The 113,437-nt window shown below is 66.3% G+C and carries 102 protein-coding genes, 1 tRNA gene and 1 riboswitch (1 of these 104 running past the window's edge); of the genes, 57 read left to right on the top strand and 46 right to left on the bottom strand.

From position 1 onward, the window contains the following. Positions 1 to 51, top strand: the 3' end of a protein-coding gene (locus BKA23_RS00265) for a VOC family protein (protein WP_145224440.1). 603 nt of this gene lie to the left of the window's left edge; the window shows 51 of its 654 coding nt (coding positions 604-654); its start codon lies beyond the left edge, outside the window; it ends in the stop codon at positions 49 to 51. Positions 52 to 173: 122 nt separating this feature from the next. Here the strand turns inward: BKA23_RS00265 and BKA23_RS00270 are convergent, their stop codons facing one another. From BKA23_RS00270 to BKA23_RS00280, 3 genes are all read right to left on the bottom strand, one after another. Beyond that, the gene (locus tag BKA23_RS00270; RefSeq protein ID WP_145224442.1) at positions 174 to 386 is read right to left on the bottom strand and encodes a heavy-metal-associated domain-containing protein; all 213 of its coding nucleotides are present in this window, start codon (positions 384 to 386) and stop codon (positions 174 to 176) included. Positions 387 to 410: 24 nt separating this feature from the next. Continuing rightward, complete coding sequence (locus BKA23_RS00275; RefSeq protein ID WP_145228024.1) at positions 411 to 692, bottom strand: metal-sensitive transcriptional regulator; 282 nt, start codon at positions 690 to 692, stop codon at positions 411 to 413. Between the two features lie 93 nt (positions 693 to 785). Next, positions 786 to 1,340, bottom strand: a complete 555-nt coding sequence (locus BKA23_RS00280; protein ID WP_145224444.1) for a TetR family transcriptional regulator — start codon at positions 1,338 to 1,340, stop codon at positions 786 to 788. Positions 1,341 to 1,448: 108 nt separating this feature from the next. On the opposite strand from BKA23_RS00280, the gene BKA23_RS00285 reads away from it, so the two are divergent. Continuing rightward, positions 1,449 to 2,600: a serine hydrolase domain-containing protein gene (locus BKA23_RS00285; RefSeq protein WP_145224446.1), complete on the top strand. Its 1,152-nt coding sequence runs from the start codon at positions 1,449 to 1,451 to the stop codon at positions 2,598 to 2,600. Positions 2,601 to 2,715: 115 nt separating this feature from the next. Here BKA23_RS00285 and BKA23_RS00290 read toward each other — a convergent pair whose 3' ends face one another. Continuing rightward, positions 2,716 to 3,138 carry an MmcQ/YjbR family DNA-binding protein gene (locus tag BKA23_RS00290; RefSeq protein ID WP_145224448.1) on the bottom strand — a complete coding sequence of 141 codons (423 nt, stop codon included), beginning with the start codon at positions 3,136 to 3,138 and terminating at the stop codon, positions 2,716 to 2,718. A 40-nt stretch (positions 3,139 to 3,178) separates the two neighbouring features. On the opposite strand from BKA23_RS00290, the gene BKA23_RS00295 reads away from it, so the two are divergent. Then, positions 3,179 to 4,063 (top strand): alpha/beta fold hydrolase, encoded by an 885-nt coding sequence (locus BKA23_RS00295; RefSeq protein WP_145224450.1) that lies wholly within the window; start codon positions 3,179 to 3,181, stop codon positions 4,061 to 4,063. Positions 4,064 to 4,171: 108 nt separating this feature from the next. Here BKA23_RS00295 and BKA23_RS00300 read toward each other — a convergent pair whose 3' ends face one another. The 4 genes from BKA23_RS00300 to BKA23_RS00315 all read right to left on the bottom strand — a co-directional run bounded on the left by BKA23_RS00300 (position 4,172) and on the right by BKA23_RS00315 (position 8,304). Then, positions 4,172 to 5,074 (bottom strand): AIM24 family protein, encoded by a 903-nt coding sequence (locus BKA23_RS00300; RefSeq protein WP_145224452.1) that lies wholly within the window; start codon positions 5,072 to 5,074, stop codon positions 4,172 to 4,174. A gap of 18 nt (positions 5,075 to 5,092) precedes the next feature. Continuing rightward, entirely contained in the window at positions 5,093 to 5,884 is a 792-nt protein-coding gene (locus tag BKA23_RS00305) for an AIM24 family protein (RefSeq protein WP_170226303.1), read from the bottom strand. Between the two features lie 166 nt (positions 5,885 to 6,050). Continuing rightward, positions 6,051 to 7,487, bottom strand: a complete 1,437-nt coding sequence (locus tag BKA23_RS00310; RefSeq protein WP_211841548.1) for an MFS transporter — start codon at positions 7,485 to 7,487, stop codon at positions 6,051 to 6,053. 1 nt (position 7,488) lies between these two features. Beyond that, complete coding sequence (locus BKA23_RS00315) at positions 7,489 to 8,304, bottom strand: MBL fold metallo-hydrolase (RefSeq protein ID WP_211841549.1); 816 nt, start codon at positions 8,302 to 8,304, stop codon at positions 7,489 to 7,491. A gap of 63 nt (positions 8,305 to 8,367) precedes the next feature. On the opposite strand from BKA23_RS00315, the gene BKA23_RS17750 reads away from it, so the two are divergent. Then, a complete protein-coding gene (locus BKA23_RS17750; RefSeq protein ID WP_145224458.1) occupies positions 8,368 to 8,925 on the top strand; it encodes a CGNR zinc finger domain-containing protein in 558 nt (185 codons plus the stop codon). 61 nt (positions 8,926 to 8,986) lie between these two features. Here the strand turns inward: BKA23_RS17750 and BKA23_RS00325 are convergent, their stop codons facing one another. Then, a complete protein-coding gene (locus tag BKA23_RS00325) occupies positions 8,987 to 9,685 on the bottom strand; it encodes a hypothetical protein (RefSeq protein WP_145224466.1) in 699 nt (232 codons plus the stop codon). A 124-nt stretch (positions 9,686 to 9,809) separates the two neighbouring features. On the opposite strand from BKA23_RS00325, the gene BKA23_RS00330 reads away from it, so the two are divergent. Continuing rightward, the gene (locus BKA23_RS00330; protein ID WP_145224468.1) at positions 9,810 to 10,247 is read left to right on the top strand and encodes an NUDIX hydrolase; all 438 of its coding nucleotides are present in this window, start codon (positions 9,810 to 9,812) and stop codon (positions 10,245 to 10,247) included. 207 nt (positions 10,248 to 10,454) lie between these two features. Here BKA23_RS00330 and BKA23_RS00335 read toward each other — a convergent pair whose 3' ends face one another. From BKA23_RS00335 to BKA23_RS00345, 3 genes are all read right to left on the bottom strand, one after another. After that, positions 10,455 to 11,195 carry a phosphotransferase family protein gene (locus BKA23_RS00335; protein ID WP_246104379.1) on the bottom strand — a complete coding sequence of 247 codons (741 nt, stop codon included), beginning with the start codon at positions 11,193 to 11,195 and terminating at the stop codon, positions 10,455 to 10,457. A 142-nt stretch (positions 11,196 to 11,337) separates the two neighbouring features. After that, positions 11,338 to 11,718, bottom strand: coding sequence for a VOC family protein (locus tag BKA23_RS00340; protein WP_145224471.1), 381 nt, complete (start codon positions 11,716 to 11,718; stop codon positions 11,338 to 11,340). 23 nt (positions 11,719 to 11,741) lie between these two features. Beyond that, complete coding sequence (locus BKA23_RS00345) at positions 11,742 to 12,263, bottom strand: GNAT family N-acetyltransferase (protein ID WP_145224473.1); 522 nt, start codon at positions 12,261 to 12,263, stop codon at positions 11,742 to 11,744. Between the two features lie 145 nt (positions 12,264 to 12,408). On the opposite strand from BKA23_RS00345, the gene BKA23_RS00350 reads away from it, so the two are divergent. Next, positions 12,409 to 12,999, top strand: a complete 591-nt coding sequence (locus BKA23_RS00350) for a type IV toxin-antitoxin system AbiEi family antitoxin domain-containing protein (RefSeq protein WP_145224475.1) — start codon at positions 12,409 to 12,411, stop codon at positions 12,997 to 12,999. Between the two features lie 87 nt (positions 13,000 to 13,086). Here the strand turns inward: BKA23_RS00350 and BKA23_RS17550 are convergent, their stop codons facing one another. From BKA23_RS17550 to BKA23_RS00365, 3 genes are all read right to left on the bottom strand, one after another. Next, the gene (locus BKA23_RS17550) at positions 13,087 to 13,491 is read right to left on the bottom strand and encodes a hypothetical protein (RefSeq protein WP_170226304.1); all 405 of its coding nucleotides are present in this window, start codon (positions 13,489 to 13,491) and stop codon (positions 13,087 to 13,089) included. 58 nt (positions 13,492 to 13,549) lie between these two features. Next, positions 13,550 to 14,962 carry an adenylosuccinate lyase gene (gene purB / locus BKA23_RS00360; protein WP_145224477.1) on the bottom strand — a complete coding sequence of 471 codons (1,413 nt, stop codon included), beginning with the start codon at positions 14,960 to 14,962 and terminating at the stop codon, positions 13,550 to 13,552. 61 nt (positions 14,963 to 15,023) lie between these two features. Continuing rightward, complete coding sequence (locus BKA23_RS00365) at positions 15,024 to 15,797, bottom strand: VOC family protein (RefSeq protein ID WP_170226305.1); 774 nt, start codon at positions 15,795 to 15,797, stop codon at positions 15,024 to 15,026. 131 nt (positions 15,798 to 15,928) lie between these two features. On the opposite strand from BKA23_RS00365, the gene BKA23_RS00370 reads away from it, so the two are divergent. After that, a complete protein-coding gene (locus tag BKA23_RS00370; protein WP_145224482.1) occupies positions 15,929 to 16,363 on the top strand; it encodes a hypothetical protein in 435 nt (144 codons plus the stop codon). 43 nt (positions 16,364 to 16,406) lie between these two features. Here the strand turns inward: BKA23_RS00370 and BKA23_RS00375 are convergent, their stop codons facing one another. From BKA23_RS00375 to BKA23_RS00400, 6 genes are all read right to left on the bottom strand, one after another. Further along, positions 16,407 to 16,892: a low molecular weight protein-tyrosine-phosphatase gene (locus BKA23_RS00375; RefSeq protein WP_145224484.1), complete on the bottom strand. Its 486-nt coding sequence runs from the start codon at positions 16,890 to 16,892 to the stop codon at positions 16,407 to 16,409. A 24-nt stretch (positions 16,893 to 16,916) separates the two neighbouring features. Then, positions 16,917 to 18,092 carry a galactokinase gene (galK, locus tag BKA23_RS00380; protein ID WP_246104380.1) on the bottom strand — a complete coding sequence of 392 codons (1,176 nt, stop codon included), beginning with the start codon at positions 18,090 to 18,092 and terminating at the stop codon, positions 16,917 to 16,919. After that, a complete protein-coding gene (gene galT / locus BKA23_RS00385) occupies positions 18,089 to 19,165 on the bottom strand; it encodes a galactose-1-phosphate uridylyltransferase (protein ID WP_145224486.1) in 1,077 nt (358 codons plus the stop codon). Before galT ends, galK begins: the two co-directional genes overlap by 4 nt. A gap of 139 nt (positions 19,166 to 19,304) precedes the next feature. Next, complete coding sequence (locus BKA23_RS00390; protein ID WP_145224488.1) at positions 19,305 to 20,072, bottom strand: DUF4282 domain-containing protein; 768 nt, start codon at positions 20,070 to 20,072, stop codon at positions 19,305 to 19,307. Between the two features lie 39 nt (positions 20,073 to 20,111). Continuing rightward, positions 20,112 to 20,759, bottom strand: coding sequence for a response regulator (locus tag BKA23_RS00395; RefSeq protein ID WP_145224490.1), 648 nt, complete (start codon positions 20,757 to 20,759; stop codon positions 20,112 to 20,114). Then, complete coding sequence (locus BKA23_RS00400; protein ID WP_145224492.1) at positions 20,756 to 21,919, bottom strand: sensor histidine kinase; 1,164 nt, start codon at positions 21,917 to 21,919, stop codon at positions 20,756 to 20,758. Before BKA23_RS00400 ends, BKA23_RS00395 begins: the two co-directional genes overlap by 4 nt. Positions 21,920 to 22,033: 114 nt before the next feature. Here BKA23_RS00400 and BKA23_RS00405 point away from each other — a divergent pair, with 114 nt between their 5' ends. The 3 genes from BKA23_RS00405 to BKA23_RS00415 all read left to right on the top strand — a co-directional run bounded on the left by BKA23_RS00405 (position 22,034) and on the right by BKA23_RS00415 (position 25,715). Continuing rightward, the gene (locus tag BKA23_RS00405) at positions 22,034 to 22,555 is read left to right on the top strand and encodes a hypothetical protein (RefSeq protein ID WP_145224494.1); all 522 of its coding nucleotides are present in this window, start codon (positions 22,034 to 22,036) and stop codon (positions 22,553 to 22,555) included. Between the two features lie 102 nt (positions 22,556 to 22,657). Then, complete coding sequence (locus tag BKA23_RS00410) at positions 22,658 to 23,305, top strand: TetR/AcrR family transcriptional regulator (protein WP_170226306.1); 648 nt, start codon at positions 22,658 to 22,660, stop codon at positions 23,303 to 23,305. A 76-nt stretch (positions 23,306 to 23,381) separates the two neighbouring features. Beyond that, positions 23,382 to 25,715, top strand: a complete 2,334-nt coding sequence (locus BKA23_RS00415; protein ID WP_145224498.1) for an MMPL family transporter — start codon at positions 23,382 to 23,384, stop codon at positions 25,713 to 25,715. A gap of 986 nt (positions 25,716 to 26,701) precedes the next feature. Here the strand turns inward: BKA23_RS00415 and BKA23_RS00420 are convergent. The 4 genes from BKA23_RS00420 to BKA23_RS00435 form a co-directional block, all read right to left on the bottom strand. Beyond that, a complete protein-coding gene (locus BKA23_RS00420) occupies positions 26,702 to 28,333 on the bottom strand; it encodes a glycosyltransferase family 39 protein (RefSeq protein ID WP_170226307.1) in 1,632 nt (543 codons plus the stop codon). Further along, positions 28,308 to 29,120 carry a hypothetical protein gene (locus BKA23_RS00425; protein WP_145224503.1) on the bottom strand — a complete coding sequence of 271 codons (813 nt, stop codon included), beginning with the start codon at positions 29,118 to 29,120 and terminating at the stop codon, positions 28,308 to 28,310. The genes BKA23_RS00420 and BKA23_RS00425 overlap by 26 nt, the downstream gene beginning before the upstream one ends. 142 nt (positions 29,121 to 29,262) lie before the next feature. Continuing rightward, positions 29,263 to 30,546, bottom strand: coding sequence for a M1 family metallopeptidase (locus BKA23_RS00430; protein WP_145224505.1), 1,284 nt, complete (start codon positions 30,544 to 30,546; stop codon positions 29,263 to 29,265). After that, entirely contained in the window at positions 30,543 to 34,400 is a 3,858-nt protein-coding gene (locus BKA23_RS00435; protein ID WP_246104381.1) for a Pls/PosA family non-ribosomal peptide synthetase, read from the bottom strand. Before BKA23_RS00435 ends, BKA23_RS00430 begins: the two co-directional genes overlap by 4 nt. 169 nt (positions 34,401 to 34,569) lie before the next feature. On the opposite strand from BKA23_RS00435, the gene argS reads away from it, so the two are divergent. Continuing rightward, the gene (gene argS, locus BKA23_RS00440; protein ID WP_145224509.1) at positions 34,570 to 36,357 is read left to right on the top strand and encodes an arginine--tRNA ligase; all 1,788 of its coding nucleotides are present in this window, start codon (positions 34,570 to 34,572) and stop codon (positions 36,355 to 36,357) included. Positions 36,358 to 36,601: 244 nt separating this feature from the next. Further along, positions 36,602 to 36,832, top strand: coding sequence for an MbtH family NRPS accessory protein (locus tag BKA23_RS00445; RefSeq protein WP_145224511.1), 231 nt, complete (start codon positions 36,602 to 36,604; stop codon positions 36,830 to 36,832). A gap of 763 nt (positions 36,833 to 37,595) precedes the next feature. On the opposite strand, the gene galE is transcribed toward BKA23_RS00445, so the two are convergent. Next, complete coding sequence (gene galE, locus BKA23_RS00450) at positions 37,596 to 38,618, bottom strand: UDP-glucose 4-epimerase GalE (RefSeq protein ID WP_145224513.1); 1,023 nt, start codon at positions 38,616 to 38,618, stop codon at positions 37,596 to 37,598. Between the two features lie 22 nt (positions 38,619 to 38,640). On the opposite strand from galE, the gene BKA23_RS00455 reads away from it, so the two are divergent. Next, a complete protein-coding gene (locus BKA23_RS00455; protein ID WP_145224515.1) occupies positions 38,641 to 39,234 on the top strand; it encodes a hypothetical protein in 594 nt (197 codons plus the stop codon). A 16-nt stretch (positions 39,235 to 39,250) separates the two neighbouring features. Here the strand turns inward: BKA23_RS00455 and BKA23_RS00460 are convergent, their stop codons facing one another. From BKA23_RS00460 to paaI, 3 genes are read right to left on the bottom strand one after another with little or no spacing between them, the layout of a single operon-like run. After that, the gene (locus BKA23_RS00460; protein ID WP_145224517.1) at positions 39,251 to 41,221 is read right to left on the bottom strand and encodes an alpha-amylase family protein; all 1,971 of its coding nucleotides are present in this window, start codon (positions 41,219 to 41,221) and stop codon (positions 39,251 to 39,253) included. Positions 41,222 to 41,246: 25 nt separating this feature from the next. Continuing rightward, positions 41,247 to 42,533, bottom strand: coding sequence for a phenylacetate--CoA ligase PaaK (gene paaK / locus BKA23_RS00465; protein WP_145224519.1), 1,287 nt, complete (start codon positions 42,531 to 42,533; stop codon positions 41,247 to 41,249). After that, positions 42,530 to 42,946 (bottom strand): hydroxyphenylacetyl-CoA thioesterase PaaI, encoded by a 417-nt coding sequence (paaI, locus tag BKA23_RS00470; protein WP_246104382.1) that lies wholly within the window; start codon positions 42,944 to 42,946, stop codon positions 42,530 to 42,532. The genes paaK and paaI overlap by 4 nt, the downstream gene beginning before the upstream one ends. A gap of 222 nt (positions 42,947 to 43,168) precedes the next feature. Between paaI and BKA23_RS00475 the strand changes: the two genes are divergently transcribed. Further along, positions 43,169 to 44,370 (top strand): IS3 family transposase gene (locus tag BKA23_RS00475; RefSeq protein WP_246104383.1). Its coding sequence is split into 2 segments (ribosomal slippage): positions 43,169 to 43,447 and positions 43,450 to 44,370, totalling 1,200 coding nucleotides; the frame shifts between segments, so codons are not numbered across the junction. On the opposite strand, the gene BKA23_RS00480 is transcribed toward BKA23_RS00475, so the two are convergent. Then, positions 44,346 to 45,683 (bottom strand): RHS repeat domain-containing protein, encoded by a 1,338-nt coding sequence (locus BKA23_RS00480; RefSeq protein ID WP_145224521.1) that lies wholly within the window; start codon positions 45,681 to 45,683, stop codon positions 44,346 to 44,348. The two genes, BKA23_RS00475 and BKA23_RS00480, sit on opposite strands and share 25 nt — an antisense overlap. A gap of 523 nt (positions 45,684 to 46,206) precedes the next feature. Here BKA23_RS00480 and BKA23_RS00485 point away from each other — a divergent pair. From BKA23_RS00485 to BKA23_RS00500, 4 genes are all read left to right on the top strand, one after another. After that, positions 46,207 to 48,198, top strand: coding sequence for a S53 family peptidase (locus tag BKA23_RS00485; protein WP_170226308.1), 1,992 nt, complete (start codon positions 46,207 to 46,209; stop codon positions 48,196 to 48,198). A gap of 111 nt (positions 48,199 to 48,309) precedes the next feature. Beyond that, positions 48,310 to 49,200 carry a L,D-transpeptidase gene (locus tag BKA23_RS00490; protein ID WP_145224525.1) on the top strand — a complete coding sequence of 297 codons (891 nt, stop codon included), beginning with the start codon at positions 48,310 to 48,312 and terminating at the stop codon, positions 49,198 to 49,200. A 22-nt stretch (positions 49,201 to 49,222) separates the two neighbouring features. Continuing rightward, complete coding sequence (locus tag BKA23_RS00495) at positions 49,223 to 49,843, top strand: hypothetical protein (RefSeq protein WP_145224527.1); 621 nt, start codon at positions 49,223 to 49,225, stop codon at positions 49,841 to 49,843. Positions 49,844 to 49,981: 138 nt separating this feature from the next. Continuing rightward, positions 49,982 to 51,028 carry an NUDIX hydrolase gene (locus tag BKA23_RS00500; RefSeq protein ID WP_145224529.1) on the top strand — a complete coding sequence of 349 codons (1,047 nt, stop codon included), beginning with the start codon at positions 49,982 to 49,984 and terminating at the stop codon, positions 51,026 to 51,028. 4 nt (positions 51,029 to 51,032) lie between these two features. On the opposite strand, the gene BKA23_RS00505 is transcribed toward BKA23_RS00500, so the two are convergent. Further along, positions 51,033 to 51,482: a phage holin family protein gene (locus tag BKA23_RS00505; RefSeq protein WP_246104384.1), complete on the bottom strand. Its 450-nt coding sequence runs from the start codon at positions 51,480 to 51,482 to the stop codon at positions 51,033 to 51,035. Between BKA23_RS00505 and hisC the strand changes: the two genes are divergently transcribed. From hisC to BKA23_RS00525, 4 genes are all read left to right on the top strand, one after another. Beyond that, complete coding sequence (gene hisC, locus BKA23_RS00510; RefSeq protein ID WP_145224531.1) at positions 51,481 to 52,575, top strand: histidinol-phosphate transaminase; 1,095 nt, start codon at positions 51,481 to 51,483, stop codon at positions 52,573 to 52,575. The two genes, BKA23_RS00505 and hisC, sit on opposite strands and share 2 nt — an antisense overlap. A gap of 548 nt (positions 52,576 to 53,123) precedes the next feature. Beyond that, positions 53,124 to 54,347, top strand: a complete 1,224-nt coding sequence (gene pdhA / locus BKA23_RS00515) for a pyruvate dehydrogenase (acetyl-transferring) E1 component subunit alpha (RefSeq protein WP_145224533.1) — start codon at positions 53,124 to 53,126, stop codon at positions 54,345 to 54,347. Further along, positions 54,347 to 55,351, top strand: coding sequence for an alpha-ketoacid dehydrogenase subunit beta (locus BKA23_RS00520; RefSeq protein WP_145224535.1), 1,005 nt, complete (start codon positions 54,347 to 54,349; stop codon positions 55,349 to 55,351). Before pdhA ends, BKA23_RS00520 begins: the two co-directional genes overlap by 1 nt. A gap of 27 nt (positions 55,352 to 55,378) precedes the next feature. Continuing rightward, the gene (locus tag BKA23_RS00525) at positions 55,379 to 56,902 is read left to right on the top strand and encodes a dihydrolipoamide acetyltransferase family protein (protein ID WP_145224537.1); all 1,524 of its coding nucleotides are present in this window, start codon (positions 55,379 to 55,381) and stop codon (positions 56,900 to 56,902) included. A gap of 79 nt (positions 56,903 to 56,981) precedes the next feature. Here the strand turns inward: BKA23_RS00525 and BKA23_RS00530 are convergent, their stop codons facing one another. Beyond that, a complete protein-coding gene (locus tag BKA23_RS00530; RefSeq protein WP_211841550.1) occupies positions 56,982 to 59,843 on the bottom strand; it encodes an FAD-binding and (Fe-S)-binding domain-containing protein in 2,862 nt (953 codons plus the stop codon). 726 nt (positions 59,844 to 60,569) lie between these two features. On the opposite strand from BKA23_RS00530, the gene BKA23_RS17555 reads away from it, so the two are divergent. Continuing rightward, a complete protein-coding gene (locus BKA23_RS17555; RefSeq protein ID WP_170226309.1) occupies positions 60,570 to 61,079 on the top strand; it encodes a MarR family winged helix-turn-helix transcriptional regulator in 510 nt (169 codons plus the stop codon). Beyond that, the gene (locus BKA23_RS00540) at positions 61,076 to 62,992 is read left to right on the top strand and encodes an MDR family MFS transporter (RefSeq protein WP_246104385.1); all 1,917 of its coding nucleotides are present in this window, start codon (positions 61,076 to 61,078) and stop codon (positions 62,990 to 62,992) included. The genes BKA23_RS17555 and BKA23_RS00540 overlap by 4 nt, the downstream gene beginning before the upstream one ends. A gap of 1,090 nt (positions 62,993 to 64,082) precedes the next feature. Here BKA23_RS00540 and BKA23_RS00545 read toward each other — a convergent pair. Continuing rightward, complete coding sequence (locus tag BKA23_RS00545) at positions 64,083 to 64,973, bottom strand: maleylpyruvate isomerase family mycothiol-dependent enzyme (RefSeq protein WP_145224543.1); 891 nt, start codon at positions 64,971 to 64,973, stop codon at positions 64,083 to 64,085. A 67-nt stretch (positions 64,974 to 65,040) separates the two neighbouring features. Between BKA23_RS00545 and BKA23_RS00550 the strand changes: the two genes are divergently transcribed. Beyond that, positions 65,041 to 67,059 carry a bifunctional copper resistance protein CopD/cytochrome c oxidase assembly protein gene (locus tag BKA23_RS00550; RefSeq protein ID WP_145224545.1) on the top strand — a complete coding sequence of 673 codons (2,019 nt, stop codon included), beginning with the start codon at positions 65,041 to 65,043 and terminating at the stop codon, positions 67,057 to 67,059. Positions 67,060 to 67,064: 5 nt separating this feature from the next. After that, complete coding sequence (locus BKA23_RS00555; protein WP_145224547.1) at positions 67,065 to 67,862, top strand: carbon-nitrogen family hydrolase; 798 nt, start codon at positions 67,065 to 67,067, stop codon at positions 67,860 to 67,862. A 14-nt stretch (positions 67,863 to 67,876) separates the two neighbouring features. Here BKA23_RS00555 and BKA23_RS00560 read toward each other — a convergent pair whose 3' ends face one another. Beyond that, positions 67,877 to 68,500, bottom strand: a complete 624-nt coding sequence (locus BKA23_RS00560) for a LysE family translocator (RefSeq protein ID WP_145224549.1) — start codon at positions 68,498 to 68,500, stop codon at positions 67,877 to 67,879. Positions 68,501 to 68,522: 22 nt separating this feature from the next. On the opposite strand from BKA23_RS00560, the gene BKA23_RS17560 reads away from it, so the two are divergent. Then, entirely contained in the window at positions 68,523 to 68,663 is a 141-nt protein-coding gene (locus BKA23_RS17560; RefSeq protein ID WP_170226310.1) for a hypothetical protein, read from the top strand. Continuing rightward, complete coding sequence (locus BKA23_RS00565; protein WP_145224551.1) at positions 68,660 to 70,495, top strand: NHL domain-containing thioredoxin family protein; 1,836 nt, start codon at positions 68,660 to 68,662, stop codon at positions 70,493 to 70,495. Before BKA23_RS17560 ends, BKA23_RS00565 begins: the two co-directional genes overlap by 4 nt. A gap of 88 nt (positions 70,496 to 70,583) precedes the next feature. Here BKA23_RS00565 and BKA23_RS00570 read toward each other — a convergent pair whose 3' ends face one another. Further along, positions 70,584 to 71,000 carry a MarR family winged helix-turn-helix transcriptional regulator gene (locus tag BKA23_RS00570; RefSeq protein ID WP_211841551.1) on the bottom strand — a complete coding sequence of 139 codons (417 nt, stop codon included), beginning with the start codon at positions 70,998 to 71,000 and terminating at the stop codon, positions 70,584 to 70,586. A gap of 141 nt (positions 71,001 to 71,141) precedes the next feature. Between BKA23_RS00570 and BKA23_RS00575 the strand changes: the two genes are divergently transcribed. Further along, positions 71,142 to 72,995 carry a chloride channel protein gene (locus BKA23_RS00575; protein ID WP_211841552.1) on the top strand — a complete coding sequence of 618 codons (1,854 nt, stop codon included), beginning with the start codon at positions 71,142 to 71,144 and terminating at the stop codon, positions 72,993 to 72,995. Here the strand turns inward: BKA23_RS00575 and BKA23_RS00580 are convergent. Continuing rightward, on the bottom strand, positions 72,965 to 73,381 hold the full coding sequence (locus BKA23_RS00580) for a hypothetical protein (protein WP_211841553.1): 417 nt from the start codon (positions 73,379 to 73,381) through the stop codon (positions 72,965 to 72,967). The genes BKA23_RS00575 and BKA23_RS00580 overlap by 31 nt on opposite strands. A gap of 166 nt (positions 73,382 to 73,547) precedes the next feature. Here BKA23_RS00580 and BKA23_RS00585 point away from each other — a divergent pair, with 166 nt between their 5' ends. From BKA23_RS00585 to BKA23_RS00595, 3 genes are all read left to right on the top strand, one after another. Continuing rightward, positions 73,548 to 74,660, top strand: a complete 1,113-nt coding sequence (locus BKA23_RS00585) for a sensor histidine kinase (protein WP_145224555.1) — start codon at positions 73,548 to 73,550, stop codon at positions 74,658 to 74,660. A gap of 2 nt (positions 74,661 to 74,662) precedes the next feature. Next, positions 74,663 to 75,325 carry a response regulator gene (locus BKA23_RS00590; protein ID WP_145224557.1) on the top strand — a complete coding sequence of 221 codons (663 nt, stop codon included), beginning with the start codon at positions 74,663 to 74,665 and terminating at the stop codon, positions 75,323 to 75,325. A 333-nt stretch (positions 75,326 to 75,658) separates the two neighbouring features. Further along, entirely contained in the window at positions 75,659 to 76,192 is a 534-nt protein-coding gene (locus BKA23_RS00595; RefSeq protein ID WP_145224559.1) for a hypothetical protein, read from the top strand. A gap of 31 nt (positions 76,193 to 76,223) precedes the next feature. On the opposite strand, the gene BKA23_RS00600 is transcribed toward BKA23_RS00595, so the two are convergent. Continuing rightward, on the bottom strand, positions 76,224 to 77,507 hold the full coding sequence (locus BKA23_RS00600) for an NRAMP family divalent metal transporter (RefSeq protein ID WP_145224561.1): 1,284 nt from the start codon (positions 77,505 to 77,507) through the stop codon (positions 76,224 to 76,226). 123 nt (positions 77,508 to 77,630) lie between these two features. Between BKA23_RS00600 and aroQ the strand changes: the two genes are divergently transcribed. The 10 genes from aroQ (at position 77,631) to BKA23_RS00650 (ending at position 86,247) form a co-directional block, all read left to right on the top strand. Then, the gene (gene aroQ / locus BKA23_RS00605; RefSeq protein WP_145224563.1) at positions 77,631 to 78,086 is read left to right on the top strand and encodes a type II 3-dehydroquinate dehydratase; all 456 of its coding nucleotides are present in this window, start codon (positions 77,631 to 77,633) and stop codon (positions 78,084 to 78,086) included. 167 nt (positions 78,087 to 78,253) lie between these two features. Further along, positions 78,254 to 79,027 carry a protocatechuate 3,4-dioxygenase subunit beta gene (gene pcaH, locus BKA23_RS00610; RefSeq protein WP_145224565.1) on the top strand — a complete coding sequence of 258 codons (774 nt, stop codon included), beginning with the start codon at positions 78,254 to 78,256 and terminating at the stop codon, positions 79,025 to 79,027. Beyond that, positions 79,020 to 79,595 (top strand): protocatechuate 3,4-dioxygenase subunit alpha, encoded by a 576-nt coding sequence (gene pcaG / locus BKA23_RS00615; protein WP_145224567.1) that lies wholly within the window; start codon positions 79,020 to 79,022, stop codon positions 79,593 to 79,595. The genes pcaH and pcaG overlap by 8 nt, the downstream gene beginning before the upstream one ends. Then, complete coding sequence (locus BKA23_RS00620; protein ID WP_170226311.1) at positions 79,592 to 80,806, top strand: lyase family protein; 1,215 nt, start codon at positions 79,592 to 79,594, stop codon at positions 80,804 to 80,806. The genes pcaG and BKA23_RS00620 overlap by 4 nt, the downstream gene beginning before the upstream one ends. Beyond that, positions 80,803 to 82,020, top strand: a complete 1,218-nt coding sequence (pcaDC, locus tag BKA23_RS18285; RefSeq protein ID WP_145224571.1) for a bifunctional 3-oxoadipate enol-lactonase/4-carboxymuconolactone decarboxylase PcaDC — start codon at positions 80,803 to 80,805, stop codon at positions 82,018 to 82,020. Before BKA23_RS00620 ends, pcaDC begins: the two co-directional genes overlap by 4 nt. After that, positions 81,998 to 82,690, top strand: coding sequence for a 3-oxoacid CoA-transferase subunit A (locus BKA23_RS00630; protein ID WP_145224572.1), 693 nt, complete (start codon positions 81,998 to 82,000; stop codon positions 82,688 to 82,690). Before pcaDC ends, BKA23_RS00630 begins: the two co-directional genes overlap by 23 nt. Next, the gene (locus BKA23_RS00635; protein WP_145224575.1) at positions 82,687 to 83,358 is read left to right on the top strand and encodes a 3-oxoacid CoA-transferase subunit B; all 672 of its coding nucleotides are present in this window, start codon (positions 82,687 to 82,689) and stop codon (positions 83,356 to 83,358) included. The genes BKA23_RS00630 and BKA23_RS00635 overlap by 4 nt, the downstream gene beginning before the upstream one ends. Next, positions 83,359 to 84,141 (top strand): IclR family transcriptional regulator domain-containing protein, encoded by a 783-nt coding sequence (locus BKA23_RS00640; RefSeq protein ID WP_246104386.1) that lies wholly within the window; start codon positions 83,359 to 83,361, stop codon positions 84,139 to 84,141. It begins immediately after the preceding gene. A 46-nt stretch (positions 84,142 to 84,187) separates the two neighbouring features. Further along, entirely contained in the window at positions 84,188 to 85,372 is a 1,185-nt protein-coding gene (locus BKA23_RS00645) for a thiolase family protein (RefSeq protein ID WP_145224577.1), read from the top strand. 254 nt (positions 85,373 to 85,626) lie between these two features. After that, positions 85,627 to 86,247: a hypothetical protein gene (locus BKA23_RS00650; protein ID WP_145224579.1), complete on the top strand. Its 621-nt coding sequence runs from the start codon at positions 85,627 to 85,629 to the stop codon at positions 86,245 to 86,247. 161 nt (positions 86,248 to 86,408) lie between these two features. Here the strand turns inward: BKA23_RS00650 and BKA23_RS00655 are convergent, their stop codons facing one another. After that, on the bottom strand, positions 86,409 to 88,265 hold the full coding sequence (locus BKA23_RS00655; protein WP_145224582.1) for an acyl-CoA dehydrogenase: 1,857 nt from the start codon (positions 88,263 to 88,265) through the stop codon (positions 86,409 to 86,411). A 151-nt stretch (positions 88,266 to 88,416) separates the two neighbouring features. Between BKA23_RS00655 and BKA23_RS00660 the strand changes: the two genes are divergently transcribed. From BKA23_RS00660 to BKA23_RS00670, 3 genes are read left to right on the top strand one after another with little or no spacing between them, the layout of a single operon-like run. Beyond that, positions 88,417 to 89,520 (top strand): P1 family peptidase, encoded by a 1,104-nt coding sequence (locus BKA23_RS00660; protein WP_145224584.1) that lies wholly within the window; start codon positions 88,417 to 88,419, stop codon positions 89,518 to 89,520. Continuing rightward, positions 89,513 to 90,490: a divalent cation tolerance protein CutA gene (gene cutA, locus BKA23_RS00665; protein ID WP_145224586.1), complete on the top strand. Its 978-nt coding sequence runs from the start codon at positions 89,513 to 89,515 to the stop codon at positions 90,488 to 90,490. The genes BKA23_RS00660 and cutA overlap by 8 nt, the downstream gene beginning before the upstream one ends. Beyond that, positions 90,487 to 90,999, top strand: coding sequence for a Fur family transcriptional regulator (locus BKA23_RS00670; protein WP_246104387.1), 513 nt, complete (start codon positions 90,487 to 90,489; stop codon positions 90,997 to 90,999). Before cutA ends, BKA23_RS00670 begins: the two co-directional genes overlap by 4 nt. 112 nt (positions 91,000 to 91,111) lie before the next feature. On the opposite strand, the gene BKA23_RS00675 is transcribed toward BKA23_RS00670, so the two are convergent. The 4 genes from BKA23_RS00675 to BKA23_RS00690 form a co-directional block, all read right to left on the bottom strand. Beyond that, complete coding sequence (locus BKA23_RS00675) at positions 91,112 to 91,648, bottom strand: acyl-CoA thioesterase (protein ID WP_211841554.1); 537 nt, start codon at positions 91,646 to 91,648, stop codon at positions 91,112 to 91,114. A gap of 210 nt (positions 91,649 to 91,858) precedes the next feature. Beyond that, positions 91,859 to 92,866: a ribonucleotide-diphosphate reductase subunit beta gene (locus tag BKA23_RS00680; protein WP_145224592.1), complete on the bottom strand. Its 1,008-nt coding sequence runs from the start codon at positions 92,864 to 92,866 to the stop codon at positions 91,859 to 91,861. Continuing rightward, positions 92,863 to 95,436 (bottom strand): ribonucleoside-diphosphate reductase subunit alpha, encoded by a 2,574-nt coding sequence (locus BKA23_RS00685; protein ID WP_145224594.1) that lies wholly within the window; start codon positions 95,434 to 95,436, stop codon positions 92,863 to 92,865. Before BKA23_RS00685 ends, BKA23_RS00680 begins: the two co-directional genes overlap by 4 nt. A gap of 138 nt (positions 95,437 to 95,574) precedes the next feature. Next, a riboswitch (cobalamin riboswitch) is annotated at positions 95,575 to 95,803 on the bottom strand. Positions 95,804 to 95,960: 157 nt separating this feature from the next. Next, positions 95,961 to 96,031: transfer RNA gene (locus tag BKA23_RS00690), tRNA-Gly, on the bottom strand. Positions 96,032 to 96,146: 115 nt separating this feature from the next. Between BKA23_RS00690 and dcd the strand changes: the two genes are divergently transcribed. From dcd to BKA23_RS00740, 10 genes are all read left to right on the top strand, one after another. Further along, entirely contained in the window at positions 96,147 to 96,722 is a 576-nt protein-coding gene (gene dcd / locus BKA23_RS00695; RefSeq protein WP_145224596.1) for a dCTP deaminase, read from the top strand. Further along, complete coding sequence (locus BKA23_RS00700) at positions 96,722 to 97,372, top strand: alpha/beta hydrolase family protein (protein WP_145224598.1); 651 nt, start codon at positions 96,722 to 96,724, stop codon at positions 97,370 to 97,372. Before dcd ends, BKA23_RS00700 begins: the two co-directional genes overlap by 1 nt. Position 97,373: 1 nt before the next feature. Further along, positions 97,374 to 98,300, top strand: coding sequence for an alpha/beta fold hydrolase (locus BKA23_RS00705; protein ID WP_145224600.1), 927 nt, complete (start codon positions 97,374 to 97,376; stop codon positions 98,298 to 98,300). Positions 98,301 to 98,354: 54 nt separating this feature from the next. After that, complete coding sequence (locus BKA23_RS00710) at positions 98,355 to 99,479, top strand: ABC transporter ATP-binding protein (RefSeq protein ID WP_145224602.1); 1,125 nt, start codon at positions 98,355 to 98,357, stop codon at positions 99,477 to 99,479. Positions 99,480 to 99,483: 4 nt separating this feature from the next. Continuing rightward, positions 99,484 to 100,128, top strand: coding sequence for an ABC transporter permease (locus BKA23_RS00715; protein ID WP_145224604.1), 645 nt, complete (start codon positions 99,484 to 99,486; stop codon positions 100,126 to 100,128). Beyond that, positions 100,125 to 100,889 (top strand): ABC transporter permease, encoded by a 765-nt coding sequence (locus tag BKA23_RS00720; RefSeq protein ID WP_145224606.1) that lies wholly within the window; start codon positions 100,125 to 100,127, stop codon positions 100,887 to 100,889. Before BKA23_RS00715 ends, BKA23_RS00720 begins: the two co-directional genes overlap by 4 nt. Before the next feature lie 94 nt (positions 100,890 to 100,983). Beyond that, complete coding sequence (locus BKA23_RS00725; protein ID WP_145224608.1) at positions 100,984 to 101,913, top strand: ABC transporter substrate-binding protein; 930 nt, start codon at positions 100,984 to 100,986, stop codon at positions 101,911 to 101,913. Between the two features lie 77 nt (positions 101,914 to 101,990). Further along, entirely contained in the window at positions 101,991 to 102,599 is a 609-nt protein-coding gene (locus BKA23_RS00730; protein WP_145224610.1) for a TetR/AcrR family transcriptional regulator, read from the top strand. Positions 102,600 to 102,624: 25 nt separating this feature from the next. Beyond that, on the top strand, positions 102,625 to 104,361 hold the full coding sequence (locus BKA23_RS00735; protein ID WP_145224612.1) for an ABC transporter ATP-binding protein: 1,737 nt from the start codon (positions 102,625 to 102,627) through the stop codon (positions 104,359 to 104,361). Between the two features lie 2 nt (positions 104,362 to 104,363). Beyond that, positions 104,364 to 106,367 carry an ABC transporter ATP-binding protein gene (locus BKA23_RS00740; RefSeq protein WP_145224614.1) on the top strand — a complete coding sequence of 668 codons (2,004 nt, stop codon included), beginning with the start codon at positions 104,364 to 104,366 and terminating at the stop codon, positions 106,365 to 106,367. A 91-nt stretch (positions 106,368 to 106,458) separates the two neighbouring features. Here the strand turns inward: BKA23_RS00740 and BKA23_RS00745 are convergent, their stop codons facing one another. The 4 genes from BKA23_RS00745 to BKA23_RS00760 all read right to left on the bottom strand — a co-directional run bounded on the left by BKA23_RS00745 (position 106,459) and on the right by BKA23_RS00760 (position 111,388). Beyond that, positions 106,459 to 107,856 (bottom strand): lipase family protein, encoded by a 1,398-nt coding sequence (locus tag BKA23_RS00745; protein WP_145224616.1) that lies wholly within the window; start codon positions 107,854 to 107,856, stop codon positions 106,459 to 106,461. Further along, entirely contained in the window at positions 107,853 to 108,533 is a 681-nt protein-coding gene (locus BKA23_RS00750) for a hypothetical protein (protein ID WP_145224618.1), read from the bottom strand. Before BKA23_RS00750 ends, BKA23_RS00745 begins: the two co-directional genes overlap by 4 nt. Continuing rightward, positions 108,530 to 108,952: a hypothetical protein gene (locus tag BKA23_RS00755; protein ID WP_145224620.1), complete on the bottom strand. Its 423-nt coding sequence runs from the start codon at positions 108,950 to 108,952 to the stop codon at positions 108,530 to 108,532. The genes BKA23_RS00750 and BKA23_RS00755 overlap by 4 nt, the downstream gene beginning before the upstream one ends. A 171-nt stretch (positions 108,953 to 109,123) precedes the next feature. Beyond that, positions 109,124 to 111,388 carry a (Fe-S)-binding protein gene (locus tag BKA23_RS00760; protein ID WP_145224623.1) on the bottom strand — a complete coding sequence of 755 codons (2,265 nt, stop codon included), beginning with the start codon at positions 111,386 to 111,388 and terminating at the stop codon, positions 109,124 to 109,126. Between the two features lie 259 nt (positions 111,389 to 111,647). Here BKA23_RS00760 and cysK point away from each other — a divergent pair, with 259 nt between their 5' ends. Next, the gene (gene cysK, locus BKA23_RS00765) at positions 111,648 to 112,583 is read left to right on the top strand and encodes a cysteine synthase A (protein ID WP_145224624.1); all 936 of its coding nucleotides are present in this window, start codon (positions 111,648 to 111,650) and stop codon (positions 112,581 to 112,583) included. Positions 112,584 to 112,591: 8 nt separating this feature from the next. Next, positions 112,592 to 113,224 carry a serine O-acetyltransferase EpsC gene (gene epsC / locus BKA23_RS00770; RefSeq protein ID WP_145224626.1) on the top strand — a complete coding sequence of 211 codons (633 nt, stop codon included), beginning with the start codon at positions 112,592 to 112,594 and terminating at the stop codon, positions 113,222 to 113,224. The last annotated feature ends 213 nt before the right edge of the window (positions 113,225 to 113,437 follow it).

A 113,437-nucleotide genomic window follows, 5' to 3' on the forward strand; every position in this document is an offset into this window, starting at 1 on the left:
GGTCTGATGTCGGTGACCTTCCGCACCGCGGATGGCAGCGTCACCATCTGACCCGCATCTGAGGGCGGGCTGGGCAAATGATCTGATCTGATCGCCTGAACTCAAAGCTCACGAACGAGGGCATCCCCATCGCGTGCGGTGGAGATGCCCTCGTTGTCTACCGTGGAGCGTGGTCAGACGATGGTGTAACCCGCCTCGTCGACGGCTTCGGCCAGCGCACCGGCCTCCAGTGGACGATCACTGGTGATGCTGACGGGGGAGTCACCGCCCGCGTTGAGGTTGATCTGCACGCTCTGCACGCCGTCGATGGCGCTGATCTCCTGGGTCACCGCGTTGACGCAGTGCTCGCAGGTCATGCCGTTCACGATGATGTCGGTCTGGGTCATCACGGGTCTCCTTGAATCGATGGGTCAACTGCGCACGAGCCGGGCGATGGCGTCGGCGGCTTCGCGGACTTTGGCTTCGGCGGCCTCGTCCGACTCACGTGCTGCACCGACGACGCAGTGCCCGACGTGGTCTTCGAGCAGGCCGAGGCTCACCGACTGCAGTGCTTTGGTGATGGCGCTGACCTGGGTCAGCACGTCGATGCAGTAGGTGTCGTCCTCGACCATGCGCTGTATGCCGCGGACCTGGCCTTCGATCCGGCGTAACCGCTTCAGGTAGTCGTCTTTGCTGCCGGTGTAACCCGCCATCGCGTCCTCCAGCCTCATCGGACATCTGGTTCGTGTGCTGTCGTCTATGATACCCCATGGGGGTATGTCGGCGCCGCTGCACACCGTCGCGGGTCAGTCGTCCGCGGGTAGGCCTCGCACCAGGACCTCGAGATACGTATCGAAGGTCGGGGCTGAGGCCCCGAGATGGTGGGGCTGCTCCTGAAACGCCAGCCAGCCGATCACGCCGGTAACAGTGATGTACCAACTCCGGCGCGCGGCTTCGTGGCCGATGCCACCAGCCACGAACAGATCGATCACTGCTGATCGCAAGCGGTCAGTGGCGTGCGCGTCGTGTGGATGCGGACGCGTCAGGTGCGTCGCATAGCCTGGGACGGCAAGAATCCGAACGTGCATCGCCCGTGCGATCCGACGCAGATCTGCGCGCCAGTCACCGGTGACTGCCCCGGCGTCAGACAGAACGCGGTCGACGACCTCAGCGCCCAGCAGATCAAAAAGTTCGTCGCGGTTGCGCACCCACCGATACAGCGCGCTGTGCCCCACTCCTAGTCGTGACGCGAGTTCGCGCATCGTCAGCTCGTCCACATTGTGCCCAGCGGAGACGGCAGCCACGATCTGCTTCTTGCTCAGCTGCGGCGGACGGCCGCGGCGACGCTCCGCTGTTGCCACGCCGTCAGTTTACTGACGAACCTCTCCGCGGTTGTTTTTAGTGACCAATGGTCTTAAATTGTTGTACGGTCAGCGTGACTCTGATTTTTCTCTCGAAGGGATGACTGCATGTCGGACATTGCGGTGCATGGGACAGTTGCCGACGGATTCGAAATGGTGCGCGAGGAGTTCCGTGCGATCCTCCACGCTGAGGGCGCGGATTTGTCCGCTCAGGTTGCCGCCTACCACCGGGGTCGACCGGTCGTTGATCTGTGGGCCGGCGTCGAGTCGTCGCAGGACTCGCTGCTGGGCATCTACTCCGCCAGCAAGGGCGTCACGCACATCGTCGCCGCACTTCTCGTGCAGGATGGCGAACTCGACCTGGACGAACGTGTCAGCACTTACTGGCCCGAGTTCGCTGCTGGCGGCAAGCAGCATCTTCTCGTTCGCGAATTGTTGTCCCATCAGGCCGGTGTCGTAGGGGCGGTTGACGGTTTCTCGATGGACGAACTTGCCGATGACCAGGTCGTAGCCGAACGTTTGGCGGCGCAGGTCCCGTTCTGGCGACCGGGCGCGACTTCCGGTTATCACGCTCTTGTCATGGCTGCGTTGAGCGGCGAGGTCATCCGTCGTGTCAGCGGGCGCAGTGTGCAGTCTCTGTACGCCGAACGACTACGGGACCCACTCCAGCTGGAGTTGTTCCTCGGGCTGGGCGAAGAGCAGGAGTCACGTTTTCTGCCGGCGCAGCCGATGATCGCCACCCCAGAGCGCCTCCGTGATCTGACTGCTGCTGCGAGCGCTCCGGACAGCCTCGCCGGTGTCGCCTTCAACCGGCACGCACCCGGAAACCGTGAGGTGTGGGAACTGCCCAACTTGCCGTTGGTTCGTGCCAACGGCACAGCGTCCTTCGGGGGCATCGGCACAGCGCGGGGCCTGGCGAAGCTTTACGCCGCGCTCATCAGTTCGGTCGATGGATCCGAGCCGTTGTTCACTCCCGCGACCGCGGCAGCGGTGGCGCAGATACAGACGAACGGGTTGGATCCGGTGCTTGGGTTTCATAAGCCGTGGGCAGTCGGATTCCACAGTTACGGTCAGATCTACCCCACTCTCGCAGTCGGCGCATTCGGACACAGCGGCGCCGGTGGCCAGCAAGCCCTTGTCGATCCTGCCAACGAGCTCTCTTACGCATTCCTCCGCCGCCGATTCGGTCTCCCTGCCCAGGTCGACACAGACCACAACCAGATCATTCGTGCCTTGCAGACTGCGATGGCGCGAGCCTGAGGAGAACGCAGGCAGCCGCAGTTGGGTATGTCGCACATGTGGTCGTCACACCGTACGAATTTCATCGACAGCGGCGGCAGTCGGCCCCGTCGTCCGGAGTCACCGCGCGGTCTTGCTATCCACGTTCGTCGAGAGTGGCCAGGTAAGCAGATGCCAGTCGCTTCGGCGCCTTGGCCACCCACGCGTCGGTGATGACCTCGGTGAGCTCCTCCACTGTGAGTTGATCCAGGTCACGGGAGCGGACCAGCACTGCGGCATACCCATCGAAGTGCGCGGTGGTGAACCATGGCGGACCAGACTGCAGGAGCGCGGCCTTGTCCTCCTGCCCTGCGGTCCGTATGACGATCACGTCTTCCATCAGTTGGCCGTCGGCGTCGACGGCATCCTTGCGAGGTTCACGGAACGCCGCGAACGTTTTGCCGCGAACGGCATACGTCGACAGGCCCATTCTGGACACCGTTGCCTCGACGTCCGGCAGTGACCGGCAGATCCGGTCGACATCGACAGGGCCAGGCCGAAAATTATGAGAGTTGGTCATTGAACGAGTGGATCATGCCGGTGCTCGGTATGGTCGCGATATGACCGACCGCTCAGTCAGGCTCTCCGACGGGGTGTCGCTGGCGACACGCACCAGCGGAACTCCCACGGATGCGCCGCCCGTGGTGCTGTTGCACGGTGGACCGGGGTTGTGGGACTACCTCTCGCCGGTGGCGCAAGTGCTGTCGAGGCACACGATCGTCCACCGGTACGACCAGCGTGGATGTGGTGCGTCCGACGCCTCTGATGAGCAGACTCTGGTGCGGGCGATCGCCGACCTGGAGGAGTTGCGCGTTGCGTTCGGTCACGACCGGTGGGTCGTGCTGGGTCACTCCTACGGCGCGACGCTGGCATTGCTCTACGCGAGCGCCCACCAGGAGTCCACCGCAGGGCTCGTCTATCTCAGTGGTGTCGGGATCGGCGACTGGCGCACGGCCACCCGCGCAGAGATCGCGCGTCGGCTGTCCCCGACGCAGGCCCGGCGCCTGGCACATCTGGAGTCCTTGCCCAATCGGGACAGGGTGCGGGAGCAGGAATTTCGAGAGCTGTCCTGGTTCACCGACTATGCCGATCCCATTGCGGGGCGAGCGGCGGCGCACGAGTTTGCACAGTTGGACTATCCGATCAATCAGGTGGCGAATCGCAGCCTGATGAGAGATGTCGATGCGCTCGGGGACGCCGGGCTCACTGCCGCCGCGCGAAGTTTGCGGTTGCCTGCGTTCTTCGTCCACGGCGAGCGCGACCCTCGCCACTGGACCTACGCCCATGATCTAGCCGACCTGGTCGATGGCGCACGCTGGCAACTGCTGTCCGAGGCAGGGCATTTGCCGTGGGTGGAGCAGCCGGTGCAACTGGCCTCGTTGCTTGCCGGTTTCGTCAACGACTGCACCTGGAATCCGGACCCGTCACAACGGCAGCACTGCTAGCGCGACGCGTGCGCGGGTGCAGAACACGTCGCTCGCGTCCGGACGGCAATGTCGGTCACGCCGGCAACTGCGCAATGTCGGCCCACGTCACCTGCGTATGGGCCCGCATCACCAGCGGCGATTCGACGCCGGCGACGAGCGCCGAACTCGGCCGACCACCTCTGGCCGCTCGAAGACCGACGACATCGCCACCCGTCCGGGGCCGGACAGTTTCAGCCAGACGTTCTTGGACTCCCAGCGCGCGTTGTTGCTGAACCATGTGGTTCCGCCTGGGTATTCGAAGTGCAGGAACAGGTTGACCTTCGGGTCCTTCCAGATGAACGCGGACGGCTGGATCAGCACCTTCTCGCCAACTGCGAGGTCGCGCACCATCACGTTGCCGGGCGCATGCAGCAGCAGCAGGCCGGGGCCTTCCTGGGCAGTGAACCGGTCGATGCTGTAGCCGATCGGGCGGTGGATCTCTTGGTCCTTGCCATCGCTGTCAGCGGTTTCGTACCACACGTTCGGGTCGTGCCAGCCGTAGCTGATGTTCGTCGTGCCGACCAGGAATTTGTGCTCGGCAACGTCCACCGCCTGCCCGTGCTGCAGCGGTATGGCGAGCGTCTCGCCCGGGTGCTGGTGGCTGAACGCCACGAATCCGGGTCCCTTGGCCGTCATCATGATCAGCGGCATACCGGCCATCATGCGGTTCCAGCCGCCGCTCATCTTCATTGCTTCGAGCGCGACCTGCGGGTCGGCGTGCAACAGCACGTGGTGCGAGAAGTAGACCGAATCGGCCTGGTCCAGGCGCATCTCCGCCACCGGCACGTAGCTGCCGCTGATCTGGCAGGTCGAGCGGTTGAACTGCAGGCGGGCCATGTCGCGGATCGGCGGTTGCTCGATCCAGCCCCCGGACGTACGGCGCAGGGCCACGTCCACAGGTGCGCCGCAGTGCGGACACGTGCGATCCATGCCGTCGGTGGTGACGCGGCAGTAGGGGCAGACGTAGGTCGCGGGAGCGGTGGTGGTCATCAGCGCCTCACCTGCCGCTCACTCGTGGTGGACGTACATCGACTGGATGCCGACGCGCCCCGGGCCGGTCATCTCGGCGAGGTACATGCCGTGGCGCATCATGCCGGTGCGGACGTTCTGCTGCACGGTGGCCATCTGCACCGACGAGTCCTTGTAGAGGAAGCCGCCGGGCTCGACCATGATCTTCTCGCCCGGGGCGAGCGTCTTCTGGAAGACGTTGCCATAGCCGTGCAACAGCAGCAGACCCTGTTCGCCGGCGGTGACGAAGCGGTCCATGTACATCCCCTGGCCGCCGTGCAGCATGTTGACCATGCCCTTGACCTGCACGAAGGAGTACTGGATCGAGTGGGTCGCCGCTAGGAAGGCGTGTCCGCGCACGTCCATCTCCATCGAGGGGTGCAACGGCAGCACGACAACCTCACCGGTGGCGTCGCGCGACAATGCAATCCGGCCGGGGCCGTGGGCCACGTTGATGATGTGCGGCATACCGCCCAACATCCGTCGCATGCCGCCGCCGGTGTTCATCGCGGTCAGCGGCGTCTCGGAGTCCTTCCAGAGCATCACGTGATGCTCGAAGTAGACCGAATCCCCTTGTGCCAGAGCCAATTCGGCAACCGGCACGATCTCGCCCTCGATCTGGCACGACGACTGCGAGAACTTGAATTCGGTCAGATCGCGCAGCTTCGGCGCCTCGGCCCAGCCGGAGTCGGTGACCTTGGCGCTCTGGTCGAGCGGCGCACCGCAGGCCCAACAGCTCGTGCCGCCGACGTCGTTCTGCGACTGGCACCAGCCGCACACTATGCGTTCCATCGCCACTCCCCTTGCTGTCCTTGGCGGCGACGCTATTGACGGTCCCTGAAGGATGCCTGTGACGCAGCTGGCGATCGTTGCACCTGTCGGCATGTCGTTCTGTATGACGCCGCGGCGTCATACAGAACGGCCATCCCAGGGCGGCACGCCCGGCCATGTCCGAGAGTCAGATCGGTCGCGGCGGCGCTGTGTGTCTCCGCACAGCGACGAAAGCGATCACACCGCCCAGCCAGAATGCGCCGCCGGCAGTCACCACAGCCAGATGAAGCCCGTCGATGAACTGCGAGCCGTGGCCTGTGACCAAGGCGCCGAGCACAGCGATGCCGATCACGCCGCCCAATTGCCGGGCTGCGTTGATCGCTCCGGACGCCAGTCCGGCCCGTGACGCGGGAACACCGTCGACCACGGCGATCGTGGCGGCGGGCATGGTGAACGCCATACCGAAGCCTGCCGCGATCAGCGGAACGACCAACAGCACGTATGACGTATGCGCACCTGCCACGAGCAGACTCACGAAGCCGGCGCCACCGACGAACAGGCCGATGAGCAGGGTGGGTCGAGGACTGCCGACGCGAGCGGTGAATCGGCCCGACAACGCCGACCCGAGAGCGACGACTCCCATCTGCGGCAGCAGGGCGAATCCGGCAAGAAGCGCCGAATACCCGCGCTCTTCTTGGAGATAGAGGTTCAGCACGAACAACTCTCCGTAGAAGCCGAGATTGATGAGCAACCCGATCGCGTTGCCTGCAGAGAAGGACGCGCTGGAAAACAACGTCAGCGGCAGGATGGGATGTGCCGAACGACGTTCTGTGACGATGAACAGACCGACCGCCACCACGAATGTCACGCCTGCGGCGATGACCCACGGGGAGATCCCGTGCGCGCCGCCTTCGATCAACGCCGTCGTCAAGGCGGCAAGTGCGAGCACCGCGATCACCTGAGCAGCGGGGTCGAGGTGGCGTTTGTCGGCGGCGGGCGACGCGACATACCGGGCGGTCATCAGCATTGCCGCCAGGCCGATCGGCACGTTGACGAAGAACACCAGCCGCCAGCCGATCGTCGTCACGAGGATGCCACCGAAGATCGGCCCCGAGGCGGCGGCGACTCCCGCGATCGCTCCCCACAGGCCGATCGCTCGCGCGCGCAGGCCGGCATCCGGAAAGGCGGCGCGCAACAGTGCCAGTGACGCAGGGACGGACATCGCTGCGCCGACACCCTGAATCAATCGGGCGATCACCAAGACGAGCACGTCAGGTGCGATGCCGCAGACGATTGATGCTGCGACGAAGATCCCGAGCCCGATCTGGAAGATCCGACGTGGCCCGAAGCGGTCGGCGAAGACGCCACCTGACAGCACCAGAGCCGCCAGCATGAGCAGGTAGCCGTCGATCACCCACTCCACGCCCATGACGTCGGTGTGCAGTCCCGCCCGCAGCGCGGGCACGGCGACATTCACGATCGTGGTGTCGAGGATGACCATGAAATAGCCCAGGCAGATGGCGACCAGTCCTGGTGACCACAGTCGGGTCGAGGTGGGCGTCGCCGTGGGAGACAGGGCGGCACCGTCGCCCGATCCTCGGGCGGATGCTGCTGAGGTACGCACGTCAGGCGGGATCGCGGACGGTCCAGATGCCCGGTTCCGGCACCTGGAGGCGTTCGCGGATTCCGGCATCTTCGAATGCAGAAATCATGTCGTCGGGGCCTTGGCTGAAGTGGTTCCAGCCCCGGAAGTGCGCCGGAACGATCCGCGGCGACCCCAGGATGAGCGCCGCGTCGGCGGCACGCTCGGCGGTGAGGGTCAGCGGCCGGCCCTGCTCCTTGAAGTCGACGCGTGCGGCGCCGGTGAACAAGATCGCGATGTCGATCTGCGGGAAGGCGGCGGCGACCTCACGCACGCGCTCGATGCTCGCGTTGTCTCCGCTGACGTAAATGCTGGGCAGGCCGGTCGATGTGACCACGAAGCCGACGACCTCGCAGTTGATGTTGTCCCACTCGTCGCGCAGACCGTCGGCCGGTCCGTGATCTGCGGGAACCGCTGTGATCGTTACCTTTTCACCGTTTGGGCGGGTGAGTTCAGCGGTCTGCCAGGGCTCCAGTCCCGTCACGTTTCCCTTGACTCGTTCCGCCGCGTGGAGACCGGTGATCGTCCGGACTGCTTCTGCTGCGTAGTCGCGACCGGACAGGTCGAAGTTGTCGAAGTGGGCTTCGTGGCTGAGCAGGACGGCATCCGCGGTTCCGACGACATCGGCGGTCACGGCCGGGCCCTCGAGCTTGACGAGGCGGCCGTCGGGGGAGCTCGGCGCGTCGAAGGTCGGATCCGTCACCAGGCGTAGGCCGCCGTAGTCGATCACCATCGTCGGGCCGCCGACGAGGCCGACTGCCAGATTGCTTCTCTCACGGGAAATTTCGATTTTGTCCATGAGGTGATCATTGCCCTTCTCACGGATTTTGTCAATTGATCCCGTTAGAACTATGCTGGATTGATGTTCGACCAGCAGACCGCCCTCGGCTTCGCCAACACGCGACTGAACAGACCCTCGGGCGTGGTGGAGAAGCTCGGCGATCCGGCGATCGCGTCCCTCTGGCTGGAGCAGAGCGCCGGCTACCGCCAGCCCCGCGGCCTCAAGCGTGCCGAATTCGAGCGCCTTCTGGAGGTGCGTGATGGAGCGCAGCGCCTGCTGCGGTCGCGACTCGCCGGGCAGTCACCAGGCGCCGATGACGTTCGACTTCTGAACGAGGCAAGTGCCGCGGCACCGGTTGCGGCCCAGCTCGATGCGACGTGGAACGAGTCGCTGCGGTTCAGCCGGAGTGGCAGCGCCGAGCCGCAGAGTCTCGATGAATTGCTGGCTGCCCTGGCGACCGCGACGATCTCGCTTGCAGCCGACGCATCCGTCGACCTCGCGGAGTGCGGTGCCGACGACTGTGTCGTGATCTTCGAGCGCACCGACCCGCGTCGGCGTTGGCACAACGACCGCTGCGGCAATCGGATGCGCGCCGCGCGCAGCTACGCGCGCCACAAGGCGGACGCCGCACAAACCTGAGGGCGGGTGGCCGGCTGGCGGCTCAGTTGTTCGATCTGCACGCGGCCGGCCGTATGTGCTCCTAGACAGTGCCGGTGAAGTAGTCGCAATGCCGCCGAAGCCCCGCTGATTCCAGATCACGACCAAGTTGAGGTTCGTCGGCACGCTGGTTCACAACAACGACGGCGCAACCAAGCTCGGCACTCTTTGCGAGGGCGGCTGGCACGGCCGTTGTCGCGTCGGATGGCTTGGGCAAGAACAAGATTGGGCCGGGAGGGGCATAGACGGGGGGTGCGCCAACAGTCATGGCAACAGCGCCGGGCAGATCGACCTGAAGTCCGGCTTGCCCACCTGAGTTGGACAGTTCCGTCAACCACCACGACTCTTGCAAAGAGAGGCCTACTGTCGACGCAAATTCGGCTCGTTCGCGTTCGTGTACCGGGCACACGAATCGGACTGCCGAACCTTCACAGTCGTCCGTGAACGCCTCCCACAGTTGGTGAGCATCCGATGTTTCGCACCACTGTTGATCGGTGACGTGGGCATCATCTACCAGCCATCCGCCAGCGCGTCGCGTGGCAATCAGGACTGCGTGATCAGTTCGATAGGCACGAGCTCCGCCGTCGGTTATCACGTACTCGATGAACGATCGGTGAGTTGACCTCGCATCGGGCGCAGGATGCCAGAAGACGGGCGCGTACTTGACGAGCGGTGCGCGGCGGTCAGCCAGCAGATCAACGATCCAGTCGAGGTCGTCCATAGTCGCCCGCGACGCATTCATGAAGCCACCGTATCGAGCGTCAACTCCTGCTGATCTCCAAAGGGTGCGACGGCTGTGCTGACGAGCGGATGAATGTGCCGGATGGACGTCGGTAGGCAGGAAGCGATCTGACTACTGTGAGCCTGTGGGTACGGCTCGGAGCGAAAAGGTTGTCTGCTACGTCGTCGTCGGCGACGAAATCCTGGTCTTCACTCACGCTGACTACCCGTTGGAGGTGACCGGAGTCCAGGTCCCGGCTGGGACGATTGAGGCCGGTGAATGTCCCGAAGCCGCGGCGCTACGTGAAGCGCGGGAAGAGACGGGAATGACCGATCTTCGGATAGTGCGGAAGCTGGGGGAATCAGATTACGACCTTACGCCGTACCGCCACGAAGTCGCTCATCGTCACTTTTTCGAATTGACGTCCGATACTCCGACAGCCGCGAATTGGACTTGGCAGGAGCCAGATCCGGAGGACGGCGGTGACGGTCCGACCTTTCGCTGTTACTGGATCCCGCTCACTCAGGCGCATGTCTTGGCGGGCGGTCTCAGCACCATGATCGGCGCCCTCTTCGCTGACTGACGGCCGCTCGCCTGACATCGTCCCGTCACTCTGCACTGCCCCGCATGCTGGGGCACCGCACAATCTGTTTGGACAGCCCCCATCGCGGCCGAGATGCGCTCCCGATTGGAGCTGCCACGCGGTCGATTACGTCTTCATGCCGCGGTCCGACCATCAAGCGGTAGCCGCGTATGTGGCGTCTCCGTTGGCCGACGCCGCTCGACTCGGCTAAGCGTCGATGGCCAGCGAATGAAGCACTCTCAGCTCGGGATACGTCGCGGGATCGCCGTAACCGTGTTCGACCAGCCACCGAATCTCCATCAAGCTTCGAATTGCCCAGTAGGCCCGGATGACGTCGACGTCGACATCGCCGCCGTAGCCCGCGGCGACATCGTCGAGGCGCTCCTCATGTGCGAGCGTCACCGTGGCAACGTCATACATCGCGTCGCCGTGGCCGCCCTCGGACCAATCGAGGATGCCGGTCACACGGTCACCGTCGACGAAGACGTGGACGATCTGCAGGTCTCCGTGGATGAACGCCGGCGTCCATGGACGCAACGCCGCCCGCGCAATCTGACGGTTGCGTTCGACGACCTCGGCCGGCGCCACATCATTCGCGATGAGCCACCGGCACTCCGAATCGAACAACGGCGGAAAGCCGACCTGTCCGTCGCTGCCCACGACGGGACGCTGTTGGCATTGGCTGCTCGGCCATGGTGGCGGCGGTGCGTTGTGCAGCGCACGTATGGCGGCGCCAGTGGCGATCCACGCCGCTGATGGCGCGGGCGACGGTTCTGCCAGTACCCCGAGCGCTGCTCCGCGCACGGCTGTGAGCGCGAGCGCGGGTGGTTTGCGCCATACGAGCTCAGGTGTTGGGACCGGCGCTCGGGTCATGACGTCGACCTCCCGGTCGAGGCGCGCTTGATCGGCATCGATCTTCACAAAGACATCGCCGACACGGAGTGTCACGCGTTCAGAATGTGCGACGACAACCTCGACTTCCGGCATGACAGTAAGCATCGCGCCGAACTCATTGTGGCACAACGGATTTGAATCCAGTCGCTGTCGACATCCCCAGGTGTCGCACTGCCCGGCGCGAGAACTGAGCTGGTCACTCAGATCGACGAAATGGCGTCAGCACGCAGAATTCATTGCCTTCCGGGTCAGCCAGCACGACCCAGCCTTTGTCGCCGCTTCGCAGGTCGTCGACCAAAGTGGCTCCAAGACCCAGGATGCGGTCGATCTCTTCGTCGCGACTGCGGTCGGTCGGACGCAGGCACAGATGCATGCGGTTCTTCACGGTCTTGGGTTCGGGCACCTTCAAGAACAACAGATACCTGTCGTCGGGCCCGGTGAGCCCACACTCGTCGTCACCGGGACTCTGCTCGTCCTCCGGGTCCATTCGGAAGTCCTCGAGCACCTGACTCCACCACACGGTTTGTGCGTACGGGTCGGCGGCGTCGATGCAGAAGTTGGAAGCGCGAGAGGCCATGGATCCCAGTGTGCGTCACGCGGCTACGCGGCGCGGCTGTTCAGCTTCCCCATGATGACCTTCTCGGCGCTGAGGCCGGGACCGAGCTCGATCCAACCGTCCGAGGCGTAGAGACGGCGGGCAGGATCGGTGGCGTCAGCGGTTGTCATCAGCATCCAGCGCTCCTGCGTCAACCCGGTGGTCAGCGTCTCCAGCAGCCGTCGTCCGATGCCGTGACCCTGAACGCCAGGTATGACGCCGATGCTCACCAGTTCGAAGTGGCCACCGAGCCACTCCAACGCCACCTGTGGATCGAGAACGCCCATCGCCTGGTCGGTCCACCACTGACCTGGTTGCCCCGTATATCCGTAGGCGAAGGCCACGAGGTCGCCATCGCTTCGGGCGAGAGCAACCTTGAATCCCGTTCGGCTGCAATGTTTTTCCCAGAACTGCAGCCACTCATCTTCGCTGGCCGTGTCGTGGAAGACCTCGTCATACACGGGCCAGATCTCCTGGGATTCGTCCCGCGTGACTCGCTCCTGCACTGCGATGTCGATGTGGCTCATACGTCTTTGTACACGCCGGCGGTCATCTCGCTCGCGAATGGGTCGGCCTTGTGGCGAGCGGATCCGTCGTGTGTCCGTTTGCACGTCTCGGTAGCCTTGGATAAAAAGCGCTCACGACTAATATCAGCATGTAAGGTTTTTATCCATGAGGGAGTTGGACGAGACGCTGCCGTCGACGTTTACGTCGGAGGGCTCGAAGGCGCACGGCGTTCACCCGCGAGATCTGTACGCCTGGCGTGACAGCGGCCAGATCATCGAACTATCCCGCGGGGTGTTCCGGCGAACAGACGCTCCTCCGGCTTCGTACCCAGACATGATCGCTGTGGCGCATCGCTCACCTCGGGCCGTCGTGTGCTGTATCTCGGCGGCAGCAATTCACGACCTCACGGATGAGATGCCGGCTGCTACACAGATCGCGGTTCCGACAAAGTCGCATACGCCGGTAATCGCCTACCCTCCGGTGAAGGTGTTCCGTTTCGGTGAAGCCTCTTTCGAGCTTGGGCTGACCTCGTTCGAGGCTGGGCCGGGCGAGCCTGTACGCGTCTACGACGGAGCGAGGACTGTGGTCGATCTCATGAGATTCCGAAAGCGACTTGGCGAGCAGATCGCGCATTCGGCTCTCCATCGATATCTGCGAACCTCCGGCTCAAGGGCGGCCTTGCTTCTGGATTATGCGGAGGTGCTGGGGGTATTCGGTCCGATGCGCGCGGCGCTCGATGTCGCGACTGCTCAATGAATCGGCCCACGCGAGATTCCGTCGCCGGGCGTGCTTACCTGGATCTGCAGAATCAGGCTCGCCGCCAGAGACGCGGAACCCAAGAAACTACTCACGATGTACGTCGCCGATCTCGCTGATTGCTGCATCTACGGCAGTTCCGTAGTGATCCGTGCCGAGTTGCGAGATGAGAGGAGCGAGCGATTGCTGGATCCGAGAGACGATTTCTCGTTCCGCTGGGCGTTGCAATTCAAGGTTTTCCAGTTCGCTTGACCACTCCGACGATGCGATCAATTCGTGCAGGACGATGGCCTCAGCCCTCGACATCCTCAACAGGATCTGATCGTCTGCCACTTGGTGTGCTTCCACGATGGCGATCTTTCCATTGGTTGAGTCCAGTTCGCCCAGTGACGAACGTCGGCTCACCGCATAAGAGATCGGAAAGTCGCATGCCGACGATGGGTTGCCGAATAGGTGATCAGCCACTCGCGCCGGCCGGGCGCTCACCTGCACCGCTACCTGCTACGCCCCTGAGTTCTGCTGCAGCGCCGCCGCCGGTCGTGCACCTGCGTCAGTTGTCGAGGTAGTCCACGAGCTGGGGTGCCTTGCCCACGTATGTCGCAGGCGTCATCTGCAGGAAGCGCTCTTCGACGTCCGCCGGCAGCCCGAGGCCGCGCACGAATTCGCGCAGATCGGCCTCGGTGATGCGCCGACCGCGGGTGAGTTCCTTGAGGCGCTCATACGGCTGCTCCATCCCCGGCACACCCTGGGCGCCGAGCGCGCGCATCGCCGACTGGATCGGTTCGCCGAGCACCTCCCAGTTCGCGTCGAGGTCGGCGGCCATCACCGCAGGCGCCGCGTCGAGCCCGGCCAACCCGCGGCCGACGTTGTCGATTGCGAGCACCGAGTGCCCGTATGCCGTGCCGATATTGCGCTGCATCGACGAGTCGGTGAGGTCACGCTGCAGTCGTGAGGTGACCAGCGTCGTCGCGAGCACGTCCAGCAGTGCGTTCGACACCTCGAGGTTGGCCTCGGCGTTCTCGAAACGAATCGGGTTGACCTTGTGCGGCATCGTGCTCGAGCCGACCGTCCCCTGGCCACGGGACTGTGCGAAATAACCCATCGAGATGTAGGTCCACATGTCTGTCGCCACGTTGTGCAGCACTCGGTTGAAGCGCGCGATGTCGGCATACAGCTCGGCCTGCCAGTCGTGGCTCTCGATCTGCGTCGTCAACGGATTCCATCGCAGGCCAAGGGATTCCACGAAGGTCTTGGAGACCGTGATCCAGTCGGTCGACGGCACCGCGGCGACGTGGGCGCCATACGTGCCGGTCGCGCCGTTGATCTTGCCGAGGTAATCGGCACCGGCGATCCGACGCAGCTGGCGACGCAGCCGGTGCGCCGACACGGCAAGCTCCTTGCCCATCGTGGTCGGCGTCGCAGGCTGCCCGTGCGTGTGCGCCAGCAGCGGCACGTCGGCCAATTCCCTTGCCATTGCTGCGATCTGGTCGACCAGCGCGATCGCCTTGAGCAGCCAGACGTGCTGCGTGGCGCCCTGCACCATCAGCGCGTACGACAGGTTGTTGATGTCCTCGCTGGTGCAGCCGAAGTGGATCAGCTCGGCCAGCCCGACGGCGTCGTGGTCGCCGACGATCGCGGCCAGGCGCCGTTTGAGGTAATACTCCACGGCCTTGACGTCGTGCACGGTCTCTCGCTCGATCTCGGCCAACTCGACGATGTCGACGGTGTCGAACTGCGCCGGTATGTCGCGCAGCTTCGCGACCTCGGCGTCGGTCAACGGGCGGACACCCGGCACCGCTCCGGTGGCGGTGAGGTGGATCAGCCACTCCACCTCGACGTGCACCCGCTGCCGGTTGAGCGCGGCCTCCGACAGGTGGTCGACCAGCGGGGCAACGGCGCCGCGGTAGCGGCCGTCGAGGGCGCCGAGGGCGATGGGCGGCGTGGCATCAGCAAGCGAGCGCATGCCGACCATCGTCCCAGGAGCCTGGACCCCGGGCTGCATCAGGCCTGAGTCAGGCCCCGAGTCACTGCCCGATCAACTCGATGAGCGAGAAGACCTCACCGTGCTTGCCCTGCATGAGCGCTTCCGGCCCGAAGGGCGTGTCCATCGTCATGAGGATCTGCGCGCCGAGTTCCTGGGCGATCTGTGCCGAGGAGTCACGGTCGGCGACGCAGAAGTGCACCAGCCAGCTTGCCGGCACGTCGTCGGCCAGTTCATCGGCCTGGTGGATCCCGCCGACCGGACCGCTGCCCGGCACGCTGAACGTGACATAGCCCGGGCCGGTCTCCTGGAACTGGTAGCCGAAGACCGCGCCGTAGAACTCCCGAGCGGTCGCCAGGTCGCGCGTCATCAGGTCGTTCCACGCCACCGAGCCGGGCTCGTTGTAGATCCCGAAACCGCGGTGGACCCCGGCCTGCCACAGCCCGAAGGCCGCACCTGTGGGGTCGACGCAGAACGCCATCCGCCCCAGGTCGGTCACAGTCGTCGGTTCGACGATGACCTGCCCGCCCGCGCTGCGGACCGCATTGCAGGTGGCATCGACGTCATCGGTCGCGAGGTAGGTCGACCAGACCGTTGGCTGGTCCTCGCTCATGTGCGGCATCAAACCGGCCGCGGCGTGGTCGTCCTTGAGGCAGGTCAGGTAACCACCGGTGTCCTCCGGGCCCTCCTCGATGTGCCAGCCGAACAGTTTGCCGTAGAAGTCGCGGGCGTGGTGCATGCCGCGGTGCTCGGGCGCGAAGGCGCAGTCGACCCAGCATGGTGTGCCGGCGGTCCACATCGTGGTGCGGGTAGTCATAAGGCAGGTGTATGCCGCCGCCGCCCTCATTGGCAAGTCAGTCACCCGACCCTGGGCGGCTGCGGAGATTCTTACTGATTCGTCGTGTGGAATTGGCCATGTTGTTACCTACGCTTCCGTAACATTGCTTTATGGCCAGAAGATGCAGCGATGATCGGCAATTGGTGCCTGTCGCGGCGCTGCTGGCCGGACCGGTGTGCCGGCGTCTGCGTGCTGTCGCTGCCGACGTCATCGACGATCCGGCCGCACTGCAGCGGTTGCTCGACCGGGCCGACGCCGTGGTTGGGGACTGCGAGGACGCCGATCCGATCGCGACGCTCGCCCTTGATGTCGCCTGGTCGGTGCTCGTGGTGCACGTGGAAGATCTGCAGGAGGGGCGCCTGTGGCGTGATGAGCCGGACGCCGAATGCGACGAGGCCCGCTACACGGTGCTGGTCGCCGCGCTGCAACGTCTGGTCGCGGATCCCCCTGACGGTGGAAGTGACGCGCAGGAGAAACTACGTGATCTCACCGAGTTGGTGCGTTGGGTGACCTGGGCCCCGCAGAATTTGCTTCCGGCCCACTGAGGCCGCACAGCCACAGCGTGATAGATCTCAATTCACTGCCCTGTCAGCGCAGTTCGCGTTTGAGTTCCTCCACGACACCGGCGCACGCCGCCTCGATCTGGGTCAAGCAGCGGTCGAAGTCGCTGGCGTTGCCGTAGTAGGGGTCATCCACCTCGAGGGTGCCGGCGGTGACTGCTTCGGGGTCGAACTCGCGCATCAGTTGGACGCGTGCGGTGCTGTGTGCCCCCGCCATACGCAAGACGTCGTGCAGGTGGCCGTTGTCGGCAACCAGGATCAGATCCCGGGTCTGCAGGTATGGCGGATCCAGTTGTCGCGCCACATGCTGATCGCCGTCGTATCCGGCCTTCGCGAGCGCGGCGACGGTGCGCCGGTCCGCGGGGTCGCCCGCGTGCCAGTCGCCGGTGCCGGCGGAGTCGACTTCGACCTGGTCGGCCAGTCCGGCGTCCGGCAGCATCGCCCGCAGGACGATCTCCGCCATCGGAGATCGGCAGATGTTGCCCGAACACACGAAACACACCCGGTAGCTCACCTGGCCGACACTACGTGACGGCGTTCACCGCAGGCGGCCGGCGCCGTCTCCCGCCTCGGCCACGAAGGCCGTCGGCGCTGGAAAACCGCCGGCTGCGGCGGCCGTCGCGCATGCAACGGCGATCGCGTCGCATTGATCCTTGTCGACCAGCGCGATCACGCATCCGCCGAATCCGCCACCGGTCATGCGTGCGCCGTAGGCACCTGCGTCGACCGCTGCACGCTGCAGCGCATCGACCGACGGCGCGGTGATGTCGAAGTCGTCACGCATCGAGGCGTGGGAATCGTTGAGCAGCGGGCCTATTCGGCGCACATCGCCGCCGTCCTGCAGTAATGCGGCGACCTGCTCTACACGAGCGGAGTCGGTGACGACGTGTCGCGCGCGGCGTCGCAGCAGCGACGACAATGGCGCGAGCGTCTGCTCGAGCCCGGCGAGCGGCACATCTCGCAACTGCTCGACTCCTAGCTGCTCGGCCGCCTCCTGGCAGGCGCGTCGCCGCTGCACGTATTCGCCGTCGGCGTGCGTGTGCGCGGTGTGCGAATCGATCACCAGCAGGCTCAACCGCGAGTCCCGAAGCTCGAACGGCAGGTGGGTGATCGTGACGGCGCGAGTGTCGATCTGCATCGCCTGACCAGCGCGGCCGCACACCGACGCCAACTGGTCCATCAACCCGGTCGGCGCGCCAGCGATGTGGTTCTCCGCATCGCGGCCGAGGTCGGCGATCGACTCCTTGGCCAGCTGCCAGTCCATGAGGTCCGACCACGCCCGCGCGGTGCCGCAGGACAGCGCCGCCGACGACGACAGCCCTGCTCCGGTCGGCACATTCGAGGCCAGCACGATGTCGAGCCCCTTCACCGGCAGGTCCCGCTGACGTGCTGCCCAGCCGACACCGACGACGTATGCCGCCCAGCCGAACGATCCGCCCGGTGCCACGTCGTCGAGGTCGACCGTCACCGGACGACCGTCGTCGACCTGCACCGACGCGACGCGCACGACCGCGTCCTCGCGCCGCCGCACGACGGCCACCGTGTGCTGCTGCAGCGCGATCGGCAGCACAAAACCGCCGTTGTAGTCGGTGTGTTCGCCGATCAGGTTGACCCGTCCCGGTGCCGCCCACACGCCGTCGGGAGCACCGTCATACAGCTGCGAGAATCGCGCGACGAGCGCGTCCACGTCGACAGCCGGGGGATTGGCGATCACCGTGCCACCTCACGCAGGCGCGTGGCGAGCGCCTCGGGCAGGCCGTCGTTGACGAAGGCGCCCTGGCCGGACTCCGAACCGGCGAGAGCCTTGACCTTGCCCTCACCACGCCGGATCGAATACAGCTCCAGGTGCAGCCAGGCGACTTCGCGGTCGCGTCGCACCGGAGCCTGCTGCCAGGCCGCTATGTATGGCGTGGGCTCTGAGTACAACCGGTCGAACCGGCGCAGCACGTCGAGGTAGATCGTCGCGAACGAGTCGCGTTCGGCGTCGCCCAAGGCAGGTAGGTCGGGCACCTGCCGGCGGGGGTAGAAGTGCACCTCGATCGGCCACCGCGCCGCGAACGGCACGAAGGCGACCCAGTGCTCGTTCTGCGTGACCACGCGTTCGCCGGAGGCGATCTCGGCATCGATGATGTCACCGAACAGGCTTCTGCCCGTGCGGCTGTGGTGCTCGGTGGCGGCCGCGAGCTCCTGCGCTGCGCGCGGCGGCACGAAGGGGTAGGCGTAGATCTGGCCGTGCGGGTGCTGCAGGGTCACGCCGATCTCACGGCCGCGGTTCTCGAACGGGAAGACGTGCTCGACCGCATCCAGCTGCGACAGCTCGCAGGTGCGGTCGGCCCAGGCGTCGACGACCAGCCGCGCCTGGGCGGGCGTCAGCGCGGCGAAGGTGGAGTCGTGGTCGCTGGTGAAGCAGACGACCTCGCACCGTCCGACGCCGGCGCGCAACTGCTCCATGCCGTCGGTGACGGCGTCCAGAGCCTCGGCGTTCATCGCGAAGGAGGGAAAGCGGTTCTCGAAGGCGACGACTTCGTACTCGGTCGACGGAACCTCCGACAGGTGGGTCCGCGACGGGCACAGCGGGCACTCGTCGGCGGGTGGCAGATAGGTGCGGGTCTGGCGGTGCGAGGCGATGGCGATCCATTCGCCGGTCAGTGGGTCGCGACGCAACTGCGAGCTGGTGACTGCCTCGGGCAGATCGCGGCGGTCCACCGCGGGGATGCGGTGACGATCGCCTGCGTCATACCAGATGATTTCCCGGCCGTCGGCAAGTCTGCCTTTGGTGCGCTGCATCGCCCATCGCTTTCCATAACCGAACGTTGGAAAATGTTCGGATCCGTTGTACCACGAAAAACTCACAGGTTCCACGCGTGCCGAAGGCCGGCACCCGCATGGGGATGCCGGCCTTCGCGCGTCGCGGTAACCGCAGTCGTCAGGCCTTGTCGCGCTGGGCGATCCGGGCGACATTGATCGCCAGTTCGAGCACCAGGCGGAAGATGCCGACGAAGACGATGAGCAGCACCAGCGACGTCACCGTGTGGATGAACGCCGAGAGCCCACTCATGTTGTCGAAGTGGTACTGACCAGAGCTGGTGCTGCCCCAGTAGTAGGTCAGGTCGCTGATGAAGTTCAGCACCGCCCACACGATCGCGCCGAGGAACAACAGGCTGGCGATCCGCTCGGTCAGCGACTTCTTGAACTGCAGGTCGCTGAACAGTGCACCGATGCCTTCGCCGGCGCCGGACGCGATCTGACCCGCGTCGGAGGCGAACTGCTGACCGACCTGCTGGGCCTGCTGGCCGAAACCCTGGCCCTGCGGCTGCGCCTGGGTGTAACCCTCGCTGCCGGTCTGCTGGCCATAGCCGTATCCGCCGTCGTGACCGGCCGGCTGACCGTAGCCGCCCTGGTCGTAGCCGGTGGGAGCGCTCTGCCCCTGGTCGTAGCCGGTGGGAGCGCTCTGCCCCTGGTCGTAGCTCGGCTGTGCGTCGTGGCCGGCCGGTTGACCGTACCCCTGGCCCTGGCCCTGGCCCTGGTCGTAGGGCTGGTTGTACGCCTGGCTGTAGCCCTGGCCAAGACTCTGACCTTGCGGCGCACTGCCGCTCTGGTCATAGGGCTGCTGCGCCGGCTGGCCCCCCTGCTGGGCGTCCTGATTCTCCTGGCCCTGATTGTCGTTCCACGAACCACCGGTAGGTGTTGACATGTCTCCTCCTGAGATCGGTTGCCGCCCAGGCTACAAGCGCTAACCCGCAACGCCTCGCTCATAGGCATAGGTCACCAGCGCGGCGCGCCCCGCGCATCCGGTCTTGGCCAGCAGGTGGTTGATGTGGGTCTTGACCGTGCTCATCGAGACATACAGTTCGCGCGTGATCTGGGCGTTCGACAGCCCACGTGCTATCAGCCGCAGCACCTCGACCTCGCGCTCGGTCAAACCGTCCGCGCTGTATGCCGCATCGTCGTCCGGCTCGGTCGTGGCCGGCGCGGCGAGCAGTGCCGCCGTGACGCGCGTATCCAGCAGAGAGCGTCCACCGGCAGCGGCACGGATGGCGCTGGCGATGGTGTCCGGATCGGCGTCCTTGTTGAGGAATCCGAGCGCACCGGCGCCGACGGCATCGCGGATCGTGGCGTCGTCGTCATACGTGGTGAGGGCCACACACCGCGTGCGTGCATCCGCTGCGGCCAGGCGCCGGATTCCTTCCACTCCACCGATGCCGGGCATCCGCAGGTCGGTCAGCAGCACATCCGGGTCGAGGCTCTCGACGGCGGCGATGGCCTCCTCGGCGCTCGCGGCGACGCCCAGCACCTCGATGCCCTCGATGAGTGCCAGCATCGATCGCAGCCCTTCCCGCACGACGGTCTGGTCGTCGGCGATCAGCACGGTGACAGTCATGATGCCTCCCAGGATGCCCGCACGCACCAGCCCTCGGCGCTCGGGCCCGCGGTGAAGTCGCCGCCACTGGCGCACACGCGTTTCCGCAGGCCGGCCAAACCGTGGCCGCCGCTGACGTGGTCTGACTGCGGGGCCGTGGCGACGTCGCCATACGTGATGAGCTGAATCTCGTTGACGCTCAACGTGATCGAGATCGGCCACCCGGGAGAGTGTCGTATGGCGTTGGTCAGCGACTCCCGCAGCAGCGCCTCGGCGACCTGTTGCCGGTCGGCGGCCATGGCGCCGGCGTCACCGGTGACGTCGATCTGAGCGCCGGTGCTGTCGCGCAGTCGCTGAACGGTCTCGGTCAGCCATTGCTGCAGCGGGGTTGCGGTCGCGGCGGGCGCTTCTCCCTTGAGACTTTCGACCGCATCGCGGGCGCCGACTAGGCCCTCGCGCGCAAGCTCGGTGGCTGCCGAAAGTCGTTGTTGCAGAGCCTCACTCGCATTCTCCTGGCGTGCCTGCAATCCCGCGGTCTGCAGCGAGACGATCAGTCCCGACAGCGTGTGTGCGAGCACGTCGTGCAACTGGGCAGCGACCTCGCGCTGTCGCTCCGCGGCGTCGACCCGGCTGCGTTCCCGGGCGATGACGATCTCCTGGCTGGCGGCCAGATCAAGAGCCTCGGTCTGCCGCCGCCGTTGCTGTGTAATGATCACGATCCCGGCCACGATGAGCAGATCGACCAGCAAGGTCGTCAGGCCGTTGCTGCCGTAGAGACTGGCGACGAAGAAGCCGGCGACCGGTGGCACGCACAGTGCCAACATGTGGCCGAGGTCCGGCATCCGCATCGCTGTCACGATCGGCACGTACGCGATGAATGCGAGGCCGCCGTCCGGCATGCAGCTGATCACGACCAGTGCGCCGACCGACATCACCCACAACGCCAGGGTGGACCAGCCCTCGGTGTCGTAATCAGGGCTGTCCGCAGCCCACCACCTGTTGCCGATCATCAACCCGACCAGGACAGCGGTGATGGCAACGCCTGCGACGGCGAATCGCCACGTCGGATAGCTGTTTCGGTGGTCGTCGACGGCGGACACATACGTCCAGACACTTCCGACCAGGACGACCAGCCGGATGGCCAGCCGATCCAGGCGGAGGTCGTCGATGTGTTTGATCACGGCGACCAACCTACGCAGGACTACGTGGCGGTGGAGGCGGGCCGACGCGAGATCAACCCTGGCTCAACCCGCGGGTTGAGGCCTGTGAGCCGGCGAAACGACAGGCTGAAGGACATGAACTCGAACCCAGCACTCATCGTCCTCGAAGTCATCGCGGTCATCGCCTTCATCCTCTGGCGGCAGGTCCGCACCACCGAGGTCGCCTCTGGCGCCATCCGCGGCCCGATCATCATCGGTGGCATCGGTCTGCTGAACCTGTCGCAATTCATGCGGCATCACGTCGTCGCATCCGGTGAGATCGCGGCTCTAGTGGTCGGCCTGTTGCTGGCCGTGGCCATCGCCTGGCCGCGTGCGCATTCCATGAAGGTGTGGCGCGACGCCGACGGCCGCTGGTTCAAGCGCGGCACGCCGATGACCATCGTCTGGTGGGCCGTGCTGATGGTGTCGCACGTGGCCGTGACCATCGCAGTGCCGGCGGCATTCGGTGAAAAGGTCTCGGGTTTCTCGGCATTCGACGGTGCGACCATCATGGTCTTCCTCGGTGTCAGCCTCGCCGCGCAGGCGCTGTTCACCGAGCACCACCTGCAGCGGTGCTTCCCTGGGCAGCGCATCTCGGGCATCAGCCTTGCCAAGTAACGTCGTGGAAGTAACGCCTCATCGCGCCTCGGGGGAGCGATGAGGCGTAACTCACACTCGATCGTTTTGCACTTTCGGGCACTAAAGGGCAAAAATTGCCAGGTGCCCACCACCATCGACCTCCGCGCCGACGACGCCGATCTGACCGAACTGGTGATGCACGCATCCTGGTCGCCCAAGCGGCTGCTCACAGCGCACCGCATCACGCGCGCCGCCCAGCAACTCGCGGTCGCCAAGGGTTACGAACACTTCACCCTCGACGAGCTCGCCGAAGCGGCCGACGTGTCACGCCGCACCTTGTTCAACTACTTCGACGGCAAACTCGACGCCACACTCGGGGTGGTGCCGGGCCTGTCGCAGGACGACATCGACACCTTCGTCGGTGGCGGCACCGGTGACCTGATCGATGATCTCGGATCGTTGGTGCTGGGGATCCTCAACAGCACCGGCGTGCGGATGCGGCGTGAGGACTGGGTCACGACGCGCCGATGTTTCGAGACCAACCCCCGGCTGGTGATCGCCGCCCACGAGCGGTTCTCCGGATTGGTCGATCAGATCCGGGTGCTGGTCGAGCGACGCGAGAGCCTTGCGCCATACAGCCCGGAGGTTCCGGTGCTGCTGGCGATGCTCGGCGGCATCTTCAAGGTCACCCTCCAGCACTTCATCCAGCACGACGACGGTCGCGAGGTCGGCGAGATCTTTCTGGACAACCTGCTGCTCGCACGACGACTTTTCACGCAATCCGGCTGACACCGGCCGGCTCGCACGTTTTCACCGCTTCCCCCGCACCACAGATTTCATCCCACCAAGCACCTAAGGACGCTTCATGGCTTCCCTTCTCTACCGACTGGGCCACACGGCCTACCGACGGTGGCCGTTCTTCATCATCGGCTGGCTGGTCGTGCTCGTCGGCTTCGGCGCGATCGCGACCGGTGTCGCCAAACCGATGGTCGACACCTTCAGCATTCCGGGGATCCCCTCGCTGCAGGCACAGAGCATGCAGCAGAAGCTGTTCCCCGCCACCGGAAATGCGGTCGATGAGGCGTCGGTGACGGTCGTCGTCGCAGCGCCGAAGGGTCACACGCTGAAGGAGGCGCAGTACACCAACGCGGTCAATTCCCTGATCGCCAAGCTGGACACTCTGCCTCAGATGCCGACGCAGGCCGCCGCCAAGCCGATCAACCCGGTGACCAAGGCTGCGGCGCAGGAGAAGCAGATTCTTGCTGCCGCAGGCAAGACGCCGGACGAGCAGGCAACAGCGAAGCAGAACGCCCAGGCGTTGTCCCCGCTGTCGGCCGATGGTCGCACCGGAGAGATCACCTGGAACTTCAACGTCAAGACCGTCGCAGACGTCAAGGTCGCTACGCAGAATGACGTGCTCAAGGCCCTCGACACCGCCCGTGCGAACGGCCTGCAGGCGGAGGTCGACGGCTCGGGGATGCAGGCGATGGTCGACAGCGGTGGCAGCAGCGAGTTGCTGGGTGTGCTTGTCGCGGCCGTCGTGCTGTTCATCACCTTCGGCTCGCTCGTTGCCGCCGGTATGCCGCTGATCACCGCCCTCGTCGGCGTCGGCATGGGCGAACTCGCGATCCAGTTCGCGACCGGCTTCACCACCATCGGCACGACCACTCCGATCCTCGCGACGATGATCGGCCTCGCAGTAGGTATCGACTACACGTTGTTCATCCTCGCCAGATATCGCACCGAGTTGTTGTCCACCGACGACCGAGCGCATGCGGCAGGTATGGCGGTCGGCAAGGCCGGCAGCGCAGTCGTCTTCGCCGGACTCACCGTGCTGATCGCCCTCTGCGCCCTGTCGGTGGTCGGCATCCCGTTCCTGACCTCGATGGGTCTGGCCGCGGCGGGCACCGTCTTCTTCGCGGTCTGCGTCGCGCTGACCCTTCTGCCGGCCGTGCTCGGTCTGCTGAAGTCCAAGGCCTTCGGTGCGCAGCTGCGCAAGCGTCAGGACAAGGTCCGCGCCGACGGCAAGACAGTTAACAATGGTGTGCGCTGGGCGCACTTCCTGGGCAAGAAGCCGGCCATCATCGTCGGGCTGGTCGTCATCGTGCTCGGCGGCTTGGCCGTGCCGATGAAGAACCTGCACCTCGCCCTGCCGTCCGACTCGACGGCTGCGAAGTCGACCACCCAGCGCAAGGCGGCCGACATGGTCTCCGGCGCGTTCGGCGCGGGTCGTCAGGCACCGTTCATCGTCGTGGTCGACGGCACCGGCATCAGCAACGCGAGTCAGCGCCCTGCGGCATACGGCTCGGTGCTGAAGTGGGCCGGCAGCCAACAGGATGTCGCGAACGCGCAGATCATCGCGATGAACGCCACCAAGACCGGTGCGCAGATCCTTGTAACGCCCAAGGGTTCGGCCGACGCCGAGTCGACGCTGCACCTGCTGGACCACCTGCGGTCGGGGCAGGCAGGCATCGAGAAGCAGACCAACACCAAGGTCGGCGTCACTGGTGTGACCGCGATTCAGACCGACGTGTCGACGCAGTTGACCAACGCACTGCCGAAGTATCTGGCGGTCGTGATCGGCCTGGCGTTCATCCTGCTGATGATCGTGTTCCGCTCGATCCTGGTGCCGCTGATGGCGACCGTGGGCTTCCTGCTGTCGGTGCTGGCGACGCTGGGCGCGACTGTCGCGGTCTTCCAGAACGGAGCCTTCGGCATCGTCGAGGGTGCACCGATCGTCAGCTTCATGCCGATCATCCTGATCGGCATCGTCTTCGGACTTGCGATGGACTATCAAGTGTTCCTGGTCAGTCGAATGCGCGAGGCGTATGTCCACGGTGAAGAGGCGCGTCAGTCGGTGATCGACGGTTTCCGGTATGGCGCCCGTGTGGTCGCCGCGGCCGCGACCATCATGATCTCGGTCTTCGCGGCGTTCATGTTGCAGAGCAACAGCCTGATCCAGTCGATGGGCTTCGCGCTCGCGGCGGCGGTCTTCTTCGACGCCTTCGTGGTCCGGATGACGCTCATCCCGTCGCTGATGTTCTTGTTCGGCGACAAGATGTGGTGGCTGCCGAAGTGGCTGGACAAGATCCTGCCGCGAGTGGACATCGAGGGCGAGGGCCTGAAACAGAAGGGCCCGCGGCACGCCGCTTCGGCGCCCGAGTCCGAATCCGACGACGCAGCTCTGGCCGGGGTCTGAGGCCGGCTGGTCCGGTGAGCTAGCCGGGTCGGGCTGGCTGGTCCGGTGAGCCAGCCGGGTCGGACTCCCCGGGTTCGGTGTACCAGCCGGGTCGGACTCCCGGGGTCGGTGTACCAGCCGGGTCGGACTCCCGGGGTCGGTGTACCAGCCGGGTCGGACTCCCGGGGTCGGTGTATCGGGGCGGAACTGCCGGTTGATCGCAAGGCCGGGTGTGCAGCACGAGAGTGCGGCACACCCGGCTTCGTCATATCCGGCCAGCCGCCGAGGCGCTCGGGGCCCCTTGCGTGGGGTGTGGTTCCACCTCGTCGCAGCGTCGTCATGTCCGGCCAGCCGCCGCGGCGTTCGAGAACGGCGCCGCAGGCGATCGTGGTCGCGAGATGTCGAGATGTGCCGTTTGGCCGTCGGCATTCCCGACCAATTCCGACATCTCGTGTGAGCGCTTCGGACCAGGATTGACATCTGGCGTAGGTGGTTCCGACCAATGCCCATTTGGTGGTCGAGGGTGAGGCTGGTTCCGCCCAGGATCGACATCTCGTGGAAGGCTGCTCGCGGATTCTCCCGTTGAGCGTTGCCGCCGAACATGCAGAAGTCGCCGATGCGGCGAGTGGTGTCGTGGCCGCCGCACATAAGTCGCCGATGCGGGCGATCCAAGCGCCTCACCCGTCTCTTTGATGGCACCGGTCACGTGCGTCACACATAAGTCGCCGATGCGGCGGGTGGTGTCGTGCCCGGCGCACATACGTCGCCGATGTGGTGATTTCCGGGTCAGGACCAGCATCCAACGGCGGTAAAAATCACCGTCGACGAGGTGTCGGGATTCGTCGGTTTCGGTGGGCGTCCTCGTCACGAGATATCGTAATGTGTCGGTTGGCCGCCGCATTCCTGACCAATGCCGACACTTCGTGTCAGCGGTTCCGACCGGGATCGACATCTCCGTGATCCGGGTCGGTGCGGTGGGTCACGGGTCACGGGTCGCAGGTCGCAGGTCACGGGCAGCTCAGGTCGGTGACGTCGACCTTGATCGAGGTCCAGGTCGTTGTCACCTGGCAACCGATGCCGCGCAGCGCATCCAGCACCGCGCCGCGCGGCGAGCCCCACGTCACGAGCGCGATCCGCCCGTAGCCGCCGTCACGCGCGAGCGCCGCGATCTGACCAGGCGTGCGATCCGTGCCGAACAAGCTGTCCGAGGCGATGCGGCCCTGCGCGAGAGACAGATCCGGCAGCCCCGCGAACGCAGCGGGATATGCGACCGAGGGGGCGCGGGCGCGGGGATCGTCATACACCACGGCGTCGGGTCGCAACCGGGTGACGTCGTGCGCGACGGCCGCGAAGTTCTGGCCGGCTTTGCCCGTCGGGGTGCGCTTGGCGACGAGCAGCGGCAGGCAGCCGAGTATGACGAGCGCCATCACGCCGACTCGCAGCCATCGACCGCGCAGCACCGCCACACCAGCTCCGGCCAGGATCGCCAACGCCGGGCAGCAGAACGCGAAATAGCGCGTGGAGTACATCGCGCCGGAGTCGCGCAGGCTGATCACGAACGTGGCGACCGGCGGCAGCAGCGCCCACACCGCGAGCGCCCACGCGAGCGGTGCAGAGCTGGAAGATGCCGAGGCGGAAGATGCCGAGGCGGAAGATGCCGAGGCGGGAGAGGTGGGAGGCGCCGAGGTGGGAGGCGCCGATGCGGGAGACGTTGAGGCGGCAGCTGCCGAGCCGCGCCCGCGGGACGCCGTCACCAGCGCCACGATCACCAGCGCGAGCACGACCGCCATCGCCAGATAGCTGCCCAGCATCAGCCCCGGCACGGGACTGTGCGGATCGTGCGGTCCGACGAAGAACGTCGAGTGCAAGACCGTGCCGGGCAGACCGCTCAGCCCGAATCCAGCCTGTCCGCCGAGTTGCCCGGTCTGTCGCGAGGCGGCGACGAAGAACGGCGCGACCAGCACACTCATCACGACGGCCGCGATCAGCCACGGCCGAAAACGCCTGGTATGACGAGCGATCAGCGCATGCGCCACGATCGCCATAAGCACATAGATCTCGCCCCAGCACGCCAGCAGCATGAGCGCGACGTAGCCGATCCACCGCCACCGGCTCTCGCGCGCGCCGACGAGGCACCACGTCGCGAGCAGCAGCCACATCATCGCCATCGCGAAGCCACGTGCTTCCAAGGCGGTCCACGCCGAACCGGGCAGTATGACGAAGGTCGCGGCGGCAGCGGAGGCCGCGAGCGGGCCGAACCAGCGATCGGCGAGGCGCCACACGACATACGTGCAGACGCCGTAGACCACCGCGGAGGGCGCCCGTGTCGCGAAGGTGGACCAGCCGAAAGCTGCCGACCAGAAGTGCAGGAAGAAGTAGAACTGGCTGTGCACCAGATCCAGGTGGTGCAGCATGCCGATCAGCGCGGGCAGCGGGCGACGCGCAGCCGAGATGCTGGCGGACTCGTCATACCAATAGCCGGGGACCCACGACGCGATCAGCCCGATGCAGATGGCGATGCCTGCCCAGCACCAGCCGATGCGCGACGGACAGGTGCCACTGCGCGCAGACGGGTCGGCAGCGCCTGGGTCGCCTGGAACGGGCGGCGTCGTGTCAGACGGTGGGTTGGTTGATGGCACCGGAAGGAGCGGTGATCGGGGCCTGCGTGTTCCAGCCGTCCATGGTGATCGAAATCGGACCATCGTCGGAGCCGGCCATGCGTAGCGGCGTGGCCTTGCCGTCCGCGCTGACGGTGATGGTGTCACCGGAGCCGTCGTTGGCGTTGATCACGTAGACCGCTACTCCGTTGAGCGTGCTGCGCGTGACCGTCGCCACCTTGAGCGAGTTGTCGGTGATGTTCTTCGGGCCGAGCACGTCATCGAGTAACTGGTCGATGGTCGGCAGTTCGAGGGAACTCGCTGCTGTCGGCGATGCCAGGATCCACTTGTTCTCGAGCAGGCCGGCCTCCGTGGCGGGCATCTTGGCCTGTTTTTGCCAGAAGGCCTGATTGCCTCGGACGTAGTCGTTGCCGCTGACCGTGCGGATGGTGGCCGTGCCGTCGCTGTCGTCCTGAGTCGTGGCCTGCTGGTTGGACCCGTCGACGGTGCCCCTGATGTCGATGACTTGCTTGCTGCCGTCCGGTGCCGTCATGCGCATGACCAGGTGAGCGGAGGTGGCCTTCGCATCGGTGGCGCGCGCGGTGTGGATCAGGCTGATCGCGCTGGGAATCGCGCCGTTGTCGGTGGTGGTGCTTGCGGTCGGGCGGGATGCCGAGCCGGTCGGCGCGGACGCGCTCGCGTGCGACGACGGCGGTGCCACCGATACCGTGCCGTCGCCGCCACCGCATCCGCTCAGCAACAGGGCGACACCGACCGCTGATGCCGCTACGCCGGCGCTGGCGCCGGACCAGCCTCGTTTCACGACCATGGCGGCACTGTACGCGCAGACGGGCAGCTCACGCGTCGCCCGTCGAGGGGGCAGCGCGGCGGGTGGTGAGCGCGGCGGTGGGCACGTTGCTCGCTCGCCAACGGTCACGGCAGCGGTGAGCACGCCGCAGGACCACCGACGGTCAGGGCAGCGGTGGCAGGGCGATCTGGTAGACCCACGCGTCGACCACGTCAGCCACCTCGGAATGCCCGAGCTCGTCGGCGAGCGCAGTGAAATCGTCCGTGCTGACGTTGCCTCCGCTGTGACGCCGGACCCAGGTCTGCAGCAGTTCGAAGAATGCTTCGTCACCGATCGTGAGCCGAATCGCGTGTAGTGTCAACGCTCCTCGCTTGTAGACGCGGTCGTCGAAGACATCGGAGACGCCTGGGTCGCCGAGCAACAGCGATCCGCGGTGCCGCCGCAGCCGCTCCCATGCCTCCTCGGCTCGCTCGTGTGTCGACGGACCACCCGACTCCTGCGACCACAACCACTCGGCGTAGCAGGCGAAGCCCTCGTGCAGCCAGATGTCGCGCATCCGACGCAGAGTGACCGCGTTGCCGAACCACTGGTGTGACAGCTCGTGTGCGATCAGCCGCTGCGCATCCCACGTGCGGCTGAGCAGGTTGCTGCCGAAGATCGACAACCCCTGGGCCTCAAGCGGGATCTCCAGCGAATCATCAGTGACCACAACGCGATACGAGCCAAACGGGTATGGCCCGAACAGCCGCTCGAACAACTCGATCATCTGCGGCTGATCGGCGAAGGCACGGTCGAAGGCCGCACGTCGGGCTGGCGGGACCGCGGCCGTCAACGGGACCGACGCCGGGATGGTGTGCTCGGCATACCGGCCGATCTGCACGGTCGCGAGATAGGGCGCCATCGGCTCGGACTGCTCGTACGTCCACGTCGTGCGACCGGCGCGCCGGCGGACGGCGGTGCGCTGGCCGTTGGCGACGACGAAGTAGTCCGACGCGGTGCTGATCGTGATGCGGTACGGCGCCTTGGCATCCGGGCGGTCATTGCACGGGAACCAGCTTGGCGCGCCGCCCGGCTGCGAGGCGACGATGACGCCGTCGGCGAGTTCTTCCCACCCGGCCTCGCCGATCTTGTCGGGCACGGGCGTCGGCACGCCGCGATAGGTGACGGTCAGCTTGGTGGTCTTGCCGACCGAAATCGGTTGCTGCAGGCGGATTCTCAGCCGCCCGTCGGTGTGACTGTGCTTGCTGATCCTGGGCCCGCTCAGCTTGACGACTTTGAGCGCGTGCAGGTCGAGTGTGAGCTCGGAGAGGTCCTCCAGTGCTTCGATCGTGAGGACAGCCTGCCCCTTGAGCGAGTTGTTCTCCAGGGCGTAGTCGAGGTCGAGGTCGTAGTGGCGCACCGTGTATGACGCATCGCCGTGCCCCGGCAGATAGGGGTCGACGGTCATTCGTCGTCCACCCACGGGCCGATCGGGTTGCCGATCCAACGGGTCTTGTCAGGCACGAATTCGCCTCTCATCACTAGGGAAACCGGACCCACTGTGGCATGTCGGCCGATTGTCGCGGCCGGCAGTATGACGCTGTGCGGTCCGATCGTCGCACCTCGTTGCAGGCGCACGGTGTCCATGGACAGCACCCGGTCGTGGAACAGGTGGGTCTGCACGACACAGCCGCGGCCGACCGTCGCGCCGTCCTGCAACTCGATCAGATCGGCCTCCGGCAGCCAGTAGGTCTCGCACCAGACGCCCTTGCCGATGCGTGCACCCATCGACCGCAACCACCACACCAGCACGGGGCTGCCGGGCGCCGATCGAGCCAACCATGGCGCCGCCAGCATCTCGACGAAGGTGTCGGCCAATTCGTTGCGCCATACGAACGTGCTCCACAGGGGGTGCTCCCCGGCGCGAATCCGCCCGATCAGCAACCACTTCGCGACAGTTGCCAGGCCTGCCGCCACCGCTCCGCCGACCAGCAGTGCAGGTCCGGCGAGCACGAATGCGCTCCAGCTGCCCCAGCGGTGTGCTGCCCCGGCCAGCAGCAGTGCCACGACCGCGCACAGCGCGAACCCGAGCAGCCACGGCACGAGTCGGCACACCTCGACCAGGGCGCGCGCGACCTTCAACGTGCGCGCCGGCTGGTAGGTGCGCCCGGCGTCGGTCTTGTTCGACTGACGACGCAATCGCACCGGCGGGCTGCCCAGCCAGGAGGTGCCCGACTTCGCCTTGTCCGTGCGGCCGGGTGCGGCCGAAAGCACAGCAACCAGGCCACGTTTGGGCACCTTGCGACCAGGCGCCGTCATGCCTGAGTTGCCGACGAACGCCCGCTTGCCGACCTTGGTGCGCTCGATGCGCAGCCACCCGCCACCGAGTTCGTACGGCCCGACCAGGGTGTCGTCGGCCAGGAATGCGCCGTCGCCGACGGTGACCAGTGAGGGAATCATCAGCACGGTCGACGCCTCGACGTCCTTGCCGATCCGCGCCCCGAGCGCGCGTAACCACATCGGAGTCAGACCGCTGGAATACAGCGGGAAAAGCCAGGTGCGCGTCTCGTCCAGCGCCCGCAACGTGCCCCATGCCTGCAGCGCTTGCCGGCTGTGCACCGGGTGATAGCCGGGTCGCAGCCCGATTCCCAGTATTCGCAACAGAATCCAGCACAGGACGACAAGTATGACGATGCCGGTCACGCCGCCGGCGATCGTCATGGGCACGGCCATCGCAGCCAGATTCCGGTGGCCGAGGACGGCGATTGCCACGGCTGTGCCACCGGCAGTGGCCAGGATCGGCAGCAGCGTGATGAGGACGGCAAGCGCGCCATACAGGAACGAGAACACCGGACGGTGCGGTGGTCGCGTGTCCTGCCATGGTCCGCGTGCCTTGCGGACTCGTGTTGCGGGTGCGCCGCTCCAGGACTCGTCGTCAGGAATCTCGCCGAAAACTGCTGAGCCTGGGGCGACTTCGGACCGGCGACCGACGACCGCGCCAGGGCACAGCGTCGAACGCGTGCCGACTCTCGCCTCGGCGTGCACGGTCACCGGACCGATGAGCAGACGGTCGCCGTCGAGCCAATGTCCGGACAGGTCGACTTCGGGTTCGATCGATGCGGCGCGGCCGACGGTGAGCAGTCCGGTCACCGGCGGGATGCTGTGCAGGTCGGCGTCGCGGCCGATCCTGGCCCCCAGCAGGCGGGCGTACAGCCGCACCCACGGAGCGCTCGACAGCCGGACGGCGCCGACCTCGTCCACGATGCGCTCGGCCAGCCAGAGGCGCAGGTGCACCCGGCTGCCGCGCGGGTAGTCGCCAGGGCCGATCCCTGTCAGCACTGTGCGAACCAGCGCGACGGTCAACAGGATTCGGCCAGGTGGGGTGAGGAAGACCAGCCAGAGCACTCCGAGCACCCACCACGGCGTGCGCGGCAACGCCACCGGCACGTGTCCGTGCAGCAATCGTGCGCCGATGAGCACCCACGTCACCCACCGCAGACCTGCGAGCCACCGGGTGCCGATCAGTCCGGCGTGCTGCGCGAATTGAGTCTTCACCGGTGTCGGTGGCACGTCGCGTTCGCGCTGATTGGTGGGCGCCGACATCGAATCCAGTTGATCTGCAAGCGAACCCACGGTCGGGTGGGCGTAGATGTCAGCGACGGTGATCTCCGGTTGCTGCTCGCGCAGGCGGGACACCAGTTGGGCGGCGGTGAGGCTGCCGCCACCGAGGTCGAAGAAGTTGTCCGAGGCCGATGTCGCCACCGCGCCCAGCAGATCCAGCCAGATGTCGGCGATCAACGCCGCGGTGCCGTCAAGCGGAGCCTCGCCCTCATCGCCGGAACCGGCCCCGGACCCGCCTGCGCGCAGGGTCGCGATCGGCCACGGCAGCGCGTCGCGGTCGATCTTGCCCGACGTGCGCGTCGGCAGCGTGTCTACGGCGGCCAACCGCGGCACCATCGTCGCGGGCAACTCGTCGCGCAACCGCGTCAGTGCCGACTCCAGGTCGAAGTCGGCGCCGGTCACGAGATATCCGACCAGAATCTTGTTTCCCGCACCGGTCGACCTGATCGCCGCCGCACCACCGGCGACACCGGGCAGCGCCGACAATGCCGCGTCGATCTCCCCCAGCTCGATGCGGCGACCACCGAGTTTGATCTGCTCGTCCGCGCGGCCGGCAAACACCAGCCCCGCCTCATCCCGCACGACCAGGTCGCCGGAGCGGTAGGCGCGCTCCCAGCCGAGCGTCGGCATCGCGGCATACTTCTCGGCGTCCTTGACCGGGTCGAGATAGCGCGCCAGACCGACCCCGCCGATGATCAGCTCGCCGGTCGAGCCGTCGGCGACGGGCTGACCGGCGGCGTCGACAACCTCCAGATCCCAACCGTCCAGCGGCAATCCGATGCGCACAGGGTCGCTGCCGTCGAGCCGGGCGGCGCACGCGACCACGGTGGCCTCGGTCGGGCCGTAGGTGTTCCAGACCTCACGCTGGGCGGTTACATAACGCACGCCGACCTCGGGCGGGCATGCCTCACCACCGAGGATCAGCAGGCGCACCTTGTCGAGGGCGTGCGCCGGCCACATCCCCAGCAGGGTGGGCACCGTCGACACGACGGTGATGTCGTTGGCCACCAGCCAGGGGCCGAGATCCATGCCGCTCTTGACCAGCGATCGCGGCGCGGGGACCAGGCATGCGCCATACCGCCACGCGAGCCACATCTCCTCACAGCTGGCGTCGAAGGCGACCGACAATCCGGCCATCACCCGGTCGTCGACCCCGACCGGGTGATCCTGCAGAAACAGCCGCGATTCGGCGTCGACGAAGGCCGCGGCATTGCGGTGGGTGACCGCGACCCCCTTGGGCTTGCCGGTCGATCCGGAGGTGAAGATCACCCAGGCGTCGTCGGTCGGCTCGGGCTCGGTCAGCTCGATCGGAGCCGAATCGCCTTGCTGCAGTTGGATATCCAAGTCGTTGCCGATGATCGCGGCGACGGCTGCCTCGCCGAAGACGGTGCGTGCGCGTTCCTCGGGGTCGTCGGCGTCGACGGGCACGTATGCCGCGCCGGCCATGAGTGTGCCGAGGATTGCGACATACAGGTCGGTCGTGCCCGAGTTGATCCGTATGCCGATCCGCGCGCCGCGCCCGACACCCAGCTCGGCCAGCGCCGCTGCCACGTCGGAGGCCTCGTCGAACAACTCCTCGTAGGTGAGTACCGTGGCGCCGTTGTCGATCGCGGGTGCATCGGGGCACTCGCTCACGGTCTCGGTGAAGATGTCGACGAGGGTGCGCGCCACCGGCGCGTGTGGGCCGCGAAGCAGGGTCACGTCGTGGGCTCCTCGAGAGTCGGAACGGCGGCGGCACCATCCTTCCGTATGCCGCGGTCGGCCGGAGCGCGCCACCGACGTATGCCGCAAGTGCGGGCCCCGTCGCGTCGCTGTCCGGCGGCCGCGGTCGTGTTCTGGCGCCCGCGCTCGGGCCACTAACCTTGACGCCATGGCCGATCCGACTCTTGCCCTGACTTTGCGCGTCCAGGCGGCGATGGCCGCTGCCTTCGGGCCGCAGTGGCGAGAGGCCGACCCGGTGATCCGTCCGGCCAACAAGCGCCAGACCGATGCCGACTTCCAGGCGAATGCCGCGATGGCGATGGCCAAGCAGGTCGGCAAGCCGCCGCGGGAGGTCGCGCAGGCGATCGTCGACCAGCTCACGGCCAACGCCGACACGGGCGACGCCGCGGATGACGTGATCGAGTCCGTCGAGATCGCCGGGCCCGGCTTCCTCAACCTCACCCTGCGCACCGGCTGGATAGCTGCTGCGGCGCAGGATCAGCTGGCCGACGAGCGGCTCGGCATACCGACGCCTTCGCACGAACGCATCGTCGTCGACTACTCCTCGGTCAACGCGGCCAAGGAGATGCACGTCGCCCACCTGCGCAGCGCCGTCGTCGGCGACTCGCTGGTGCGCACGATGGAGGCGCTCGGGCACACCGTGATCCGGCAGAACCACCTCGGCGACTGGGGCACCGCCTTCGGCATGCTCATCGAGCACCTGCTCGAGGTCGGTGAGGAGTCGGACGAGGCGCGACTGCTCGAGAGCGACCCCAACACGTTCTACCGTGCGGCGCGCGCGAAGTTCGACGCTGCCGAAAAAGCCGAACCTGCAGGATCCGCGGGCGATTTCGACGTCCGCGCGCGCAAGCGGGTCACCCTGTTGCAGTCCGGCGATGCCAAGACGCTGCAGTTGTGGACAGAGATCATGGAGATGTCCAAGGTCTACATCAACCGCGTCTATCGCGAGCTCGACGTGACCCTCACCGACGACGACATCGCCGGCGAATCGTCATACAACGCAGAGCTTCCCGGCATCTGCGACGAACTCGAGGCCAAGGGCATCGCCACCATCAGCGACGGTGCGTTGTGCGTCTTCCTCGATGGCTACATCGGTCGCGACGACCAGCCGGTGCCGCTGATCATCCGCAAGTCCGACGGCGGTTACGGCTACGGCACCACCGACATCGCCACCATCAAGCACCGCTCGCTCGACCTGCACGCCGACCGCGCGCTGTATGTCGTGGGCGCCCCCCAGAATCTGCATTTCCGGATGGCGTGGGGTGCCGCGGACAAGGCCGGCTGGATCCAGGGCACCACCCCCATCCACGTGCAGATCGGCAACGTCGTCGGCAAGGACGGCAAGATCCTGCGGACACGCTCGGGCGATCTGATCACGCTGCAGTCGCTCGTCGACGCGGCACTGGCCAAGGCCAACGAGGTCGTCGACGAGTCACGGCCCGACCTGCCTGCGGAGCAGCGCGCGACCATTGCCCACCAGGTCGGTGTCGGTGCGATCAAGTACGCCGACCTGTCGGTGGCGCACGACAGCGGTTACACCTTCGACCTCGAGCGCATGCTTGCGCTGCAGGGGAACACGGGCCCCTATCTGCAATACGCGACGGCCCGGATCACCTCGATCCTCGGTCGCGCGGATGCCGTCGACCCCAGCGGTCCGATCGTGCTCACCGAGCCGGCGGAACGCGCTCTTGCGTTGCGGTTGCTGGACTTCGGCTCCGTGGTGGCACAGGTGGGGGAGTCGCTCGAGCCGCACCGGCTCGCGTCATACCTGTTTGATCTGGCGCAGACCTTCACGACGTTCTACGACCAGTGCCCGGTGCTCAAGGCCGAGGACGCCGCCGTGCGCGACTCGCGGCTGGCGCTGTGCGCGCTCACTCGGATGGTGCTCGTGCGCGGGTTGTTCCTGCTCGGCATCACTGCGCCCGAGCAGATGTGAGCTGGGCCGGGGCTGGTTAGTTCTTCGGTGTCGACGCGCGGGAACGGGTGAGCAGGTCGGTGTCGCCGCGCAGTTCGTCGTGGGCGGGTTGTTCCTGCTCGGCATCGCCGTGCTCGAGCGAATTTTGAGGTGACCTTGAGCATTACGTTTTGACGCTCATTTGGCGCGAAGATCCTGGCTTTTGACGTCACATGAGTCACACTGGCCATGTGTTCGGGGGAGCACGTCGTCAATGGAGGCAGTGATGAATGGGCGGTCCGGGGAAGGCTCGGGGCTGTATTTCGTTTTGGTCAATCGTGTCGAACGCTTGACCGTGTGGCCGAGTGGCACTGCGATTCCTGCTGATTGGCAGGTCGCCTTCGGCCCCGGCACGCGTGCGCAGTGCGCGACGTATGTCGAGCGGCATCGCGCGGAGCCGCATCCGAAAGGTGTTGCGGCCTCGGCGTGGACGGTGCCGGAGCGTGTCACGCAGTAGCGCCGGGGCGGGTTGCTGGCAGTGGTGCCCGGGTTATTGCGCGAGTGCTGCTCAAACGATGTCGGGCCGTCCGTAAGTCGCCGATTCGGCGATTGCCGCGCGGGCGTGGGTGCCGCGGTGTTGCCGGTCGTGGCAGCGGCGCCATGTCCAGAAGTCGCCGATTCGGCACCGAATCTCGCTTCACAGGCCGCGTCGACCGCATGAACTCCACACGTCACCAATAAGTCGCCGATTCGGCGACGAAGTGGCCTGCTGCGTGCTGCAGCGAAGCGCACCCGTCACACACGGCACGCCAGTAACGCTGGCATGGTTTGGATGACGTTTACTTCCGGTCGCGGTCGCGATACTGGGGAGTAATCGTCATCTCGACCATGCACTCGCTCCGCGGGGCGCGCGGGCACCTCGTAAGTCGCCGATTCGGCGATTTCCGCGCGGGCGAGGGTGCTGCGGTGGCGCCGGGACATCCATAAGTCGCCGATTCGGCGAGTTCCCGCGTCGCGGCCGGTCGGGGCAGCGTCGCCAGGACCATAAGTCGCCGATTCGGCACCGAATTTCGCCTCACAGGCTACATAGGTCACACGAGCCTCACACATCACACAGAAGTCACCGATTCGGCGACCTACCCGCGTCGCCGCTCATAGTGGCAATACCCTCCCAGCCCGACCGGGCGTTGGCGGCGCCGCCGCGCTCAGGCGCCGGCGAAAGCGCCCCGCTCAGGCGTCGACGAGAACGCCCCGCTCAGGCACCAACGAAAGCGCCCCGCTCAGGCGTCGGGAAAACCCTGCGGGTTCTGCGACTGCCACCGCCACGTGTCGGCGCACATGTCATCGATCGTGCGGGTGGTCCACCAGCCGAGTTCTTCGCGTGCGCGGGTCGGGTCGGCCCAGTAGGCCGGCAAATCACCGGCGCGGCGCCCGACGACGTCATACGGCAACTCTCGGCCGATGGCGCGCTCGAACGCGTGAAACAACTCCAGCACCGAGGTGCCCGTGCCCGACCCGAGGTTGAACGGCCGCACCGCAGCCGCCATCGCGTCCAGGTGTTCGAGCGCGGCGACGTGGCCGGCGGCGAGATCCTCGACGTGGATGTAGTCACGTTCGCAGGTGCCGTCGGCGGTGGGGTAGTCGTCGCCGAAGACGTCGAGTTTGTCGCGGCGTCCCACGGCGACCTGCGCGATGAACGGCATGAGGTTGTTCGGGATTCCCTGCGGGTCCTCACCGATTTGCCCCGACGCGTGCGCGCCGACCGGATTGAAGTAGCGCAGCAGCGCGACCTTCCAGCCCTCGTGCGCGGCTGCGACGTCAGTCAGCACCTGCTCGACCATCACCTTGGTGCGGCCGTATGGCGATGCCGCCGAAAGTGGCTGGTAGTCCTCGCGATACGGCACGGGAGCGTGGTCGCCATACACAGTCGCCGAGGACGAGAACACCAGGCGGCCGACGTCGTGACGGGCCATCGCGCGGCACAGCGACAGGGTGGAGCCGAGGTTGTTGGCGTAATACTCCAGCGGTATGGCGACACTCTCGCCGACGGCCTTGAAGCCGGCGAAGTGGATCACCGCGTCGATGTCCTCCTGGTCGAACAACCGCTCGGTCTTGTCGACATCGGTCAGGTCGAAGCTGTGCAGCGGAATGTGCTTGCCGGACAACGATTCCAGTCGACCCAGCACGGTCGGCTTGCTGTTGGCGAAGTCGTCGACGATGACGACATCGTGACCGTGCTCCAGCAGGGCCAGGACGGTGTGTGAACCGATGTATCCGGCGCCGCCGGAGACGAGAACGCGCATTGCTTCAGGTTACGGTGCCACGATGTTGGTTGTGACCAGGACACCGTGGACCCCCGATCACATCGCCCGCGTCGAGGAACCGAGACTGCCTCGGCAGTCCCGTGGCGGCTACGTGATCGAAGATGTGCAGCGACAGTTGGACCGCATCGCCGGTCTCATGCGCACCGGCCGGCCGGTGCCGCCGATCTCGACCGCGGCCTTCCGGCGGGCGCGCTTCTCCGAGGGCTATGCCCCGGCCGCGGTGCACGCCTTGCTCGCGCACGTCGCCGGGTGGCAGCGCGAGATGGACGAGCAGGCTCGTGAACAGGCGGACGAGGTCGAGCAGGCTGCTGAGGCAGCCCCCGCCGCTGACGAGCGGAAGCTCAACTGGACCAGACAGCAACAGGTCTGGGTGCGCGAGATGCTGTTCGCGCGACGCACCGGTGGGCGCGCGTACGCCGTCGACGAGGTCGACGACTTCCTCGACCGGGTCCTGCTGGCCATGGCGAAGGGCGAACCACTGCCGGACGTGCAGACCGCGTTGTTCTACTCTCCGCGGTTCGGGCGCGGCGGGTACGACGCCATCGCCGTCGACCACTTCCTCGACCAGCTGACGCGCTTGCGCCCCGCGCTCTGAGTCGCGCCGCCGGTCGTCATACAACTCGGTCTGGGGTGTCGGCCCGATCGATGATCCACCACGCGCTGTATGGCGCAAGCCAGATCCGCCCATCGCTCTCCACCCGAATTGCAAACTCTCCCAGCGCATTCCACGGCTCAATGAAGTCGTCGAGCAGTGCCGCCGGCGCGGAGAGCCATCCGTCGGTGACGTTGTAGAGCTGGACCATGCGGCCGCTGGCGTGGCTGCGCTGGACTCCGAGCACGCCGGGTTCGAGTCCGTCGATGACGGTGATGGCGGCTGCCGCGTGCAGCTGCGGCAGCCGCGCTCGCGTGCGCGCCAGGTGGGTGATGCCCTGGAAGACCTTGCCGGGCACCGTGGCGAGGTCGTCGCGTGCGGCGGCGCGTTGCCAGTCCAGGCGAGGTCGGTGCGCCCACCGGTTGTCGTCGGCATGGCCGGGCTCGCCGGTGAAGTGCTCGTCGTTGGGTTGCGCCAACTCATCGCCGCTCCAGATGACCGGGATGCCACCCCAGCCGATGGCGATCGCATGCGCCAGGAAGTGCCTCGCCAAGCCGGCTTCGACGGTTTCAGGGGCGGGCTGTGTGCCAGCAGAAAGCACTGCAGCAGAAGCAGATTCGGCAGGTCCGAGCCCGACCAGCGATGCACACGTGCCGCTCGTGCGCTTGTCGCCGGTCTCCTCGTTCTCCTGGAAAACCAGGCCGTCTGCCCAACTGCCGGGAAACTCCCCGGCATACCAATCGGCGAGGAACCGCCGGTGCGCCCAGCCGGAGATCCCGAGGGCGGCGGCATCGCCGTCGTCGATGGCCCAGCCGATGTCGTCGTGGCAGCGAGCATAGGTGATCCAGCCGGTGCCGGTCGGATTGGCGGGCAGATTGCGCAGGGCGTGCGCGGCCAGATCGGTGTCACCGGAAGCGAGCATCGACCAAATCTGCACCATGAGGCTGTTGTGATAGGCCAGATCACTGACCGCACCCGCGAAGGCACCCGTGCCCAGGTATGGCGCAAGGTCTCGCGGCCCGACGATCGCCTCGGCTTTGAAAAGCACTGCGGGGCATACGATTCGGGCGATCGCGCGCAACACTGAGGTGAGTGCGTGCACCTCCGGTTCGCCCTGGCAGGAGGTGCCGAGCCGCTTCCAGATGAACGCGATGGCGTCGAGCCGAATCACCTCGACGCCGAGGTTGGCCATGAACAGGATGATGTCCGCGTATTCCAACAGCACGTCCGGGTTGGACCAGTTGACGTCCCACTGAAATTCGTTGAACGTCGTCCAGACCCAGCCCGCCAGGTCCGGATCCCAGGTGAAGTTGCCGGGTGCGAAATCGGGGAAGACCTCCGGCAGGGTCTGCTCATAGCGGTCCGGAAGCGAGCGGTCGGCGAAGACGTGGAAGTAGTCGCGGTAGCGCTGCTCGCCGGCGCGCGCCCGCACAGCCCAGTCGTGTTCGCGCGCAACGTGATTGAGCACCAGGTCGAGCACCAGCGAGATTCCCTTGCCGCGCAGGTCCGACGCGACCGCGCGCAGGTCGTCGACGGTGCCGAGGTCGGCGCGCACCTCGCGGTAGTCCTGCACCGCATATCCGCCGTCGCTGTCGCCCGGACGTGCCTGCATCAGCGGCATCAGGTGCAGGTAGCTCACCCCGAGCTCGCCGAGGTAGTCCGTATGCCGCATCACACCGCGCAGGTCACCGGCGAATCGCTCGGTGTAGCAGGCATATCCGAGCATGCGCGGTGTCTGAAACCAGTCCGGTCGCAGCAGTCGTTGCTCGTCGAGTCGGTGCAGGTCATCGTCGCGTGCGGCATACATCCGCGCAGCCAGCGCCAGCAGCGAGTCGACGACCTCCGGCGTGCGCGCGGGCCCGTAGGCGAGCTTGACGCCACGTCGAAGTTGCTCCGACCAGCGCGCGACCCGCAACCCGAAGGTCTGCCGCCGTTCAGGGGACAAGTCGGCGAGGATCGCGTCGACAGCGTCGTCGCCGGACACACTCATGACGTCACAGTAGATGCGGCGCAGGTCAGCGCGGGCGCTGATCCACGATCCGGCGGGCCTTGCCGACCGAGCGTTCGATGCCGTCCGGCGGCAGCAGCGTGACACGCGCTGTCGTGCCGATCCGGTCCTTGATCTGCGCCGCCAGCAATTGCTCGATGCCCGGCCAATCGCCTGCCGGCAGCCCTTCTTCGGCCTCGACGTTGACGGTCAGCTCGTCCATCCGACCCGGCCGGGTGAGCACGCATTGGAAGTACGGCGACAGCCCGGGCACCGCGAGCACGAGCTCCTCGATCTGGGTCGGGAAGACGTTGACGCCGCGCACGATCATCAGGTCGTCGCTGCGGCCGGTGATCTTGGCCATCCGGCGGAAGGACGGCCGTGCCGTGCCGGGCAGCAGCCGGGTCAGGTCGCGCGTGCGATAGCGCAGCACCGGCATCGCTTGCTTGGTGAGCGAGGTGAACACCAGCTCGCCCTCGTCACCGTCGGCGACCGGTTCGCCGGTCACCGGGTCGACGATCTCGGGCAGGAAGTGGTCCTCCCAGATGGTCGGGCCGTCCTTGGTCTCGACACACTCCTGCGCGACGCCCGGCCCCATCACCTCGGACAGGCCGTAGATGTCGGTGGCGTCGATGCCGGCGCGCTCCTCGATCTCGGCACGCATCGCGTCGGTCCACGGCTCAGCGCCGAAAACGCCTACGGATAGCGGCAGTTCGCGCGGGTCGATGTCCTGATTGGCCATCTCGTCGAGGATCGACAAGAAGTATGACGGAGTCACCATGATCGCCCTGGCACCGAAGTCGCGCAGCAGTTGCACCTGCTTGGCGGTCTGTCCACCGGACATCGGCACCACGGTGCAGCCCAAGCGCTCGGCGCCATAGTGCGCGCCCAGACCACCGGTGAACAGGCCGTAGCCGTAGGCGACCTGCACGACATCGCCCGGCCGTACCCCGGCAGCGCGCAACGAACGCGCCACCAGATCGGCCCACGTGTCGATGTCCTGCCGGGTGTAGCCGACCACGGTCGGCTTGCCGGTGGTGCCGCTGGAGGCGTGCACGCGCACGACCTCGCTTCGTGGCACCGCGAACATGCCGAACGGGTAGTTCTCACGCAGGTCGGCCTTGCTGGTGAACGGCAGCAGCCGGACATCCTCCAGCGATCGTATGTCGCTCGGGTGGACGCCGACGGAATCGAGCGCGTTGCGGTAGTGCGGCACTGCGGCATACGCCTCGGCAACGGTCCGCTGCAGGCGCGCCAACTGCCACTCGCGCAGCTGATCCACCGACCAGCTCTCGGCTGCGTCGAGCCCGCTCATGATCGCAACGCCCTTGACCTGCCACGGAATTCGGCGATGAGCGCTCCGTCGGATTCCCGCCTCACTGTGACGTCGGTGATGCCTGACCGGCCGTATGACGCGCGCTCCGTGGCGGTGGCTGTCAGTGTGTCGCCGAGCCGTCCGGCGGCCACGAAGTCGATGCTGGCTCCTGCGGCGACGGTTGTGCGCCCGGTCGCATTGCACGCCAGCGCGAAGGTGGAGTCGGCCAGCGTGAACAGATAGCCGCCGTGGGCGATGTCGTGACCGTTGACCTGGCTCGGCCCAATCGTCATGCGGGTGCTCGCCCGGCCGAGTCCGTCGTCGGACACCCCTACATCCAGCAACTCGATGCCCAGTGCCGCGGACGCGCGGTCGGCAGCCCACATCTCCATCACGTGATCCAGATCACTCACGGCAACATCGTGCCACGCGGCTGTCTCGCCGGTCTCGACCCTCGGATTTTGGTCCAGTTGTCGCCCGGCGGGCAGCTCCCCTGACATTTCAGGATCAGATACCCGCAGTCAGACAAGTATGTGTCAAGCCCGGATATTCATGGCAGTTACGTGAACAAGGGTCTGCCCAGACTTTGGTTGACACCTGACCTGTGAGGATTTCCTCGCTGGAAGGATGTCACTATGCCCAAGCCCTACCCCAAGGAGTTCCGCGACGATGTCGTGGCTGTCGCTGGCAAGGGTGATGCTCCGTTGAAGCAGATCGCGAAGGACTTCGGGATCTCCGAAGGCTGCTTGTCGAACTGGATGAAGAAGGCCGACATCCAGGACGGCAACCGTCCTGGTCTGACCGAGATCGACCGGTCCGAGTTGCGTGAGGCGAACAAGCGGATCCGGCTCCTGGAGCAGGAGAACGAGGTCCTACGCCGTGCAGCGGCCTATCTATCGCAGGCGAACCTGCCGGGAAAATAGTCTTCCCGCTCGTCCGTGAGGTGGCCGCGACCGGTGCCCCCGACTCAAGGGTCAGGGTGCCGGTCGCGGTGGCGTGCAGGGTGCTCGACCTCTCCACCCAGGGGTACTACAAGTGGCTCAAAGACCCAGTGTCTCAGCGTGATTGGGACGACGCGCACGTCATCGACGTGATCCACCAGATCCATCAGGACGATCCCACCCTGGGCTACCGGTTCATCGCCGACGAGCTCGCCGAGGCCGGTATCGCGGCATCCGAGAACCGTGTGTGGCGATTGTGCTCGACCGCAGGCGTGTTCGCCTCCCACCACCGCCGGCGGGGCGCATCGGGCAAGCCCGGCCCCGCTGTGCACGATGACCTGCTCGCGACCGTCGGCGATCACGGCCGGGTCCGTCACGACTTCGTCGGTGCCGCACACAGGCCGAACCAGATCTGGCTGACCGACGTCTGCGAGCACCCCACCCGCGAGGGCAAGCTCTACTTATGCGCGGTCAAGGACTGCTACTCCAACAAGATCGTCGGGTACTCCATCGACTCGCGCATGAAGTCGGGCCTCGCGGCCGCAGCGTTGCGCAACGCGATCGCGCTGCGCTCGCCCGAGAACACGATCGTGCACTCGGACAGGGGCAGCCAGTTCAGGTCGAAGAAGGTGCTCCGGCTGCTGAAAAACAACGGCCTACGCGGCTCGATGGGCCGTGTCGGGTCCAGCAGCGACAACGCCGCGATGGAGTCGTTCTTCTCGCTGCTGCAGAAGAACGTCCTGAACACCCGCCGCTGGGACACGCGGGAGGAACTACGCCTCGCGATCGTGGCCTGGATCGAAACAAAGTACAACCGCCGGCGTCGTCAGCGAGCCCTGGGCAAGCTCACCCCAGTCGAGTTTGAAATGATCTACGCGGCCGCAGACGCGGCCTGAGAACCATCAACCCCGAGTATCAACCAAACCTGGGGCAGTCCCCAACGGCCTGCGATCGGCATTGCGAGATGGATGAAGGTCTTGTACCACTGACTGTCCGCGTAGGACTGGATTCCCTGGGTGGTCCATGGTGATTCGGAGCTAGACGCGGCGGAAGCCGTCATGCCGGCCTTGGATGAGAAGGTGCTGGCGGTCTTCTTCGCTGCGGCACTTCCGCCAGGCTGTAGCGATCCGGCGCCGTAAGGATCCCATTGACCGGTTGCGAAAGTCGCGACCGTTCCGCTGGAATCACTGATTTCGGCGCCCAGGCGTCCGAGGCCGTCGTAGGCGTAGTACAAGTCGATCCCGGTACCGACGGCCCGGATGTCGATCGGTTCGCCTGCGGCATCGTTGTCGGTGATGTAGGTGTTTCCGCCGACATCGGACGAGGATTCCAGGGTGGGTGCCCCGGACTGGTCACTGCGACCGTAGATGTAGGTCTCGTCGTTGTTTGTCCCTGCGTTCTGCTGGATCAGCTCGTCCTGACCAGCCCCGGCATACGTCATGGTGTCGGTGCCGCTGGACGTGGTCTGGCTGATGGCCTGGCCGGCGCTGTTGTAGGTGATGGTGCCACCGGAGGGGTCTTTGGTGCGGCGCCCGGCTGCGTCATACGTGTATCCCGAGGAGGAGATCTCGTTGGCGGTATTGAACGTCAGCGATTGAGTCGTCTTCCCGCCGGTGACCGTGGTGGTGCGGTTGCCGTCGATGTCGTAGGTGTAGGTGTAGTTCTGCCCGTTCCAGTTCGTCGCCGAGATAAGCCGGTTCTGAGAGTCGTATCCCAACGTGGTCACGTTGTTGCTGCTGGCAAGGTTATTGGTGATCGACTGGATCAGCCCCGTGTCCTTGCCGTTGAGGCTGTAGGAGTACGAGTTGTTTTCGACCTTGTCCGAATCGCTCTGCTCGCTCGTCCACGACTGGGTGATCCGGTTAGAAGTGTCGTAGGTGTTGTGCGTGTGGGCGGCGAAGGTAGTGTTCGCAGCATTGGTGTGCCACCACGTGTCCGTGCGGTTGCCGTCTGCGTCGTAGGCAAATTGAGTGAGCTTCCCGTCACCGGTCGTCATCGACGTCAGCTCGTTGTCCGCGTCATAGGTGTAGGTCGTCGTGTCCGACCCGATGGTGCGGGAGGTCATGTTCCCGTTGAGGTCGTAGGTGTACGACACTGTCGACGCCGGCGGGGCTGAGGCTGAGACCGGAGTCGTGGCGATCGAGATGATCTGTCCTCGGTCGTTGTAGGCGTAGACGATCTTCTGGTTGTTGTCGGCCTGCTCAACCATCCGGTTGTCGATCCTGACGCATCCGTGAACCCCAGTCCCCAACAGCCGGTGCTCGAACAATCACTCGAGCCGTGGAGAACTCTCCACCTCCGCAGCGATCGACGGGGTGATGGGCAGCAGTAAATTGTCGAAATTGCAAAATCTACCCCAAAGGGTGAGATTGCTGGGCGCGGCACCATCGGACGCGCAAATCAGGCTGTTCATAGGTGCCCATTCCGACGCTGCGACTCCCCGTGCTGAGTGCGCACAGGTTGAACAGGCAGCTGCCACAACCGATTTCGTGACCCGGCTCAACTGTTCGCTCACCGATCCACCGATGGCCCGCCGCACCGCTGGGGCTCAGCACCTGATGTTTACGTGTGAGGAGGTTGCTAGGACGTGGATCCTGCGGCGTCCTTCAGGTGACGACCAGATGAATTGGTTGTCTCTAGGCCTCCCCACAGCACCTGTCAGGAGGCTATGTTGTCGGCGGCGCCGTTATCAGGGACGGCACCACTGGGAGTGTCATCCAAGGGAGAGCTTTATGAAACGTCGCGCCGTCATTGCGGCCGCAGCCGTAGCAGCGGTTGCTGCTGCGCCGGCCGCCACGGCTTATGCCGCGGTCAGCCCCAACAGCACTGTTGCGCTGTCCAACTCCGCGTTGAGCCCGAGTTCGGGGGCCCGTCTGTTCGGCGCGGCTTCGAGTTCGACCTCTGTCAGCTTCGCTTTGCAGGTTCCGCTGCGCAACCAAGCTCTGGAGAGCGCGCTCATCGCGAAGGGCACTGTGCTGACGCCGGCGCAGTTCGCGGCGAAGTTCGCACCGTCGGCCGCTCAGATGAGCCGCGTCCAGGCGTGGGCCAAGAAGCAGGGCTTCACGGTCACCCAGGTCAGCCGCAACTCGGGCCAGGTGATGGTCAGTGCGTCTGTCGGCCACATCAACCACGCCTTCGGCGTGACGATGCGCAACGCAACTCTGGGTGCCACCAGTGGACTTGCCGTCGAGCAGGCGCCTAGGGTCCCGGCATCGCTGGGTCTGTCCGGAGTCTCCGGACTGAACAGCCTGACGAAGATGCAGACGGAGAACCAGCTCAAGCCGGGCTCGCTTCGGTCGACGATCCGGCCGGTGGCGAAGTTCTCCAAGTCCAAGTCCGCTGCTGACGGCGACTCGACCTTCAACTGTGTCGACTATTGGGGTCAGCACCTCACCGCGACCTACGCGAAGTATCAGAAAGAGTCCGACATCACCTGTGGCTATGTGCCCCAGGACCTCACAACGATGTACGGCGTGAAGAAAGCGCAGACCAAGGCGCCGACGATCGGTCTGCTGCTGTGGGGCAGTGACCCAGATCTGTTGGCGACCACCAACAGCTACATGCAGGCTGCGGGGTACCCGCTGCTGAAAAGCTTCACCCCACACGTGACTGCTCCCAACAAGAACATGGCCGACTGCGACCCGTATGGCGTTCAGCCGGAGCTGGCGATCGACACCCAGTCGTCGCACTCGATCTCGCCGAACTCGCCGATCATCTACTACGGCGCGGCGAGTTGCTATGACGCAGACCTGCAGGCCTCGTTGCAGGCCATGGTCGACGCCCACCAGGTCTCGACGATCTCAATGTCCTTCGGCACGACGTCAGACGTGCCAAGTTCGAACCCGAACGACGGCCTGACGCCCGCTGACAAGGCGGCATGGGATCGCCCGCTCGCCCAAGCCGCGCTGACCGGTATCAGCGCATTCGCAGCAACCGGCGACGAAGGTAACAACAGCACTGACAACTGCACCGCGACGGCTACAAAGCCTGGAACACCGAGCGTCGGCTACCCGGCTGCGGACAACTACCTCAGCGCGGTCGGCGGTACGTCGATCGGTCTCGCGGAGAACGGCACCCAGCCGGTCCAGGCGGGCTGGGAGAACCGGGTCTACCTGCAGGCGAGCCCGTCGTCCAACCAGTTCACAGATGTCACCAAGCAGGTTTTCACTGAGCAGGTTTGTGGTAACTCGACGGCGACCTACGTGACCAACGGCGGTGGCGGTGGCGTCAGCCAGTCCTGGGCGATGCCTACATGGCAGAAGGGTCACGTCAACGGCATCTCGAACACGATGCGAGCGTTGCCGGACGCGTCGGCACTGGCGAACCCGGAGACCGGTTTCACGATCCATTACGACCAGTACACCGTGAACTCGGCAGGCAAGGTCACTAAGATCACCCCGACGTACGCAACGTATGGCGGCACCAGCCTTGCCTCGCCGATTCTCGCGGCCACCGTGGCATTGGCCAAGGCCTACAACAACGTGCAGTTGGGCAACGTCGCTCCGCTGTTCTACAAGTTGGCCGGCACGTCGGCGATCACCGACATCAACGCCTTCGGCAAGTACGGCGCATTCCTGCAGAACACCTCCGGCCAGTCGCTGGTCATCGGGTTCGACCAGGCGCCCGACGCGGCTCCGATGATCCTGAAGTCGGGCCCGGGTTGGGACAACGCCACCGGCGTCGGCACCCCCTCGGGTTGGGCCTTCATCACCGCTCTGAAGTAATTCTCGGTTGCTCGATCCGAATGCCGATCCAGCAGTTCGCAGGGTCGGCATTCGGATCGGGCGCGAGAGAATGAACCGGAACCGGCCTTCAGCAGTTGGCCGGTTGCATGAGTGGTCGAGGAAGATATGGCAGAGCAGGGGAAGCGTTCATCCAGTTCGGTTCGCCGGGTCTGGACGTCGGTGCTAGGGGTTGTGGCCGGTTTTTTGGTCATGATTTTGCTGGTCGCGGGCGGGGTGAAACTCTTCGGTGGCAGCGGAAAGGCTGCTGCCCAGGAGCAGCAACCATCATCGTCTCCGAGCACGAGTTCCGCACCAGTGAACATCCCTGTGCCCGTCGTATCTTCGGCCGAACTCGCCGCTCTTCCCAGGGCGACGACGGAGGGAACGGTCAAAGCGGCACCGGTTAATCTCACCGCTGGAAGCGGGGGAAACCTCGTTTTCATCAGTAAGAACATCACCGGATTCGCTGCCCCCGGAAAGAATCCGATCACGGTCATTCCGTACTCACAATTCGCCGGTCGCATCTGGTTGCCGGTGATTGCGAGGATGGCGAATTGGGTGCAGGTGCGACTACCATCTCGACCGAACGGCAGCACCGCGTGGATTCCTTTGACGGGGCTTCGAACTGCGCGCACCTCATGGTCAGTTCACGTCTCGCTCAGCAGCGGGACACTGGAAGTCAGCAAAGGGGGGGTCTTGATGGGTGAATGGACGGTTGGTCAGGGGGCCACCTCAACGCCGACACCGATAGGTCAGACATTCCTGCTCGCGGGTTTCGTAGACCCGGATCAGGATTTCTCGCCGATCATCTATGCGACGGGTGCTCACTCGAACACCCTGGATTCCTACGGCGGCGGTCCTGGCACCGTTGCCATTCATGGCTGGCCGACAGAAGACGGTCGGCGGGGGAAAGTTTCGCATGGTTGCGTGCGTGTTCCCGCTGCTGCGTTGGCTATGTTCGCGGAATTGCCTGCGGGCACACCTATTGATATCACTGCATAATCAATCGAAGGGAACCATCATCATGAAGCGCAACACGGCGCTGTTTGGGGCCTCGCTGGTAGCCGGAGTTGCGGCCGCCGCAGGACTCGTCGTATCCAGCGGAGCAAGCTCCGCCGCCACCAACACGTTCTACGGCGTCTCCTGGGCGAACGCCACTGACAGCACGGGAAGCGCCGGCTGGGTCACGGGCGCCTACGCCGACGGGTCAACGTTCGCAGGGACGGCAGCGGCAGGTAAGGGCACTGTGTCGTTCTTTGGTGGGGCTCCCGTGGGAGTCAGCACGGCGTGCTCGGCCGGTAAGCCGGTGGTCACAGTTGTCGGCGGTGGCGCAGCCGGGACCTATCTCGCAGGGGCATCGGTGTCCCTCGCGAAGTTCGCCAACTCGCCCAACCTGATCGGCAATGTCACCTTCGGTTCGGTGATGGTCAGCGGCCACACCGCCGGCGCCTATGTCGACTTGTCCAGCGCGTTCGGTGCGGGCAGCTACGTGGCCCTCGCCGGCGCGACCTGTGGCGCGAGCGCACCCACGTCGTCCACGTCACCCACCACCTCGCCGACGGGGACCCCGACCGGTACCCCGACGGGCACCACCGAGCCCCCCACGCCGACGCCGACGACCACGACCCTCCCGGTCACCGGCTGACGTCGTCCACCCGCATTTCCGATCCGCCCCCGCAGCTCACAGCTGTGGGGGCGGACCCATGTCCGCGCCCTCAGCCGAGCTGTAGGACGGGCCGTCGCTCGTCGGTGCCGCCAGCGGACCGACGGGTAGGGTCGCAGCATGGCTTCTGTCCCGCCGCCGGCCCAACCCACGCTGGCCGCGGACGGCGTGGTGCTGCGGCCCTGGCGTGACGACGACGTCGACCCGGCGCGACTGCAGCACGACGCCGAGATCGCGCGCTGGTTCGGATTTGTCGAGGTCACGCCGCCGGCCGAGCAACAGGCCGACGCGATCCGCCGCTGGCGCGAGGGATACGAGAATGGCCGCAGCACAGTCAGTTTCGTCATCGACGTCGATGGTCAGGTCGCCGGCACCGTCGAGGTGCGCACCCGCCCGGACAACACCAGCACGGGACAGCTGTCGTGGGCACTCTTTCCCGCCTACCGCGGGCGGGGCCTGGCCCAGCAGTCGGTCCGCATGCTCATCGACTATGCCTTCGCCGACCTGGGTCTGCGACGGGTCGAGGCGTATGTCGACCCACGCAACCGCCGGTCGCTGCGCACCGCTTCGGCCGCGGGATTGCGCAAAGAAGGTCTGCTGCGCGACTACGAGTTGCGCCCGGACGGATGGTCGGATGCCTTCCTGCTGAGCCGGCTGGTCACCGATCCGCAGCCGCGCACCCGCGAGGCCTTCACTGCCTGGCTGAACAATTCGCTGCCGACCAAACGCGCCATCGCCCAGGCGCTCGTGCGTGACGCGCAGGGCCGGGTGCTCACGTGCGAGCTGGTCTACAAGAAATTCTGGGATCTGCCCGGTGGCGTGGTCGACCCGTTCGAGTCACCTGCCACCGCGGTGCTGCGCGAACTGCGCGAGGAACTCGGCGTGACCGGCCGGATCCGGTCGCTGGCCGTGGTCAGTTGGCTGCCGGCATGGCGCGGCTGGGACGACGCGATGCTCTACCTGTTCGACATCACGCTGCCCGAGCACGACCTGGATTCACCGGTGCTGCAACCACGCGAGATCAAAGCGATCCACTGGTGCGACCAGGCGGAATTAGCGCAGCACGCAGCGGATTACACAGCTCGGTTGGTGCAGCGCGGCATACAGGCCGTCGACGAAGAGGGGGCTACGGCATACCTGGAGAACGGCTTCGACCCGCACTGGTGAGCGGTCACCTCACCTTGTGATCGTCCGGCAGCAGGATGTTGAGCAGGATCGCCACGAAGGACACCACGAGGGCGCCGAGCACCGCGCTCCAGAAGAAGTGGTCGACGTGGAACGCCAGGCCCAGCTTGCCCGACGACCACGACAGCAGCTGCAGCATCAGCGCGTTGACGATGAAGGTGAACAGCCCCACGGTCAGCACGATCAGCGGGAACGAGAAGAACGTCGCGATCGGCTTGATGATGGCGTTGATGATGCCGAAGAGCACTGCGACCAGCACGATCGTCAGCAGTTTCGAGCTGGTCGACTTGCTGCCCTGAGCCAGCGTGATGCCCGGCTCGACCAGCGCGGCGACCCACAGGGCGATGGCGTTGACACCGGTCTTGATGGCGAAGTTCTTCATGGCGCCAGCCTCGCACAGCGCGGCGTCGACCGACCGCAATAAGGTGATCGACATGACCGATTCCACCTCGCCGACCAGTGTCGTTCGGCTGCGCACCACCTTGGACAACGTCCCCGGTTACGTTCCCGGCAAGCCGGCTGCTCAGCGGGCCGACCTGACGACCTACAAGATCAGCAGCAACGAGAACCCCTACCCGCCGCTGCCGTCGGTGATCAAGGCCGTGCAGGAGGCCGCCCTCGAGATCAACCGCTACCCCGACATGGGTGTCGTCGCGTTGCGGGAGGCGTTGGCGCAGCGATTCGGGGTCGGTGTGGACGAGGTCGCCACCGGCACCGGCAGCGTCGGTCTGCTCGGACAACTGCTGCAGATCACCTGCGAGCCGGGCGACGAGGTCGTCTACGCGTGGCGCTCATTCGAGGCCTATCCCATCGTGATCGCGCTCGCCGGCGCGAACGGCGTTGCGGTTCCTCTGGATTCGGACTCCCGGCACGACCTGACCGCTATGGCCGACGCGATCACCGATCGCACCCGCCTGGTGGTCGTCTGCACTCCGAACAACCCGACCGGGCCCGTTGTGCACGCCGATGAACTCGACGCCTTCCTCGACCGGGTGCCGGATGACGTCGTGGTCGTCATCGACGAGGCCTACCTGGAATTCGGTCGCGATCACCGCGCACCGGACGCCCTTGCGACATACCGCGCGCGTCAGAACGTCGTGGTGCTGCGCACGTTCTCCAAGGCGTACGGGCTGGCCGGCCTGCGCGTCGGTTACGCCATCGCGCACGAGCCGGTCGCCGCCGCGCTGCGCAAGGCCGCGACTCCTTTCGGTGTCAGTGACATCGCCCAGCGCGCCGCGATCGCAAGCCTCGAGGCGTATGACGAGCTGGCCGTCCGCGTCGACGCGCTCGTCACCGAGCGCGATCGTCTGCTGACCGGGCTGCGTCAGCTGGGCTATGCCGTGCCGGACACCCAGGCGAACTTCGTCTGGCTGCCGCTGGGCGATCGGACGCCCGCCTTCGCAGCCGCTGCGGAGGAGGCCGGCCTGGTCGTGCGACCGTTCGCCACCGACGGTGTGCGTTGCAGCATCGGTGAGGTCGAGGCGACCGACCGGCTGCTGCAGGTGGCGGCCGACTTCATCAAGCGCTGATCCGACCAACGCCGGCCCGTCGACGGCCGGCGTCATACGGCACGGACAGTGTCCGGCCATGCCCCCGCCGGGTGAACGGTTGCGAAACGACCCCGTGGGTGGTTGCAATCGGGCGCCCTCGGGGAGCAGGCTGGTGGCGATTCGATTCCGGGTTCAGCGGTGGGAGCCTCGTGGTCACACGACGCAGCATGTTGACGGTGATGGGTTCGATCGCTGTGGCCTCGTTGGTCGGAGCAGCGTTCGAGGCCGACACCGGGCACAGTTCACCCACCGAGGTGCACTCCCAGATCGTTACGCCCGTCGCCAATGCCGAGGCAGCCTTCTTACGCCCCCGCGTCGTAGCTCCCGTCACTCCTACCGGCAGGTAGCGAATCCCGATGCGGGCTCCGCGGTCGCGCGCGGGTAGCCTTCGGACTGTTCAAAATGTGAGCCGCGCCATACCGACCGACGGTCGATGGGGCGGCGTGCGGCGCCGCGGTGATCCCGCTGCCTGCAGGTAGAGACAGTGCGTCCGGCACACCCAGCCGAGCGCAGCCCAAGGAGGGCCCATGCACGACGATGCAATGGATTCGGCACCCACGGGCGTGCCGAACTCGGTGCGACATCACGAGACGGTGGTGGATTCCCCGATGGAACACGACATCACGGACGGCGGGCCGGACATGGTCCAGTTCGTCGACGGTGAGGGCAACCGGCTGCCGACGTCGGCCGCGAACGAGGCCTACGCGCAGATCGTGGAGGACATGACCTCCGAGGACGCGCGCTCGATGTATCGCGACCTGGTGCTGGTGCGCCGCGTCGACGCCGAAGGTCACGCGCTGCAGCGTCAGGGCGAGCTCGGTCTGTGGCCGTCGCTGCTGGGCCAGGAGGCGGCACAAGTCGGCGCGGGTCGTGCGATGCGTGCCCAGGACTACGCCTTCCCCGGCTACCGCGAGCATGGCGTCGCGTGGTGCCGCGGAGTGCCGCCGGAGAACCTGCTCGGCATGTTCCGTGGCGTCAACCACGGCGGCTGGGACAGCAACGAGCACAACTTCCACCTCTACACGATCGTCATCGGCAACCAGATGCTGCACGCGACCGGTTATGCGATGGGCATCCAGCGCGACGGCGACGTGGGCACCGGCGACGACGCGCGCGATGCGGCAGTGATGGCCTTCACCGGTGACGGTGGCACGGCCCAGGGCGACTTCAACGAGGCGCTGGTGTTCGCCGGCGTCGCCAACGCACCGCTCGTGTTCTTCGTGCAGAACAACCAATGGGCTATCAGCGAGCCCAACTACAAGCAGTTCCGCATCCCGCCGTACCAGCGCGCCCGCGGTTTCGGATTTCCCGGCGTGCGGGTCGACGGTAACGACGTGCTCGCGGTGTATGCCGTGACCAAGGCCGCACTCGACGCCGCCCGCGCCGGGCAGGGCCCCACGCTCATCGAGGCGTTCACCTACCGGATGGGTGCGCACACCACCTCCGACGACCCGACCAAGTACCGCATCGCGACCGAGGTCGACATCTGGCGCGAGAAGGACCCGATCAAGCGGATGCGCGGGTTCATGACGACCAAGGGTCACGCCGACGAAGCATTCTTCGACGCCGTCGACGCCGAGGCCGACGAACTCGCCGCACGCATCCGTGTCGCCTGTCAGCAGATGCCCGACCCGGCGAAGCCGCACATGTTTGACGACATCTATGTCGACGAGCACCCGGTCGTCGAGCAGGAGAAGGCGGACTTCATCGCCTACCACTCCTCGTTCGCCGACGCGGAAGGAGCCCGCTGATGACCGACACCACGCCGAACCGGCAGAAGCTGTCGCTGGCCAAGGGCCTCAACGCCGGGCTGCGCAAAGCAATGGAGGACGACCCGAAGGTCGTGCTCATGGGAGAGGACGTCGGCAAACTCGGCGGCGTCTTCCGCATCACCGAGGGCCTGCAGAAGGACTTCGGTGAAGACCGCGTCATCGACACCCCGCTCGCCGAATCCGGCATCGTCGGCACCGCGATCGGCTTGGCGCTGCGCGGCTACCGCCCGGTCGTCGAGATCCAGTTCGACGGCTTCATCTACCCCGCCTTCGACCAGATCATCAGCCAGGTCGCCAAGATGCACGCGCGCTCGCTGGGTCACCTGCGGATGCCGCTCGTCATCCGCGTGCCGTATGGCGGTGGCATCGGCGCCGTCGAGCACCACTCCGAGTCGAACGAGGCCTACTTCGCGCACACCGCGGGCCTGCGGACGGTCACCTGCGCCGACCCGGCGGACGCCTACTGGATGATTCAGCAGGCCATCGCCTCCGACGACCCGGTGATGTTCTACGAGCCCAAGCGGCGCTATCACGAGCGCGCCGAGGTCGAGATCGACGAGGCCGCAGGGGCTCCGCTCGGGTTGCACACCGCACGGGTGGCCCGTGCCGGCAGTGACCTGACGCTGGTCACCTACGGCCCGATGGTCAAGACCTGCCTCGACGCAGCCGCAGCGGCATCTGCCGAGGGCAAGTCGCTGGAGGTCATCGACCTGCGCTCGCTGTCCCCGCTCGACACCCCGACGATCATGGAGTCGGCCCGCAAGACCGGCCGGGTCGTCGTCGTGCACGAAGCATCGACCTTCCTGGGCATGGGCGCCGAGATCGCTGCCCAGGTGCAGCGCGACTGCTTCTACTCGCTCGAGGCTCCGGTGTTGCGCGTCGGCGGCTACAACATCCCGTATCCGCCGTCGCGCTACGAGGAGGACTTCCTGCCGGATCTCGACAGGATCCTTGACAGCGTCGACCAGGCTCTGGCCTTCTGACTTTTCTGAACTAGGAGAACGCTTTTCATGGGTGTCAAGCAGTTCAACCTCCCCGACCCGGGAGAAGGTCTGGTCGAGGCCGAGATCGTCACGTGGAAGGTCAAGGCCGGCGACACGGTCAAGGTCAACGACATCGTCGTCGAGATCGAGACCGCGAAGTCGCTGGTGGAGTTGCCGATTCCGTGGGAGGGCACCGTCGTCGAGCTCCTAGTGAGCGAGGGCACGACGGTCGACGTCGGAGCACCGATCGTGGCGATCGAGGTCGCCGGCGCTGCCGACGACGTGCCGGCTGCGGCAGGCGGAGCACCCGCAGCGGCCGCCGCCTCTGGGGCTGTCGGGTCCGCCACCGCGGGCAAGGCGGAGACCGAGGAGTCCGGTGAACGTGTCGCCAACCTCGTCGGCTATGGCGCGGTCGAGGGCTCCACCAAGCGCCGCGCGCGTCGGGCATTCCACGGCAACCATCCCGAAGGCGCTGGCACGCAACCGGATCCGTTGCCGGCACCGGATCTGCAGCACCATGTCGTCGTCGACGCCCTGCCGCAGGCGCCGGTCCCGTCGGACTCGGTCGCTGCGCCCGTGCGTGCCGCACGCAGCGATGCGGGTGGCGGAGCTGCGCCGACCGGCGCGGGTGGCGGAGCCGCTGCCGGTGGCAAGGTGCTTGCCAAGCCTCCAGTGCGAAAGTTCGCCAAGGACAACGGCATCGACCTGTCGCAGGTGACGCCGTCACGCGCCGACGGTGTCATCAGCCGCGCCGACTGCGAGGCCTTCCTGGCTGGTGGTGCACCTGTCGACGAGACCTCGGCGACGAGTGCTGCGGCATACAACTCGGGCGGCGAACGCGAGACGCGGATCCCGGTCAAGGGTGTGCGCAAGATGACCGCCCAGGCGATGGTGGGGTCGGCGTTCACCGCGCCGCATGTCACCGAGTTCGTCACGGTCGACATGACTCGCACGATGGAACTCGTCGACCGGCTGCGTGACGACCGCGACTTCCGGGACATCAAGGTCACGCCGCTGCTGGTGCTTGCGCGAGCGCTCTGCCTTGCGGTCAAACGGAATCCGGGCATCAACGCCACCTGGGACGACAGCGCTCAAGAGATCGTCGTGAAGCACTACATCAACCTCGGCATCGCTGCGGCGACCCCTCGCGGGCTCGTCGTGCCGAACATCAAGGATGCCGATCGCATGTCGCTGCGCGAGCTCGGCGAGGCGCTCGGCGCTCTGGTGTCGACGGCTCGTGAGGGGCGCACGCCTCCGGCGGACATGGCCGGCGGCTCGATCACGATCACCAACGTTGGGGTCTTCGGTGTCGACAACGGCACGCCGATCATCAACCCCGGCGAGGCCGCGATCCTGTGCTTCGGCGCTGTCCGCAAGATGCCGTGGGTGGTCACCGACGCTGCGGGTGTCGACCAGATCGTGCCGCGTCAGGTGACGCAGCTGTCGCTGTCCTTCGACCACCGTCTGGTCGACGGTGACCTCGGCTCGCGATTCCTCGCCGATGTTGCGACGCTGCTCGAAGACCCGGCGAAAGCCCTTGTCTGGGCGTGACATTCGCCGCTGACGTATGCCGCTGCCCCGGGTCCCGTCGACCCGGGGCAGCGGTCGTTTCGGGACTCGGTTGGGCCGGTCAGTGGAGGTGGTCGGCCAGCAACTGCGCGAGGTGTATGCCGGTGTTCCCCGCCAGATCCTGCAGTTGCGTGCGGCACGAGAATCCGTCGGCCAGAATCACATCCGCCGGGTCAGCGGCCTCCACCGCCGGCAGCAGAGTGCTGCGTGCCACCGCGACAGACACGTCGTAGTGACCCTTCTCGACACCGAAATTGCCTGCCAATCCACAACATCCGCCTAGTCGCTGCACTGCTGCGCCGGCGCGATCGAGCAGTGCGGCATCGGCGGTCCAGCTCATCACGGCATGGTGGTGGCAGTGCGGCTGCGCGATCACCCGCACCGCAGACAGGTCCGGTGGCGACCAGCTGTCGGTCGACTGCAGCAGCTCGGCGAGGGTGACGGTGGCGTTGGCGACCGCCTGGGCGCCGGTGTCGCCGGGCAGCAGCTCGCCGAGGTCGTGGCGCAGCACTGCGGTGCACGAGGGTTCGACGCCGACGATCGGCACACCTGCATGCGCCGCGGGCGCGAGCGTCGAAACGAGTGATCGCAGAGAGCTTTTCGCGGCATCGAGTTGACCGGTCGAGATGAGCGTCAGCCCGCAGCAGCCTGCGGCGGCGGGCAGCACCGGGCTGTAGCCCGCGTCTCGCAGCACCCGCACCATCGCCGCGCCGATCGCCGGGGTGAAGTGCTCGGTGAAGGTGTCGACCCACAGCAACGCAGGGTTGGCCGGCGGCCGATCCGGGTCGTATGCCGCAAGGCCCTCGTCATGTGCCCAGCGCGCGAACGGCCGCGCGGCGATCGAAGGGATCGAGCGTCGCGGATCCACTCCCGCGGCCGACTTCAGCGGGCCTACTCGATCGCTGAATCGCATGGCGGCACGGGAGAATCGCGGTGCGCGCGCGGCCAGCCGCAACAACTGCGGCAGTCGGCCGAGGGTGTAGTGCGAGATGGGTCGGCGCCTGCCGGCATACGTCTGGTGCAGCACCTCGGACTTGAGCGATGCCATGTCGACACCGGTCGGGCAGTCCGACAGGCAGCCCTTGCACGACAGGCACAGATCGAGAGCCTCGTGCACCTCAGGAGAAGCCCAATCCGCTTGCACGCCAGTGCCGTTGATCATCTCCTGCAACACCCGTGAGCGGCCGCGGGTGGAATCTTTCTCGTCCTTCGTCGCGTTGTATGACGGGCACATCACGCCGCCTGCGCCAGTGTTGTCGGCGCGGCACTTGGCGACGCCGGTGCAGCGATGCACCGCCTGCGACAGGTCACCGCCATCCGCGGCCCACGCCAGCCCGAGTGGGCGATGGCGCTTCGTAGCCGGAGCCGCCTTCGTCGGGAAGCGCAGGTCGTCGTCGATGGCGGCCGGAGCGACGAGAACACCTGGATTCAAAGCATTTTCGGGATCGCAGATGCGTTTCACCTCGGCGAAGAGGCGGATCGACGCAGCGTCATACATCAGCGGCAGCAGCTCACTGCGCGCGCGGCCGTCACCGTGCTCGCCGGAGAGCGAGCCGCCATACTGCCCGACCAGGCGGGCGGCGTCGGTCATGAACGCCCGCAACACTTTTCGGGCATCCGGTCGTTGCAACGGCAGATCGAGCCGCACGTGCATGCAGCCGTCACCGAAGTGACCGAACGGTGCTGAGGTCAACCCGTGTTCGCTGACCAATGCGTCGAAATCGCGCAGATACCGGCCGAGTTGGTCCGGCGGCACAGCGGCGTCCTCCCAGCCCGGCCAGGCCGGTTCGCCGGCGGGAGAGCGCCCGGCCAGACCAGCGCCGTCCGCCCGAATCCGCCACAGTGCAGCGGTTTCCGACGCCGAGGTGATCACGCGTGCCTCGGTGGCACCCAGGCCGGAATCGGTCGCCACCGCGGCGGCACGAGCCTCGACGTCCTTGATGTCATCGCCACTGATCTCGACGAACAGCCATGCGGCGCCGCGTGGCAGATCGGGCACCGCGCTGGCGCCACGTCGATCGCGCAGCACGTCGATGAGTCGGGCATCCAGCCCCTCGCACGCGGTGGGGTGATGAGCCAGCACAGCCGGGGCGGCATCGCCGGCGGCGACGATGTCGGCGAAGCCGAGCGCGATCATCCGGCGATGCGCGGGGTCGGGCACCAGCCGGACCGTCGCCTCGGTGACGACGGCAAGGGTGCCTTCGGAGCCGGTGAGCAGGCGCGCGATGTCGACGCCGCGCTCGGGCAGCAGGTGCTCGAGGGAGTAGCCCGAGACCTGGCGGCCGAACCGACCGAAGGTGGTGCGGATGTGTGCCAGATGGGTGGCGCCGAGGTCGGCGAGCGCGATCGCCTCGGGTGTCGCGGGCGCGGCGCTTGTGGATGATGCGCTTGCGAGCTCGAATTCGGTTCCGGTGCCGAAGAATCCGCGCAGGCCGAGCACGTTGTCGACGGTACGTCCGTAGCCGAGGCTGCGCGAGCCGCACGCGTTGTTACCGATCATCCCGCCGATGGTGCAGCGCGTCGACGTCGACGGATCCGGTCCGAACCGCAGACCGTGCTCCGCGGCCGCCCGCTGCAGCTGCTCCTGCACGACCCCTGGCTGCACGCGCGCTGTCCGCGCATCGGGATCGATGTCGAGCACGTGGCCGAAATGTCGCGACAGGTCGAGGACCAGCCCCGTGCCGATCGCATTGCCCGCGACGGACGTGCCGGCGCCGCGCGTCGTCAGCGGCACGCCGAGATCGCGGGCGACGTCATACGCGACGCGGATCTGCTCCTCCGAACGCGGGAACGCGACGGCCGTCGGTGGCACCCGGTAGAGCGAGGCGTCCGAGCTGTATGCCGCGCGGGTGGTCCCGTCGGCGCGCGCCTCGACGCCGGCGGACAGCAACCGGCTCAGCAGGCTCGACGCGCGATCACCCATGCGGGCCATTGTTTCGCAGCGCCCGTCTCGTCGGTGCGCCCGTCTCACCTTGCCGAGTCACGCGAATAAGTGCCCGGCCACTCGCCGAATCATGGACTCACGTGCGCACGGGTTCAGGTGCGCCCGGTCTCAGGTGCGCACGGGTTCAGGTGCGCACGGGTTCAGGTGCGCACGGGTTCAGGTGCGCCACAGGCACCACAGGGACCTCAGGCACCCCAGGCGCCACAGGCACGTGGTTGACATGTCGATTGCTTCCGCTGAGCGGCTCGATACTCGTCAGTAATCGTCATCCGGGACATGCCCGGGGGGCGAGTGGGGCGAGTCGTTCACCTGGAATGAGTGGGGCGAGTCGTTCACCCGGGGCGAGTGGGGCGAGTTGTTTTACCTGGGATGAGTGGGGCGAGTTGTTCACCCGGGGATGAGTGGGGCGAATTGTTCACCTGGGATGAGTGGGGCGAGTCGTTCACCTGGGATGAATGGGGCGCGCGGGGTTGGCGCGGTGCGGGTTCGGATGAATCCGTATCCGGCGACGCCGGGTACGAACGAATCCGCATCCGGCGAGCCCGGAGCGGTGCGCCATACCTGCGCCGATTTGGAGCATCGACCCCCAATGTATATAGTTGTATGCCGCAAGCAAATGTTCTGCCCGTCACTGTCGCCGGACATCACGCGCCTGCACCGCCGGGAGGGCCGGCGGCATACTGCACATTCCTCCGAAGGACCGACATGCCCATTGATCACGCTGTGGCGACAGAGTTGTCGACCGAGTTGATCCATATGGTCAAGCGGGTCGAGTCGTTGCGAGCGCACGCTCCGCGGCTGCACCCGGGGCTCGAACCGTCTGCATACCCGCTGCTGTTCGTGCTGACCACGGGACCGATGCGGATCTCCGCGCTGGCGGAGAGCATCCATTCCGACGTCTCCACCGTCAGCCGTCAGGTGACTCACCTGGTGCAGCAGGACCTGGTCGCGAAGGTCTCCGATCCCGACGACGGCCGGGCACAACGCGTCGCGCTGACCGAGAACGGGCAGTCCTTCGTCACTCGCCTGCAGGACGGTCGCGGCTCGTGGTTCCAGCATCTGCTGCATGACTGGAACGACATCGAGGTCCGCCAATTCAGCGGATACCTGCGGCGCTTCATCGACGACCTCAGCGTCGAGATCGAGCGCCTGCGACTCGACGGTCCCCTCACCGAATTTCCCCCGAACCCCGACACTCGAAAGGATGCTTCGTGACCACGACCCGTACGGCGGCGCCAACAGCACCCGCCACCGGTGAATACAGCCACCGGCAAATCCTGACGATCCTGTCCGGTCTGATGCTCGGCATGTTCCTCGCCGCGCTCGACCAGACGATCGTGAGCACCTCGATCCGCACGATCGCCGACGACCTGCACGGTCTGTCCATCCAGGCGTGGGTGACCACGGCATACCTGATCACCTCGACGATCACCACGCCGATCTACGGCAAGCTCGGCGACATGTACGGCCGTAAGAAGCTGTTCCTGTTCTCGATCAGCGTCTTCATCCTCGGCTCCGCACTGTGTTCGTTCTCCACCTCCATGTACGAACTGGCAGCCCTGCGCGCATTCCAGGGCATCGGCGCCGGCGGTCTGTTCACCCTGGTCCTCGCGATCATCGGTGACCTGGTGCCGCCGCGCGAACGTGCGAAGTACACCGGTTATTTCATGGCGACCTTCGGCACGTCATCAGTGCTCGGTCCGGTCATCGGTGGCTTCCTCGCGCAGAGCAACCACATCTTCGGCATCACCGGCTGGCGCTGGGTGTTCCTGGTGAACGTGCCGATCGGCCTCATCGCGCTGGTCGTGGTGTCGTTCACGCTGAAGCTCAACCACGTGCCGCGCAAGGCCCGCATCGACTGGTGGGGCGCCGTCGCGCTGGTCATCGGCCTGGTGCCGCTGCTGACCGTCGCCGAGCAGGGCCGGACCTGGGGCTGGGGCTCGGGCAAGTCGATCGCCTGCTATGCCATCGGTGTCATTGGATTGGCTGCATTCGTGCTCATCGAGCACCTGATGAAGGACGACGCCTTGATCCCGCTGCGCATCTTCAAGCTGCGCGCGGCCAGCGTCACCATCGTCGCCAGCGTCATTGTCGGTATCGGCATGTTCGGTGGCCTCACCGTGCTGCCGCTCTACATGCAGATCGTGCACGGCGCATCGCCGATGAAGTCCGGTCTGATGATGCTGCCGATGGTCGGTGGCCTCATGATCGCGGCGATCGTGTCCGGTCTGATCACCGCCAAGACCGGAATCATCCGGATCTTCCCGATCATCGGCACGCTGATCGCCACCGTCGGTCTGGCGCTGCTGTGGCGGATCGGCGCGGACACCAGCCTGGTGCTGGTCATGGTCTACATGTTCATCGTCGGCCTCGGCCTCGGCAACTGTATGCAGCCGCTCACGCTGATCGTGCAGAACGCCGTCCCGCCCAAGGAGATCGGCGTGGCCACCTCGGCCGCGACCTTCTTCCGCCAGGTCGGTGGCACCCTCGGTGTGGCGATCTTCCTGTCGATCCTGTTCAGCACGGTCGGCAACAAGATCGAGTCCGCTGTCGGTGCAGCCGTCAAGGCGAACCCGTCGTTGGGCACGCCCGCGAACCAAAAGGTCTTCGGGACCGTCGCCGCGCAGGTGCAGAACAACTCCGACGTGCTCAACACGGTCGCCTCGGACATCGCGCACCCGTTCAAGGTCGGCTTCGCCAACTCGATGGACATCATCTTCATCGCGGCTGCCGCGGTCATGTTCGTCGGCTTCCTGGTGCTGCTGCTGATGCCGCACGTCGAACTGCGCGCCCAGTCCGCCCAGGCGGCAGCTGCTGCCGAGGGTGGCGCGGTCACCGGGACCGCATCTGATGCGTCGGCACACGTCGAGGCCGCTCCGGTCGAGGCCGCTCCGGTCGAGGTCGCTCCGGTCGAGGCGGCGATGGCCGGCGCGGCTGCGGCACCTGCCAACCCCGAGCTCGTGCCGGCAACCGTCGGTGCACCGTCGGCGGAGTATGACGACGCCGGCTCGTCCGACGCGCAATATGCCGCAGGCTCCTCGGACGCGGGCGGCAAGCACGAGGCCAGCTCCAACGGTCCGGCACTGGCGGTCGACGAGTCGCGCAAGCCGCGGCACGCCGCCGAGTAACTCCGGCACGTATGACGCAGAGCGTCGCTTCGGAAGGTCTTCCTTCCGAAGCGGCGCTTTTCGTTGTCCTGCAACTGCCCGCCCGTCGCGACCTACCTGCCACCTGGCTGTCTCGGTCACATGGCTGTTTTGACATGGCTGTTCGTCAAACAGCTGCTTCGGCATACGTGTCGCGTGGCTGTTTGCACATACAGTCCGTACGTCATCGCGCTTCTGCGCTGCCCTGCGCAGCACGCAAGACACGCTGCGGTCGAGTGTCACGGGAGCGCCCTCGGCAGGGCGAGTGTCACGGGAGCGCCCTGGGCAGGATCGAGTGTCACGGGAGTGCCCTGGATCGCAGTGGGTCGGGGCAGTTGCGTGACACTCGTGGCCACCAAGGTCAGTTGCGTGCCAGTCGCGGCGTGCAACGGCGAAGACGTGACACTCGCGGTGCCGTGTTCGAGGCAGTTGCGTGCCAGTCGTGGTGCTGGTCGCGAACTGGTGCCGTGCTGCGATGCACGAGTGTCGCGGGAGTGCCCTCGGGGCGGGCGAGTGGCGCGGGAGTGCCCTGGATTGCGGTGGTCGGGGCAGTTGCGTGACACTCGTGGCCACCAAGGTCAGTTGCGTGCCAGTCGCGGCGTGCAACGGCGAAGACGTGACACTCGCGGTGGACCCGGTGTCGCGGGCGTGCTCTCGGGGCGGGCGAGTGGCGCGGGAGTGCCCTGGATTGCGGTGGTCGGGGCAGTTGCGTGACTCTCGCGATCGTCAAGGGCAGTTGTATGCCAGTCGCGGCCTGCGAGGGCGAGGACGTGACACTCGGGGTGGACCCGGTGTCGCGGGCGTGCTCTCGCGGCGGGCGAGTGTCGCGGGAGTGCCCTGGATCGCAGTGGTCGGGGCAGTTGCGTGGCACTCGCGGCCACCAAGGTCAGTTGCGTGTCACCTCGCGATCGTCAAGGCAAATATGTGACTTTCGTGCTGGCCAGGGCAGTTGCGCGCAAGTCGCGGTGCCGTGTTCGAGGCACGTACGTGCCAGTCGTGACGTGCGAGGGCGAACACGTGACACTCGCGTCGGCGATCCGCAGGGTGTGTGATCGCCGGCCAAACGCGGGTGTCAGGGCGTGATCGCCAACTGGTCCAGCACCCGGCGGGCGAAGTCCTCATCACCTTCGACGCTGTAGCGCAGTTCTCCCGTCGCCACCCGCCCGGCGCCGCGCCGTGTCAGCGCCTCGGTGGTCAACCGGATCGAGGTGATCGACCCCGGCGGCACGATGATGAGTTCGCCAGTGGAGTCGTCCTTCTCGTCCACATGTGCCGTTCCCGAAAACAACGGTTCCGCCCGCAGCGAGCCGTCGGCGGTGGGCGTGATCCGCACGCCCTCGCGCGCGAGCACCGGCCCGGTCGACTCGATGATCACTGATGCACCCGCGGGCAGATCCGCCCTGGCCGCGCGCCCCGGAAAAGCGGCCAGGATCCGCGTGACGAACTCCGCAGCACCGGCCGAATCCAGGTTGCCGGGACGGCCGAGCGCCTCGCGCAGATCCTGCTCGTGCACCCAGATGTCGATGAGACGGATGCGCAACTGGTCGCCCAGCGTCGTCTCGCCCAGTCCGCCGGGCGAAGGCACGGGTGTGTCGACAGTCAGCCCCGGCTCGCGCAGCGCGCGCAGCCGCCGCGGCAGCACCCGCTTCAACTCGCCTACGACCTCGGCGCCTGTGCGAGCCCGCCGCAACTCGACCGCTTGCTCCATGTAGCGGCCCATGTCGTGCCGCAGCCACGGGTAGTCGGGCACCTCGACCTCTGGGTCCACTCCACCGATCAGGGCGTTCTCGATGCCGACCACGTGCGAGATGTGGTCCTTGACCGTCCATCCTTCGCACTGCGTCGGACGTTCGAAATCCGCGGCGTGACAGGTGATTCCGAGGTCGAGGACCGCCTGCGTGGTGTTGGCATAGGCGTCGACCAGTTCGGCAAGACCATCGGGCGGAAGCGGGTGTGTCGGCATACGGTCCAACCTAACGGCTCGGATGCAGGCAGATCCGATGATCCGTGCGGCCACGTATTCTCGGGTGATGCATCCGGAGCCAGCCGCACCCGCGCGACGGGTGACGACGCACCCCGGCTGGCTTACGGCCGCTCTCGCCACCGGCTTGGTCGTCTGCGCCGCGACGGCGCGCTTCACCGGCGCCGTCGACCCGCTCCAACTGCTGGATCCCGGCGTCATCGTGCGCTGGGGGATCCCGCTCACCACCGTCGCCGGCGAACTGTCGATGTCGCTCACCATCGGTCTGCTGCTGCTCGGTGGCTTCCTCGTGCCCGAGACCGGCACCTCCGCGCGGCGGATGCGTACCGCGAGGTATGCCGCGTGGTCGGCCACGGCGTGGGCCGTCACCGGCGTCGTCGGCGGGATCCTGTCGTATGCCGATGTCTCGGGCCAGCACCTCGGTGCGCCCGGATTCTGGTCCGGCGCATGGAGTGCCACCTGGCAGCTGGAGTTGCTGCGCGCGCCGGCCGTCTCGACTCTCATCGCGATGATCGTCGCGGTTTGTGCCTACGCCGCGCCCCGCCGCTCCGGGCAGGCATGGCTGTGCGCGCTCGCGGCCTTCGCCATACTGCCGCTGGCGCTGGTCGGGCACGCCGCAGGCAGCAGTGACCACGATGCCGCGGTCAACTCGCTGGCCTTCCATCTCGTCGGAGCAGCGGTCTGGGTCGGCGGCCTGCTCGCGTTGCTGGTCATGTGGTCGCGGCTGGGCAAGGGCGCGCCCGCTGTCGTCGCGCGTTTCTCGACAGTGGCGACATGGTGCTTCGTCGCGGTCGGGCTGTCCGGAGTGCTCAATGCCTGGATCCGCCTCGGCGGTGCCGACGGCCTGACCAGCAGGTATGGCGCAGTCGTGCTCGCCAAGATCGCGGCCCTCGGCATACTCGGCGGTCTTGGTCTGCAGCAACGCCGACGGGTCGTGGCGGCCCTGCAGCGAGGTGGTGGCGCGCCGGTGCGGGCGTTGTTCGTGCGGTTCGCCGGGGTCGAGGTGGTTGTGATGGGCGTCGCGATCGGGCTCGCCGCGGCTCTCGCCCGCTCGGCACCACCGATCCCGCAGACGAGCGTCGAGCGGGCCGATCCGGCGCTCGCGCTGACCGGTTATCCGACCCCTCCGGCGCTGCACGCGATGTCGTGGCTGACCCAGTGGCGGGTCGAGTGGTTGTTCACCGCGGTCGCCGTCGTCGCCGTCCTCGTCTATCTGAAATGGGTGCTCCGCCTGCACCGTCGCGGTGACCGCTGGCCGTGGACGCGCACAGTCGTGTGGTGCCTGGGGTGGGTGTTGTTCGTCTACCTCGTCGACGGGGCACCCGGTGTCTACGGACGGGTGATGTTCTCCGCGCACATGCTGGGGCACATGGGTATCTCGATGATGGTGCCGATCCTGCTGGTGCGCGGTGCCGGTGTGACGCTCGCTCTGCGGGCCCTGCCCAAGCGCGGCGACGACACCCTCGGACCGCGCGAAATCCTTCTGTCAGTGGTGCATTCGCGAGTCTTCGCGGTGCTCGCGAATCCGGTGGTTGCCAGCGTCCTGGTGCTCGGCACCTTGGTCACCTTCTATTACTCACCGTGGTTCGACTTCGCGCTGCGCACCCACACAGGCCACGTGCTGATGGTCACGCACTTCATGGTGTCGGGCTACATCTACGCGTGGGCGCTCGTCGGCGTCGACCCAGGCCCGCGCCGCTGGTCGCCACCCGCGCGGCTGCTCGTGCTGCTGGTGACGATCTGTTTCCACGCGTTTTTCGGTGTCGCCTTGATGACCGGCACGACCGTGCTGGCGCCGGACTTCTTCACGACCTTGCACCTGCCATGGGTCGTCTCGCCGCTGGTCGACCAGCAGAGCGCCGGCACGATCGCCTGGGGTGCGGGCGAGTTGCCCACGCTGATCCTGGCGATGCTGCTCGCGGGTGAGTGGTATCGCCGCGACCGTGCCGACGGGGCGCGCGCCGAGCGGCAGGCCGAGCGCGACGGCGACGCCGAGTTGCGCGCCTACAACGACTATCTGGCCGCCCGCGCGAAGTCCGTGGCCGGCTCATCCCGCGAAAAGGACTGATCTGCATGCGAATTGCCTTGATACAGCTTGCGTATGGCGATGCCGAGTCGCTGCCCGACCGTGTTGAGCGGGTGGCCGCTCTCGTGCGCGCGCAGGCGGGCGCCGAGCTGGTGGTGCTGCCGGAGCTGTGGTCGGCAGGCGGCTTCTCCTACCGCGAGTGGGACGAGCGCTCCCAGGACATCGCCGGGCCGGTGGTGACCGCGCTCGCGGCGGCCGCTCGCGACGCGGGTGTGTGGTTGCACGGCGGCTCGATCGCCGAGCACCCCGACTCCGGCGAGATCGGTGTCGAGGGCAAGTCGTTGTGGAACACCTCGGTGGTCTTCGCACCCGACGGCGAGGTGGCGGCGACATACCGCAAGATCCACCGGTTCGGATTCGCCGGTGGTGAGCCGAAACTGATGGAGGCGGGCACCGACCTGGTGCTGCTCGACCTGCCCGACGGTGTCCGCGCGGGTCTGTCGACGTGTTACGACCTGCGGTTCCCGGAGCTGTATCGGGCCCAGTTGGACGAAGGTGCAACGGCTTTCGTCATACCCGCCGCCTGGCCCATGGCACGGGTAGAGGCGTGGCGGCTCCTGCTGCAGGCACGGGCGATCGAGGACCAGTGCTTCGTCTTCGCGTGCAACACGGCCGGGACCCATGCCGGCACCCAGATGGGCGGGCACAGTGCGGTGATCGCGCCGACCGGCGAGGTGCTCGCCGAGGCAGGCGCCGACGAGCAGGTCCTGACCGTGGACGTCGACCCGGCGACGGTCGCGCAGACTCGCGAGGCGTTTCCGGTGCTGGCAGACCGCCGGCTCTGAGCTTCTCTTGCAGGTCAGCCGGCGTCGGCGATGAGAGCGCCCGCGAAGCCGAGCATGACCAGCCCGGTCGCACCCTCGATGCCGCGGCGCACCCGCACCTTCTGCAACGCGCGGGCGGCTGCACCGGCCGCCCACAACAGCGAGACAAGCACGACGGCACCGACCGCAGTCAGCGTGAGGGCGTAGACCGACAGGGTCGCGAACGATGCGTGCGTGCCGACGAACTGCGGCAGCACCGCCAGATTGAAGGCCAGCACCTTCGGATTGGTGATGTTGCACAGGAACCCCTGCCGCGTCGCCGACCAGCGGCCGCCGGCGCGCAATTGTGCCGGGGGAGCGGTGAGTTCGTTCGGCGCCTTGATCGCAGCACGGATCGCCATGACGCCGAGATACGCCAGGTATGCCGCACCCACCCACCGCAGCACCAGGAAGACCGACTCGGCGCTGACCAGCAAGGCGCCAAGGCCCGAGGCCGCGACCATGCCCTGGGTCGCTCCGGCGATGCAGATGCCGAGCACGGTCCACTTGCCGCGCTCGCGGCCACCGAGCAGAGTGCTGCGCAGGGTCAGCAGGGTGTCCGGGCCGGGAGCGATCGCGAGCACCGCGGCGAACGCGACGAAGGACAGGTAGTGCGCCATCCGGACACGGTAGAGCCCTGTCGTGACGGGCCGCATCCCGATCTCGCCTGTCGTCCGGGGCGGCCTCGGTGCACTGCGCGGACGTCGGTCACGGCGCACGGCAGCAGGTATGACGACCGGCCCCGGCATACGTGCGCGTCGTGTGGTGTTGTGGCCACCATGACGAGCACACGGATCCGGGTGCGTGCGCCCGAGCTGATCGGTCGCGGCTGGCTCAACACCGGTGGCGAGACGGTGTCGCTGCCGGATCTGCGGGGCAAGGTCGTGGTGCTGGACTTCTGGACCTTCTGCTGCGTCAACTGTCTGCACGTGCTGGACGAACTCCGGCCGCTGGAGCGCGAATTCGCCGATGAGCTGGTGCTGGTCGGCGTCCATTCACCCAAGTTCGAGCACGAGGCCGATCGCGCCGCGCTCGAGGCGGCCGTCGAGCGGTACGCCGTGCACCACCCCGTGCTCGACGACCCCGATCTGGTGACCTGGCAGGCGTATGCCGCGCGGGCCTGGCCGACGCTGGTGGTGATCGATCCGGAGGGCTACGTCGTGGCGCAGATGTCCGGGGAGGGGCACGCGCACGGGTTGAGCGTGCTGGTGCGCGAGCTGTTGGTGGAGCACCGGGCCAAGGGGACGTTGCGCTCCGGCGACGGGCCGTATATCGCACCGCCCGCCCCGGAAACGGCGCTGCGGTTTCCCGGCAAGATCGCGGCTGTCGGTGATGGCAGCTATCTGGTATCCGACACCGCCCATCACCAGGTGGTGCACCTTGAACGAGACCTGGTCACCGAGCGCGCGCGTTTCGGCGGGCGCGAGGTCTTCAACGAGCCGCAGGGGGTACTCGTGCTGCCGGCCGATGTCGCGGCGCGAGTCGGATACGACGTCGTTGTCGCCGACAGCGTGAACCACCGGATCGCGTCAATTCGATTGTCGGACGGGCAGATCGGCGTGCTGGCCGGCACCGGTGAGCAGCTGCGCGAGCGATCCGGCAGTGGTCCCGCGTTGCGGCAGGCGTTGTCGACGCCGTGGGATCTTGCGTGGTGGATCGATCGGGTGGTCATCGCGATGGCCGGCACGCACCAGTTGTGGGCGCTGCACCTGGCGACGGATCGGGCGGACAACACGGTCGCGGTGCTGGCAGGCACCAGCGCGGAGGGTCTGCGCGACGGTGTCGCCGATGAGGCATGGCTCGCTCAGCCGTCGGGGCTCAGCACGTCTGCCGACGGATCGCGGGTGTTGATCGCGGACTCCGAGACCTCGGCCGTGCGCTCGATCACGTTGACCGACAACGGTTTCGAGCTCGAGACGTATGCCGGTCGCGGTCTCTTCGACTTCGGCCATGTCGACGGCCCAGCATCCGAGGCGCTGCTGCAGCACCCGTTGGGTGTGACGGAACTGCCGGACGGTTCGGTGGCGATCGCCGACACCTACAACGGCGCGATCCGGCGATACGACCCGGTCGCGCACGAGATCAGCACTCTCGCAACGGATCTCGCTGAACCCAGCGATGTGCTCGTCGAACTCGACGATGGCGCCGCGCGGCTGCTGGTGGTCGAGTCGGCCGCTCACCGGGTGACGCGGATCGCCATACCTGCTGATGCTCAACGGGTTTCGGGATTGGCACATCAGACGCAGCGTCCCGCGACGCAGCTGCAGGCGGGTGAGGTCGAGCTGGCGATCGCGTTCGAGCCGCCGACCGGTCAAAAGCTCGACTACCGGTATGGCGATCCCACACAGTTGATGGTGTCGGCGACACCTGAGCATCTGTTGCTCGACGGAGCCGGCACCGCGACCGGGCTGCAACGCACGCTGCGGCTGAATCCGGTCATCGCCGACGGCGTGCTGCACATCTCGGTGCGCGCGGCGGCGTGCGACGGGGACCCGGTGACCGGCGAGTTGCCTGAGCACGCGGCCTGTCATCTGTATCAACAGGATTGGGGCATCCCGGTGGAGCTGGCCGAGGGTGCTGCCGACCGGCTCGATCTGGATCTGCGCGGGGTGTGAGGAGGGTGACCGCGTTACCACCCCGGCATTGAGCCTTGAACGATCGGGATTTGTAGATCCAGGTCGCGGCACCGGATGCACCGCGGAATCAGCGTTCGTCGCGGGCAGGTGCATCCGACACGTCGTGCAGCACCTCGAACAGTGATGCCAACTGGGCGAGTTCGAGCAGGTGGCTGCCGCTGAGCCCTTCCAGGATGTCTTGGCCCTGCGGTGACACGACGAGTCGAACGACGCGGTGATCCTGCTGATCGGTCGTGCGTCGCACCAGTCCGGAGCGCACCGCGCGGTCGATCAGTTCGACCGCCGAGTGGTGCTGAATGAACAGGTAGTTGGCCACGTCCTGAACTGTCGGCGCCGTGTCGCCGGCATGCCCGCGGATCGCGAGCAGCAGTTGATGCTGCCGAGCGGTGATTCCCTGCTCGGTCGCGCGGTCCGCGCTCCATTGTTCGAACCCGCGCAGCGCGGTCCGAATCGCCAACAGCTTGGCGTAATCACCGTCGCTCACGTGTCGTGGGCTCACCTTCGCGTCTGATTCGTCCGACGTCGACATCACCGTTGCCCTGCCCTTCCGCTCTCACCGTGATCTACACTGACATATCGTGTCACGACATTTATTACCGACGTCCTCCGTGAAGGCGATGCCGAGATGACTTCCGGTGAGCCTCTTGGTGCGCAGACCTCCATTCGCGACGTGAGCCAACTGGGCGACTTCACGGCGACTCCTCGCATGATCACGATCACCGCGCTTGCGCTGCCGGTCGGAGCGGTGAGCGCGGTTGTCGCGTGGACCCTGCTGCGGTTGATCGGGTTGATCACGAACGTCGTGTTCTACGACCGCCTCGACACACGACTCGTTGCCCCGGGAGTCGGGCACCACAATCCGGCCGTTCTGTTGCTGGCGCCGGTGATCGGTGGTCTCGTCGTCGGGCTGATGGCGCGGTTCGGTTCGGAGAAGATCCGCGGTCACGGGATGCCCGAGGCGATCGAGGCGATTCTGCTCGGCGGCAGCAAGGTGCAGCCGCGCGTCGCCGTGCTCAAGCCCGTGTCGGCTGCCGTCGCCATCGGCACCGGTGGCCCGTTTGGCGCCGAAGGACCGATCATCATGACCGGAGGTGCGATCGGGTCCTTGTTCGCGCAGTTCCTGAAGATGACCGCCGACGAGCGCAAGACACTGCTGGTGGCAGGCGCGGCGGCAGGGATGGCCGCGACGTTCAACACCCCGTTCGCGGCGCTCATGCTCGCCGTCGAGTTGTTGCTCTTCGAATGGCGGCCGCGCAGTTACGTCCCGGTGGCCGCGGCAGTGGCCGTGGCGACGATCGTGCGCCATCCGATGCTCGGGTCCGGTCCGCTGTTCCCCGTGACGGGCAGCTTGCACATCGATCTCGGAACCTACGCGTTGTGCGTTGTGTCGGGGATCTGCGCCGGACTCTTGGCGATCGTGGCCACCGTGCTCGTCTATGCGGCGGAGGACCTGTTCCACCGGCTGCCCATCCACTGGATGTGGTGGCCCGCGATCGGCGGGTTGATCATCGGTGTCGGTGGTCTGATCGTTCCGCAAGCGCTCGGTGTCGGCTACAACATCATCGGGATGGAACTGGACGGCTCCATCGGTCTGGGCCTGGTCGTCGGGATACTTGTCGTCAAGACCCTGATCTGGTCGCTGTCGCTGGGTTCGGGAACATCGGGTGGCGTCCTTGCCCCGATGTTCATGATCGGTGGCGCACTCGGCACTCTCGAGGCGCACATCTTTCCGGCCGTTGGGCCGGGCTTCTGGGCGCTCGTCGCGCTCGCCGGTGTGCTGGGCGGTGTCATGCGCTCACCGATGACGGGCGTGGTCTTCGCACTCGAGTTGACGCACCGGTGGGGTGCCCTACTTCCTCTGCTGATCGGGGCGTCGACGGCATACGCAGTGTCGGTCCTGTTGCTCAGACGATCCGTTCTCACCGAGAAGATCGCCCGCCGCGGCTATCACTTGTCCCGGGAGTACGACGTCGATCCGATGGAGATTCTTTTCGTCGGGGAGGTCATGGTCGAAGGCCCGTTGACCTTCACCGGCGATGTGCCCGCCGGCGACGCACTGGCCCAGGTGTCGGGCACGGACCCGCAGACCGTTCTGTATCGGCGGCAGATGCTGTACCCCGTCGTCGACCAAGCGGGTTGTATGACGGGGGTCGTCACCCGGACCCAGTTGGAGTCCGCTGCGAACGAGAAGCGAGACGATGTCGCCGTCGGTGAGTTGGCACTGACCGACGTGGTGGTCGCCGATCCGGATGAAATCCTGCGCGTCGTCGTCGCTCGCATGGCCGAGCACGCTGTGGACCGGATGCCCGTGGTCGACCGTCATGATCGGCGGCGCATCGTCGGCTTCATCACTGTCACCATGCTTCTGGCCGCTCGGGTGCGCGACCTGGAAGAAGCAAGCCACAGCGAGCGCGTATTGAAAGTGCCGCGCCGACTGGCGGCGTCTCGTCACGCCCGACCAGATGGCGACGACAGGTGAACGTCGGTTCGCCGAGCACGGCGGCCACGTGCGGCCCCGATTATTCCGGCGCAGAACGTGGCGATGAGGCCGACGCTCATCACGACGTTCCCCAGCACCGTACCCAGGTTTGACGACGTGAGATTCGGCGTCAATTCGCCGGCGATTCCACCGACACCGACAATCCAGAATGCGATGAAAGCGGACGGAATCGGGTGCCACCACCATCGGAGGGTCAGTGCGGTGGCCGCGCCGAACGCGACGAGGAACAGGATGCCGGGCGGAAAGGGAAGCCCGAACGTCTTGTTCGCGCCGTCGAACTTGCTGGGGTCGGCGATCCACTGGATGAGCAGACCGACGATGCCGACGCCGAGTCCGGCGAGCGTGATGCGGGTGAGGCGAGGCATGTGAGAACTCCTTGATGTCCGTGATTGTTCAAAGAACCTCAACCGTCGCCCATCCCGGTGCCGTGGGCATCCCGCAGGAAGCGGCATCGCCCTACGCAGAATTGCGTAGGAAAGGTCAGACCAAGGACTGACGCGGACGGCCGGCGCCGGGGATTAATCTCGAACGATGGGCGCCTTTGAGCCGATCGGCATTCGTGCGGCCGGACCGCTGCGTGCCATCGGTGTTGTCCTTTTGCTCGCGATGATGGTCGGTACCTTCGGTGCGCAGCGCAACACGTCCACGCCGTGGCCCGTGTGGTTCGGGGTGGTGCTCTCGGGTCTGGCGACCGTGCCTGTGCTGGTGAGCATGCCGGCGCCGACCGCGCTCATAGGCAGCGGAGCTGTGACAGCGTTATATTTCGCGGCTGGCTATGCCGACGGGCCTGTGTTCCTGGCGATTCCCGCGGTGGCTTTCGTCGTCGCGCTCACTTCTACGCGCCGGTCTTGGGATTGGACAGGCGTCGCCGTTGCGGCCGGTGTCGCCGGACTGGTTTCCCGCGGCCCGTTGCACCATGCCGATGGGCACATGCTGTGGCAGTGCATCGGTCTCGCAGCCTTGGCTGTGGCGGCCTGGGCAATCGCAGCTTCGGTCAACGCTCGACGGCTCGCGCTGACGGAGCGCAATCACAGCCTCGCTGCCGAGGAACGGATCCGGATGGCCATGGAACTTCACGACGGGGTCGGTCACGGGCTTGCACTCATCGCGATGCAGGCCGGCGCGGCGTTGTACGTCTTCGATCGTGACCCGGCAGCCGCACGTGCCAGTCTGACGGCGATCCGCGACACCAGCCGCGAGTCGTTGGAGCAGTTGCGCAGTGAACTCGACCGCTTCGCCGGATCGGAACGTGCGCCGAGACGGCCTTCGCCCGGACTGGCCGATCTCGACGAATTGGTGGCACGGGTTCGCTCCGGCGGTCTCGATGTCCGACTCGAGTTGGCGCCCGGCCCGGCGGTGCCGCTGCCTGTTGAGCACGCGGCCTACGCCGTTGTGCAGGAGAGCCTGACAAATGTGTTGCGGCATGCTGCTGCCAGTTACGCCGATGTGAGCGTGCAGCGAGACGGCAACGATCTTGTCGTCGTTGTCAAAGACGACGGACGTGTTGCTGTCAACAGCGAGATCCGCAGCGGGCACGGCATTTCCGGCATGCGATCCCGGGTCGCCGTTCTCGGTGGTCGGTTGGCTGCGGATCGGCATACGGCAGGCTTCGAGGTGCGCGCCGTCATACCGGTGGGAGAGTGAGAATGACCATTCGTGTCGCACTCGTCGATGACTTGCCGCTGGTCCGGACGGGTCTGGCAACGATCATCGCGACTGAGCACGAGCTGGAGTTGGTGGGCGAGGCCGGAAACGGCCGCGAGGCCCTCGAGATGTTTCGGACTGTCCACCCTGACGTTGTCTTGTGCGACATCCGGATGCCTGTGCTGGACGGACTCGACCTTCTCCAACACGTTTCATCCGACCCCGACCTCGCCGACATTCGCTTGGTGATGCTGACAACCTTTGAACTCGACGAGTACGTCTTCGAGTCGCTGCGGCTCGGCGCAAGCGGATTCCTGCTCAAGGACGCCGAGCCCGAGCGGATCCTGGATGCGATCAAGATCGTGGCAAATGGTGGCTCGCTGCTGGCCCCGAGCGTGACACGGCGGGTGATCGAAGAGTTCGGTTCGCGGCGTCGTGTCGCCAAGCCGCACCCTCGGCTCGGTGAACTCACCGATCGTGAACGAGAACTCGTCGGTTGGGTGGCGACTGGTCGCTCGAACGCCGAAATCGCCGAGATCTTGGTCATCAGCCCGGAGACCGTCCGCACTCACGTGAGCCGGGCGATGGTAAAGCTGGGTGCGCGTGATCGTGGGCAGCTGATTGTGTTCGCAATCGAGTCCGGACTACGAGCCGACACGACCTGATGACATCTCTAGGACTGCTGCAGCCGACGCTGTCGTCCTGCACGGCCTCGGTGCACTGCGCGGACGTCGGTCACGGCGCATGGCGGCAGGTATGACGACCGTCTCCGGCTGGGTGGTCACCATCTATTGGTCGCCGTGAGCCTGCATGCACATGGCCCCGAATCCGGTCATCCAGACAGAGAATCCCTCTGCTTCAAGCCACCGAAGCTTCCCGCCGAGCAGGCAGACGCCTGGGCGATCAGGTCTGCAAGCTGCGGTAGTGACGATGGGTTCGCTTGAGCCAGTAAGTTCGAATGACATAAGGCTTCGACCACTGTCGTTCGGACTCATCTCTTGGATCAGAATATTTTCGATGATCATCATCTCGTCCATACCGACCGTCATTTTTACTTCGTCTCGAGCACTCATCTTTTGGCGATCCGGGCATTACTAGAAATAACCCGTATTGTTCAATTTCTGGGTAGCGACGTCGGAGCGGCAAATCGTAGGGAGTCTGACATGTGGGTCGACAGCAATGGCATTTTTCACACGACGTCGATGCCTGATTTCTCACCTCTGGTCGGAGATTCTGCGGTGACGTTCGTGTGCAAATCGAGGCGCCGTACGAGGAAGGTCATTCAACAACTGGTCGAGGAAGAGGAAGAGCGGTTCTATGACGAAGCCAGCACGATCGCTGACATCGCTTTACATGGCACCGCGCTCGCATTTCCACCAGGGCCGGTGCTTGGCGCAGTGAAGAGTGTCGACGACTTCAGGACAGGTCTGGCGCAAATATCACTGACGTGGCAACTGGACGCGGTTGTTGCTATCGATGAGTTGCTTGGCCGGACCGCATGGCCGTCCCTGAGAGCCCGGGCCCGGCTGTGACCGCCGGGCGGCGTAAGGCTTCTGCGCTGGTTTACCAGCCGAGCGTCTGCGGGATCATGTAGAGCCCGAACACGATCACGACCAGGCACAGCCCGGTGTTGATGAAGCGATAAGCCCCCCGCATCCGGAACTCCGACGGCAGCGCCTTCGCCTCCAGCAGCAGCAGGAAGCCCAGCACCAGAGGCAGCATCAGTGCGTTCATCACCTCGACGTCGACAGCCAGTCGCACGAGGTTGAAGCTGGCGAGCACCAGCGCCGCACCGACGATGTGCGACATCGCGTAGACGAAGTAGAACTTCCAGTTCTGCCGGCTGATCGGCGCATTCAGACTGTGCTTCCAGCCGATCACCTCCGCCAGACCCCACGAGCCGGCAAGCGAGACCACCAGTGCCGCCACGAGCGCTCCACCGAGAATCGCCGCGCCGACCATCACCTTGGCCTCCGTCGACCCGATGTATGGCGCAAGCCCACCCGCCAACTGGCCGACGGTGTTGAGCGACATCGAGCCGTGACCCGAGGCGTAGACCGTCGCCGCAAAGGCGATGATGACCACGATCATGATGCCCTGCGTGAGCACGCTGCCCACCGCAGTGTCACGTCGCGCGGCGCGGATTGCCGACTTCTTCAGACCCTTGTCGACCACAGCGCTCTGCTGATAAAAGATCATCCACGGCATGATCACGGCGCCGACATTCGCCGCGAGCAGGAATACATAGGAGCTGTGCCCGAGCGGCACCGTGTGCAGGCCCTTCAACAAGTCGTGCATCTTCGGATGCGCCAGGATCATCGCCGGGATGAATGCGAGCTCGGCCAGCCCCACCGCGATACCGATCCGCTCGACGCGTCGATAGCTACGGGTCATCGCGATGCCGATGAGGAAGGCCGTCGCGACCGGCACAGTGATCCACTTCGAGACGCCGAAGAGTTCGCCCACTCCGGCGACTCCGACGAACTCGGTCAGCAGCGCGCCGATCGCCGATATGAACAAGGTCGATCCCGACAACCACGCCCACCGCGGTCCGAAGTACTCGCGGATGAGCGCACCGTGACCCTTGCCGGTGACGATGCCCAGGCGCACGGTGATCTCCTGCGCCATGTAGAGGATCGGGATCAGCACCACCTGCGGCAGCACCATCGAGTAGCCCCACTGCGCGCCTGACTGGGCTGCGGTGATCAGGCATCCCGCGTCGGTGTCCGCGAGCATCACGATCAGGCCTGGGCCCCAGATGGCCAGCAGCGTCAGCGTCAGCATCCGCCGCCGGTTGCGAGGGGGAAGCGGCGCCTGGGTGTCCGCGATGTCGTGGGCGAGAGCCATGTGACCAATCTACTTTCGGTATGCCTTACCTAACTCCCGTCAGCGTGGCCGCACAGTCTGGGAGCATCCTGCCCGGATCCTCAAAGAATGGCGCGGGAGAGTGCACGCGGCACAATGTGCTGTATGACGCGCCCCACCATCTCGATCATCAACGGTCCCAACCTGAACCTCCTCGGTCAGCGCGAACCCTTGATCTACGGCGCCGAGACCCTCGCCGACGTCGAAGCCCTCTGTCGCGCCACCGCTGACACGCTCGGCTTTGACGTCGAGTGCTTCCAGTCCAACCGCGAAGGCGCCATCGTCGAAGAGCTGCACCGGGTCCGACCTTTCGCGCGAGGCGTCGTCATCAATGCGGCCGGGTACACCCACACCTCGGTCGCCATCCGTGACGCGCTGGTGATGATCGATGCACCGGTGATGGAGGTGCACATCTCGAATGTCCATGCGCGAGAAGAGTTTCGGCACCATTCCTTCATATCCGACATCGCTGCCGGGGTGATCGTCGGCTGTGGAGTGCAGGGGTACGAGTTCGCGATCAACCGGATCGCCGCGCTGCGCCCGGCCACGGCACAGGCCTGATCTGCCTGCTGCCTGATCCCGCCTCATCTCGCCGGAGCGGCTGACCCGGTATCGGCCTGCACGAGGGTGACAGGCTGACTTCGCCTATTGAACGTGCGCATAGCGCACACCCTTGCGCATAGCGCACAAACGGGTCTAGCGTGCGATGTGCGAAAGGGGTTCCCCGAATGACCACGAAGCTCTCCCCGGCTGCGCCGGATGCCAGCAGCCAAACCACCATCACCGCCGAGATCGGCGCTGCCCACACCGCTGCCGCCGGTCACCGCGGCGTGCTGCTCGACTTCGCGCCATACCGCTCGTCGTTGCTGCGTCACCCGACCAAGGACCTGCGCCACGCCGATCCTGATGGTGTCGAACTCGTCGCGCCGGTGTTCGGCCAGGGCGAGGTCGACCCGCTCGAGGCCGACCTGACGATCCAGCGCGACGGCGAGCCGATCGGCGAGCGGATGGTCGTCACCGGCCGTGTGCTCGACGGAGACGGTCGGCCGGTTCGCCGCCAGCTCGTCGAGATCTGGCAGGCGAATGCCGCCGGACGCTATGTGCACAAGCGCGACCAGCACCCCGCGCCCATCGACCCCGCCTTCACCGGCGTCGGACGCTGCCTGACCGACGACGACGGCAGCTACCGCTTCGTGACGATCAAGCCCGGCCCCTACCCGTGGCGCAATCACCGCAACGCGTGGCGACCCGCGCACATCCACTTCTCGCTGTTCGGCACGGATTTCACCCAGCGCCTCGTCACCCAGATGTATTTCCCCGGCGACCCGCTCTTCGCGCTCGACCCGATCTACCAGGCGATCCCGGATCAAGGCGACCGCGACCGGCTCGTCGCCACCTATGACCACGACCTGTCCGAGCACGAGTGGCTGCTCGGCTACCGATGGGACATCGTCCTGACCGGCAGCCACGCCACCTGGCGAGAGGATGACCAGGATGCCTGACAAACTGCTCCCGACCCCGGCTCAGACCGTCGGGCCGTTCTTCTCGTTCGGCCTGTGTTACGAAGGGGATTCGCAACTCGTGCCCCCGGGTTCTGCGAACGCGATCAGACTGCACGGCGTGGTGTATGACGGTGCCGGTCACCCGCTGCCGGATGCTCTGCTCGAAATCCGCCAGGCCGACGCCGACGGAGCCATCCCCGTGGTGGCGGGTTCACTGCACCGCGACGGTCACACCTTCACCGGGTGGGGTCGCTGTGGCACCGACCCGGCCGGTCACTACTCGTTCACGACGCTGTTGCCGGGGCCGGTCGCTGCGGAGGCGCCGCGGTTCTTCGCCGTCACGGTCTTCGCTCGCGGCCTGCTCGACCGGCTGTTCACCCGGTGCTACCTGCCGCAGGATGCCGCGCTGCACGACAGCGACGAGGTGCTCGCCGCGCTCGAACCTGAGCGGCGAGCCACTCTCATCGCCGAGCAGGACGGCCCATCGAGCCTGCGCTTCGACGTGCACCTGCAGGGTGCCGGCGAGACGGTCTTTCTGCAGTTCCCCCGGCACGCCGACATCGCGTGAGCATTCTGCTGCAACCGTGGCGGGTGCGGGCGGGCGGCCTTGACGACGTGGCTCTCGTCGAAGCGGTGGTGACCTCTGAGGTCGCCTGGCTCGACGTGCTCGAGCACTTCGGCACAGCACCCGTCGGCGTCACCGCGGACGCCCGCCAGGCGTGGGAATCGTTCAGCGACAAGCAGATCGACTGGTCCAGTGCAGGTGAACAGGCACACCAGGGCGCCAACCCGGTGATCGGTCTCGTGTCTCAGCTGCGTTCGAGCCTGACCGACGCGGCCGGTGAGGAGCAGGCGTGGTGGGTGCACCGCGGGCTGACCAGCCAGGACGTGCTCGACACCGCGCTGCTAGTGCTCGCGCGCGAGGCGCTGGTCGCCATACGTCGTGATCTGCGCACCGCCGGCGACTCGCTGGCACGGCACGCAACCCGCTATCGCACCACTCCGGCACTGGCCCGCACCCTCGGTCAGCCGGCACTGCCGACGACGTGGGGCATGCGAATCGCAACGTGGCTCAACGGCATTCGTGAGGCCGACCACGACCTGTCACGGCTGGAGCTGCCGGTGCAATGCGGCGGCGCTGTCGGGACGTCGGCGGCATTGGTCGAGCTGGGCATCGATCCCGTCGCGGCTGCGACGCGCTGGGCCGAACTGCTCGAGCTAGCGCCCCGACCGCCATGGCACACGATGCGCCTGCCGGTGACACGTCTGGCCGCCGTGTTGGCACAGACGACCGCTGCCTGTGGTCATATCGCGGTAGACGTGCTGACCCTGTCGCGTGCCGAGGTCGCCGAAGCCGACGAGCCGGTCATGCCCGGCCGTGGTGGTTCGTCGACGATGCCACAAAAGGTGAATCCCGTTCTGTCCGTGCAGCTTCGAGCAATCGCGCTGCAGTCGCCTGCTGATCTGTCGACCGTCGTCACTACCGCCGGACTCGCTGCGGACGAGCGCTCCGACGGCGCATGGCAGGCCGAGTGGGCGCCGCTGCAACAGCTGCTGATCGGAGCGGTCGCCGCCGCTTCGATCACCGCCGAACTCGCGTCCGGCCTGGTCATCGACGAACGCGCCGCAAAGCGCAATCTCACTGCCGCGATGCCCGGTGCGCTCGCCGAACAGGCCGCGATCCGGCGCGACGGGCAGACGCCGCACGATCCGACGACCTATCTCGGCAATGCAACTGCGCTGGTCGATCAGGCCGTGCACGACTGGGAGAATTCATGACCGAGACCATCAGACTGACCCAGCTCGCGGCCAGTCCGGCAGCTGATGCGCCCATCCTTCTCGTGGGCCCGTCGATCGGCACCGCCGTGACCACTCTCTGGTCGGAGTGCGCCGCCCAACTGGCCGACACCTTCCAAGTGGTCGGCTGGGATCTGCCCGGCCATGGAGCGTCACCGGCGTCGGCCGGTGCGTTCACCATGGCAGAGCTCGCCGAAGCGGTCGCTGCGGCATACGTGCACTCGTTCGGTGACGAAAAGGCCTGGTACGCCGGTGATTCCATCGGTGGAGCGGTCGGTCTGCAACTGGCGCTCGACCGGCCGGCGCTGCTGCACGGCCTGGTCACGGTGTGCAGCGCCGCGCGCTTCGGTGACCGCGACTCCTGGCGGACACGTGCTGACCTGGTCCACCGCGCAGGCACCTCGGCACTCATCTCGCAAAGTGCCGGCCGCTGGTTCACCCCCGATTTCGTCAGCCGCCGCTCGGATGTCGTGTCGACGATGCTGCACCACCTCGCAGAGGTCGACGACGGCAGCTATGCCCACGCGTGCGGTGCCCTCGCCGACTTCGACGTGCGTGGCCGACTGGGCGCGATCACGTTGCCGGTGCTCGCCATCGGAGGTGAAGAGGACGTCGCGACGCCACCGGCGAAAGCCGGCGAGATCGCCTGGGGTGTCAAGGACGGGCGGGTGCGGGTGCTGCCCGGCGTCGCCCATCTGGCAGTGATCGAAGCACCATCCGACGTGGCAGCGCTGATCGGCGAATTCGCCGCCGGCGGAATCGCTCCGGACGACCTGCACACCAGCGGTATGGCGGTGCGTCGTCAGGTGCTCGGCCCCGACCATGTCGACCGCGCCGCGGCAGCGACGACCTCCTTCACCAGCGACTTCCAGGCACTCATCACCCGCTACGCGTGGGGCGAGATCTGGAACAGGCCCGGTCTGGACAGGCGCTCTCGCAGCATGATCACGATGACAGCGCTCATCGCCGGCGGCCACTGGGACGAATTCACCATGCACGTGCGCGCCGCTGTGCGAAACGGGCTGACAGCCAACGAGATTCAGGAAGTCATTCTGCAGTCGGCGATCTACTGCGGTGTGCCCGCGGCCAATCACGCCTTCGCGTTGGCCAACGCGGCGCTCGACATACCACCGCTCGACCACCGTCCGCTCGACACCGATGAGGAGGCGACCGATGCAGACCCAGCAGCTGACTGACGTCGACGAGGCAGTGAGTGACATCGCCGACGGCGCGACCGTGATGATCGGTGGCTTCGGCGCCGCGGGTCAGCCGGTCGAGCTCATCGACGCGCTCATCCGCCGCGGCGCCACCGACCTCACCGTCGTCAACAACAACGCCGGCAACGGTGACGTCGGGCTCGCCGCGCTCATCGAGCGACGCCGGGTCCGCAGGATCATCTGCTCGTTCCCGCGGCAGAGCGACTCCTGGCACTTCGACCGTGAGTTCCGCGCCGGGCGCATCGAGCTCGAACTGGTGCCACAGGGCAACCTGGCCGAGCGGATCCGCGCTGCCGGCGCCGGAATCGGTGGTTTTTTCACTCCCACCGGCTATGGCACCCAGCTCGCCGAAGGTAAGGAGACGCGGCAGATCGACGGTCGCGGCTACGTGTTCGAACAGCCGATCCATGCCGACGTCGCGCTCATCAAGGCGTTGCGTGCCGACCAGGTCGGCAATCTCGTCTACCGCAAGACGGCCCGCAACTTCGGCCCGCTGATGGCAATGGCCGCCACGGTCACCATCGCGCAGGTCGACGAGATCGTCGCCACCGGGTCCCTGGACCCTGAAAGCGTCGTGACTCCAGGCATTTTCGTCGATCGGATCGTCGTGCCGGCAGCGACCGCAACCGGGGAGGAACAGACGTCATGACCGGTTACCTCAGCAAGGACGAGATCGCGGCCCGCGTCGCGCGCGACATCCCGCACGGCGCCTACGTCAATCTCGGCATCGGGCAACCGACGACGGTCGCCAACCACCTCGACGCCGACAGCGGTGTCACGCTGCACACCGAGAACGGCATGCTCGGTATGGGCCCGGAGGCCACGGGCGACGACATCGACCTCGATCTGATCAACGCGGGCAAGGTGCCGGTCACCGAACTGCTCGGTGCGTCGTATTTCCACCACGCCGACTCGTTCGCGATGATGCGTGGCGGGCATCTCGACATCTGCGTGCTCGGTGCGTACCAGGTCTCGGTGACCGGCGATCTGGCCAACTGGAGCTCCGGTGCGCCGGACGCGATTCCGGCCGTCGGTGGGGCAATGGACCTCGCCATCGGCGCCCGGCAGACCTTCGTCATGATGACCCTGATGACCAAGGACGGCGTCAGCAAGATCGTCGACGAGTGCACCTACCCATTGACCGGAATCGGTTGTGTCAGTGCGGTGTACACCGAGCGTGCGATCTTTTCGGTTGGCGCCGACGGGCTGGCGGTGCGCGAGACCTTCGGCACGACGGTCGACGAACTGCGCGAGGTGATCGGCCTGCCGATCCGTGATCTCACCGGGGCTGCCGACACCACGGTGCGAGGAGGCTGAGTGACCGGCGAGGACGAGCGCGCTGCGCCATACGTGCAGTCGCTGGAACGCGGACTGGCGGTGATCGCGGCCTTCGACGCCGACCACCCCGAACTGACTCTGGCCGAGGTGTCGCACCGCACCGGCATCAACCGCGCCGCGGTGCGCAGGTTCTTGCACACCCTCATCGCGCTCGGCTACGTGCGCACCGACGGGCGGCTGTTCGCGCTGACGCCGCGCGTGCTCAACCTCGGCTTCGCCTATCTGTCCGGGCTGCGCCTGCCGGACATCGCCGAGCCGCACCTCAAGGCTCTGTCGACCGAGGTCGGCGAGTCGACCTCGGCGTCGGTGCTCGACGGCCCCGACGTCGTGTATGTCGCCCGTGCTGCCACTCGCCGGATCATGCACGTGCGGATCACCGTCGGCACGAGATTCCCGGCATACGCGACGTCGATGGGCCGAGTGCTGCTCGCCCACCTGGACGGCCCTGGGCTCGAAAGTTACTGGCAACACGTGGATCTCGTGCCGATGACCGCCCGCACCCTCACCAGCCGCGCCGAGCTCATGCCGGTGCTGCAGCAGGTACGGAATGACGGCTATGCCGTCGTCGACCAAGAGCTCGAGTTGGGTCTGCGGTCGGTCGCCGCGCCCATCCGCGATCGCGTCGGCCGGGTCTGCGCCGCCGTCAACGTCTCGACGTCCATCGGACTCGCCGGCGACGACGACCCCATCCCGGGCATCCTCCCGCACCTGCTCGCCACCGCTGCCGCCATCACGGCCGACCTGGCGGTCGCCGGTGACTGACCACATCCGGCCGCCGGCCACCAGCCGCCCCTGAAAGGATCACGACATGACCTCCGCCTACGTCTACGACGCCGTCCGCACACCCTTCGGCAGATATGCCGGCGCCCTCGCCGCCACCCGCCCCGACGATCTGGCCGCGCTCGTCGTCGGCGAACAGGTGCGCCGCGCGCCCGGCCTCGACGGTGCCGCAGTCGACGAGGTCCTGCTGGGCAACGCCAATGGCGCAGGGGAGGAGAACCGCAATGTCGCACGTATGGCGGTGCTCCTCGCCGGGCTGCCCGTCAGCGTGCCCGGTTCGACGATCAACCGGCTCTGCGGATCCAGCCTGGATGCCGTGATCGCCGGCTCACGCTCGATCGAGACTGGTGACGCAGAGGTGATCGTCGCCGGTGGTGTCGAGTCGATGACGCGTGCACCGCTTGTCATGCGCAAGCCCGAAAAGCCTTATGCAGCAGGTAATTCCGAACTCGTCTCGACCACCCTCGGTTGGCGCCTGGTGAATGCGCGAATGCAGCCGGAGTGGACGGTGTCGCTCGGCGAGGCAACCGAGCAACTGCGCGAGAGATATGACGTCAGCCGTGAGCGGCAGGACGCCTTCGCCGCCCGATCGCACCGTCTCGCGGCAGCCGCCTGGGACGACGGCTTCTATGACGACCAGATCGTGGGGGTGCCGGGCGTCGACCTCGAGCGCGACGAATCGATCCGCCCGACGAGCACGGTCGAAGCCCTCGCCGGTCTCAAGACGTCCTTCCGCAAGGAGAACGGCACCATCACCGCCGGCAATGCGTCGCCGCTCAACGACGGAGCGTCGGCGGTGCTGCTCGGTTCTGAGGGCGCGTCAGCGACGCTCCAACTGCAGCCACTCGCGCGCATCGCCGGTCGCGGCGCCGCAGCGAACGAGCCGCAGTTCTTCGGATACGCACCGGTCGAGGCTGCGAACCGTGCTCTGGCGCGCGCTGGTATCACCTGGTCCGACGTGTCGCTGGTCGAGCTCAACGAAGCCTTCGCCGCGCAGTCGCTCGCGTGCATCGATGCCTGGGGCATCGACCCCGAGATCGTCAACATCTACGGAGGCGCGATCGCGATCGGCCATCCGTTGGGAGCCTCCGGCGGTCGCATCGTCGGAACCCTGGCGCGCGGTCTGCGCAAGACCGGCGGCCGGTATGGCGTCGCCGCCATCTGCATCGGTGTCGGGCAGGGTCTGGCGGTCGTGCTGGAGAACCAGGGCTGAGCCGATCGGGACACGTACGGGCAACGGACCACTGAACGTAGAACCCGAGCCATCGCCAGTCGCCCGGGAGGCTCTCACCCCTAGGGGTGACTTTGAGGTAAATGGTGCGTATTCACAGGGTGTTGGCAGCTTGCACCGGCTGAATGGCGGGGCCGGTCATCCACTCAGCGCAGCTGTGCCACCACAGCCTGTCGGACGGTCGGCGTCAGCGACGGAGGGCGTCGCTGTCGTGCGCACAACCCAGGGGAGTCATCGTGGCCGGTGCCGTCAGTCGTCGAACGCTGGCCAAAGGCGCCGCGTGGGCGACGCCGGTGCTGATCATGGGGTCGGCAGCTCCTGCCCTGGCGGCGTCAGCCGTTCCCTTCGCGGTAACCCGGTCAACACTGTATGGAGTTGCCGGTTCGGGTAATGGCACCACGTGTGGCACAGGCACGGCCTTACTGGTGCAGAACGGCACAGGCGGAGCGGTTTCGGGCGGGACGAGTTCGAGCGCCGGCACTGGTGTCACCATCACCAACAACACCGCCGCTGCCGCCACAGCCAGCGGTATCTTCCGGACGTTCCTTGCATCCGTGAGCGGCCTTGCGTTTACAGAACAATCGGGCTATACCTCTTGGTCCACGCCCACGCAGACCGCCGTTACCTCCGTGATCGCTGGTGTTACGTACTACCAGTACATGTCGACCTACGCGGGGCCAGTGTCGGTTCCGGCCAGCGGTTCGGTTGTCGTCCCGTACTACTCCATCGGAAACACATGCCTTGTTGGCCCGGTGATCTTCACCGCTGGCCAAGCTACGGCGACGATCAACGGGACCACCTACCAGTCGCCCGCCGGCGGCTCCACCACGTGCACCTCGGCAGGCGGTTGCAAGTGAGCACTTCTTGGCGGTAGCCGAGTTCGCTCGCACAGCGACATACCGCGTCGACGTCGTCCGGTGACTCACCAAGCGGCATGAGAAAAGTGGGCCCGGCACCCGACGGTGCCGAGCCCACCCGCAACTTCTGCCCGCAGCTCAGGGCGTATCAGTGCCGCGGATCAGAAGGCGTCCTCTGACAGTTCCATCAGGGACAGGTCGGTGGCTTCAGCCATGGCGCGTTCGGCGGTGATGCGGGGCAGCACGTTGGCGGCGAAGAACTTCGCGGCCGCGACCTTGCCCTGGTAGAACGCCTCGTCGGATCCGGCGTCGCCGGCCGTGAGGTGGCCCTGCGCGATCTCGGCGCTGCGCAACAACAGCCAGCCGATGATCACGTCGCCGGCAGCGAGCAGGAACCGCGTGGTGTTGAGCCCCACTCGATAGACCTGGTCCTGCTTGCCGGGCTCAAGCGCGGCCATCGAGGTCGTCGCCATCCACTCGGCGATGCCCTGCAGGTCGGCCACTGCGGTGCCGAGCAACTCGCGCTCGGTGGACAGCCCGTCGTGGCCGTCGCCGCCCTTGACGGTCTCCTGGATCAGTCCGGCCAGGTGCATCAGCGAGGCGAACTGGTCTTTGACGATCTTGCGGAAGAAGAAGTCGAGTCCCTGGATCGCCGTCGTGCCTTCATAGAGCGTGTCGATCTTGGCGTCGCGGACGTACTGCTCGATCGGGTAGTCCTGCAGGAAGCCGGAGCCGCCCAGCGTCTGCAGCGACTCGGTGCCCAGCAGCACCCAGGCCCGCTCGGAGCCGACACCCTTCACCACCGGCAGCAGCAGATCGTTGAGCTTGCCGGCCATCTCGGCCGGGGTGCCCGGCTCGGGCTCGGCGCCGGTACGCAGGAACTCCGCATCGACGATGTCCTGCTGTGCGGCGGTGAACAGCATCACCGAACGCAGACCCTCGGCATATGCCTTCTGCAGCATCAGGCTGCGGCGGACATCCGGGTGATGGGTGATCGTGACACGCGGCGCGTCCTTGGCCGGGGTGGTCATGTCGGCGCCCTGGACGCGCTGCTTGGCGTAGTCGAGCGCATTGAGGTAACCGGTCGACAAAGTCGCAATCGCCTTGGTGCCCACCAGCATTCGCGCATGCTCGATGACCTTGAACATCTGGGCGATGCCGTTGTGCTCATCGCCCAGCAGGGTGCCGACGGCCGGGATACCGTCGCCGAAGGTGACCTCGCACGTGGTCGAGACCTTCAGGCCCATCTTGTGCTCGACGTTGGTGACGAAGGCACCGTTGCGCTCGCCGAGCTCACCGGTCTCGAGGTCGACGTGGAACTTCGGCACGACGAACAGCGACAGCCCCTTGGTGCCCGGGCCGGCGCCCTCGGGTCGCGCGAGGACGAAGTGGACGATGTTGTCGGTCATGTCCTGCTCGGCGGAGGTGATGAAGCGCTTCACGCCGGTGATGTGCCAGGTTCCGTCGGGCTGCTGCACCGCCTTGGTGCGACCTGCGCCGACGTCGGAGCCGGCGTCGGGCTCGGTGAGCACCATGGTCGCGCCCCAGCTGTGCTCGGCGACCAGCGCGGCGAGCTTCTGCTGCTCGGGGGTGCCGAGCACGTCCAGCAGCTTGGCGAAAGAGTAGGTCGCGGCATACATGCCGATGGCGGGGTTCGCACCGAGGACCAGCTCGTTCATGCCCCACTTCAGCGACGGCGGCACGACCGTGCCGCCCATCTTGGCCGGCAGGTCGACGTTGTAGAAGCCGGAGTCGACATACGCCTGGTAGGACTTCTTGAAGGCCTCGGGCAGCTGCACGCTCTTGGTCTGCGGGTCGTAGACCGGCGGAGTGCGGTCGCTGTCGATGAGGCTCTCGCCGAGGTCGGTTTCGGCCAGGCGCGCGAGTTCCTTCAGCATCTCGCGGGCGGTGTCGACGTCGACCTCGTCATACGGGCCCTTGCCGAGCACCTCGTCGCGGCCGAGGAGTTCGAACAGGTTGAACTCCAGATCGCGGACGTTGCTCTTGTAGTGGGACATGGCTCCTCCAGGAAAGACCGTGCGGCATGCGTGGATCCTCGCGACGGGAGGACCGACGTACGTGGTATTACTCACCAGTAACCATTGATTCTGCTACCGACCGGTAGAACAGCGCAACCCGGTCCACGTACCGGCGTGTCACAGTGGGGGGATGCGACCTGGGCCGACCAACTCCATCGTCGACGTGCCGGGGATCCGGGTGGGGCATGTCGATCGCGTCGGTGGCGGATGGCTGACCGGCACGACGGTCGTGCTGCCGTGGGCAGACGGGGCGATGGCCGGTGTCGACGTGCGAGGTGGTGGCCCTGGCACCCGCGAGACCGACCTGCTCGATCCGCGCAACCTGGTGCAGCGCGTGCATGCCATCGTGCTCACAGGCGGTTCGGCATACGGTCTGGATGCCGCAGGCGGGGTGATGGCGGCGCTCGAAGCTGACGGCGTCGGGTTGCCCGTGCAACCGGGTGTGCGCGTGCCGATCGTGCCCGCGGCGGTGTGCTTCGACCTCGGGCGTGGCGGGTCGGCGTCGAACCGGCCGGATGCCGATTTCGGTCGTCGTGCGTATGCCGCAGCATCCGCGGACGCACCCGCTCAGGGTTGCGCGGGGGCCGGTGCCGGTGCAGCAGCGGGTGGACTCAAGGGCGGAGTCGGGTCGGCGTCCGCGGTGCTTGCCGATGGTGCGGTCGTGGCAGCGCTGGTCGTCGTCAACGCGGCCGGTTCGTGTGTCGATCCTGCGACGGGCGAGCTGTATGCCGCGCGCTTCGGTCTGCCGGGTGAATTCGACGGCCTGCGGCGGCCGTCGGCTTCCGAACTGGCGGCTGCGCGGCAGTTGGCGCAGTCTCGTCCGCCCTCGTTGGGTGTCGGCCTGGCGACGACCCTGGCCGTCGTGGCCACCGATCACGCCTTGGACAAGGCGCAATGTCAGAAGCTCGCGGGCATCGGCCACGACGGTATGGCGCGCGCCATCCGTCCGGTGCACACGATGTTCGACGGCGACACGGTCTTCGCGCTCGCGACCGGTGGCCGCCCGGCGCCGGACGCGATGCAGCTGCACGAGTTGCTTGACGTCGGGGGCGATTGCGTGACGCGGGCGATCGGGCACGCGATGCTGGCGGCATCGAGCGTGGGACCTGCGTCGAGCGAGTCGACTGGTGGCTCGTCGGAGGCGTCGCCGGACGCCGAGGCGGGCTTGCCGGTGCCGGTGTCACTGCGCAGCTATCTCGACGCATTCCCCAGTGCGAAGGGTCACAATGACTGACGTGACGGAGCAACTGCTGGAGGTGCGCATCGCCGTTGCGAGCGCGCAGGAGGCCGACTCGATCGCCCAGGTGCTGGTGCACGAACGCCTCGCGGCCTGTGTGCAGCAGCTGCCCGGGATGCGCTCGACATACCGCTGGCAGGGGCGCGTCGAAACCGCGACCGAGATCCTGGTGACCGCCAAGACGTCGACGGCGCACTTCGCGGGGCTTGCGCAACGGGTGCGAGAGCTGCATTCGTACGACGTGCCGGAGATCACCGCCATACAGCTCGGGCCGGTGGACGAGACGTATGCCGCATGGTGGCGCGCGGCCCTCCGACCCGATGACGGGATGCCGCAGTCACACGTGGAGACCGAGCGGAAGTTCACCCTCCCCGAGGGGCGGCCGGCGCCAGACGCTATGGAGTGGCCCGGTGTCGACGCGGTCGGTGAAGCGCAGCACCACCACCTGCAGGCGACGTATTTCGACACGACCGACGTGCGTCTCGGCCGGCGCGGCATCACGCTGCGACGCCGCACCGGCGGCACCGACGAGGGCTGGCATCTGAAGCTGCCGCGTGACGAGGATTCACGCGTCGAGCAGTGGTTGCCGCTGGGGGCGCTCGGTGACGGCGAGGTCGTGCCGCGGGGGTTCGCGGGGCAGCTCACGGAGGTGCTGGCCGGTGAGCAGCTGCAGCCGGTGTGCGAGGTCGAGACGCGGCGGGTCGAACGCGAGGTGTCGGGCCGTGGCGTGGTGTTGGCGAGTGTGTGCGAGGACTACGTGTGGACCCGCAACCTCATCGACTCGTCACTGGATCAGGCGTGGCGCGAGATGGAGGTCGAGTTGTCGCACGGGGGCATGGACTTCCTCGAGCGTGTCACGGCGCACCTGCGCGAATGCGGTGTCGCGCAGGCGTCGATCAGCTCCAAACTGCGAGCCGCGATGGGGTCGCTGCTGCGGACCGATGCAGTCGAGCAGGGTGTCTCGTGAGCGCGGGAAGTGGCGAAACGCCGGCAGTAGCAGCAGCTTTGGAGCAGTTGCGTGAGGCGGGGGAGCGCGTGACACCGGCTCGTCGGGCTGTGCTCGGAGTGCTGGACAAGTCGCGCGAACACCTCACCGCCGAGGATGTCGCTGCTCGGGTCGCTGGGGCTGAGCCGGGTGTGCACCGGGCGACGATCTATCGGTCGTTGCAGTCGCTGACCGAGCTGGGGCTGGTGGCGCACACGCATGTGCCGGGCTCGGCGACGATCTATCACCTGCGCGAATCGCCGGCTGCTCATGTGAGTCACGCGCATCTGCAGTGCACGACGTGCGAGCGATTCTTCGATGCCCCGATGCGGTCGCTGGAACCACTGCGCGATCAGTTGCGCGACGAGATGGGGTTCACGATCGACATACAGCACGCGGCGTTGTTGGGAACGTGCGCGGACTGCCTTGCCGCCGAGGGCAGCGGCTCCTCTGACGCCCACGGTCAGCACGCTCACGGTCATCACGACTGAGGCGACCACGCCTTCCCGCTTGTACGTGCGCTTGCCAAACCCTCCGCGATATTCGACGCGGCGGCACCTGTAACCGCCTTACCGGCGAACATCGCGGTCGGCGAGAGGCCCCTCATACAGTTGCAGCGGCTGTTGAGGTTGCTTGTTCAGCGGTCGCTGCCGATTCGGTGGCGCGGGATACCCGGATGGCGTCGCGTCGGGCGACTCGCTGCTCGTGCCGGATCTGAGCTTCGCGGTGACGGCGCACCTCCTCGACAGTGCGCGGGTGCAGTGCCGGCACGACCCTTGGTGTCCCCTCACCGTCGACCGCGACCATCACCAGGTATGCGGTAGCCACGTGCACCGGATCCGTGATCTCGTTCCATCGGGTCGCCTCGACGCGAACCCCGACCTCCATCGAGGATCGGCCGGCCCAATTGACCTGGGCATTCACCGTCAGCACGTCGCCGACATGCACCGGTGCGAGAAAGTGCATCTCGTCCATCATGGCTGTCACCGACGGCCCGCCCGAGTAGCGCGCGGACACTGTCCCTGCCGCGTCGTCGACGAGTTTCATCACGACGCCACCGTGCACCGTGCCCATCAGATTCGTGTCGTGCGCGCTCATGATGTGCGCGAGTGTCAACCTGGTGTCATCAGGTCGTGTCACAGCATTCCTTTCAATCTGGGTATGACGAGAACGACGTCACGTATGACGACGGCGGTCACCGTAATCCTCGAAAATACCGTGGTGGAAACGAGATTCGAATGAACACGCGGTGCACTGTTGGGGTGGACCTGACAAGGCCGACCGCTTTTGGATATTCGACGCCAGGGCAGGCATGGGCACCCTGGCGTCGAATGTCGCAGCAGGGATTGCTCAGGATCCGGCCTGTGCGTTGACCTCGTAGCTGGTGTTCGTGGATTCGAAGAAGTTCACCAACTGCAGCGTGTCGTTGGCCGTCGCCATCCACTTGGCCGGATTGCTGACACCCCAGTGCGCGGCGAAGCCCAGCTCCTCCAATCGCCGGTCGGCCAGATATCGCACGTAGGTGTTGATGTAGTCGGCGTTGAGCCCGAGGATGCCGCGCGGGAGCAGGTCATGGTTGTAGCGCTCCTCCATCTCGACGGCATCCAGGACCATCTGGCGGATCTCGTCGGCGAACTCCTCCGTCTGCAGATCGGGATTCTCCTCCAGCACGGTCAGGATCAGGTTGATGCCGAACTTCAGGTGCAGCGACTCGTCGCGCACGATCCAGTCCATGAGCGACCCGAAGTTGCGCAGCAGATTCCGCTGCCGGAAGCTGAGCGCCACCATGAACCCGCTGTAGAACCAAATCCCTTCCAGCACAACGTTGTACGCCACCAGGTTGCGCACGAAGTCACGCTTGCCCTCGGTGGTGGTGATGTCGAGCGTCTGCGATGCCATCCGCTCGATGTAGCGGACCTCGAATTCCTCCTTGGCCACCATCGAGGGGATGTCCGCGTGTGCGGCATACGCCTCGTCGCGGTTGATCGGGAAGGTTTCGAGGACGTACTCGAACGCCATACAGTGGTTGGCCTCCTCCCACATCTGCTTGGCGAGGTAGAGGTGCGCCTCGGGCGCGTTGAGGTAGGGGTAGACGCCGAACGCCAGCGCCTTGTTGACCAGCAGTTCGTTGGGGTTGAAGTAACTCATCAGGAAGGTCACCGCGTGACGCTCCTCGTCGGTCATCCGCTCGAAGTCGGCAAGGTCTTCGCCCAGCTGAATCTCGTTGGGAAACCACGTGTTTGCGACGGCCTGGTTGTAGAGGTCGTAGGCCCACTGGTAGCGGATCGGTTTCAGCAGCAGACCTTCCTGGATTCCCGTGCCGAGGATCGCGGTGGTCGGTGCGGCGGTGGATGTCATTGGCAAGCCTCGCAATTCAGAAGTTCCTGCGGGTCCGTCGGGCAGACGAAACCCTCTTGTATGACGATCGGCGCGTTCGTCGGTGCCGATGCCTGGACCGGCGCAGCCTCGATGGGCGCAGCGTCGACTGCAGCCGCGGAGTCGAGTGCGGTCTCGAGAACAGGTGCAGTCTCGAGTGTCGGCGCCGCAGCAGCCGCACGTCGTGCGAAGCCGAAGCCGCCACTCGTCCGGCCGCTCGCCGCGGCCTTGTTGACCTGCACCGTCGACTGCTCGGCAGTGTGCCGGGGCTTCATGTGCAGGTAATAGGTCGTCTTGACACCCTTGCGCCACGCGTCGACATACAGATCGCCCATGGCGCCGATGTCGCGCGACTCCAGGTAGATGTTGCGGCTGATGGCCTGGTCTATCCACTTCTGCGCGCGGGACGCGATGGTCAGGAATGCCGTCGGCGGCAACTGGAAAGACGTCTGGAAGACCGCCTGCAGCTGCTCCGGCACCTGCGGCAGCGCCGACAGATCGCCCTGCGCCCGCAGCAGATCCTCACGCACCTGCTCCCACAGACCGGCGTCCTGCAGCGCGGCGACCAGGTTGCGGTTGACCTCCAGGAATTTGCCGGACGACGTCGCCCGCGAAAACAGTTGCGAGAACTGCGGATCCAGCCCAGGAGTGGTGCCGGCGACGAGACCGATCGAGGCGGTCGGGGCGATCGCCATCAAGGTGGCGTTCCGTATGCCGCCGGCCACCTTGGCGCGCAGCGCGTTCCAGTCCATCCGCGTGGTGCGGTCGACGTCGACGGGCGTGCCGCGACGTTCCTGCAGTACGTCGAGCGTGTCGATCGGCACCAGCCCTCGTGACCAGCCGGATCCCGCGAAGTTGGGGTAGGCGCCACGTTCGCGTGCCAGATCGCAGGAGGTGTCGATGGCGTGCCAGCTGATGAACTCGACCAGCTCATCGATGAGATCGGCAGCGCCCTGCGAGGAGTACGCCATACCGAGCCGCTCGACGACTTCGGTGAAACCCATGATCCCCAGGCCGATAGCGCGGTTCTCGCTGTTGGAGTGCTCGGACTCCGGCACGGACGAACGAGTGACGTCGATGAGGTTGTCCAGCTGACGCACCGCCAGACGGGCCGACTCGGCGAGGCGGTCCCAATCCCACTCGCCGTCGACCAGGTGACGTGACAGGTTGATGGAGGCCAGGTTGCAGACCGAGACGTTGTCGAGGTCCTGAGGCAGCGTGATCTCGGTGCACAGGTTCGACAGGTGGATCGTGCCGGTGTTGTCGTTGAGCGCCCGCTGATTGATGGTGTCCTTCCACGTCAGCCACGGGTGTGAGGTGGTCTGCAAAGACACCAGGATGGCCTTCCACTGCTCGCGAGCCCGCAGGCGGCGGTGCGAGCGCAACCGGCCGGCCTTGGCCATCGCGACGTACTCCGCGTAGCGGGCCGAGAACTCGTCACCGACGAGTTCGACCAGGTCGGGCGTCTCCAGTGGGTCGAAGAGGTACCAATCGTCATCGGCCACAACGCGTTTCATGAACTCGTCGCTCAGCCAGACGGAGGTGTTGGCCGTCCGGGTGCGGCGGTAGGGGTCGCCGGCGTTCTGCCGCAGGTCGAGGAACTGCGGGAAGTCCAGATGCCAGTTCTCCATGTAGAAGCACAGCGCGCCGAACTTCTTGCCGCCTCGCGAGACCGCACGCAGGATCGAGTCGACGGTGTGCATGAACGGGATCGGGCCGGTCGAGGATGTGTTGTTGCTGCGGATCGGGCTGCCCTCGGAGCGCAGCTTGGTCACTGAAAGACCAATGCCACCGGTGCCTTTGGTCAGCCACATGACGTCACGCATCGACTTGGCGATGTGCTCGATGTCGTCGTCCATCTGCATCACGAAGCAGTTCGAGAGCTGCGGTGTGCAGGTGCCTGCGTTGACCAGCGTCGACCCTGCGGCGAGGTAATCCAGCGACGCCATCTTGCGGTAGAACGCGATCGCGGCCTGGGTCGGGTCCTTCTCCTCCACCGACAGGCCCATCGCGACCCGCATCCAGAAGTATGCCGGAACCTCCAGCGGACGCCGCGCGGAATCCGTTGCCATGTATCGGTTTTTGAGCGTGACGATGCCGATGTAGCGCAGCCCGTCATCGAGATGGTGGTCAAGTGCGGCAGCCAGCGCTTCGAGGTTGAAGGCCGATGCCAGCCGCGGATCGAACAAGCCGTCCTCGACCGCGACCCGGACGTAACCGGGAAAGCGGGCCTGGTGCAACAGGGCCAGCTCACTCTGCGTCTCGAAGTCGCCGAGCACGCGCTTGTAGATCGTCTTCAGCAGCAGCCGCGAGGCGATCACGTCGAAATCCGGGTCGTCCTTGACGTTCTGCACCGCGACATTGATGGCAGCCTCGTCCAACTGCTCCGTGGTGATGCCGTCGAACAGCGTGATCGCCAACTCCGAGGCGATCTGCATGGTCATCGACATGGCGTTCGGCAGTCCGGTGGCCGCACGTTCGATGGCGCGGTTGATGCGGTCGGCGTCATACGGCTCGCGGGTGCCGTCGCGTTTGGTGACATGAATGCTCACGTCTGGTGGTCTCCGTCCCTCGCTGGTCGCGGGTTTGCGGGAGACGAAGCGACAGGCGGGCGGGGCGGCGCGATCCGGCAGCGTCAGGCCCACTCGTCCGCCGGCTCGTCCCACGCGAGCCGCGGTCACCCTCCCGCGGTTGCGGGTGGGGCGCTGGCAGGTCTTCGGACTCGTGAATCCGGCTCCGGCATACGCCTCGAAACCACCTACCGGCCGTCGCTTCCCAGGCTGTGCGCCCAGTGCTGATGACGGCTTTCGTCCTCACTCACCGCTGCGGGGCAGTCCCGGAATTCCACCGGGTTCCCTCTTGCCTCGGCTCTACATCCATCTGCGGATGTAGTGCCGAACCAGCTACGTTACACACACTATCTAGTGGTGCTCGGATTGCCAAGCCCCTACATCATGTAGTTGCACTGCTGTGATTTCACGGGCCGACATCCCGGCGAATTCGCCACATCGCGGTCGCCGAGTCCGCCGGAAACAGCGAAACGGCCCACGATGTCGGGGGCCGTCTCAGTGCGCGGAGCGAGTGACGAGAATCGAACTCGCGTATTCAGCTTGGGAAGCTGATGTTCTACCATTGAACTACACTCGCGCGTCCGGAATCCGGTGCCCAAGAGCAGCGGATCCGTGTGCGGCAGCGAGTCTAACCGACCACCTCCGCGCCAGCGACCGACCACCCGCACGACTCGGCAGGTAGCGTTTGCCCCGTGCTGCTCTCCGACCGCGATATCAAGGCCCAGGTCGATGCCGGCCGGGTGCGACTCGAGCCGTATGACGAGGCGATGGTCCAGCCCTCGAGCATCGACATCCGGCTCGACCGGTACTTCCGGCTGTTCGACAACCACAAGTACCCGTTCATCGACCCCGCCGAGGAGCAGGACGAACTCACGCGCCTGGTGCAGATCGAGCCGGACGAGCCGTTCGTGCTGCACCCGGGGGAGTTCGTCCTCGGCTCGACCTATGAGCAGGTGACTCTGCCCGACGACATCGCAGCGCGCGTCGAGGGCAAGTCGAGTCTCGGACGGCTCGGCTTGCTCACTCACGCGACGGCCGGTTTCGTCGATCCCGGCTTCAGCGGCCATGTCACCCTGGAGTTGTCCAACGTCGCCACCCTGCCGATCAAGCTGTGGCCGGGTATGAAGATCGGTCAGCTGTGCTTCTTCCAGCTCAGCAGCCCGGCCGAAAACCCTTATGGCAGCGCGAAGTACGGCTCCCACTATCAAGGTCAGCGCGGTCCGACAGCGAGTCGTTCGTTCAGCAATTTTCACCGCACCGACGTCTGATGGGTCGGCGCTGGGAGAAGGGGCCGGAGCACGACGATTCGCAGCCGATCCTGATTCTGCCGAGAGTCCCGCGACCGCGAGCGATCGCTCTCGTGCTGCACGGTGGCGCGCCCGACAGCACCACCGGCGTCACGAAGTTCGAGCCGGCCCTGTTGCGGATGCTGCCCTTCGCCCAGCACATCGAAGTGCGCAGCGGCGGGCGCATCGGAGCGGCGATCCTGCGCGATGCCGTGCGCGGCTACAACGGCGCCGAACGCTCGCCGGTGCATGACGCGCGCTGGGCGGTGCGGCGGCTGCAGGAGCGGTACCCCGGACTGCCGATGGGTCTGGTCGGCCACTCGATGGGTGGGCGAGTTGCCCTGGAACTAGCGGGAATAGACGGCGTCAGCACCATCGTCGGTCTGGCGCCCTGGATCCCGCAGCAGTATGACGTCGCGCCGTTCCTGCCGCTGCACACCTTGCTGATGCACGGTCGCCAGGACACCATGACCGACGCACGCGAGTCCGAGAAGCTGGTCGACCGGATCCGCACAGCAGGCGGCGATGCCACCTACAGGGCGTTCAACGGTTCGCACGCGATGCTGTGGCGACCGGGGCGGTGGCACCGGCATACAACCGCATTCCTGCGACTGAATCTGCTTGCGAGATGACGTGCGACGAGACCTGACCCACCAGGTGACGGCAGCGGCCGTGTCGGCGACCGCGGTCGCCACCGCGTCCCTGGTCGCCTACTACGGTTACTGGCAGGGTCAGGAACGCTCGCGCATCCTCGCCGGCAGCCAGATGATCGAAACCGCAAGCGGGCCAGTCGAATACGTCGCTCTTGGCCCGGTGGTTGCGCCACCGGTGCTGATCCTGCACGGGTCGCCTGGCGGCTACGACCAGGCCGAGCTCTTCGCTCGCCGCAACGGCCTCGACTCGGTGGCACGGGTTCTCGCGCCCTCGCGGCCGGGGTACCTGCGCACGCCGCTCGGTGAGTGTGTCGATGCGGCGACCGAGGCCGACGTGCTGGCCGACTTCCTCACCGCCTATGGCGTCGAGCGTGTCGTCGTGCTCGGCATCTCCGGTGGCGGCCCTGCCGCGTTGGAATTCGCCGCACGCCATCGTGATCGATGTGATGGGCTCATCCTGCTGGCGGCGATCAGCCGGCCCGAGACCGAGGCTCAGATCTACGCCAGAATGCCTGTGCTGCAACGGATTGCGACGCAGATCGCCGATCGCACCGTGCAGACGAATGTCGGGCCCTTCGTTCTGACTCACGTGCTGCGCGGTGAACGAAACCAGGATCTGCGCGACGGTCTCGAGCGGGTGACCCGCTGGGACCTACGTCGCGAGGGCTATCGCCGCGACATGCGCCAGATCGAGTCCGACCACCTCGATGTTGCAGCCCTTTCCGGCCTGCGAACGCTCATCGTGCACGGCACGCGCGATGTCGATGTGCCCCTGTCGCAGGCGCAAGAAACCGCCGAACTGTTGCCGTGGGCGCAGGTCGAACTCGTCGAGGGTGCCGACCATTTGTCGATATGGGGTCGGGCCGAAGCAGCCGACGCGGTGAAGGCGTTTCTTACGAGGAGATAACTCACCCTTGCGCGCGATGGGTGTTGTCAGTGGGCTGCGTTAGGTTTGTTGGCCATGATCCGCTTCGAGCAGGTGGTCAAGAGGTATGCCGACGGGACCGTAGCCGTCGACGACCTTTCCCTCGAGGCCCCGACGGGGCAGATAACAGTGCTGGTCGGTCCCTCCGGATGCGGCAAGACAACGTCGTTGCGGATGATCAACCGGATGATCGAGCCCACCGCCGGCAGGATCTTCATCGACGACCAGGACGTCACTGCCGCCAATGCCGCGAAGCTGCGGCGGGGGATCGGCTACGTCATACAGCACGCAGGGTTGTTTCCGCACCGCAAAGTGGTCGACAACGTCGCAACCGTGCCGCTGCTGCTCGGTCAGTCGAAGGCGCAAGCTCGCGGCAGGGCTCGCGAGGTGCTCGAACTCGTTGGTTTGCCAGGCGATTTCGCCGATCGATATCCCGCGCAGCTGTCCGGTGGCCAGCAGCAGCGAGTCGGTGTCGCGCGCGCCCTCGCCGCCGACCCACCGGTGATGCTGATGGACGAGCCGTTCAGCGCGGTCGACCCGGTGGTGCGCGAGCAACTGCAGGATGAATTCCTACGCCTGCAAACCGAGCTCGGCAAGACGATCGTTTTCGTCACCCACGACATCGATGAGGCGATGAAGCTCGGCGACCAGGTCGCGGTGATGCGGGTCGGGGGCAGACTCGCGCAGATCGCCGACCCGGCATACCTGCTGGCGCATCCGATCGACGACTTCGTGGCCGACTTCATCGGACGCGATCGTGGCTATCGCGCCCTGACCTTCACCTCTGCACCACCGCTGCCCGTCGTCAGTGAGCCGACAGTGGTGCTGGGCGCGACGCCCGAGCAGGCGCGGCAGGCGACGACCGACAGATGGCTTCTGGTCGTCGACGCCGGCCAGAAGCCACAGGGCTGGGTCGAACCCGCCCGCATCGAGGCTGCGATCGAACCCGCCATGTTGCATCGCGGTGGCACCGTTGCGCGTGAGCACGGGCCGTTGCGTGCCGCCCTCGACGCCGCGCTGTCCTCGCCCAGCCGTCGCGGCGTTCTCGTCGACGACGACGGTGTGCTGCGCGGCACCGTCCGAGCGCACGAGGTCTTGCAGGCGATCGAGGCGGCCGACCGGCCCGATGTCGATCCGGCCGACATCGCCCCCACCCGGTGACCTGATGTTTTCCTTCATCCAGGCCAACCTCGGCGGGATCCTGTCGCGCGCGGGTCAGCACGCCTGGCTCGCGGGAGCTCCACTGGTGCTGGGCCTGCTCATCGCGATGCCGCTCGGCTGGCTGGCCAATCGCGTGCCGTGGCTGCGCTCGGTGCTGATCGGCGGATCCGGCCTGCTCTACACGATCCCCTCGCTCGCGTTGTTCGTCATCATGCCGCTGATCCTCGGCACCGGGATCCTCGATCCGATCAACGTCATCATCGCCATGACGATCTACACGGTCGCTCTGCTGGTGCGCACAGTCGCCGACGCTCTGGCGGTGGTGCCGAGCGAGACCGAGCAGGCGGCCGTCGCGATGGGTTACCCGCCGGTGCGCCGGTTCTTCGCGGTCGACCTGCCGCTGGCCGTGCCGGTGATCGCGTCCGGTCTGCGCGTCGCGGCCGTCAGCAATGTGTCGATCGTCAGCGTCGCGGCGCTGCTCGGCATACCGCAGTTGGGGTACTACATCACTGACGGCTACAGCAACACCTACTGGGCCGAGATGTGGACGGGCGTGCTCGGCTGCGTGCTCCTGGCGCTGATCTTCGACGCCGTGATCATCGCGCTCACCTGGTTGCTGACCCCCTGGCGACGGGCGGTGGCGGCATGATCCAGCAGGTCTTTTCCTGGCTCTTCGACGGAGCCCACTGGCACGGCACCGACGGGATCCCCGCGCGGGTGCTGCAGCACATCGGTTACTGCGCCGTGGTGCTGGTCATCGGCGCGATCATCGCCGTGCCCATCGGTGCCTGGATCGCCCACCGCGGCCGCGGCGGCTGGATCATCACCGTGATCAACTCATTGCGCGCGGTGCCGAGCCTGGGCCTGTTGCTGATCGTGACGTTGTGGCTGCAGAGCAAGATTCAGAGCACCTCGGTGTTCAGCATCTCCAGCATCATCGTCCTGGTGGTTCTGGCGATCCCGCCATTGCTCGCCGGTGCCTACAGCGGTGTCAGTGAAGTCGATCCTGCCGCCCGTGACGCGGCGCGCGGCATGGGCATGACCGGTGCTCAGGTCTTCGGACGCGTCGAGTTGCCGTGCGCGCTGCCGTTGATGTTCTCCGGGTTGCGCAGTGCCACCCTGCAGGTCGTGGCCACCACCACGATCGCGGCCACCGTCGGCATCGGCGGCCTGGGGCGGTATCTGATCGACGGGCTCGCGCAGAGCAACTATCCCGAGATGGCCGCCGGCGCGATCTGCGTCGCGCTCCTCGCACTCCTGGCAGATCTGCTGCTCGCTGCCGTGCAACGGATGGTGGTCTCGCCCGGACTGACCGGTCGTGTCAGTCGGTCGCGGCATACTGAGCGGCCCGGCGACGACGAGGCGATGAAGGAGCAGATCAGCGAGCCGGTCAGGTCGGCGACGCCGTGAGATGCGCATTGCTGGTTGTCGCAGCCACGACGGACAGATTCACGACTTCCGGCGTCGTCCGGATGAGATGTACACCACCAACAAAGGATTCACGATGAAGCGCACGTTTACTCTGGTCGCCGTCGCAACAGCCGCGACGCTCACGCTCAGCGCGTGCGGTGGCGGCAGCAACCCGCTGAGCAAGTCCAGCGCAAGCGGTGCCGGGATTCCCTCCGGCACCGCGGCCGCGGGCACCATCCGGGTCGGCGCCGCCAACTTCACCGAGTCGCAGATCCTGGCCGCGGTGTATGCCGCAGCTCTCAACGCCAAGGGTCTCAAGGCGTCGACCGGCGATCCGATCGGTGCACGGGCGGTCTATCTGAAGGCGCTCGACCAGGGTTCGGTCAACCTGGTTCCCGAGTACGCCTACTCGCTGTTGACGTATTACAACCCGAAGGCGACCCAGACCGCGCCCGACGCGATCGTCGCGGCGCTGAAACAGCAGCTGCCCAGCGGTCAGGAAGTGCTCAACGTCTCCAGCGCCGAGGATGCCAACTCCGTGACGGTCACCAAGGCGACGGCCGACAAGTGGGGGCTGAAGACCATCGCCGACCTGGTCAAGCACGAGAGCCAGATCACCTTCGCCGCACCACCGGAGTTCCAGACCAACGAGCAGGGCCTGCCCGGGCTCAAGACGAAGTACGATTTCGTCCCCGGCAAGTTCCTGCCGCTGACCGGCAATGCGATCCCCAACGCGCTCAAGAACGGCCAGGCGCAGGCGGCGAACATCTTCACCACCGACCCCTCGATCAAGGCCGACGGATTCGTCGTGTTGCAGGACCCGAAGCACGCCTTCGGATCCGACAGTGTGATCCCGCTGATCAACAAGTCTGTTGCGACGCCGCAGGTCATAGCGGTGCTCAATGCCGTGCAGGCGAAGCTGACCACCGACAACCTCGCCGAGATGGACAAGGAAGTCCAGGTCGACCACATGGACATCAACACCGTCGCCACGCAGTTCATCACCGACAACGGCCTGAGCTGACGGCTGCCGCTTCGACGGCTGCCGAAACGCCTCGATAGCAGGTGAGTGAGTACTCACTCACCTGCTATCGTCGCGCCATGACTCGAACCGTCGGCGCGACCCGCATGTCCGGCAGGGCGCCCTCACTGCCACCGGATCAACGCCGGGAGGCCCTCATCGAGGCCACCGTCGAGGCGATCCAGCGCTTTGACGCCAAACCCAGCACCCGGCAGATCGCCGAAGCGGCAGGGGTCGCCGAGGGCACGATCTTCCGTGTCTTCCGCAACAAGGAAGAACTCTTCGACGCCGTCATCGCGCGAGTCCTCGATCCCCGGCCGTTCCTTGCGGGGATTGCCGCGATCGACACCACGCTGCCGCTGGAGGCACGGCTGACGGCATACGTGACGTTGGCGCAGCGACGGATGGCGGGCTTTTGCACGACGATGGCCGCCCTCGGCGTCACCGGCCCGCTGGACGGGCACCGGGCGCATCGTTCACCGGCAACGCGGGAGACCAATGAGCGCGTCGCGGCGCTCATTGCCCCGGATGCCGAACACTTGACGATCAGTCCTGTCGAACTCGTTCGCCGGCTGCGCCTGCTGGCCTTCGCCGGCAGTCATCCGCACATCACCGACAACGAGCCGTTGTCGCCCGCGGAGATCGTCGACACTGTTTTGTATGGCGCGTTGAAACGCGAAATCAACTGATGGTCAACGTGATGGGGGAGGAAGAATGCTTTTCGCACTGATCCGGGAGAAGCTGCGACCGTACACCGGATTTCTTGCGGCGCTCGGCGTGCTGCAGTTGATCAACGTATCGGCCAACCTCTATCTGCCGACGCTCAATGCCGACATCATCGACAACGGCGTCACCAAGGGCAACACCGGCTACATCTGGCACACCGGCGGCATCATGCTCGCGATGACCGTGGTCCAGGTGTGCGGCTCGATCGGGGCGGCGTACACCGGTGCGCGTATTGCGATGTCCTTCGGCCGCGACACCCGTGCGTCGATCTTCCGAGCAGTGGGCCGGTTCTCGGCTCGTGAGGTCAACCAGTTCGGTGCTCCGTCGCTGATCACTCGCAGCACCAACGATGTTCAGCAGGTGCAACTGCTGGTGCTGATGTCGTGCACGCTGATGGTGTCCGCGCCGATCATGATGGTCGGCGGGGTCATCATGGCCACCCGGCAGGATGCCGGGCTGTCGTGGCTGATGCTGCTCGCAGTGGTGGTGCTCGCCGTGTCCATCGCGCTGGTCGTTCGCAAGATGGTGCCCGGGTTCCGCTTGGTGCAGAGCCGCATCGATGTCGTCAATCGCGTGATGCGCGAACACCTGTCGGGTGTGCGGGTGATCCGCGCGTTCACCCGTGAGGATTACGAGCGTCAGCGCTTCGACAGGGCCACCGACGAGCTCACCGACATCTCGACGCGCGTCGGCAGCCTCATGATGATCATGTTCCCGCTTGTCTTCACGGTCATGAACCTCTCGACGGTCGGCGTCTGGTGGTTCGGGGCTCACCAGGTCGACCACGGTGGCGTGCAGATCGGGGCGCTCGCGGCATACATGACGTATCTCATCCAGATCCTGATGGCCGTGATGATGGCGACCTTCATGTTCATGATGATTCCGCGCGCGTCGGTCGCCGCCGAGCGGATCCAGCAGGTGCTGCGCACGACGCCTTCGGTGCAGCCGCCGCAGCAGCCGGTCACGCCGGGGCAGATCCGCGGCGTCGTCGACCTCGACGACGCCTCGATGCAGTATCCAGGTGCGGATGTTGCTGTGCTGCAACATATTTCGGTGCATGCCGAGCCGGGCACAACCACGGCGATCATCGGGTCCACCGGCGCCGGCAAGACGACCTTGCTGTCGCTGATCGCCCGGCTCTTCGACGCGACCGACGGTGCGGTCCGCGTCGACGGCGTCGACGTGCGTGATCTCGACCCGCAGTTGCTGTGGGGCCACATCGGCATCGTGCCGCAGAAGGCGTATCTCTTCTCGGGCACGGTGGCCTCCAACCTGCGCTACGGCAATCCCGACGCCACCGACGAGCAGTTGTGGCAGGCGCTGGAGATCGCCCAGGGAAAGGATTTCGTGCAGCGCATGGAGGGTGGGCTCGACGCGCCCATCAACCAGGGCGGCACCAACGTCTCAGGTGGCCAGCGGCAGCGGTTGTGCATCGCACGCGCGCTGGTGGCGCAGCCACGGATCTACCTGTTCGACGACTCGTTCTCCGCACTAGACCTCGCGACCGACCAACGGTTGCGGACGGCGCTTGCGCCATACGTTCGTGAAGCAACGGTTTTCATTGTGGCGCAACGTGTTTCGACGATCCGGACTGCCGATCAGATCATCGTGCTCGACGACGGCGCGGTCGTCGGGCTGGGCACTCATGACGACCTGGTGCTGACGTGCGCGGCATACCAAGAGATCGTCGATTCGCAGCTCGGCGGCGCCGAGGAGGTGGCGTGACCATGGCTCGACGGACCAGCGATCGTGCGCCCAAGTCCGGCGCCGTTACCGCCAACCTGCCCCAGGGCGCCAAACCGATGCGCCGTCAGGGTGGGCCGGGTATGGGCATGGGAATGGCCGAGAAGTCCAAAGACTTCAAGGGTTCCGCAAAGCGCCTCGTGCGGCTGCTTGCTCCGCACCGGCTGAAACTGATCACGGTCCTGCTGCTCACCATCACAGCTGTCGTGTTCAACGTCGTGGCTCCCCGTGTGCTGGGGCAGGCAGTCGACAAGATCTACTCCGGCGCGGTCAGCATGCACCTGCCAGCAGGTGTCACAAAGGCCGCCGTCGTCGCCGGGCTGCGCGCTCGTGGCGAGGGCACGCTCGCCGACATGGTCAACAAGATGGACCTGGTGCCCGGCATCGGCATTGACTTCGGTGCCGTCGGCCGGATTCTGCTGGTGGTTCTGGCGCTGTATGTCGTCGCCGGCACCTGCCAGTTCGTGCAAGCACGCATGCTCAACCGCATCGTGCAGAACACGATGAACACCTTGCGCAAAGACGTCGAAGCCAAGATCAACCGAGTGCCGTTGAGCTACCTCGACGGTCAGCCGCGCGGCGAGTTGCTGTCCCGTGTCACCAACGACATCGACAACATCGGCCAGTCGATGCAGCAGACGATCAGCCAGTTGCTGTTCAACGGGCTGTCGGTCATCGGAGTGGTCGTCATGATGCTGACGATCTCGTGGTGGTTGACGCTCGTGGCGATGATCGCCATACCCGTCGTGATGGTTGTGACCAAGCAGGTGATGAAGCGGTCGCAGACGCTGTTCGTCGCGCAGTGGGGGCACACCGGCAAGCTCAACGGGCAGATCGAGGAGACCTTCACCGCGCACGAGCTCGTCAAGGTCTTCGGCCGTCAGCAGGAGGTCGACGCCAGCTTCGACGAGACCAACTCCACGCTGGCGGACGTCAGCTGGCGGGCGCAGTTCGTCAGCGGTCTTGTCATGCCGGTGATGATGTTCGTCGGAAACCTGCAGTATGTCGCGGTCTGCGTCCTGGGTGGGCTGCAGGTGGCCAGCGGTGCGATGACTCTCGGCGATGTGACTGCGTTCATTCAGTACTCGCGACAGTTCACCCAGCCGTTGACACAGTTGGCGTCGATGGTCAACCTCATGCAGTCCGGCGTCGCCAGCGCGGAGCGGGTCTTCGAGGTGCTGGACGCGCCGGAGCAGACTCCGGAGGAGACCACCGCACTGCCCCACACGCGCGGCCGGGTCGAATTCGACCACGTCAGCTTCGGCTACACCGACGGAGCACCGCTCATCGAGGATCTCTCGCTGGTTGCCGAGCCCGGTCAGACGGTGGCGATCGTCGGGCCGACCGGCGCAGGCAAGACCACGCTGGTCAACCTGATCATGCGCTTCTACGAATTGAACTCGGGCCGGATCCTGCTCGACGGCACCGACATCAGCAGTGTTCCCCGGTCGCAGCTGCGCTCGCGGATCGGCATGGTGTTGCAGGACACCTGGCTGTTCCACGGCACGATCTGGGACAACATCGCCTACGGCCGCATCGGCGCAAGTCGGGAGGAAGTCCTCGCGGCTGCGCGGGCGACCTTCGTCGACCGGTTCGTGCACTCGCTGCCGGACGGCTACGAAACGGTCATCGACGAGGAGGCCTCCAACATCTCGACCGGCGAGCGTCAGCTGATGACGATCGCGCGAGCCTTCCTGGCGGATCCGGCGTTGCTGATTCTCGACGAAGCGACGTCGTCAGTGGATACACGCACCGAGGTGCTGCTGCAGCACGCGATGGCTGCCTTACGATCCGACCGGACGAGTTTTGTGATCGCGCACCGGCTTTCGACGATCCGCGATGCCGACACGATCCTGGTCATGGAGGACGGCCGCATCGTCGAGCAGGGCAATCACGAGGATCTGCTCAAGGCCCGCGGGGCGTATCACCGGTTGTACATGTCGCAGTTCGAAGGTGCCGCCACAGATGACGAGGAGGTCGCCGTCTGACGGACGCGGTCGTGCTTGCAGCCGGTTGCTGTGCGCCACCAGAGGCTGCAAGTGGGTCACTGCTCTCGTGCGCTCCTCTGAACCGCCCGGGTCATGGCCGTCGCAGGTGGTACTCGAAGACGTCATCGCCACCACCGGTGAGCCACGGTGCAGCGGAATCTCGCCAGCGTGCCAACCCTGGGTCGGCGTCCAACGACTGGCCGTTGACGGCGACGGTGTCCAGATAACGCCGTGCGTCGTGCGCTTCGAACAGCTCGATCCGGTCGGCGTCCGGTGGAGTGCAGGCCACGACGATGCGATTGATCGTCGACGGATCTGCGGTGCCGTCGAGTTTGGGCACCGGGTCGCCGGCGAGTTCGACCGACAGCACCTGCACGGTGTCGGGAGCCTCGATGCGCGACACGGGCGATCCAGCAGTGACGACCTGCCGCACGTCGAACGTCTCGCGGAAGCTGTCGTCGGCCGCGAGTCGCATCGCGATGAGCCCGCCCTGGCTGTGGCCCACCAGCATCACCGGTTCGCTGCCCGGCGCAATTCCCCTGGCAGCCATGGCATCTCGCACGGCGGATTCGATGGCGGCGTAGTTGCTGGAGGGCAGCCCGGCGGCGGCCCGCACATTGGCGGTGAGATCTGCCGGGCTGTGCGGCTCGTCGGGTGACCAGTTCGAGGTTCCCGGGACGATGACCGACCATGCTCCTCTGCCATCGGCTCCGACGCTCCTGCGGACCTGCACAGTCGAGTGGTCGTCACCCGACGCAGCCTCCACGGTTCGGGCCTGCCGCAGCAGCCCTGCGACATCGGACGCTGATGTGTCCGATCGGCGTGCGATGCGGCTCACCGTCAATGGGGTGCGGTCGTCGAGCTTGCCGGCAGCGTTGGCGAGGCCGTTGATCCAGGCGACCTGCTGTTCGTAGCTGCTGCCTGTCGGCGGGTCGATGCCGACCGCTGCCAGAGCGGGTGAGCCCGCGAGCACGAGACCGCGCACCACCGTGACCGCTGCGGGCACCAGTTGCGGATCGACATACGCGAGGCGTTCGAGGTCGGCGAGAAGGGTCTTCGGATTCCCGTGTGACGTGCTCAACGCTGACGTGAGCGCGGTCGCCACGCGCGGGGCAGCGGTCGCCACCTGGATCGCGGCGAGTGCGCGTTGCTCCGCCTCATCGGTGAGTTCGTAGGCCTGTGCGCTCCATCGCACCGTGCGTGCGACGAACTCCATCTGGACGGCCAGGCTGCCCAGGCTGTTCGGGCCGATGGTCAGCCCGGCCACCTCGTCGGCGATCGCGGCTGCAGACCCTGGTGAAAGGACGGCGCTCTTCAGTGGCAGATGACTCGCTGCACGCGCGACGTCACCGCACAACGAGGTGGCGTCGTCGCCGGAGGTGTCGAGCCGGTGCGCGGTGCTGCGCATGTCCGAGACGTCTGCGGCGGTCGAACGCGCACCCCCGCTCACGACGCACCGGGCTGGCGTCTGCCCTGATCCGGTGGTCATGACAGTGGCTCCGGCAGGAGCCCGACGAGGTCGGAGGCTCGTTCAGCGACCGCCCCGGCAGAGAGCCGGACGAAGCGGACTTGATCATTGTCGAACTGCAAGCGACCCCAGCCGGATTCGAGCAGCTGGAAGCACACCGCTGATCTCAGCGAGCTATCGACGACGGCCATGATCGACAGATGCGCGCGTGCGCCCCACGCACATTCGACGAGCCAGTTCGGCACGTGAGTCAAGCCGGTCGCATCCAGGCCAGCCTGCAGTTCGGTGCTGCTGCCACGGCGCACGAGGTCTGCGAGTGCGAGGGAATCAGCCGTGTCCAACCACTCATCGTCAGTCGGTCTCTCCGGCGACCGATCATCCGTTAATCGATGTGGCGGTTCGACCGGCTCGGCGACGCCGGCCGACGTGGTGAGTGCGCCTACTGATGCGGCAAACGCGTCCGCCGCCGACTCCCGACCGCACACCTCGACGCCGAGGCCTTCATCGTCCGGGGAGGCGATGACGAGGTTGTCGCCGTCGGCTGCCACCACAGCCGCGCCGATCCGAGTCGCTGTGCCCATCTGCACCAGCAGATGATCACCCTCACGCATGCGCTGTATGACGCGCCGACCATCGTCGGGTGCACGCACGACCCCGGACCGCGCCGAATCCGCTGCGCTCGCCGGCCGAATCGTCATCGGCCCACCAACGGTATGTGACGGCGGATCGTGTTCAGATCGTCGACAGCGTCGGACACAGCGGCGATCGCCACGCCGGCGCCCACCGTTCCGGCGGCATGGGCCGAGTCAGCCGAGTGCTTCACCGCCCCGGCGACGACGTTTCCAGTGGCCGAGGCGAGCGACGCGAGCACGCGCTCATGGTCTTCGACATGAGTGGCATGTGCGAACAGCAGCCGGCTGAGCCGGTCGAGATCGTCGGCGCGAGCGCGGAAGTCCCGGGCGCGATCGGTCAAGCGCTCTCTGTATCGATCTGCGCCCACGCTCCGCCACTGCACACCTCCGGCCGCGGTGACGCTCGCCGCCGCCGTCCGAGCGCGATCGGCAAGCTCGGCTACCCGCCGTGCCTGAGCTCTGATCTGCTCCGCATCGTCTGACATGCCAGGACGCTATGTCGCCCCATCTGTCGCGCGCCCCGGTCTCGACGCCAATTGTGGACACCGCCCGCCACCGTCACAGCCTGTGGATCCGCGCGATTCTCACTCGGCGCCGCGGCGTGCTTGTTGCCGCCGCGGCTGTGCCTCGCTCCGATCCTCGCTACCGCTCGATTCTCACTCGGCGCCGCGGCGGACAGCAGCGAGCAGCATGTTCGCCACGTCCACCACCTCAACGTCCTCGCGCGCGTTGCCGTCGGACTGCTCCGCAGTCAACCCGTCGGTGAGCATGACCCGGCAGAACGGACAGCCGATCGCGATCCGGTCAGCGCCGGTCGCGACTGCCTCACGGGTGCGGTTGAGGTTGATCCGCGACCCGAGTTTCTCCTCCATCCACATCCGAGCACCACCGGCGCCGCAGCAGAAGGACGTCATACCCGAGCGCTCCATTTCGCGGTACTCCACACCCGGCAGGGCACCGATCAGTTCGCGCGGCGGCGCATACACATCGTTGTGTCGGCCCAGGTAGCACGGGTCGTGATATGTCACGGACGCACCTGTCGACGCCGCCCCCGAGGTGTCCGCCTCGCCCGGACGAGCCACCGGCACCAGTCGCTTGTCACGCACGAGCCGGTTCAGCAGCTGCGTGTGGTGCACCACCTCGTAGTTCCCGCCGAGTTGCGGATACTCGTTCTTCAACGTGTTGAAGCAGTGCGCGCAGGTCACGACGATCTTCCTGGCACCGGCCTCATTGAGCGTCTCGACATTCTGCGACGCCAGCGCCTGGAACAGCATCTCGTTGCCCGCGCGCCGCGCCGAGTCACCCGTGCACGCCTCGCCGTCGCCGAGCACCGCGAACGAAACCCCAGCAGTGTCAAGCAGTTCCGCGACAGCACGCGTGGTCTTCTTCGCGCGGTCTTCATAGGCCCCGGCGCACCCCACCCAGAGCAGGTAATCCACTTCGGACAGCGACTCGATGTCCTGCCCGAAGACCTTCACCTCGAACGGCAGGCCCTTGGCCCAGTCCAGGCGAGCACGGGCCGACATACCCCACGGATTCGCCTTGCCTTCGAGATTCTTGAACAGCCCGCCAAGCTCCGACGGAAAGGCCGACTCGATGAGCGTCTGGTAACGGCGCATGTCGACGATGTGATCGACGTGCTCGATGTCGACCGGGCACTGCTCGACGCACGCGCCGCACGTGGTGCACGACCACAGCACGTCCGCGTCGACCACCGCCTCGGCGTTCCCCAGCGGGTTGTATGCCGTGAGCGGTGCCTGCTCGTCATAGCCGGTCGCACCGATCAACGGGATCTGCGTGATGGGGTTCTCCGCTGTCGCGGGACCGGTGCCCGCGTCGCCCGCTCCCGCGGCATTCGCCGCCAGCAGGTAGGGCGCCTTGGCGTGTGCATGGTCGCGCAGCGTCATCATCAGCAGCTTCGGCGACAACGGCTTCTCGGTGTTCCATGCCGGGCACTGGCTCTGACAGCGACCGCACTCGGTGCACGTCGTGAAGTCCAGCAAGCCCTTCCAGGTGAAGTCTTCGGCGGCTCCGACGCCGAACGACACGTCCTCGTCGAGTTCCTCCAGCGACTCCATCGTCACCGGCTGCCCGTCGACCACCATCGGCTGCAGCGCGCCGAGCGCAGTGCGGCCGTCCGCATTGCGTTTGGTCCAGATGTTGGCGAACGCCAGGAACCGGTGCCACGCGACACCCATGGTCGTGTTGAGCGCGATCGTGATCATCCATGCCATGGAGATGCAGATCTTCAGTGCCGCGATGACCACGATGAGCGCCTTCACATGAGCCTCGCTCATGCTGTGGAAGGCGTCGCCGATGAAGAACGTCAGAGGGAAGTGCAGCGCGCTGGCGTCGGCGTGGTGGCCGTGCCGGCCCAGGGCGTATTCGAGCCCGCGCAGCGTCAGCACACACAACACCACGCCCAGGATCGTCAGTTCGACGTAGTACGCCTGCCAGAAGCTCGACCCGAAGAAGCGCGACTTCCGGCCGTCCGTGCCTGCCGCACGTGCCGGGTGATTGCGTCGGCGGTTCCAGATCAGCCAGCAGATGCCGAACAGCCCCAGCCACGCGAACAACTCGGTGAGCCACTCGAACGGCGGGAAGGTGTCCAGCCACGGGATCACCCAGTGCGGGTCGAAGATCTGACCGTATGCCGTGACCAGCGTGAAGAACAGCAGTCCGAAGCTGATCATCGTGACCCAGTGGGCCACGGCGACGACCGGCAGGCGGGACATCCGCGTGTGTCCGAGGAACTCGCGCAGCAGCGTCCGGGTGCGAGCGCCCCGATGATCGGAACGCGAGGCGGACCGGCCCAGCCGAAAGGTCGCAACCATGCGGCTGACGGCGCGCACCAACAGAGCGATGCCCACAACGGAGATGGCGATGGTGACGACCGCGGCCACGATCTGCAGAGCTGACATGATCTCCAGTCTATCTATTCATTACTCATCGGTAACTTCCTCGGGCCTGCGCACGTATGACGACAGCCGGTGCCCGCCCGGCACAGCCTCCCACCGAACGGCTCACTGATGCGCATTCCGGCAACCACGCGGGTTGCGCGATGCAATAACCGACTGTTGGAATACGCATAACGCTTTCGCCGTTGCGATTCGCGCACGGGCTGCGTCATACGCAATTCGTCATACGAGATCCGCCATACATGAAGAGGTGTCACCCACTGTGCCCATCCTTGACGACGTCACCCAGGCCATCGGCAACACTCCGCTGGTCCGCATCAACCGGATCATCGACACCGAGGGCAGCGGCACGACCGTCGCGGCCAAGCTGGAGTTCAACAATCCCGCCGCCTCCGTGAAGGACCGCATCGGTGCCGCGATCATCAAGGCCGCCGAGGAGTCCGGCGAGTTGAAGCCCGGCGGCACCATCGTCGAGGCGACCAGCGGCAACACCGGCATCGCGCTGGCCATGGTCGGCGCGGCCAAGGGCTACAACGTCGTACTGGCGATGCCCGAGACGATGTCCGCCGAGCGCAAGGCACTGCTCAAGGCGTATGGCGCAGAGCTCATCCTCACCCCGGGCGCCGAAGGCATGAAGGGCGCCGTCAACAAGGCCAACGAGATCGCGGCCGAGCGCGGGGGCGTGCTCGCCCGGCAGTTCGCCAACGCGGCAAACCCGGCCATCCACCGCGCGACCACCGCGGAGGAGATCTGGCGCGACACCGAGGGTCAGGTCGACATCTTCATCGCGGGCATCGGCACCGGGGGCACCATCACCGGCGTCGGCCAGGTGCTCAAGGAGCGCAAGCCCGGCGTCAAGGTCATCGCCGTCGAACCGGCCGAGTCGCCGATCCTCAACGGTGGGCAGCCCGGTCCGCACAAGATCCAGGGGCTCGGCGCGAACTTCGTGCCTGACATCCTCGACCGCGAGGTGTATGACGAGGTCATCGACGTCGATGCCCCGACCGCAGTGGAGTGGGCCCGGAAGGCGGCGACCCAGGAGGGCCTGCTCGTCGGCATCTCCTCCGGCGCTGCGCTGGCCGCCGCAGCCCAGGTCGCAGCGCGTCCCGAATCCGCCGGAAAGACCATCGTGGTGGTCATCCCGTCGTTCGGTGAGCGGTACCTGTCGACGATCCTGTTCGAGGGTCTGATCGACTGAGCCTTGTGATGACACCCGCATTCCTGTCCGCCAGGGCGTACGACAAGCCCACCGCTAACAGCGTCCGACGCGCGGTCGCGATGCTGCGAGAAGACATCGACGCTGCTCTCGAGCGCGACCCTGCGACCACCTCTCGTCTTGAGATGGCGCTCGCATCGCCGGGACTGCAGGCGCTGTGGTCGCATCGCGTGGCACATCGGATGTGGCAGCGCGGCGGTCGGTGGCGGCTGCCGGCGCGGTTGATGTCGCAGACGGCGCGATTCGCCACCGGGGTGGAGATCCACCCGGGTGCGACGATCGGGCGGCGCTTCTTCATCGACCACGGAATGGGGGTCGTCATCGGCGAAACAGCCGAGATCGGCGACGACGTGATGCTCTACCACGGGGTGACGCTCGGTGGCCGGTCGATGCAACAGGTCAAGCGGCACCCGACTGTCGGCGACAACGTCACGATCGGCGCGGGCGCGCGGGTGCTCGGCCCGGTGCGCATCGGGCCACACGCGCAGGTCGGCGCGAACGCCGTCGTCGTCAAGGATGTCCCGCCGCAAGCGATCGCCACGGGTGTGCCTGCGCGCCTCCGTTTCCCCGCCCCGGCGGCGAGCCAGCCCGACTTGTATGCCGATCCGGAGCTGTGGATCTGACTGCTCCCCACGACACGCGATTACCAGCGCCACGCCATACGTGTCGGGTGACCTGCATACGTCGCAGATGACGCACGTGGCGGCATGGATAAGTCGCCGATTCGGTCGAAAATGACGCCACAAGAGCACCACCAGTCATATGGGGCGCGTACGTCACTCATAAGTCGCCGATTCGGCGAGTTGCGCGAGGGTGCCGGACACAAGTCACCGATG

Origin of the sequence: Rudaeicoccus suwonensis, assembly GCF_007829035.1 — a bacterium.
GTDB classification, from domain to species: domain Bacteria; phylum Actinomycetota; class Actinomycetes; order Actinomycetales; family Dermatophilaceae; genus Rudaeicoccus; species Rudaeicoccus suwonensis.

What these genes read in the sequence shown, in the direction of transcription:
- BKA23_RS00580 (WP_211841553.1), bottom strand. Translation starts at nt 73,381, where the DNA reads ATGCCTCGCCTCACCCGCATCACGCTCGCCGGACTCGGCGTCGGCATC.
- argS (WP_145224509.1), top strand. Translation starts at nt 34,570, where the DNA reads ATGGCCGATCCGACTCTTGCCCTGACTTTGCGCGTCCAGGCGGCGATG.
- BKA23_RS17555 (WP_170226309.1), top strand. Translation starts at nt 60,570, where the DNA reads ATGCCCATTGATCACGCTGTGGCGACAGAGTTGTCGACCGAGTTGATC.
- BKA23_RS00325 (WP_145224466.1), bottom strand. Translation starts at nt 9,685, where the DNA reads ATGAATGCGTCGCGGGCGACTATGGACGACCTCGACTGGATCGTTGAT.
- pcaDC (WP_145224571.1), top strand. Translation starts at nt 80,803, where the DNA reads ATGACCGAGACCATCAGACTGACCCAGCTCGCGGCCAGTCCGGCAGCT.
- BKA23_RS00485 (WP_170226308.1), top strand. Translation starts at nt 46,207, where the DNA reads ATGAAACGTCGCGCCGTCATTGCGGCCGCAGCCGTAGCAGCGGTTGCT.
- BKA23_RS00710 (WP_145224602.1), top strand. Translation starts at nt 98,355, where the DNA reads ATGATCCGCTTCGAGCAGGTGGTCAAGAGGTATGCCGACGGGACCGTA.
- hisC (WP_145224531.1), top strand. Translation starts at nt 51,481, where the DNA reads ATGACCGATTCCACCTCGCCGACCAGTGTCGTTCGGCTGCGCACCACC.
- pdhA (WP_145224533.1), top strand. Translation starts at nt 53,124, where the DNA reads ATGCACGACGATGCAATGGATTCGGCACCCACGGGCGTGCCGAACTCG.
- BKA23_RS00390 (WP_145224488.1), bottom strand. Translation starts at nt 20,072, where the DNA reads ATGTCAACACCTACCGGTGGTTCGTGGAACGACAATCAGGGCCAGGAG.
- BKA23_RS00340 (WP_145224471.1), bottom strand. Translation starts at nt 11,718, where the DNA reads ATGGCCTCTCGCGCTTCCAACTTCTGCATCGACGCCGCCGACCCGTAC.
- BKA23_RS00270 (WP_145224442.1), bottom strand. Translation starts at nt 386, where the DNA reads ATGACCCAGACCGACATCATCGTGAACGGCATGACCTGCGAGCACTGC.
- BKA23_RS00370 (WP_145224482.1), top strand. Translation starts at nt 15,929, where the DNA reads ATGGCCAGAAGATGCAGCGATGATCGGCAATTGGTGCCTGTCGCGGCG.
- BKA23_RS00565 (WP_145224551.1), top strand. Translation starts at nt 68,660, where the DNA reads ATGACGAGCACACGGATCCGGGTGCGTGCGCCCGAGCTGATCGGTCGC.
- BKA23_RS00740 (WP_145224614.1), top strand. Translation starts at nt 104,364, where the DNA reads ATGGCTCGACGGACCAGCGATCGTGCGCCCAAGTCCGGCGCCGTTACC.
- BKA23_RS17750 (WP_145224458.1), top strand. Translation starts at nt 8,368, where the DNA reads ATGTTCGACCAGCAGACCGCCCTCGGCTTCGCCAACACGCGACTGAAC.
- BKA23_RS00725 (WP_145224608.1), top strand. Translation starts at nt 100,984, where the DNA reads ATGAAGCGCACGTTTACTCTGGTCGCCGTCGCAACAGCCGCGACGCTC.
- BKA23_RS00500 (WP_145224529.1), top strand. Translation starts at nt 49,982, where the DNA reads ATGGCTTCTGTCCCGCCGCCGGCCCAACCCACGCTGGCCGCGGACGGC.
- BKA23_RS00300 (WP_145224452.1), bottom strand. Translation starts at nt 5,074, where the DNA reads ATGACCACCACCGCTCCCGCGACCTACGTCTGCCCCTACTGCCGCGTC.
- BKA23_RS00345 (WP_145224473.1), bottom strand. Translation starts at nt 12,263, where the DNA reads ATGAGCCACATCGACATCGCAGTGCAGGAGCGAGTCACGCGGGACGAA.
- BKA23_RS00700 (WP_145224598.1), top strand. Translation starts at nt 96,722, where the DNA reads ATGGGTCGGCGCTGGGAGAAGGGGCCGGAGCACGACGATTCGCAGCCG.
- BKA23_RS00525 (WP_145224537.1), top strand. Translation starts at nt 55,379, where the DNA reads ATGGGTGTCAAGCAGTTCAACCTCCCCGACCCGGGAGAAGGTCTGGTC.
- galT (WP_145224486.1), bottom strand. Translation starts at nt 19,165, where the DNA reads ATGCAGCGCACCAAAGGCAGACTTGCCGACGGCCGGGAAATCATCTGG.
- BKA23_RS00730 (WP_145224610.1), top strand. Translation starts at nt 101,991, where the DNA reads ATGACTCGAACCGTCGGCGCGACCCGCATGTCCGGCAGGGCGCCCTCA.
- BKA23_RS00285 (WP_145224446.1), top strand. Translation starts at nt 1,449, where the DNA reads ATGTCGGACATTGCGGTGCATGGGACAGTTGCCGACGGATTCGAAATG.
- BKA23_RS00590 (WP_145224557.1), top strand. Translation starts at nt 74,663, where the DNA reads ATGACCATTCGTGTCGCACTCGTCGATGACTTGCCGCTGGTCCGGACG.
- BKA23_RS00365 (WP_170226305.1), bottom strand. Translation starts at nt 15,797, where the DNA reads ATGACTACCCGCACCACGATGTGGACCGCCGGCACACCATGCTGGGTC.
- BKA23_RS00745 (WP_145224616.1), bottom strand. Translation starts at nt 107,856, where the DNA reads ATGACCACCGGATCAGGGCAGACGCCAGCCCGGTGCGTCGTGAGCGGG.
- paaK (WP_145224519.1), bottom strand. Translation starts at nt 42,533, where the DNA reads ATGAGCGGGCTCGACGCAGCCGAGAGCTGGTCGGTGGATCAGCTGCGC.
- BKA23_RS00760 (WP_145224623.1), bottom strand. Translation starts at nt 111,388, where the DNA reads ATGTCAGCTCTGCAGATCGTGGCCGCGGTCGTCACCATCGCCATCTCC.
- BKA23_RS00305 (WP_170226303.1), bottom strand. Translation starts at nt 5,884, where the DNA reads ATGGAACGCATAGTGTGCGGCTGGTGCCAGTCGCAGAACGACGTCGGC.
- BKA23_RS00630 (WP_145224572.1), top strand. Translation starts at nt 81,998, where the DNA reads ATGCAGACCCAGCAGCTGACTGACGTCGACGAGGCAGTGAGTGACATC.
- BKA23_RS00445 (WP_145224511.1), top strand. Translation starts at nt 36,602, where the DNA reads ATGAATGGGCGGTCCGGGGAAGGCTCGGGGCTGTATTTCGTTTTGGTC.
- aroQ (WP_145224563.1), top strand. Translation starts at nt 77,631, where the DNA reads ATGACGCGCCCCACCATCTCGATCATCAACGGTCCCAACCTGAACCTC.
- BKA23_RS00430 (WP_145224505.1), bottom strand. Translation starts at nt 30,546, where the DNA reads ATGACCGTCGACCCCTATCTGCCGGGGCACGGCGATGCGTCATACACG.
- BKA23_RS00505 (WP_246104384.1), bottom strand. Translation starts at nt 51,482, where the DNA reads ATGTCGATCACCTTATTGCGGTCGGTCGACGCCGCGCTGTGCGAGGCT.
- BKA23_RS00645 (WP_145224577.1), top strand. Translation starts at nt 84,188, where the DNA reads ATGACCTCCGCCTACGTCTACGACGCCGTCCGCACACCCTTCGGCAGA.
- BKA23_RS00350 (WP_145224475.1), top strand. Translation starts at nt 12,409, where the DNA reads ATGAGGGAGTTGGACGAGACGCTGCCGTCGACGTTTACGTCGGAGGGC.
- BKA23_RS00415 (WP_145224498.1), top strand. Translation starts at nt 23,382, where the DNA reads ATGGCTTCCCTTCTCTACCGACTGGGCCACACGGCCTACCGACGGTGG.
- BKA23_RS00600 (WP_145224561.1), bottom strand. Translation starts at nt 77,507, where the DNA reads ATGGCTCTCGCCCACGACATCGCGGACACCCAGGCGCCGCTTCCCCCT.
- BKA23_RS00715 (WP_145224604.1), top strand. Translation starts at nt 99,484, where the DNA reads ATGTTTTCCTTCATCCAGGCCAACCTCGGCGGGATCCTGTCGCGCGCG.
- BKA23_RS00530 (WP_211841550.1), bottom strand. Translation starts at nt 59,843, where the DNA reads ATGGGTGATCGCGCGTCGAGCCTGCTGAGCCGGTTGCTGTCCGCCGGC.
- BKA23_RS00575 (WP_211841552.1), top strand. Translation starts at nt 71,142, where the DNA reads ATGACTTCCGGTGAGCCTCTTGGTGCGCAGACCTCCATTCGCGACGTG.
- BKA23_RS00720 (WP_145224606.1), top strand. Translation starts at nt 100,125, where the DNA reads ATGATCCAGCAGGTCTTTTCCTGGCTCTTCGACGGAGCCCACTGGCAC.
- BKA23_RS00680 (WP_145224592.1), bottom strand. Translation starts at nt 92,866, where the DNA reads ATGACATCCACCGCCGCACCGACCACCGCGATCCTCGGCACGGGAATC.
- BKA23_RS00275 (WP_145228024.1), bottom strand. Translation starts at nt 692, where the DNA reads ATGGCGGGTTACACCGGCAGCAAAGACGACTACCTGAAGCGGTTACGC.
- BKA23_RS00455 (WP_145224515.1), top strand. Translation starts at nt 38,641, where the DNA reads ATGTTGGTTGTGACCAGGACACCGTGGACCCCCGATCACATCGCCCGC.
- BKA23_RS00560 (WP_145224549.1), bottom strand. Translation starts at nt 68,500, where the DNA reads ATGGCGCACTACCTGTCCTTCGTCGCGTTCGCCGCGGTGCTCGCGATC.
- BKA23_RS00550 (WP_145224545.1), top strand. Translation starts at nt 65,041, where the DNA reads ATGCATCCGGAGCCAGCCGCACCCGCGCGACGGGTGACGACGCACCCC.
- BKA23_RS00555 (WP_145224547.1), top strand. Translation starts at nt 67,065, where the DNA reads ATGCGAATTGCCTTGATACAGCTTGCGTATGGCGATGCCGAGTCGCTG.
- pcaH (WP_145224565.1), top strand. Translation starts at nt 78,254, where the DNA reads ATGACCACGAAGCTCTCCCCGGCTGCGCCGGATGCCAGCAGCCAAACC.
- BKA23_RS00315 (WP_211841549.1), bottom strand. Translation starts at nt 8,304, where the DNA reads ATGGACAAAATCGAAATTTCCCGTGAGAGAAGCAATCTGGCAGTCGGC.
- purB (WP_145224477.1), bottom strand. Translation starts at nt 14,962, where the DNA reads ATGCGCTCGCTTGCTGATGCCACGCCGCCCATCGCCCTCGGCGCCCTC.
- BKA23_RS00290 (WP_145224448.1), bottom strand. Translation starts at nt 3,138, where the DNA reads ATGACCAACTCTCATAATTTTCGGCCTGGCCCTGTCGATGTCGACCGG.
- cutA (WP_145224586.1), top strand. Translation starts at nt 89,513, where the DNA reads ATGACTGACGTGACGGAGCAACTGCTGGAGGTGCGCATCGCCGTTGCG.
- pcaG (WP_145224567.1), top strand. Translation starts at nt 79,020, where the DNA reads ATGCCTGACAAACTGCTCCCGACCCCGGCTCAGACCGTCGGGCCGTTC.
- epsC (WP_145224626.1), top strand. Translation starts at nt 112,592, where the DNA reads ATGACACCCGCATTCCTGTCCGCCAGGGCGTACGACAAGCCCACCGCT.
- BKA23_RS00750 (WP_145224618.1), bottom strand. Translation starts at nt 108,533, where the DNA reads ATGACGATTCGGCCGGCGAGCGCAGCGGATTCGGCGCGGTCCGGGGTC.
- BKA23_RS00660 (WP_145224584.1), top strand. Translation starts at nt 88,417, where the DNA reads ATGCGACCTGGGCCGACCAACTCCATCGTCGACGTGCCGGGGATCCGG.
- BKA23_RS00405 (WP_145224494.1), top strand. Translation starts at nt 22,034, where the DNA reads ATGAACTCGAACCCAGCACTCATCGTCCTCGAAGTCATCGCGGTCATC.
- BKA23_RS00655 (WP_145224582.1), bottom strand. Translation starts at nt 88,265, where the DNA reads ATGTCCCACTACAAGAGCAACGTCCGCGATCTGGAGTTCAACCTGTTC.
- BKA23_RS00585 (WP_145224555.1), top strand. Translation starts at nt 73,548, where the DNA reads ATGGGCGCCTTTGAGCCGATCGGCATTCGTGCGGCCGGACCGCTGCGT.
- BKA23_RS00460 (WP_145224517.1), bottom strand. Translation starts at nt 41,221, where the DNA reads ATGAGTGTGTCCGGCGACGACGCTGTCGACGCGATCCTCGCCGACTTG.
- BKA23_RS00545 (WP_145224543.1), bottom strand. Translation starts at nt 64,973, where the DNA reads ATGCCGACACACCCGCTTCCGCCCGATGGTCTTGCCGAACTGGTCGAC.
- BKA23_RS00395 (WP_145224490.1), bottom strand. Translation starts at nt 20,759, where the DNA reads ATGACTGTCACCGTGCTGATCGCCGACGACCAGACCGTCGTGCGGGAA.
- BKA23_RS00735 (WP_145224612.1), top strand. Translation starts at nt 102,625, where the DNA reads ATGCTTTTCGCACTGATCCGGGAGAAGCTGCGACCGTACACCGGATTT.
- BKA23_RS00495 (WP_145224527.1), top strand. Translation starts at nt 49,223, where the DNA reads ATGAAGCGCAACACGGCGCTGTTTGGGGCCTCGCTGGTAGCCGGAGTT.
- BKA23_RS00425 (WP_145224503.1), bottom strand. Translation starts at nt 29,120, where the DNA reads ATGGTCGTGAAACGAGGCTGGTCCGGCGCCAGCGCCGGCGTAGCGGCA.
- BKA23_RS00755 (WP_145224620.1), bottom strand. Translation starts at nt 108,952, where the DNA reads ATGTCAGACGATGCGGAGCAGATCAGAGCTCAGGCACGGCGGGTAGCC.
- galE (WP_145224513.1), bottom strand. Translation starts at nt 38,618, where the DNA reads ATGCGCGTTCTCGTCTCCGGCGGCGCCGGATACATCGGTTCACACACC.
- BKA23_RS00520 (WP_145224535.1), top strand. Translation starts at nt 54,347, where the DNA reads ATGACCGACACCACGCCGAACCGGCAGAAGCTGTCGCTGGCCAAGGGC.
- BKA23_RS00480 (WP_145224521.1), bottom strand. Translation starts at nt 45,683, where the DNA reads ATGGTTGAGCAGGCCGACAACAACCAGAAGATCGTCTACGCCTACAAC.
- BKA23_RS00635 (WP_145224575.1), top strand. Translation starts at nt 82,687, where the DNA reads ATGACCGGTTACCTCAGCAAGGACGAGATCGCGGCCCGCGTCGCGCGC.
- BKA23_RS00295 (WP_145224450.1), top strand. Translation starts at nt 3,179, where the DNA reads ATGACCGACCGCTCAGTCAGGCTCTCCGACGGGGTGTCGCTGGCGACA.